The organism is Rhodanobacter soli, assembly GCF_040548735.1.
Classification (GTDB): Bacteria; Pseudomonadota; Gammaproteobacteria; order Xanthomonadales; family Rhodanobacteraceae; genus Rhodanobacter; species Rhodanobacter soli_A.
In genome coordinates this window covers 1-112,857 of sequence record NZ_JBEPSD010000001.1, presented here as the reverse complement: position 1 = coordinate 112,857, position 112,857 = coordinate 1, and the positions used below count along the sequence as shown (strand labels likewise).

Below are 112,857 nucleotides of genomic sequence, written 5' to 3'. Positions count from 1 at the left end.
GTCGATCTGGTGATCGAGGCGATCGCCGAGCGGATGGACTGGAAGCTCGACCTGTACAAGAAGATCGCCGGCCATCTGTCGAAGACGGCGATCATCGCCTCCAACACCTCCGGCCTGTCGATCAACGGCCTGGCCGAGGCGCTGCCGGAAGAAATGCGCCACCGCTTCTCCGGCGTGCACTTCTTCAACCCGCCGCGCTACATGCATCTGGTCGAACTGATCCCGACCCGGCTCACCGACAAGAACGTGCTGGACGGCCTCGAAGCCTTCCTCACCACCACCGTCGGCAAGGGCGTGGTGATCGCCAAGGACACCCCGAACTTCATCGGCAACCGCATCGGCGTGTTCTCGATGCTGGCCACCATGCACCACACCGAGCAGTTCAAGCTCGGCTTCGACACCGTCGACGCGCTGACCGGTCCGGCCGTCGGCCGCCCCAAGAGCGCCACCTACCGCACCGCCGACGTGGTCGGTCTGGACACCATGGCCCATGTCATCAAGACCATGGCCGACACCCTGCCCGACGATCCCTGGCACGACTACTTCAAGGCCCCGGTGTGGCTGGCCGGCCTGATCGAGAAAGGCGCACTGGGCCAGAAAAACGGCGCCGGCTTCTACAGGAAGGCCGGCAAGGACATCGTGGTTTTGGATGTTGCCAAGCAGGATTACCGCCCGTCCGAGCAGAAAGCCTCAGATGAAGTCGCGGCGATCCTGGCGATCAAGGATCCGGCCGAGAAGTTCGGCAAGCTGCGTGCGTCGGCTGATCCGCAGGCGCAGTTCCTGTGGGCCACCTTCCGCGACCTGTTCCACTACACCGCCTACCACCTGGCCGACATCGCCGACACCGCGCGCGACGTCGACTTCGCGATCCGCTGGGGCTACGGCTGGAAGCTCGGTCCGTTCGAGACCTGGCAGGCCGCCGGCTGGCAGCAGGTCGCCGGCTGGATCAACGAAGACATCGCCGCCGGCAAGGCGATGAGCAAGGCGCCGCTGCCGGCATGGGTTACCGATGGCCGTAAAGGCGTCCATGGCAAGGACGGTTCGTACTCGGCCAGCGCCAACGCCGACAAGCCGCGTTCGCAGCATCCAGTGTACAAACGCCAGCTGTTCCCCGATCCGCTGATCGGCGAGAAGTTCGACCAGGGCACCACCGTGTGGGAGAACGATGGCGTGCGCCTGTGGACGCTGGGCGACGACGGCATCGGCATCCTCTCGTTCAAGACCAAGATGAACACGGTCAACGACTTCGTGCTCGACGGCGTGCAGCATGCCATCAAGCTGGCCGAAGAGAAGCTCAAGGCCGTGGTGATCTGGCAGACCGGCGAGCCGTTCTCCGCCGGTGCGGATCTCAAGGGCGCGCTGGGCCTGCTGCAGGCCGGCAAGTTCGATGACTTCGAGAAGATGGTGGCCAACTTCCAGCGCACCAGCATGGCGATCAAGCACTCGCTGGTGCCGGTGGTGGCCGCGGTACGTGGCATGGCGTTCGGCGGTGGCTGCGAGTTCCAGATGCATTCGGCGCGCACCGTGGCGGCACTCGAAAGCTATATCGGCCTGGTCGAGGCCGGCGTGGGCCTGCTGCCGGCCGGTGGCGGCCTGCACGAGCTGGCCGTGCGCGCAGCCAAGGCCAACCCGAGCGACCCGTTCGAGGAATTGAAGAAGGTGTTCGAAACCGTGGCGATGGCCAAGGTCTCGCCCAGCGCGATCGAGGCCAAGAACATGGGCCTGCTGCGCGACAGCGACGTCGTGGTATTCAACGCCTACGAACTGCTCTACGTCGCCAAGCAGGTGGCCAATGGCTTGGCCGAAAGCGGCTATCGCCCGCCGCTGCCGGCGCGCGCGATCCCGGTCGCCGGCGACGTCGGTACCGCCACGTTCAAGGCCTCGCTGGCCAACCTGCAGGCCGGCTACTTCGCCTCCGAGCACGACGTGGACATCGCCTCGCGCATCGCCGACACCTTGTGTGGTGGCGTGATCGAACGCGGCTCGACGGTCGACGAGGAATGGCTGCTGGCGTTGGAGCGCAGGCATTTCGTGGAACTGGCGAAGACCGAAAAAACCCAGGCCCGCATCGCCCACACCATGAGCACCGGCAAACCGCTGCGTAATTAAAGGATCGTCATTCCGGCCTTCACCGGATGACGAGCAAGAAAAATCACAACGCGTCGCCGCGAATCGCGCGACGCCACGGAGCAAATCCCATGACCAAGCAAGTGCAAGACGCCTACATCGTCGCCGCCACCCGCACCCCGGTCGGCAAGGCGCCGCGGGGCGTGTTTCGCCACACCCGTCCGGACGACATGCTCGCCCACGTGATCCGCGCCGTGATGGCGCAGGCACCGGGCATCGACCCGCGGCAGATCGGCGACGTCATCATCGGCTGCGCCATGCCCGAGGCCGAGCAAGGCATGAACGTGGCGCGCATCGGCCTGTTGCTGGCCGGCCTGCCCGACACCGTGCCCGGCGTCACCGTCAACCGCTTCTGCTCGTCCGGCCTGCAGTCGGTGGCGATGGCCGCCGACCGCATCCGCCTCGGCGAGGAAGACCTGATGCTCGCCGGCGGCACCGAGAGCATGAGCATGGTGCCGATGATGGGCCACAAGATCGCGATGAACCCGGCGATCTTCAACGACGAGAACATCGGCATCGCCTACGGCATGGGCATCACCGCCGAGAACGTGGCGAAGAAGTGGAAGGTCGGCCGCGAGCAGCAGGATGCGTTCTCGGTGGAAAGCCATCGCCGCGCCCTCGCCGCCCAGGCCGCTGGCGAGTTCAAGGACGAGATCACCCCGTTCCAGCTCGACGACCACTACCCCGACCTGGCCAGCCGCGGCATCAAGATCGACAGCCGCAGCATCGACATGGATGAAGGCCCGCGCGCCGGCACCACCGCCGAAGTGCTCGCCAAGCTGAAAACCGTGTTCCGCAACGGCCAGTTTGGCGGCACCGTCACCGCCGGCAACTCCTCGCAGATGTCCGACGGCGCCGGCGCCGTGCTGCTGGCCAGCGAGAAGGCGATCAAGCAGTACAACCTGCAGCCGCTGGCTCGCTTCGTCGGCTTCTCCGTCGCCGGCGTGCCGCCGGAAGTGATGGGCATCGGTCCGAAGGAAGCGATCCCCAAAGCACTCAAGCAGACCGGCATCAGCCGGGACCAGCTCGACTGGATCGAACTCAACGAAGCGTTCGCCGCCCAGGCGCTGGCCGTGATCGGCGACCTGGGGCTCGACCCGGGCAAGGTCAACCCGCTCGGCGGCGCCATCGCGCTCGGCCACCCGCTCGGCGCCACCGGCGCGGTGCGCATCGCCACCCTCGTGCACGGCATGCGCCGGCGCAAGCAGAAGTACGGCATGGTGACCATGTGCATCGGCACCGGCATGGGCGCGGCGGGCATCTTCGAAGCGCTCTGACGCCCTGCCCGTCTGCCGGCGCTTTCGCCGGAAACGACAACGGCGCTGTATCGCTACCGCGCCGTTGTCGTTTGCCTCAAAACGAGAAAACGTACCAACTTGCCGTGCTATCTGTCGGCCCGACCCAGCCAGGCCATGGCCGCCACCACCATCGCTTCAACGCCGGTTTCCAGGGTGGGATGCAGCACGGGCAGGAAGCGCGGGTTGTGATTCGTGGGGATCTCGTTGACCTTGCCGGCCTCCTTGGCCTTGGCGTAGGCCACCGGGTCGGTACCGCCCACGAACCAGAACACCGATGGCACGCCCCATTGCGTGCCGAACGAACCGAAGTCCTCGCTGGCTGACGCCGGGCCGGTCTGCCGTACGCTTTCCGGCAGGAAGTGCTGGCGAAACGCCTCGACCACGCGCGCGCTTGCCGCCTGGTCGTTGACCACCAGGTCATAGTTGTCCAGCGGCGTGATCTCCGGCGGTCGTGGTGCACCGGAGGCCGCGGCCTCGGCATTCACGATGCGCGTGATCGCCGCCAGCACGCGCTGGCGCACGCCCTCGTCGAAGGTGCGCACGTTGAGCTTGATGATCGCCTCGTCGGGAATCACGTTTTCCTTGGTCCCGGCCTGCAGCGCCCCGACGGTGACCACCGCCGACTCGGCGGCGGCAAGCTCGCGTGACACGATGGTCTGCAGCCGCAGGACGACCGAGGCCGCCATCACTACCGGATCGATACTGGCTTGCGGCATCGAACCATGCGCGCCCCGCCCGAACAGGCGGATCTGCAGGCTGTCCGCCGCCGACGTGATGACGCCGGTGCGCCCGGCGACGGCACCGGCCGGGCCGACCATCACATGCTGGCCGAGTACCACATCGGGTTTCGGGAAACGCTCGAGCAGGCCGTCGTCGATCATGGCCTTCGCGCCTTCGGCGGTTTCTTCGCCGGGCTGGAATACCGCCAGGATCGTGCCGCGCCAGGCGTCGCGCATCTCGGCCAGCAGCGTGGCCACACCGGCGAGCCAGGTCACGTGCATGTCGTGGCCGCAGGCGTGCATCACCGGAACCGTCCGGCCTTCGCGGTCAGTGGCGGTCACCTTGCTGGCATACGGCACGTCGGTGGCTTCCGCGACCGGCAGCGCGTCCATGTCGGCGCGCAACATCACGGTAGGTCCCTCGCCATGGCGAAGCACGCCGACCACGCCCGTCTTGCCGATGCCGGTGCTTACCTCGTAACCCGCCCTGCGCAACCATTCGGCCGCGAGGCCTGCGGTCCGAACCTCCTGCATCGACAATTCGGGATGGGCATGCACGTCGGTATAAAGCCCTTCCAGGTCCGGCAGGATCCGTTGAAGATTTGCCAGGACGACGCTGGCTGGTCGAGTCGCATTCATCAGGGATTTCTCGCTTTTCGCGTAGCCATTCCGCTGCCCCAACTGTAACTGCCCATGGCGCACGGCGGAGGATAGACGCGTCACGGGTTAAGTCCGGATGAACGCGCGTGGAAGGAAACACCCGTGGTCGACGTCTGCATCATGGCCCTGATCGTCAGCGATATCGACACCGGGACTCGCGGGTATCGACTGGTCATTCGCTTGGGCTGCGCGGCGTGTCCTGGCCTCGGTCGGACGGCAAAACGCCCAGCGCCTCTCAGCGCTGGGCGATCAGTGACCGACACGACTTCAGTTCAGACCGGATGGGCAACGACGGTATCGAATCCGCGTGTTCCATCATCGATCATCGAAACGAACGACCGGGAAGCGCCCGTTACCGACCCGGCCGCCATGCTTACGGTTTGCTTGCGAGCTGTGCACACTGGCCCTGGTCGCAATCGAAGTCGACCTTGATGCCGCGGCCGACGACGACCGGCACGTTCACATGCTTGACGACGGGACGGTCGTTCTCTTCCAGTGTCACCGTGTAAACACCGACCGGCAGCGGGCCGATGCTGTAGCGACCCTTGGCGTCTGCCTGGACCTGACGCTGGAATCCCGATGTCGTGCTTTGCGCCGAAATGGTGTCGCCCGCCGGTGCCTGTCCAAAGACATGGCCCGCGGTGGCCTGCGCATGGACCGCAGCGGATCCCGCCGCACCACACACTCCGATGACAGCTGCCATCGCCAGACTCTGGAGCGAGAAGCCGCGGCGGTGCCGTGGACGGTTGCTTGAGAGGGAGCTGTTGTTGTTCATGGGATTTTCCTGATTCCGTTTGAAAACGACTGTGGGGACATGAGCCTGCCAAACCGTTTGGCAACCCGCTCATGAAGTTCTGGACGGTTTTGTTCGCCCGCCGGGCCTGGGGATGGCTGTCGGCAGGCATCGTTTTGCTTTCCGTCCTCGCCATCGGGCACATGACTGACACCACAAACCCGATGGTCGGGCGCAGCCTACGCCGGCGTCAGGCATTCGTTGAAGGGTCAGAGGTCATTGGAGGTCGGAAGTCACGGACCCATCAAAGTCGGCGACAGCGCACGCGCTTCTTCTCACAGAACCGGGCCGTGTAAAACCGGCTCAGCCCTTCTTCGGCGATGGCTTGACCGGCCAGGGCGCAGCGCGCCAGCAAGCGTTATAGAAGTCCTTGATGGCGTGCCGGGCGGGATAGAGCATGAAGGTGGCGCCGTAGCGGAAGGCGCTGCGCCTGCCGCCGACCCAGGCGCCGATGGAGCGTGACGAAAGCAGGTGTCCCAGCTCGGTCGGCGGATAGGGCCGGGTTATCACGACGGCTCCATCGACGACGCGGGCCGCACCGCGCGGCTCGACCAGCACTTCCTGGCGGTCGACCTCGAAGTACGATCGCGTTTCGTGCGCCACGATCTGCCGGGCACGGGTTGCGCCCACCAGATCGTACGCAGTCAGCGTCACGCTGCCCGGCTTGCATTGCAGGACGAGCCGATGGCTGCCGTCGCGGTCATCCTGCTGGAGTTCCAGGAAAGGCGCCGGTGGCAGTAGCCAGCTTTTCGTCTTGAGGGGGAGTCGGCCATTGTTGGCCAGGCCGGCGACGGTCATCTGATCCGCGGTCAACCAGGTCGGCGAATCGACCGGGGACGTCGGCAGCGGCGTGAGCGCGTCGAGATCGATGCCCATGTTCTTCAGGTACGCATCCGCCTCGCCGCTCGTCGACCGGGGCGCTGCGGTGCCCACAGCCTGATGACGGATCAGGCCGATGCGGTCGCTGCCCGTGGGAGCCCACCGGTAAAGGCCGCCGAAGTAGGCGTAGGCACAGGCTCCGCTGCAGACGGCCGCCTTGATGCCCCGGTACCCGGCACGGCCTTTGCGCCGCGGTGTTCCCAGATGCGTCGTCATCGAGCCGGCGCGGAACAGCCGCCCCAGTGCCATGCCGGCCGCCAGGTCGCCCTGCGAGGAATTCAGGTAGACATCGGACCCGGGCGGAATCTTCCCCGACTTCACCAGCGCCTCGAAACGCTGCGGCGCGTCGGCGTCGATCACGCCATACAGATAGATCTGCGGCGCCCCGGCCATCGTTACCGTCATGCGGTCATCGTTGACCTGGATGGCCATCCGCGGCGGGGTTGCGCTCTCGCTGCTGCGTACCGTGGTGCCGTGGGCAGGCACCGTGCCCGCCAGGCCTGCGCAGATGACCAGCGACAAACCCCAGTAAGCGGCGTGGGGACGCGATCTGCTCCAGCAGGCAGGGTTTTCGGATTTGCCGTATCGCACTGCTGCTCCCGCTGTTCAAACGATGAAGTCTTAAGGTCGCAAGATGTCCTGCAGGTGAACACGAGGTCGTGGCTCTCGTCATTCCCGCGAGGCGCTCAGGCAAGCGCCGTCCATGTCAGGGTCATGGGCTCGCCCCGGCCGCCCCTGCTTCCGCGGCATCGACCTCCCCCAGCAACCTGCCCAGCGCCACACCCAGCACCAGATCATCCAGCACCCCGAAATGCTGTTCGCGCAGCCGTCCCTGCGCATCGATCAGCATGAGCGTGGGCGTGCCTTGCATGGCGTAGGCGCGCATCGTCAGCGGCAGCGGGTCGCCGTTGGCGTACGCGTCCACGCCGACGGGGAACGCGTAGCGGTATTCGTGCAGAAACGCTTCCAGCGCCAGCGGCCCTTGCGCCTCGTGATGCTCGAACACCGTATGCAGCCCGATCACCGCCACGCGGTCAGCAGGAAAGGTCTGCCGCACGCGCTGCATCTGCGGCAGCGCCTGCATGGCGCAACCCGGACACAGCATCTGAAAAGCGTGCGCGACGACCTTGATGGGAGAATCGGGATCGGTCCTTGCCGTTTGTGGCTACAGCTTTAGTGATGATCACATCAACGATGAGCTTAGGCTGGCTCTGTCGGCACCCAACAGTAGGACCACGATGCTGGCGTTTTGCCGCGAAGGTGAAGGCCTCCCCGTCGAGCTTCAGAAATGGCGCATGGAGTTTTGGGGCAAGCGTATCTACATCCTTACGCAGCATGGCGTTTATTGCGGCTCAGAAGGTCCCCTTTGCCCGCCGGAGAATGGGGAGCGCGACTGGTGGAGCTTCAAAGGTCTCATCAGCTTTCTGGAAGATGGCGGCCTGGGAGAAGCATTGTGAGCAACTTTGATGTGGTGCGAGACCTGCGAATTGGACACGTGGTTGAGGTATCCGGCACTTCTCTTAGGATTGAGCTTGATGGGAACGTGACCGAACTCTCGCGAACCCACGACGGTCGTGTGTACGCCATTGGTCAAATGGGCAGTGTCGTAAAGGTTCACTTCGGACGACAGCTCGTCTTTGGTTTTGTGACCTTGCTGCGCATGCGCTCTGAGGAGCTAATTGAGCAAGGGCGCATCATCCCGCCTGACGCCGACCAGCGCATCATGGAGGTGGAGCTTTTCTCGGAAGGCACATGGCATGCACCAACGCGCTCGTTGAAATTCAAGCGTGGTGTGACTACCTACCCGCTTCCCCGACAAGGCGTGTACCTGTTGACGAAAGATGAGTCCGTTGCGCTTTACTCGGCAGCGGAAGGTCAACGGGAAGATGCTGAAACTGACACTCTCGTCGAGTTCGGGTCGTATGTTGCAGCCGACGATGCACGCTGCCGGACTGACATCGACAAGATGTTTAGCATGCACTGCGCCGTGCTGGGTTCGACCGGTTCAGGCAAATCCGGGGCGGTAGCAGCTTTATTGCACGGCTTGCTCGCACATAAACCGAGGCCAGACACGGTCTGCCATCCACGCATCATCATCATAGACCCGCACGCCGAATACGGGAGTGCCTTTGGCGACCGGGCCATTCGGTACCGCGCCTACGACCCGGTCGGGCACGAGCAAGCAGTTGGCGTTCCGGTTCATCTGCCCTATTGGCTGATGTCAGCAGAAGAGTTCCGACTTTTGACCATCGGCAAGACCGAGCGAGAGGCCACCAGTCAACACAACGTCATTTACAAGGCTCTGACTCACGCGCGAATGCAGGCTGCAGGACTAGTAAATCAATCGCCCTCGGCTTATGGCAGCCCAGCGCCTACCGACGGTAATCCCCATGACGCTCCTCGCCCTGCAGCGGGCCACACGCAGGCGGAGCTCGACAGCTTTGATCGTGACAAGCCGCGACCATTCAGCCTCAACGAACTTGTCAACCACATCGTTTTTCTCCAAGCCGGCCGCGTCCAGGGAAATGTCGTGAACCGGATAGCGGATGGCGATTTCGCCAAAGATTTCAAATCCATCCTCGACAAGATCGCAGTTCTACGCCAAGACCCCCGCATCAAATTTATGATGAAGGAATGGGAGCACACGGACCCTAAGCTCTCAGACATCATCCAGCAGTTCGTGGGAGACGTTGCTACTCACCCAAACGGTGACATGCGGATTCTCGATATATCCGGCCTGCCCAATGAGGTCGCGGGTCCGCTGACCGCATCCGTTGCTCAGTTGCTGTTTCGATACAAGGTCTACCAGACCCAGGAAGAACGGGCTAAAGATCCCGTACTTCTCGTGTGCGAGGAAGCCCACCGGTACGTCCCCGACCGCGGAGATGCAGAATACGCGGCCGCCCAAGGGGCCATCCGGCGTATTGCTCGAGAAGGCCGTAAATACGGCCTTGGTCTCATGCTGGTAAGTCAGCGGCCGGCGGACATTGAAAGTACAGTCATTTCGCAGTGTGGCACTTGGCTGGTGCTTCGACTCACCAACCAAGCCGACCAGCAGCACGTCGCACGATTCCTCCCAGATGGGTTGTCGGGCATGACCAAGTCACTGCCAAACCTAGGCCAGCAAGAAGCCATCTTTGTGGGCGAAGGTGCGGCACTACCCGCACGTGTCAGAGTCATGGACCTTAAAAACGAACAGCTTCCGCATTCACAAAATGCACGTTTCGCCGAAGCATGGGCAGGTCCACGTCTTACGAGTGCTGAACTTGATGCGGTTGCCCGAAGAATGACAACCTAATAGGGGCCATCGAATGCCTTCCGTCGATGGATCGTTGATGAAGAGCGGCGCCGTATCGCTACGGCGCCGTTCCCGTTTCCAGCCTTGAGAAACCGACAGGCGCACCTCGAAGTCCCTGTGCGCCATCGGCCCGACACACCGCTATTGCTTCATCTCCACGATGATCACGTGGACAGCGGTCAGGTTTTCCGTGGCGTGCGTGACGGCCGGATTGATCACCGCATCGCCGGCTTTCAGATCGCGTTCCGTCGTGCTCCCGTCCGGCAGGGTGAACTTCGTCCGTCCTCCCTTGAGAACATAAATGACATGGGCAGGGTGCGTATGCATCCCGACCTTGTCACCGGCTTTTGCGGTGTAGTCGATGACGCGAACGCGGGCGTCTTCTTTCAGGATCTTGCAATGCGTGGGCCCGACGGCACAAAGGTCGTCAGCGGCATATGCGCAGGGCATGGCCAGCGCAACCACGGCCAGAACCAAAGCTAAAGAGGACTTTTTCATGGTGTCTCCCACTGGGTGGCGCAGAGGCCTCCGGGCGTTCGACTGCGTCAGGTTGACGGGATGTATCTCTCCGGAGCGTATTCCGGTGGCAGATCCCGCCCTCGCGCCGTGCCCGTGACCGCCCTGGCGGTTACGGTGCATAAGTCGTCGAGTGCGCCCCCGAAGCGCGGCCACGAAGGGCAGAGTACGCCCAATCCATGCCGGATGGAGTTGCGGGCCAGGGGCATTCAATCGACGAGGGAATTTCTGATCGCGTTTTACGACACGCACGACGCCTTCGTTTGAGAACCGCCCGCAGAGCGCACAAACTCGAACCATTCCATTCCGGGAGGCAGACCATGACGACAGGGCAGCTTGCGCCACCGTGGCAGGTGTCGCGCTGGTTCAACGGTGCGCCGTTGACCCTGGCCGATTTGCGCGGGCGCAAGGTCCGACGTAATTCCGAAAACTGTGCGGCAAACGGATCTTTTTGGGTCGCTACGTATTTGGTCGACTGTGGATAAATCAGCACCGGACCGGTTCGCGTGGGATAGACATCAGTCTCGCGGACTCGAAAAACTTCACCACCATCCCCAGCCGTCCAGTCGATAGACCCGTGCAACTTGATGACTTTCGCTCGATACCCATCCGAGGGAGTGGAATCACCAAATCGATGTTCAAGGAATGCAATTGCGCCACCTGAGAAGCCGTCCCAGTAACGGTATCGTCCCAGCGCAAAGGCATCCTCAAGGAGCGTGTCGTAGTTAGTGGTGAAGAAATTTATGGGGCGACGGCGTTCGTGAAGTCCAGCCTGCAGTTTCTCGAAAAGAGTGCTGACAAATTTTTGGTGAAGATCCACTGTAGTGAGGCGTTCGCCTACTGTACCGATGCGCTCGTCGGTGGCTTGATGATCATCATTCGCTGGCTGCGCCTCGATATAACCCCATCGAATGGTCTCGGCGATGTCTTCCGTGATCGCGGCATGAGCATTTTCAAGGGCGACTTGGCTATAGGTCTCACCGCCGATCGTCACCGTTCCCGCCCCAGATCGTCCGGCGATGGCCGTGTAATCACCAAGCTGACTTAGAATCTGCTCGATGTGCGCGCGGCTATCCAATTCCGCGCTTAATGCCTGCAGAAGAACCTCATGATTCTTGCCAACCGCCATAGTGCGGACCCGCGTGGTGAGCGGATACATCAGTGGCACCCCTGAGTCCCTACTGATGCCCGCGCCTAGAAGCCAGGCCTGGTTTGGTTGACGAAGATGAGCCTCGACTTGATCGAGTACATCAGAGTCTGAAATCGGCATGCTCTTACTCCCTTGAAGCGCGACAAACATTGAATAGTCGACAGTGGCACTGTGGCGATACCAAAACGGGTCTACCAAAAAGCTGTCAGGTTCACTTGCTAGCGCCCTGCTGCGCCCGAAACACCCGCCGCACGTCCGGATCCAGAGCATCCACCTGCCGCTTCTGCTGGAACATCGCCCGTTCCTCCGCCCCGAGCTGGCAATTCCGTGACAACGTGTCCGCGCCTTCCGAAGTGGTGGCCATGACGTCCTGCACGTTGACGACCACGCTCAGCGTGTCGCCCAGCGGTTCCAAGGCAAGGCAGACGTTGTCGATGGTGGCCATGCTGCGGTACTGGCTGCCGCCGACCATCACCAGCAGGTTGGCGTTGTCGATCCACACGGCGGATTGCACGCCTTGCAGCGGGCGCACGGCGGCGCGGGCGGCTTCGGGGTTGATGCGGCGGGACGGGTCGGCCAGACGCATGTCACGCATCAGGTTCCTGTGCATGGCGTCTATGTGCGCCTGCATGGCACGCTGGTCGCCGCTCAGGCCCGCAACCTCGACGCCGGCGAGATGGCCGGCGGTGGTCAGCGGGTTCGTGCCCTGGCCGGCCTGTTGCGGTCGGCGTGCGGTTTGTGCCGTTTTCCCGTCTGGCGCTTCGCTACACCCTGTAGCGGCGACGCAGGTGATGGCGGCGGCGATCAGCCAGCGCTGCATGGTCATCCATTCCCCCCGGAATACCGGCCGAGCATAGCGCAGCGAAAACGTGATGGCATTCACGCTTTGCCGGCCACGCCCGATGCTTTTCGCTGCGACGTCGGTACGCGGGGCCGCAACGGCGGTTCCCATGGCCTCTTGCGCGAGACGCGGAACGCCATCGTCGAGTGTTTTTGCCCCGGCGTCGGACGAAAGAGTTTCGGTGTTGCCCTTCCCCACTCTGGCGTCGGAGCAAATAACCCCGACGCCGAGGCTTTTTGCTCCAGCGTCGAGCAAAAAAGCCTCAACGTTACCGTTCCGCGGCTCCGTCGACGGGCATTGAGCCTGGCGCGCGGAGTCCGGAGCTTCGGCATCGGGGCAAATAACTCCGGCGCTGAGCAAAAAAGCATCAGCGCTGCCGTTCCGCAGCTCCACCGACGGACAAAAAAGCCCCACGCGCCGAGTCCGGAGCTTCGATGCCGGAGCAGAAAGCTCCGTGGCCGAAGCTCGCCGGTCGGCGCGTGGAGCAAAAAGCCTCGCCAGCGGAGGTTCTGTCAGTAGTCGCGCCCTTTCTTTTCGCGCTGCAGCCGTTGCGCGTTGCGGTTCAGCAGGCCGTAGTGACGATCGTGCTCGCGGCGCTCCCTTGTCGAGCGCGCGGCGTTGGCGGTTTCACGTTGCAGCTTGCGGTAGTTGGCGAGACGGCGGTCATCGAGTGTCCCCTCGGCGACAGCGGCCTCCACCGCACAGTCGCGGTCGCCCTGGTGGCGGCAGTCGTGGAACCGGCATTGCGCGGCGAGCGTCTCGATGTCGTCGAACGCGGCGCTCATGCCGGCCTCGATGGCGCCGACCTGCAGTTCGCGCATGCCGGGTGTGTCGATGACCCACGCGCCGCACGGCAGGACGAACATCTCGCGCGCCGTGGTGGTGTGGCGGCCGCGGGCGTCGTCCTCGCGGGTGCCGCTGGTGGCTTGCGCCGCATTGCCGAGGAGAGTGTTGGCCAGGGTCGACTTGCCCACGCCGGACGAGCCGACGAAGGCCACGGTCTGTCCGGCTGCCAGCCACGCCGCCAATGGTGCGATGGAAGCGGCCGAGGTGGCGTCGATCGCCACGACGGCGACGGCGGGTGCGATCGAACGCGCGGCGTCGAGGCAGCTTTCGACGTCGGCGCACTGGTCGGCCTTGGTCAGCACGATGACCGGTTCGACGCCGGCTTCGAACGCGATGGCGAGGTAGCGTTCCAGCCGCGACAGGTTGAAATCGTCGTTGCACGAGGTGACGACGAACAAGGTGTCGAGGTTGGCGGCGATGGATTGCGTGCGGTGATCCGAACCGGCCGCGATGCGTGCGACCAGCGATCGCCGTTCGATCACGCGCAGCACGCGCGGCGCGTCCGTTTCGATCAGCAGCCAGTCACCGACCGTGACCGCGGGTTCGACTGCCGCGGCCAGGCCGTGCGGCAGGATGACCGTGGCCGCGCCGCGTGCGGACAGCACGGCCAGGCCGTTGCGATGCACGGCGACGACGCGGGCCGGGTAGCCCGCCTCGAAATCCTGCAGGGTGAGATGTTGCGCGTAGCCCGGCTGCCAGCCGAGCTGGTGCAGCGTGAAATTCTGGATCGGCATGCGTGGAACCCCATGACAATGGCAAGACGTGGCGACCGCCCTTGCGGGAGGTCGAACGGAAACGCCGGGGTCAACGCAACAGGGAAAAACGGATGGGCCGATGGACGGCCATCCGGGGCGCTTGTATCAGCGCGACGCCAACCCGGCGGAAATCGGGGCTTGAACATTCATGGCACTCTCGACCTCGCGCGGTTGGGTGGAAGGGAAGCGGAGGATAGTGTCTTCGCGGCAAGTGGCGCAAGGCCGGCGCCGCACGATGCGGGCGACATGCCTGTCGGCGCCGCGCCATCGCGCGCAAGAAACGGAGTGCGCGGCCGGTGCAAAAAGCCGATCCTGATGCCCCCACGATGTTGCTGGCACGCCTTCCGGCACAGGCGCCGGACGCTGCGATGGCGTGTGATGCGCAGCCGGCAGGCAACTCCGCGGAAGATACGGACCTGGCCGGCGCCGAACCGTTTTCAGACTACGACACGGGACAACCATGACGATGCAGCCGGCAGCCTATCGAACTCCGCACCAGCGCTGTTTGCGCTGGGTGGCATGGAGCCTGTCCTGCGCTGCCCTGTTGCCGCTCGCTGCACTGGCGCAGGACGTACCGTCCCGCGCCGTCACCCCGCTGTCCGCGGCGTCGACGCCGCGCCAGTCGCAGGATGATGCCTGGTGGACCGGGCCGATGCTGGCGAACTCCGCGGCGACCCTGCCGCGCGGCCACGTCCTGATCGAGCCTTATGTCTATGACGTGTCCTCGCCGCACGCCGACGGCTACGGTTCGCTCACCTACATGCTCTACGGCCTCACCGACCGGCTGACGGTCGGCCTGGTGCCGGTGCTGGGCTACAACCGCATGGACGGCCCTGGCGACAGCAGCGGCATCGGGTTGGGCGACGTCAGCGTGCAGGCGCAGTACCGGCTGACCGATGTGCCAGCGGGCAGTTCGCGGCCCACGGTCTCGCTGCAGCTGCAGGAAACCCTGCCGACCGGCAAGTACGACCGGCTGGGTCGGCGACCCGGCAATGGCCTAGGCAGCGGCGCCACCACCACCACGCTGCAGGTCAACACACAGATGTATTTCTGGCTGTCCAACGGCCGCATCCTGCGCATGCGCTTCAACGTGGCGCAGTCATTCTCGGCGCGGGCGCAGATCGAGGACGCCAGCGTCTACGGCACGCCGGACGGTTTCCGCGGACACGCCCGGCCCGGCCGTTCGTTCTTCGTCAATGCGGCCTGGGAATACAGCCTCAGCCAGCGCTGGGTGCTGGCGCTCGATGTCACCTACCGGCGCAGCCACGGTGCGCGCGTGCGCGGCGACGAGGCTGGCGGCTTGCCTGCCCTGCACCTGGACGGCCGTTCCAGCGAAGCGTTCGGCTTCGCCCCAGCGATCGAATACAGCTGGAGTCCCAGGCTTGGCGTGTTGTTCGGCACCCGCGTGATCACCGGCGGGCACAACACCTCGACCACGATCACGCCGGCGGTGGCCTTCAACTACGTGCACTGAGGTACGCGGGGCGGACGCTGTTCCAGCGGAGTGTTGCGGCGATCGATCAGGGATGCCTGGTCGGCGGCCGGCAGTCTGTTCTTCCTTCGACAGGCTCACGGCGAACGGCCTTCCCGTGCTCCCTGAACTGCTTCGACGGTCGCGCAGTGCGCGGCAACGTTGCGTGCCGAAGACGAACGATGGTGCGATTTAGCCCATGCACGCCCGCATCACGCCGTCTCGTGCGTACTGCGCTCCGTTGCACCCACATCCCTCCCCACATGATCGCGATGAATGCAGCCGGGCAGACCCTGGCGTTCTTCGCATCGTGCCCCACCCGACACCAGACCTTCACGCGAGCCACCGAAACACGCGTGCGGCGGCATCCGTCGGACATGCCTTTCCATCCGGTCATGCAGAAAACCATCTGCACGGAAACATCGCCGATTCGGCGGTGAAAGATGTCGAGTGCGTGGTTCCACACGTTTACCTCCGGGGTGATACGCCAAACGGGGACTGACGAGCGTTTCGAGCACCTGCTGACCCAGTGGGCCAGGCACCGCCGCAAGCTTCGTTCATCCATCCTGCAGGACACTCCCCGTGAAAAAAACTCTACTGATTCCCCTCCTCGGCACGACCATGCTGGCCTGGCTGCCGATGACCGTGGCCCGTGAAGTCGTCGTGCTGCCCGGCGTGGTCAGCCCGGTGGGCGTGGCCAGCGGCGTCGATACGCAAGGCCCTGGTCTGCTGACTGTCGGCAACCAGGACATCAACACCGGCAATGACCCCGGCGGCGCGATCACCACCGACGCGGCCAATACGGCGAGCATCCTGTTCACCGGCAGTTCCACGGTGACCGGCTTCGTCGGCGCGACCGGCAGCACCTTCCTCGGCATTTCCGCCGGCAGCAACGCCAACACGGTCAGCTTCAACGGCCCGGTCTACGCGACCACGTTCTCGCTGGCCGGCACCGGCACGGTCAATTTCAACGGCGGCTTCACCAGCAACACCGGCTCGACGATGGATTTTGCCGGCGACGGCTTCATCAATGTCGCCGCGGGCCAGACCGTCAAGGCCGCGATCACCAATACGGCGGGGGCCGGTACCGGCACGCTGACGCTGCATGCCGACAGCATTGTGGATGGTGCCGTGGGTGCCGCCAGCGGGCTCAAACAGATCAACGTGGTCGGCGGCAACGCACTGATCACCGGTCAGGCGAATGCCGCGGCCTACACGCTCGATACCAACACGCTCAATGTGGCAGGCGCCTTCAAGATTCCGGTGGCCGGCACCATCAACACCACGATCTTCAGCCCCACGCTATACGGCAAGATCGTGCCGGTCGGCGCGGCCACCATCGGCAACGCGCTGCAGGTCAACGTGACGGTCACCGGGCCGATCCCGGTGGGCAGCATTTTCAACATCGTCGATGCCACCAGCGGCACCAGTGGCAGCACGGTGACCGCGACCAGCAACACCACGCGCTACCTGTTTTCGGCCGCTCCCACCACGAATGGCCAGGTGCAGATCATTGCGACGCAGATTCCGCTGGCGACGGTGGTAGCCCCTGTAAGCAATCCCACGGCCCCGGTGATTGCGCCGATCGTCGACGCGCTGCCATTGACGCCGGCTACCGTACCGCTGCTGACGGCGATCACACTGCTGCCGGATGCCGCCGGCGTTGCCGATGCGCTGGCGCAGCTCCAGCCAGGTGCCGTCAGCCTCGCCTCGCCGCAGGCGAGCTACCGCGTCACCCAGCAGTTCCAGGGGCTGTGGGCCGAGCATATGGAAGCCATCCGGCCGGCGTGCGACCAGCGCGACCCAACCGACGAGCGGAACCGGCCACGCCGGGATGACGCCGCGGCGTGCCAGTCCGACACGCGGCGCCCGCAGGTGTGGGGCGCGGCGTTCGGCTATGCAGGCACGCAACGCGGGAGGCAGGGCTACGAGGGCTATACCGACAACAGCCAAGGCGCGATGCTCGCGGTGGACTTCCCGCTGAGCCCGGCCACCACGGCCGGTGTCGGCGTCAGGTACGCCCGCTCCACGCTCGACGGCCTCGACTCGGCCAGCCGCGGCCATATCCGCTCCTACCAGGCCACTGCCTATCTGGGTTATGCGCCGGGATCGTGGTTCGTCAACGGAGCTCTGGTCTATGGACTGGATGATTATTCCAGCTCGCGCCGGGTCGCGTTCCCGGGGATCGACGAGACGGCGCGCGCCGACTACAGCGGTCACCAGTACACCGCGTTCGGTGCCACCGGATATCACTTCTACGTGGGCGATGGACGCAGCGTGATCACGCCGACGGCCACCGTGCAGTACACCCGCATGAAGATGCCCGGCTACCGCGAGTTCGGCGGCAACTCGGTCAACCTGGCGGTCGATGCGCAGACGTACCATTTCCTGCAGTCCGGCCTGGGCGTGAAATTCTCCCGCGACCTGGCCACCTCCGGCGACCTGACCGTGCGCCCCGAGATGCATGCCAACTGGCTGCATTCGTTCAGCGGCCGCAGCGTGAGCGAGACCGCGCAGTTCGCCAGCGGCGGGCCGTCGTTCACCGCCACCGGGGTCAAGCCGGGCCGCGATCTGGCCGAGCTGGGCGCGGGCTTGCTGATCGCCGGCGGCAACCGCTGGTCGCTGGCCGGCACCTACGACTACCAGTTCAATCGCAGCTACAAGGCAGGCCAGGTCATGGTGAAGTTCGCCGTGGCGCTGTGAGGGCAACTCCTGTCCGGAGCGGCGGGCGCTGATGGGGTGACGCGGCGCACGTATGGGTCCGGGATCTCGGCAACGCCCTTCAGGAGGCTCGGGGCGAACGAGTCCGGGTCGCAGCCGCGGGCCGGTCGCGTCGCGTTCACGGCGGTCTGCGCAGAGTGTGGCAATACGCCGGCCTCGAAGTCGGACCAAGGTGGGTCGCGGGTTACAGCAGACAGGCGGTGTGGACATGCGGCGTTTCATGACGACGGTTGCACTGGCGGTGTCGGGTTTGGTGCTGGGCGCCTGCTCGCCGCCGGCGGCAATGGTCAAGCCGCCTTCGAAGGCGTTGCCGCCGACCACGGCCACGGCGGGCGCGCGCTACGTCCATGCTGAGGTGAAGCAGCACCAGGACAAGTCCGGTTTCCGTCTGCTCACGCGCAGCACCAATGCACTGATGAGCCGGGTGGCGCTGGCCGACCACGCGCAGCATGCGCTCGACCTGCAGTACTACATCTTCGACAACGATGCGACCGGGCGCCTGGTGGCACAGCGGCTGCTGGCGGCGGCGGATCGCGGCGTGCGCGTGCGCCTGCTGGTGGACGACATCAACGCGGGCGAGGCGATCGACATGTTCGACGCGCTGGATACCCACCCGAACATCGAGGTGCGGCTGTTCAATCCGTTTGCCACGAAAAAACCATCCTTCTTCTCCAGAGCCACCCAGTTCCTGCTGGATGCGCACCGGCTCAACCGCCGCATGCACAACAAGTCGTTCATCATGGACGGCAACGTCGCCATTGTCGGCGGCCGCAATATCGGCGACGCCTATTTCGATGCCGGCGACAGCACCAATTTCCGCGACCTCGACCTGATAGCGATCGGGCCGGTCGTGAAGCAGGCGTCGCAGGCCTTCGACGAGTACTGGAACTGCGACGCCGCCTACCCGGTGAAAGCCTTCAGCGGCAAGCATGCCGACCACTACGACCTGGCGAAGCTGCGGGTGGACCTGGCGCACGACGCGCGCGTGTTCGCGCAGTCGGACTATGCGCAGGCGACGCTGGACGAGCTGCCCCACGGTGCTTCCGCCGACCGCCCGGGCAAGTGGTTCTGGGGACCGGCCAGTCTGGTCGCCGACCAGCCGGAAAAGATCGACGCCGGGAAAGACCAGCCGCAGCTGCGCATCGGTCCGGACATCAAGGTACTGACCGACGGCGCGCAGCACGAGCTGCTGCTGATTTCGCCGTACTTCATCCCGGGCGACCGCGGCACGCAATATCTCGCCGCACTCGCGGCGCGCGGCGTCACGGTGAAGGTGTTGACCAACTCGCTCGCATCCAACGACGAGCCGGCGGTGTACTCGGGCTATTCGCGCTACCGCCGTGCGCTGCTCGAAGGTGGCGTGGAGTTGTACGAACTGCGTCCCGCCGCCGGAGCCGCCCAACCCGCCACCGTGGGGGGCACCTCGTCCGGGGTCAGCCTGCATGCGAAGGCGATCGTGGTGGACCGGCAGCAGGTGTTCATCGGTTCGATGAACATGGACGCCCGTTCGAAACTGCTGAACACCGAGATGGGCCTCATCGTCGATTGCCCGCCGCTGGCCGCGGCGGTGACCCAGTTCTTCGACACCGCCACGTTGCCCGCCGTTGCCTACCACGTGACCCTGAAGACGGACGGCGGCGCCATGCAATGGCAGGCCAGCGACGACGGCAAACCGGTGAGCTACGACCGCGACCCCGGCGCCACCACCCAGCGTCGCATCGAAGTGCAGATGCTCAAGCTGTTGCCGCTGGAAAGTCTGCTCTAGGGCAGCCGAATGAAAGGATCCCGTCCCATGCTTTCCGCAATACACCACCCTTTCGGCGGACCAGTTCCCGCGTGCCTGTCCAGGGCGCTGGCATGGCTGCTGTTCGCGCTGCTGCTGACGCCCGCACTCGCCCAGCAACCCGTGTCGTCGCCACCGACCGAACAGCAGAAAATCGACTACCTGATCAGCACGGTCGCCACCCTGCACAACGCCAGTTTCATCCGCAACGGCAGCGCCTACGACGCGGAGCAGGCAGCCACGCACATGCGCCTGAAGCTGCGCTTCGCCGGCAGCCGGGTGAAGACCGTGGACGACTTCATCGTCTACTGCGCCACCGGCTCGTCGGTATCCGGAACCCGGTACACCATCCGCTTCGCCGATGGCCACAGCATCGACGCCGCGACGTTCCTGCGCGGCAAGCTGGCCGTCTTTCGTACTCCGTGAATCCGGACCCTTCCGCTTGCCGAGGGATGGGCCGAAGGGGGCGGACGATCGACTGGCATTCGGGACAAGCTCGGCGCGAGCGGAGCTTTACGGCTCAGGCGCGCTGTGTCTGCAGTCGCCGGGCGAACCAGGCCGGCGGGGATGCGAGCGCGGGATTCAGGGGGGGAAGACGCAGATATGCCTCCGGCAGTCGCGTTGGCAACCGGATGGGTCAGGGATGGAACGACTTCACGTTCAGCCGAACGTGGCGTAGACCGGCACGGCCGGCGCCAGGCGGGCGCCGGGACGCCGGCCGTCCACGAACGTGTGCAGGCGACCGCCGACCACGGCGACCACCGGGCGTCCCGACAGGCGCATCGTGGTGGATGCCGCCGGCGACATGGCCAGGCCGATCTGGTGTTCGGCACGCATCCGTGCCGTCTTGGCGGCGAACCAGGCCTTGGGGCCGGCCAGCAAGGTGCCCGAGGCGGATTCCGCCTGGCGGGAGTTCTCGATGGTCTGGCGCAGATGGGCCAGGTGGTGCTCGTTGAAGGCTTCGCTCAGGGCAGCGGACTTGAATGGCGACGCGACGTATTCATCCAGCAGGCTTCCGAGCACGGCGGCCACGCGCAGCGCGATCCGGCGGTTCGCGCGTTCGACGTGCGAGGCACCGGCCGACGACTGCCAGACGCCGTCCAGGGCGTCGATCAGGGCGCGGCATTCCACCTGGTTGAGCGGACGCTGTTCCAGCGGCGTGCTGCGGCGGTCGATCAGCCACGCCTGGTCGAGCGCCGGCAAGGCATGCGAGCGCTGCGCGACCCGGGCACGCGCTTCCTTCATCGGCAGGTCGTCGGTGGCGGCCAGCCGCAGCGAAAGCGCTTCCTGGGTCAACGGCTGTGCGCGCGCCGTGCCGTCGGCGCGGTACCAGCGGCGGTATTCCAGCGTGGCCGGATGGAACATGGCCTGCGGCGGCCGCACCGTGGCGCGCGCCTCGGCGGCGTAGTCGAGCGAGGGAGCCATCGGCCGCAGGCCGGCGGCGCGGGCGGCGAGTACGCGGCCAAGCAGGACTTCGGCCACCATCAGGTGCTGGTGATAGGCCACCCGGTGGTCGTTGTCGTCGATCGTCGGAAAATAGATGAAGCGGACGCGCATCCTGTGGCCGGCACCGCCGGAGAGCGCATCGACTTTCGTGCCGTGGCAACCCTGCCCGGCAATTCGGCGCCCGATCGGCAAGGCGCGATGCGCGGTAGGCAGGTCGCCCAGCAGGGCGTCGACGGGTGGAACGTTCACAGCGACAGATTTGGCCATGGCGGCCTCTTGCACACGCTCACTTGCGGTTATCGACACACTCACAAAAACAACCTTCGTCGCTGTGGACGGTCACGACGCTCAACTCTGCCAGCGCCCCGCCCTGCCCGGATATTCATGCCGTCCCGCCTGGACAGCCACGGGGCCACTTTTGCATCACCCGTGCCATGAAAGTGTGCGTTGGCACGCAATAATTGAACCCCGGGTCTGCCTGGTTCGGGCCGGATGATCCGGGCTTCCGGCTCACATTCTCCGAAGCCCGGTCAAAAAGCAGGCAAAATAGGCGGTTGGCGACGCGCCTGCCCTCTACTCCTCGACTACGGATGACCCTCTTGACGATCACGCCTGCCCCCACGCCCCTGCCCGACGACGCGGATGCCGCGCTGCTGGAGCGCCTGCGCGCCGCGGCGGCACTGCTGGAATCGGTGGCGGCCGACCGCCAGCTGCTGGACCAGTTGCCGGCAGACGACCGCCAGCGCCTGCACCAGGCGGTGGCGCAGGTCTACCACCCCGACCCGGTGGCGCGCCGGATCAAGCTGAAGGCGGCCGAGAAGGCGCGCCACGCCCACAAGATCGAGGCCGAGGAGACCGTGCTGAATCAGACCGGCATCCGCACACTGCGGCGCAAGCCGGTGTTCACCACGCCGAACGCGTTCGTGCCGGAAGGCTTCCTGCCGCACGACATCCCGCCCGAGGTCGATGCCGCGCAGCCGCGCGAGTCGATCGAGCCGAAACACTGCTACGTGTGCAAGCAGAAATATTCGACGATCCATTTCTTCTACGACCAGCTGTGCCCCGAGTGCGCCGCGTTCAACTACGCCAAGCGTGGCGAACTGGCCGACCTGCACGGCCGCGTGGCGCTGCTCACCGGCGGCCGCGTGAAGATCGGCTACCAGGCCGGCCTGAAGCTGCTGCGCGCCGGCGCCGAGCTGATCGTCACCACGCGTTTCCCGCGCGACTCGGCGGCGCGCTATGCGGCCGAACCGGACTTCGCCGAATGGGGCCACCGCCTGCAGGTCTACGGCCTCGACCTGCGCCACACGCCCAGCGTCGAGGCGTTCTGCCAGGAACTGGTGGCTACGCGGCCGCGGCTGGACTTCATCATCAACAACGCCTGCCAGACCGTGCGCCGTCCGCCGGATTTCTACGCGCACATGATGGAAGGCGAGACCGCGGCGCTGCACGACCTGCCCGAGCACGTGCGCCGGCTGGTCGGCCATTACGAAGGCCTGCGCGGCGCGAACATCCTGCCCGAGGCCGGTGCGACTGCGCTGGCCAGCCGCCGTTCCGATCTGCCGGGACTGAGCCGCGCTGCCGAGTTGTCGCAGCTGCCGCTGCTGCCGGAAGAGCTGCTGGCGCAGAGCCACCTGTTCCCCGAAGGCCGGCTGGACCAGGACCTGCAGCAGATCGACCTGCGCCAACGCAACTCGTGGCGGCTGCTGATGGCCGAAGTACCGTCGGTGGAGTTGCTGGAGGTGCAGCTGGTCAACGCGATCGCGCCGTTCATCATCAACGCGCGGCTGAAGCCGCTGATGCTGCGCACGCCCGAGCGTGACAAGCACATCGTCAACGTGTCGGCGATGGAAGGCCAGTTCTACCGCAGCTTCAAGACCACCCGCCACCCGCACACCAACATGGCCAAGGCCGCGCTGAACATGATGACGCGCACCTCGGCCACCGACTACCACAACGACGGCATCCACATGAACAGCGTCGACACCGGCTGGGTGACCGACGAGGACCCCGTCGAGCTGGCCGCGAAAAAGGTGCTGCAGGAACGCTTCCACCCGCCGCTGGACATCGTCGACGGCGCCGCTCGCATCGTCGACCCGATCATCCACGGCATCAACACCGGCGAGCACGTGTGGGGCCAGTTCCTGAAGGATTACCGGCCCACGGACTGGTGAGGTGATGCCCGCTCGCGAACCGCGCGGATGGCGGCGTGCCCAGCGCCTTTCAGCACTGGGCACGCCGTGGCGCGACAGGCGCTACGGCCCGGCTAGTCGCTTGCCGGTGCTGCGCATTGGTCGTTGGCACACGCAAAATCAACTTCGGCGCCACCGCCCACGGTGAGCTTGATGTTCGAACGCGTGTCGACGGCTTTCCCGTCCTTCTCCAACGTCACCACATAGACCCCCATCGGCAACGCGCCGATGGTGTAGCGACCCTTGGCGTTTGCCTTGGCATGACGGCGGATGCCGGATGTGCTGTGCGCCGTGATGGTTTCGCCTGCCGGGGCCCAGCCAAAAACCCTGCCAACGGTGGCTTGCGCGTGAACCGCAGCAAGTCCCGTCGTGCCATAGACAACCAAGGCGATTGCCATGGTCAGTCCCCATGGGGAGAACCCCGCGCGGCGCTTGGGGTGGTTGATCTTGAGATACCTGCTGTTTTTCATGGAACTCCCTGATTTTATCCAGTAGAGGCTCAACTCGAGTGAGCCTGCCGATCGTCCGTCGATCGGCTCGTTTGCAAAGTGATTTTCAAGGCAGTCACGATGTTTCCGCCATGGCCCGACTGCCCCCTTCCTTGCACTTGTCGTGCGCTGAGGCCATGGCATTCCGAAATGGGCATTGTTCAAGCGTCGGCTGGGTCCCCGTATTTTCCCCTTCCACCACATCCAGCCCTGGCAAAACATACCAGTTCGCCACGATCAGCCTAAGCTGCTCCGAGCCGCCTGCCGAAGGGCCAAAGGTCATGGATTGGAGCACCATGGCTGCAAGGCAGGCACCGTCCACCGCGCGAGACCGTGCAAGGCGCGAAGGCGATCCTGAACCGGCAAAGCGCAGTCAGTTTGCAATCCGGCAACAATCCGTTTCCTCGCCGATCATTTCAAGTTGCCGCACACGGCCTTATGTTGCCGGCCATGCGCCAGCCGGCGCGACACAGCACCGGGAGAATCACCATGATTGAACGCAGACCCTTCGCCAGCCTGGGTGGAGCCGACCACGGCTGGCTCGACGCCAAGCACCATTTCTCGTTCGCCGGTTACCACGATGCCAAGCGCATGGGCTGGGGCGCGCTGCGCGTATGGAACGATGACACCATCGCGCCGCAGACCGGCTTTCCGCCGCATCCGCATGCGGACATGGAGATCATCACCTACGTGCGCGAAGGCGCGATCAGCCACAAGGACAACCTGGGCAATGAAGGCCGCACCGGGGCCGGCGACGTGCAGGTGATGAGCGCGGGCAGCGGCATCACCCACGCCGAGTACAACCTGGAGAACGAGACCACGCGCATCTTCCAGATCTGGATCATCCCCGACGAAAACGGCGGCGCGCCGTCGTGGGGGGCCCGGCCGTTCCCCAAGGGCGATCGCTCGGGACGTTTCGTGGTGCTGGCCAGCGGCTTCAAGGAAGACACCGAGGCGCTGCCGCTGCGTACCAACGCACGCGTGCTGGGCGCGACGCTCAAGGCCGGCGAAAGCGTCGCGTACGCGCTGGACTCCGGCCGCTACGCCTACCTGGTGCCAGCCACCGGCAAGGTGGACATCAATGGCGTGAAGCTCGACGCCCGCGACGGCGCCGCGATCCGCAACGAGGCGACGTTGCACATCAGCGCGATCGAGGACGCCGAACTGGTGCTGGTCGATACGGCGCCCTAGCCGGCCGCCTTGCCGAACGACGGTGGCCGGTCCGCCGGGGCCGCGCCGAACTGCGTATTCGGCGCGCCGCCCATCTCGAAGACCAGGGTGCCGCCGGTGGCCAATTCGGCGTGGCTGATCCAGCTGCGGCTCCACGGCTGGCCGTTCCAGCTGACCGACTGGATGTACGGGCTGTGCGGCCCGTTGCCCGGCGCCAGCACCGTCAACCTGCGCCCGGCGGCGAGTTCGACCTCCGCGCGGTCGACCAGCGGGCTGCCGAACACGTAGTTCGCGCTGACCGGGTCGACCGCGTACAGGCCCAGCGCGCTGAGCACGTACCAGGCGCTGATCTGGCCGCAGTCCTCGTTGCCGGCGAGCCCGTCCGGCTGCGCTTCGTACATGCTTTCCAGCAGCATGTGCACGCGGGCCTGCGTCTTGTGGTGCGCGCCGGTGTACGCATACAGATAGGCCACGTGGTGGCTGGGCTCGTTGCCGTGCGCGTACTGACCGACCATGCCGGCGATGTCCGGTGGCGCGTCGGCCGGCAGCGCCGAGCTGGTGCTGAACAGCGCGTCCAGCTTGCGCTCGAACGCCTGCTCGCCGCCGAACAGTTTCATGTACTCGTACAGGTCGTGCTGGTTGAGGAAGCTCGCCTGCCACGCGTTCGATTCGGTGAAGTCGCGCCACTTCGCGGCGTGGCCCATGCCGCGCGGGTCGAACGGCTCCAGCCAGCGGCCGTCGCTGGCGCGCGGCCGCACGAAGCCCAGCTTGCGGTCGAACACGTGCCGGTAGTTGCGCGAGCGGTGGCGCAGCCGCGTGGCGTCGGCATGCGCGCCGGCGGCGTCGGCCAGGTGCGCGACGGCCCAGTCGTCGTAGGCGTATTCGAGTGTCTTGCTGACCGCCTCGCCTTCCCTGTCGCTGGGGATGTAGCCGAGCTTGCGGTAGAACGGCAGGCCGCGGTAATCGTCGTCCATCGCGCGCTTGCGGAACAGCGGCCACGCCGCCGCGTAGTCGATGCCGGCGAAGCCCTTCGCATGCGCCTCGGCCACCACCACCGCGGAGTGGTAGCCGATCATGCAGCCGGTCTCCACGCCCTGCAGCGGCCATACCGGCGGGCCGTCGGGACTCTCGCCGGCCATCCGCACCAGGCCGTTGACCAGGTCCGGCACGCGGTCCGGCTGGTACAGCGTGAGCAGCGGGTGCTGCGCCCGGTAGGTGTCCCACAGCGAGTAGGTGCTGTAGTTGTGGGCGCCCTGCGGCAGCTGGTGCACGGCCAGGTCCATGCCGCGATAGCGGCCGTCGACGTCGCTGAACAGGGTCGGCGCGAGCATCGTGTGGTAGAGCGACGTGTAGAAGATGCGGCGCACGTCTTCGGACACCGCGTCGATGCGGATGCGGCCCAGCTCGCGTTCCCACGATGCCGCGGCGGCGCGGCGCACCTGCTCGAAATCCCAGCCCGGCATCTCCGCATCGAGATTGCGCAGGGCACCGGCGACGTCGACGCCGGAAATGCCGACCTTGACCAGCAGCGGCTCGCTGGCGATGTGGTCGATGTGCAGCGCGGCCTTCAGATGCGTGCCGTGCGCTTCGGTAGTGCCGGCGGGCAGCGCCGCATCCTCGGCGTACAGCGTGGCCTGCGTGACCGGGCGCGACAGCTTCATCGCGAAATGGATGTGCCGGCCGCCGGCCCACTGGTGCACGCGGCGCTCGCCGACCAGGGTGTCGGTGCCGATCAGTTTCAGCCGCGCATCGCTGACCTTGCACGGCACCGCCGCGTCATCGTGATAGCCGTGCGCGAGATCGACCAGCAGGTGGCCGCTGCCACCGCCGTGGAACGTGTAGCGATGCAGCCCTGCGCGCAGTGTCGCCGTGAGCTCGGCCACGATGTCGTGGTTCTTCAGGTGCACCTGGTAGTAGCCCGGCTGCGCCTGTTCGCGGTCGTAGCGCGAGCGGTAGCCTGGCCCGGGCTGCGCCACGCTGTCGGCGGCGAGTCCGGCATGGGCGGCGCCGTCGTGGCGCGAACGGTAGTTCTGCTCCGGCAGGCCGCGGGCGCCGGGCTGCAGAAGCACCGGGCCCTGCGCTGGCATCACCAGCACGTCGAGCATGTCGCTGGCGCCGGTGCCGCTCAGGTGCGTATGCGAAAAACCCATGATCGAGCCGTCGCCCTGGTGGTAACCCGAGCAGGCATCCCAGCCCGCGTCGTTGGTATCCGGGCTGAGCTGCACCATGCCGAACGGCAGCGTGGCGCCCGGATAGACGTGGCCGTGGCCGCCGGTGCCGATGAAGACATCGACGTGCCGCGCGAAGCCATCGGGTTCGGGTGCCGGAGACGCCGCGCCACCGGTACGGGGCGTCGCGAATGCCGCCAGCGGTTCGAGCCGGCTGCCGAGCAGGCCCAATGCCGCTGCTCCCTGCAGGAAACGTCTGCGTGTCACCATGCTGCGTTCTCCGTTGCGAGTCCTGTATTCAGGCGCGCTGCAGCAGTTCCGGCCGCTGCGCTGCCAGTTGCACGATCAGTTCGCCGAACAGGGTATTGGCCCAGGCGAACCACGGGCGGGTGAAGTGTGCCGGATCGTCCTGATCGAAGGCCTCGTGCATGAAGCCGGCGCCGGCGTGGGTGGTCTTCAACCAGTGCAGACACTGGCCGATCTCGCCGCCGTCGTCGCTGGTCAATCCACGCATGATGATCGACATCGGCCAGATCATGCGCAAGCCCTCGTGCGGACCACCGATGCCCTGCGCCGCACGGCCGCGGAAGAAATACGGATTGCGCGCACTCCAGGCCAGCTCGCGGCTGCGCCGGTAGCGCGCATCGTCACTGCGGCAGCAGCCGAGGTAGGCCAGGCTCGACAAACCCGGCGCGTTGGCGTCGTCCATGAACAGCTGATTGCCGTAACCATCGACTTCATAGGCCCAGAACGCGTTGCCGTGCTCGTCGTGCATCACGCCGAATTTCTGCAGCGCCTGCTCGACCTCGTCGGCCAGCGCCGTGCATCCGGAAGCGAAAGCGCGGTCGTCGTGCAACGCCACCGTCAGTTCCGCCAACTGCCGCAGCGAGCTCACCGCGAACAGGTTGCCGGGGATCGACAGCGGATAGATGCAGGCGTCGTCCGAGGGCCGGAACATCGCGTGGATCAACCCGACGGGGCGGGCCGGATTGCCGTAGCCGTCGAGGAACTGGGTATCGGTCGGGTTGGCCGATGACCGCTGGAAGTGGTACGGACCGCGGCCGTGCTTGCGCTGCTGCTCGCGGAAGGTAGCCAGCACCGTGCGCATCGCGGCGCGCCAGTCGTCATCGAACGGCTCGCGGTCGCCGGTGGCGCGCCAGTAGGCATGCGCCAGCCGGATCGGATAGCACAGCGAATCGATCTCCCATTTGCGCTCGGCCACGCCCGGATGCATGTCGGTGAGGTCCTGCTGCGCCCACGACAATGTCGTTTTCGCCTGCGGATCGGGCAGGAACGCATTGGCGTACGGGTCGATCGATATGCACAGCGCCTGGCGCCGGATCAGCCCGCGGAAGAGCCGGCGCAGGGGTTCATCGTGCGCCGCCAACGGCACGTACGGCCACACCTGTGCGGAGGAATCGCGCAACCACATTGCATCGATGTCGCCGGTGACGATGAAGGTATCCGGCTTGCCACGCAGGCTGCCCAGTTGCACCGTGGTGTCCAGCGTGTTCGGGTAGCAGTTCTCGAACAGCCAGGCCAGTTCGGGATCGCCGATCTTCGCCTTGGTGCGTACGATCAGCGCTTCCACGGCCGAGCTGACGAACTTGCGCTGGCCGGGCGGCGGACGCTGGCTCACGTAGCGCGGCGCAGCCAGTGCCATCGGCACGCGTCCCAGCATCACGCCACCGGCGGCGCCGGCCATCAGCTTCAGCAGGGAGCGGCGAGAGATGATCATGGCCGAGCGGTCTCCAGGGTGGTCGGTGTGCGGTGACGTAGGGTGGCGTCGAACATCGAACGTACATGCAGTGCGTCGCGCAACGACGCGATACTGGTTGCGCCGATGATCTGCAGTTCGATGCGCTCGCCGGGAAGCATGTCGAACGCATTGTCGGAAACCTGCGCATCCAGCGAACCAAAATCAATCCAGACCTCGCGCGCCAGACGCTTCGCGCGCACGCTCAGCACGATACCGTGACCGCTGTCGGCAAGCTCGGCATGCAGGTCGGGATCAGGCAACTGCAGCGTCAGCGCGGGCTCGAAATACAACAGGTGACGTGACACTGGCCTGCCCTGCTCGACCAGCTCGAACACCGCGAAGCTGCGATGCGGATCGGCGCCCTGCAGCAGCGCCGCATCGGCCAGCTCGGCAGCGCGGATGCTGGCCAGCGGGGGCATCTGCACGGGTTCGGTGTTTTCGTGCAGAAGCCGCCCATCCACGTCCATCACGCGCGTGCGCAGCTGCGCGTCAAACGGCGTGGTCCGATCGGAAATCAGGAACACGTCGGTGCGTCCGTCGCGACGGATCGGCGCCACCCGTACCGGTGCATAGAAACGGCGCGCGTGGAACTGCAGCGCCTTCCATCGGCCGAAGTAATCCATGCTGGACCACGAGGCGCCAGGCCAGACATCGTTGAGCTGCCAGTAGAGCGAGCCCATGCTTTGCGGCCGCGCGCTGCGCAGGTGGTCGGCGGCCAGCTCGATGCCCTCCGCCTGCATCACCTGGCTGAGGTAGACGAAGGAGGCGAAATCCTTCGGCTCGCCGTAGTACTTGCGGATGTAGAACAGCAGGCGCTGGTTGCCATTGCCGCCGTCGAACTTCTGGTGCGCGCGCATCACCGGCGAATCCGTCGACAGGTCGGCGGGCGCGGCAAAGCTGCGGATCGTCGCCATCGCCGGGAACGACTGCAGGCCGTATTCGGACTGGAATCGCGGCGTGGTCTTCAGGTAGTCCTCGATCGGCGCGGAGCCCGCCCAGACATCCCACACGTGCATGTCGCCGTCATCCGGCACGTTGGCCGGTCCGTCGAAATCCGTGCTCGGCGAACTGGCCCAGTACGGTACGTCCGGCGTGTAGCGCTGCACCACGCCGCGCAGCGTTTCGCCGAACAGGGTGCGCATGCCCTTCTCGACGCGCGCGCGTTCGGCCGGCCCGATGGCTTGCGCAAACTTCTTCCGGTCGGGCCAGGATTCCCAGCCCGTCTGCACCTCGTTGTTGCCGCACCACAGCACGATGCTGGGGTGGTCGCGCAGGCGCATGACCTGTTCAGTCGCCTCGATCCGCGTGTTCTCGCGGAATGCCGTGTCGTAAGGCGGCACCGCTCCCCCGAACATGAAGTCCTGCCAGATCATCAGGCCGAGCCGGTCGGCCATCGCGTAGAACGCATCGCTCTGGTAGTAGCCGCCGCCCCATACGCGCAGCATGTTCATGTTGGCGTTGCGCGCGGACTGCAGGACCTGCCGCATGCGCGCCTCGGTGACGCGCTCGGGAAAACTGTCGAACGGAATCAGGTTGGCGCCCTTGGCGAAGACAGGCACGCCGTTGACCACGAAGGCGAAGCTGCGGCCCCAGCGATCGCGCTGACGCCGCAGTTCCACGCTGCGCAGGCCGGTATCGCGCTCGATGCTGGCGACGACCTTGCCCGCGACGACCACTTCGGCGTGGAAATGGTAGAGATTCGGCGCACCGTAGCCGGCAGGCCACCAGCGCTGCGGGCGTTCGATGCGCAGCGGCAGGTCGAGGCGGTTGTCGCCTGCTTCCAGCGAGGCCTCCTGCATCACGTTGCGGCGGCTGCCGTCCGGCGCGCTCCAGGTCAGCCGCAGTTGGGCCTTGCCGGCGTGGTCGGCATGGATGTCGAATTGCGCCAGCAGTTGCGCGACGTCCGCATCGACATGCTGCTGGACGATGTGGACATCCGCCAGCCGCAGGTCGTCCCAGGTTTCCAGGCGCACCGGCTGCCAGATGCCCTCGGTGACGTAGCGCGGCCCCCAGTCCCAGCCGTACTGGTAGTTGGCCTTGCGCACGTAGTTGGACGTCTGCTTGCCTTTCGGCTCGTCGCCGAATGCGGAGTCGAATTCGCCCGGCAACGCATACGGTTGCCTCAGCAGCCAGGGCTGCAGCCGGGTGATCGGCGAATGCAGGGTGACCAGCAGGGTGTTGCTGCCAGCCTGCAGCATGTTTTTCACCGGCACGCGCCAGCGCCGGAACATGTTGTCGGCGGTCAGCAGCGGGTGGCCATTGAGCGAGACGTCCGCGAAGGTATCCAGACCGTCGAAAACGAGTTCGACATGAGCATGCCGCAGCGTTGTCGCATCGATCGCGAGCGGCAGTTGATATTGCCAATCGGCCAGGCCGATCCACTGCAATGAGGCTTCGTTGTCGCGATGGAACGGATCGCCGATCGCACCGGCGGCCAGCAGATCGGTCTGCACGCTGCCCGGCACGTGGGCGGCACGCCATGCCACCGCTTCCGGATGCGCCTGCGCGGCGGCCGATCCGGGTGCGAGGCGGAAACGCCAGCCTGTCGCGAGCGTCTGCGTGGTGGTCGCCGCAGCCGTGCCGGCACCGCATGCGCAGGCGAACAGCATCAGCACGGCCATGCGGACGCGCACTGCGGCAACTGGCGGGGCATCCCTGTCCGGTCGCATCCCGTGTTTCGTCATGCGCGAGCCTTTGGCCAAGAAGGCGTGGTGTCGGTGCGGATTCGCCGACACCACGAAGGTATACGCGATCAGGCCCATGGTAAATCACGACTTCACGCACGTATTGGATGACCCGCGCAGGCACTTGATATCTCCCGTGACGGCGCCAGTGTTTACGGCATGTCCGCCATCGGCGGTGATGAACCGGTTCGAATTCGAGCGCAAGACCCGGGGTGCCGCCGGGGCCGCCGATCCGTAGATTGCGCCTTACGCGATAATCCGACGGAAGGAACAACCATGAAGACTTTCGACAAACAGGCTGCACTTGCCACCACCATCGCCGACCCGCGCTGGGCCGCGGTGCAGGCGCGCGACGCGCGTGCCGACGGCAGCTTCTTCTATTCGGTGCGGACCACCGGCGTGTACTGCCGGCCATCCTGCGCGGCGCGCCCGGCCCGGCCGGAGAACGTGGCGTTCCACGCCACCGCTGCCGAGGCGGAACGCGCCGGCTTTCGCCCCTGCAAGCGCTGCCGGCCCGACCAGTCATCGCTGGCGGAGCAGCATGCGGCGATGGTGACCGCCGCCTGCCGCGCGATCGAGCAGGCCGAGACGACGCCTACCCTCGAACAGCTGGCGAAACCGACCGGGCTCAGCCCGTTCCACTTCCACCGCGTATTCAAGGCCGTCACTGGCGTGACCCCGAAGCAGTACGCCACGGCGCATCGCAGCCGTCGCGTGCGCAGCGAGCTGGGGCGCAGTGCCTCGGTGACCGAGGCGATCTTCGAGGCCGGTTACAACGCCAGCAGTCGCTTCTATGAAACCGCCAATCAGGTGCTGGGCATGACACCTTCCAGCTATCGCGCCGGCGGCGCCGACAGCGAGATCCGCTTCGCCATCGGCGAATGCTCGCTGGGTGCGATCCTGGTGGCGCAGAGCGAACGCGGCGTGTGCGCGATCCTGCTCGGCGACGATCCGGACGCGCTGGCGCGCGACCTGCAGGATCGCTTCCCCAAGGCCAGGCTGATCGGCGGCGACCACGACTACGAGCAACTGGTGGCGCAGGTAGTCGGCTTCATCGAGGCGCCGGCGATTGGCCTTGACCTGCCGCTGGACGTGCGCGGCACCGCGTTCCAACAGCGCGTGTGGCGGGCGCTGCGCGAGATCCCCGCCGGCAGCACGGTCAGCTACGGCGAGATCGCGCGGCGTATCGGCTCGCCCAAGGCCATGCGGGCCGTGGCGCAGGCCTGCGCCAGCAACCTGCTGGCGGTGGCGATCCCGTGCCATCGCGTGGTGCGCAACGACGGCGGCCTGTCCGGCTACCGCTGGGGCGTGCAGCGCAAGCGTGCCTTGCTGGATCGCGAGGCGCAGGCATGAATGCGCAGTGGCGTGCCGTCGCCCGACCCGATGCGCGGCTGCAGGCATACGACTGGGCCGGCCTCGCCGACGAACTCGACGCACACGGCTGCGCGATGCTGGAAGCCCTGCTGTCGCCAAAGGAGTGCATGGCGCTGGCTCGGCTGTACGCGGACGATGGGCGGTTCCGCAGCCGCGTGGTGATGGGCCGCCACGGTTTCGGCCGTGGCGAGTACCGCTACTTCGACTACCCGCTGCCCGACGTGGTGGCCGAGCTGCGCGGCGCGGCCTACCCGCTGCTGGTGCCGATCGCGAACCGCTGGAACGCGTCGATGGGGCTGGCCGTGCGCTACCCCGCCTCGCATGCCGAATTCATCGAACGCTGCCATGCCGCCGGCCAGCGGCGCCCTACCCCGTTGTTGCTGCAGTACGGCGCGGACGACTACAACTGCCTGCACCAGGACCTGTACGGCGAGCATGTGTTTCCGTTGCAGCTGGCGATCCTGCTGTCCGAACCGGGGCGCGATTTCAGCGGCGGCGAATTCGTGCTGACCGAGCAGCGCCCGCGCATGCAGTCGCGCGTCGAAGTGGTGCCACTGCGCCAGGGCGACGCGGTGCTGTTCGCGGTGCACCAGCGGCCGGTGCAAGGTACGCGCGGCAGCTACCGGGTGAATATGCGCCACGGTGTCAGCCGCGTGCGCAGCGGCCATCGCCACACGCTTGGCATCATCTTCCACGACGCCACATGATCACCGCCGACCTGTTCGCCGCCGCACTCGCGCCTGTCCGCCAGGACGAGTCGCTATGCGAAGGCGCGATGGTATTGCGCGGGTTTGCCCTGGCCAGCGAGGCGGCGTTGCTGCAGGCGCTCGATGTGATCGTGGCGCAGGCGCCGTTCCGCCACCTGGTCACGCCTGGCGGTTTCCGCATGTCGGTGGCGATGACCAATGCGGGGCCGCTGGGTTGGGTCAGCGACCGCCGCGGTTACCGCTACGACCCGATCGATCCGGACAGCGGCAAGCCATGGCCGTCGATGCCGGCGGCCTTCCTGCGCCTGGCTGCTGAGGCCGCGGCGTACGCTGGTTTCGCCGGCTTCGTGCCGGATGCCTGCCTGATCAACCGCTACGAAGCGGGTACCCGGCTGAGCCTGCACCAGGACCGCGACGAACACGACCTGGGCCAGCCGATCGTGTCGGTCTCGCTGGGCATTCCAGCGGTGTTCCTGTTCGGCGGCTTGCAGCGCTCGGATCGTGCGCAACGGGTGCCGCTGGCGCATGGCGACGTGGTCGTATGGGGTGGCCCGGCCCGGCTGCGCTATCACGGCGTACTGCCGCTGAAGCCGAACCACCATGATGTACTGGGCGACTGCCGCATCAACCTGACATTTCGCCGTGCCAGCTGACGCAGCGACCTTTTTAGCCGCGGTCGATTCTGACTGGGCACGCCTGGTGGCGCAGGTCGGTCCATGTGGCCACGAACCGAAACCGGCGCGCGAGCCGTACGAGGCGCTGGTTCGTGCGGTGGCTTACCAGCAACTGCATGTGAAGGCCGGCGACGCGATCCTGGCGCGACTGCTGGCCTTGCATCCGCAGCAGGCGTTTCCGTCGCCGGCGCAATTGCGCGATGCCGACTTCGACGCCATGCGCGCGTGCGGTTTTTCGGCGCGCAAGATCGAGACGATTCGCGGCATCGCCGCGGCCACGCTGGATGGTGTGGTGCCGGACCTGGCGACGGCCCTGAGGCTACCCGATGAGGGACTGATCGCCCGGCTCAGTGCGTTGAAAGGCATCGGTCGCTGGACCGTGGAGATGTTCCTGATCTACAGCCTGGATCGGCCCGACATCCTGCCGGCAGACGACTTCGGCGTGCGCGAGGGCTACCGCCTGTTGAAGTCGCTGGACACGGCGCCCGCACCGAAGGCGCTGGCGGCGATCGGCGCGGCCTGGAGCCCGCATCGCACCGCAGCCGCCTGGTATCTGTGGCGCGTGCCGCGGCCGTCGAAAGCGAAGGCTAAACAGGCGGCAGCGGGCTGACGCCGAGCCGGTGTCCGTACACCAGCTTGCCGCCCAGCCAGCCGGCCACGCCCAGGCACAGGAAGCCCAGCACGCTCAGCCCGATCGCCAGCAGGCCCGGCTCGACGAAATGCGTGCCGTGCAGGCGCAGGAACAGGCTGGCCACGTAGCAGGCCAGCGCGCCCATCACCATGATCATGTGCCGGTTGACGTCCTTGATCGCCGGGTTGTCCCCGTCGACCTTGGCCAGTTCGAGCAGGCCGGCCAGCATGGCGGGAATCGAGAAGCCGATCCCCGCCAGCAGCAGGATGCCGGCAAAGCGCCACGCCGGTTCGCCCCAGGCCAGGCTGGCAAGATCCGCCGCGGTGGCCAGCGACCAGCAGGCGATCGGGAAATGCACCAGGGCCGGATGCAGCGGATGGCGCATGCTGGCGGCTCAGGCCAGCAGCAGGCTGAGCAGGGTCAGGAAACCGACCACCGCGACGCCGGCGTGCACGAACACCACGGCCTTCGGCGCGACCTGCTTGCGCAGATGGAACGAGGCGAGGAAGAAGCCTCCCAGCGCCGCCAGCACCAGCAGGGCCAGCGCTGCGGTGAGCCGCCCCGGGGCCGCGCCCTGCAGCACCACGAGGATCAGCAACACCAGGCCGCTGGCGCCGAGCAGTGCGTGCAGCACCGAAATCGCCCATGGCGCCAGCTTGCCGCGCAGCACGCTGGAGGCCAGCACCAGACCGCCGATGGCGGCAACCGCAAAGACCAGAATCGCATAGAGCAGCATGTCGTTTCCCCCGAGTAGCGCGTTGATGAAGTGGATGGCTACCGATCGGATGCAGCCGTGCTTCCAAAGGTTCCCGCGGCATGGCGACGGCCTCTGCAGGATGCACCTTTCGGGCGATCCGCGCTCGACCATGGTGCAAGTGCCCATCCTGCAGCGACTTGCTAACCTCGCCGGATCGTCCGGTTCGCGAGGCAGGCATGGCAGTCACCCACGGCATCCACACCATCGACACCGGCTTCGTGCGGCCTCGGTTCGACGCGGCCTACCTGGTCGTCGAGAACGGCCGCGGCGCCTTCATCGACTGCGGCACGAACTTCGCCGTGCCGCGCATGCTGGCGGCGCTGGACGAGGCGGGAATCTCCGCTGCCGAGGTGGACTGGCTGATCCTCACCCACGTGCACCTGGACCATGCCGGCGGCGCCGGCGAGCTGATCGCGCGGCTGCCGAACGCGAAGCTGGTGGTGCATCCGCGCGGCGCGCGGCACATGATCGATCCCTCGGTGCTGTGGGCCGGTGCCAGCGCGGTGTACGGCGAGGCGGTGATGGAGCAGACCTACGGCCGGCTGCGCCCGATCGCGGCCGATCGCGTCATCGAGGCGCCGGACGGGCACGTGGTGGAACTGGCCGGCAGGCCGTTGCGGTGCATCGACACGCCCGGCCACGCGAAACACCACCTCACCGTGTGCGACGAGCGCGCCAACGTGTGCTTCACCGGCGACGTGTTCGGCCTCTCGTATCGCGATTTCGACACCGCGAACGGCCCGTTCATCCTGCCTACCACCTCGCCGGTGCAATTCGATCCGCCGGCGCTGCATGCGTCGATCGAGCGGCTGCTCGCCCTGCAGCCCGATGCGATGTACCTCACCCACTACGGCCGGGTGGAAGATGTCGAACGGCTGGCCGCCGACCTGCATGTGCAGATCGACGCGATGGTGGATCTCGCCCGTGCCGCGCACGGCAAGCCCGACCGGCATGCCGTGCTGATGGAGTCGCTGACCGACCTCTACGCAGCCCGTGCCGCGGCCCATGGCTGGCGCCACGGGCGCGACGCCTTGCGCCAGTTGCTGGGCATGGACATCGAGCTGAATGCGCAGGGGCTGGAGGTCTGGCTGGATCGCTGATCCATCATGCGGGCCGGAGCCGGCTCACTTGCCTGCTCCGAGCGCATCCTGCCGTTCCTTCGCCAGCCGCGCCTCGAAGCGCGGCTGCGCCGCCGCGGCATAGGCGCGACAGGCGCCGGTATCGATCAAGGGGACGGGCGAATGTTCGCGATCGCGTGCGGCGATCTTCTGCATGAAGCCACTGGCATCGGGATGCGGAGTGATCAGGATGTCGCAGGGCAAGCCGGCGACCGTGGCGAAGGACTGGCGGAAAGCCGCCACCCGTGCCGGGTCGTCGCTGTAACGGAAGCCGTCGCGGCCGAGCGCGGTGAGGCTGTCGACGTAAGCCAGCGCCAGGCAGCGTTCCTTTTCGCACGAGCGCCAGGTCCATGACGTGCTGCCCGGTGTGTGGCCGGGCGTGTAGTGCGCCGTGATGGCGATCGACCCCACCTGCACGGCAGCGCCATCGGCGACCACCTCGACCGGCGTGACCGCCGGATAACGTGGCGCCATGCCGTATTGCGGGTCGTCCGGATCATGGCCGCCCGAACGCAGCTCCTTCGCGCCGGCGGTGCTCGCGGCCACCGTGGCGCCGCTGTCGTGCGCCAGTTTGGCGATCGCCCCGGCGTGGTCGGAGTGGGCGTGCGAGTTGAGGATCAGCTTGATGTCACGCAAGCGGAAGCCGAGCGCGCGGATGTTCGCCTCGATCTGTGCCGCATTGCCTTCCAGCGTGCCATCGATCAGCACGTGGCCCTGCGGCGAGGTGATCAGGATCGCGCTCAGTCCCTGCGTGCCCACGTACCAGCTGTTGCCGTAGATGCGGAATGGCTGCCGCGGCTGGCTCCATGCGGCATCGTTCGCCTGCGCCAGGCTTGCCGCGAACAGGGTGGCGCCAATCCACAGCGTGCGGATGAAGGGGTTCATGCGGAGCTCCGTGACGGGGACGAAGTCGCCATGGTGGCCGGCGATGGCGGACATGCGCTGGCGCGCTGCGGGCAAATCGCGGGCAATGCGCGGCCGGCTCAGGCCAGGCGGGTGCCGTTCGGTACCGGGCGCTCGATCGCAGTGACCACCACGCCATCGTCGGTGGGAAAGCCGGTCAGCAGGAACTGCGAGCGGAACGGGCCGATCTGCTTTTCCGGGAAGTTGATCACGCCCACGATCTGCCGGCCAAGCAGATCCCCGGCCTGGTACAGCGCGGCGATCTGCGCGCTGGTCTTCTTCTCGCCGTAGGGGCCGAAATCCACCCACACCTTCCATGCCGGCTTGCGCGCTTCGGGGAAAGGCTCGACCTTGGTCACCGTACCGGCGACGATCAGGACCTTCTCGAAATCGGCCCAGCTGATGTCGGGGTGATTCGTTGCACTCATCCTTCCAACCTCGTTTTCAGACAGTCGCGGCTTTGTTGCCACCAGTAGCTGGCCTGCGCCGCAAGGTAACCGAACGGGCGATGGGTGCTGCCCAGGCCGTAGTCGGCGAACTGCTTCCAGCGGTCGTCGCCCTCGGCGATCGCCGCCGCCAACAGTTCGCCAGCGGCACAGGTCGGCGCCAGGCCGTGGCCGCCGAAGGCCTGCGCCCACCACAGACCGTTGCCGTCGCCGCCGATCTGCGGCATCTGATGTCGCGCGTAGCTCATCAGGCCCGACCAGGCATGGTCGATGCGCACGCCCTTCAGTTGCGGGAATACCCGCAGCAGGTCCCTCGTCAGCAGGCGCTGCACCCCGCGTGGCGAGCGGTTCAGTACCGAGATGCGCCCGCCCCACAGCAGCCGCGTATCCGGCAGCGCGCGATAGTAGTCGAATGCGAAGCGGCTGTCGTAGATCGCTGCGCGGGTATGCAGGCACTCGTCCAGCCGGTCGCCGAGCGGTTCGGTCACCATCACGTAGGTGGCGATCGGCAGGATCGCCCGATCGATCGGCTTCTGCAGGCCGGCCAGATAACCGCCGCAGGCCAGCACCACCTGATCGGCCAGCAGTTCGCCGTGCGCCGTGCGCAGGCGCCATTGCAGGCCCTCGCGCGTGAGGCTGCGCACGCCGCTGTCCTCGTGGATGCGCACGCCCTGCCCGGCCGCTGCTGCGGCCAGGCCGATCGCGTAGTTGAGCGGGTGCAGGTGCAGCGCGTCGCGCTCGTACAGGCCATCGTGATAGCGCTCGCTGCGGATGCGCGCGCGCAGTTCGGTCTCGGGCAGCCACTCCCATTGCACGCCGTAATGTTCGGCCAGCAGTTGCTGGCGCTCGCGCAGCACGGCGGGATCACGAAACCAGTTGGCCCAGATCACGCCTTCGTCGACCGTATCGCAGGCGATCGCGTAGTCGGCGATGCGCTGGCGGATCCGCCCGACCGCTTCGGTGGTGAGCTTGAACAGCGCCTGCGCGCGTGTCTCGCCCAATTGGTCGAGCAGCGCCTGTTCGCCCAGCGAGTAGCCGGCGAAGACGAAGCCGCCGTTGCGGCCGGACGCACCGAAACCGACCTGCTCGCGTTCCAGCAGCACCACGTCGCGCACGCCGCGCTCGGCCAATCCGAGTGCCGTGTTCAATCCGGCAAAGCCGCCGCCGATGACGGCAACACGCGCGTGCGTGCTGCCCTGCAGTGGCGTCCAGGCCGCATACGGCGCGGCCGTGGCGCGGTAGTAGGACGTGGTCGAGGATGGATTCATGTTGCAGCGATGGCTGACGCCGATGTCCGTAACCGGGCAAGCATAGCCCTCAAGCCCGGGCGTTGATGCGAACGTGATTCAAAGCTGGTTGAGGAACGCGCGCACGGTGGGCGCGAGCTTCGGGTCCTGCATGGCCATGTGCATGGTGGCGCGCACCAGGCCGGCCTTGTTGCCGCAGTCGAAACGGGTGCCTTCGAAGCGGTAGGCCAGTACCTTGCCCTGCTCTTTCAGCAGCGCCTCGATCGCATCGGTGAGCTGGATTTCGCCACCGGCGCCCGGCGTGGTCTGTTCCAGCAGCTGGAAGATGCGACCGGGCAGCACGTAACGCCCGACCACGGCGAGGTTCGACGGCGCGTCGGCCGGCTTGGGCTTCTCGACCATGTAGCGGATCAGGGCGCTGCGTTCGTCGACCGGCGTGGCGTCGACGATGCCGTATTTGTCGGTGTCGCCGTGCGGGACTTCCTCCACCGCGATCACGCCGGCCTGCTGTGCCTCGGCGAGGTCAGCCATCTGCCGCAGCGCGCCCTTGCCGGCGCCGTTCCAGATCAGGTCATCCGGCAGGATCACGCCGAACGGCTCGTCGCCGACCACGGGTCTGGCGCACAGCACGGCGTGGCCCAGGCCGAGCGCCTCGGGCTGGGTCACGAAGATCGCCCGCACATGCCGCGGCAAGGTGCCCTGTACCAGCGCCAGCAGTTCGGCCTTGCCTTTCTCGTGCAGCTTCGATTCCAGCTCGTAGGCCTTGTCGAAATAGTCGGCGATCGCGTGCTTGTAGCGGTTGGTGACGAAGATCAGGGTATCGGCCCCGGCATCCACCGCCTCGTCCACGGCGTATTGGATCAGCGGCTTGTCGAGGACCGGCAGCATCTCCTTGGCGACCACCTTGGTCGCCGGCAGGAAGCGCGTGCCGAGTCCGGCCACGGGAAACACCACTTTACGCAGGGGCTTGCTCACTCATTGATCTCCGGGTTGGCGCGACGGATCGACACCACGTTGTCCGGTTGTACTGATTCGCTCCAGCGGAACGAAGGCAGCAGGCTGGACACGCAGCGTCGAAGTTCTTCCTCGTTGAAAGCGTCGGCCGCCTCGGCGGCCTTGTACAGCAGGGCCTGAAGCAACTCCCACGACACTTCGCGATGCTGTGCCAGGAAAATCTTGGCGTGCGTGGTGGCGCTGTAGTTTTCCAGCGGGTGGAACAGTTCTTCGAACAGCTTTTCACCTGCGCGTAGGCCGGTGTACACGATCGGAATCTCGCTGCCGGGTTTCTTGCCGGCCAGGCGGATCATCTGCTCGGCCAGGTCGCGGATCTTCACCGGCTCGCCCATGTCGAGTGCGAAGATCTCGCCGCCCTTGCCGATGCTCGCGGTCTGCAGGATCAGCTGGCAGGCCTCGGGGATCGTCATGAAGTAGCGCGATATTTCCGGGTGCGTCACGGTGACCGGCCCGCCCGCGCGGATCTGCTGGCGGAACAGCGGCACCACCGAGCCGGCCGAATCCAGCACGTTGCCGAAGCGCACCGTCATGAAGCGCGTGTCGGCATGCGCGTCGAGGTTCTGGCAGTAGATCTCGGCGACGCGCTTGCAGGCGCCCATCACGCTGGTGGGGTTGACCGCCTTGTCGGTGGAGATCAGCACGAAGCACTCGACCCCGACTTCGCGGGCCGCATCGGCCACCGTACGCGTGCCCAGCACATTGTTGCGGAATGCCGCACGCAGTTGCCCCTGCAGCATCGGCACGTGCTTGTAGGCGGCCGCATGGAACACCACCTGTGGCTGGGCATCCGCGAACGCCTTCTGCATCGCGGTCTGGTCGCCGCAGTTGGCGAGGATGCCGTCGAGGATCAGTTCGGGGAAATTCGCACGCAGTTCCTGGCTGATCCGGTACAGGTTGTATTCGCTCTGTTCGACCACGGTGAGCGACTGCGCACCCAGCCGGGCGACCTGCCGGCACAGCTCCGATCCGATCGAACCGCCGCCGCCCGTGATCAGCACGCGGCGCCCGCTGAGGGTTTCGCGGATGGCGGTCCAGTCCAGTTCCACCGTGTCGCGGCCGAGCAGGTCCTCGATCGCCACTTCCTTGATCTGGTTGAACTGGGCGCGGCCGGCCACCACGTCCTCCAGCCTCGGCACGGTCCGGTACGGCAGGTCCGTGGCGTCGCACAGCGATACCACCCGGCGCATCTCGGTTGTCGATGCCCCCGGCAGCGCGATCAACAGCATGTCGACCGCCACTTCGCGGGCGACTTCAGGCAATTGGTCGAAGCGCCCCAGTACGGGGTGGCCGTTGATGCTGGCGCCGCGCAAACCGGGCTTGTCGTCGACGAAGCCGACCACGGCATAACGGTTGTCGCGACGCAGATCACGCGAGAGCACTTCGCCGGCGCGATCCGCACCCACGATCAGCACCCGCTTCGCGGTCTGGTTCTGCAGCAGGTCGTTGCGGCTGTCTTTCCAGTAACGGTAGGCCAGCCGCGGTCCCCCGAGCAGCATGGCGAGCAGCAGCGGATAGAGCACGAGTACCGCACGCGGCACGCCCTCGAGCCGGTCGTACAGGAACAGCGACACGCCGATGAGCAACGAGCCGATCACCACGGCGCGCACGATGTTCCACAGGTCCGGCAGGCTGGCGAAACGCCAGACGCTCTTGTAAAGCCCGGTCCAGCGGAAGATCAGCCCCTGCACCAGCAGCACGATCGGAAACTCGAGCATCTGGAAACTGACGATCTCGTCCGGCTTCAGCGCATATCTCAGCAGCTTGGCGATCCACCAGGCGAGCGCAGCCATCGCCAAGTCGTGCAGCACGACGGCGATGCGCGGGTGGATGAAGCCGACGAGCTTACGCAGCGACATGGGGTGTCCTTGGCAGATGGCGTCGCAGGCAGCGACGTTTCAGCGCCAGCCATGCGACTGCCGCTCCAAGATAAACGGTTATGGTAATCGGCAGCGCCATGCGCAGATGACTCCAGGCCAACCAGGCCAACGGCGCCGCGACCAGCAGGTTCCAGCCCATATAGGCGGCGCCCGTTCGTGCATGCGTTCCCCCGCGACGCACCACCCACTGGTACAGGTGTTCGCGGTGTGCAGTGTACCAGCGCCGTCCGCGCCACATGCGGGTCAGCAGGGTCAGACTGGCATCCACCGTGAACGCCGACGACAGGATCAGCGCCGGCCACAGCAAGGCATGCTCGACGCGCCACAGCATCGCGCTGAATGCAAAGATCAGCAGGCCGACGCTACCGCTGCCGACATCGCCCATGAAGATGCGGGCCGGTGGCCGGTTGAAGTACCAGAAACCCAGCGCCGATGCCGCAAGAGCCGCCGCCACCACGGCCAGCGCGGGCTGCGCCGCCGCCCATGCCAGCAAGGCCAGGCCCGCGCCGACGAAGATCGCCTGTTGTGCCAGCAAGCCGTCGATGCCGTCCATGAAATTGTGCAGGTTGATGCTCCATGCGCCGCCGATCAGCAGCACAGGCAGCCACCACCACGACAAGCCGGTGGCCAGCAGGCTCAGCGAAAACAGGCCAACCGCGAGCAGCTGGGCGCCCAGCCGCGGCAGCACCGGCAACGAACGGTGATCGTCCCACCAGCCAGCCAGCGCCACCAGTACCAGTGCGGCGAACAGGCTAGCGATCACGCTTGCCGGCCATGCTGCCGGCAAGCCCGACAGCACGCCAGGCAGGCAGACCAGCATCGCCACGACCATGCCGATGCCGCCGCCGCGCGGGGTCGGCAGCTGATGCGAGCGGCGCTGCCCGGGCTGGTCGAGCATGCCGCGCCGATGCGCGTAGCCGATCGCGCCGCGCACCAGCAGCAAGGTGATCGACAAGCTGGCCAGCAACCATCCCGTGGTCAGGTACATGCTCCGCTCACTCGCTGGCGACGCCGTGGATCGGCCGGATCGTACTCCAGCTCTTGCAGCTGGGGCACTGCCAGTGATGCGCCTTGGCGCCGAAGCCGCAGCGGCTGCAGCGATACATCGCCTGGCCTTCCAGCAGCTTGCGGGTCAGGTCGCGCAGGATCAGAAAGTTTTCGCGCGCCTCGCCCTCGATCTTGTCCATGGTGGCGTCGATCAGCGCCATCAGTCCGCGTACCGACGGCCGCTGGCGCAATTGCGCCGTCAGGAAATCGATCGCCGCCCGCTCGCCGTCGCGTTGCCGGTACAGCTGGGTCAGCGCCAGCACCGGCGAGACGCCGTGGTAGCGCCCCAACATGTCGCGCAGGAAACTTTCAGCGCGTTCCATCTGCTGCGAGCGGGCATAGCTGTTGAGCAGCGGCGGCAGGATATCCGGGGTGAAGGCGATATCGGCCTTGATCGCCGCCTCGTAAGCCGTCGCCGCCTCCGCATGCAGGCCGTCTTCGGACTGCAGGCGACCGGTCAGCATGAAGGCACGTACGCAGTTGGGCTGGCACTCGAATGCCTGACGCAGATAGTCGCGCGCCTCGGCGCGGGCGCCATGCTGGCGCGAGCGGTCGGCCAGTTCGCAATAGAACTGGGCGATCATCGGCGCCTCGTCCTCGCCGGTCATCACCTCCAGCCGGCGCGCATGCTCGATCGCCTTGTGCCAGTCGCGTTCGTGCTGGTAGATCGCGATCAGGTGGCGCAGCGCCGACGGCGCGTGCGCGTCCATCGCCACCAGGTCGGAGAACAGCGCCTCGGCGCGATCCAGCAGCCCGGCGCGCATGTAGTCCTCGCCCAGCTCCAGCAGGGCCACCGTCTTCATCGCGTCGGTCAGCCCCGGCCGCGAGACAAGGTGCTGGTGCAGTCGGATCGCCCGGTCCACCTCGCCGCGGCGGCGGAACAGGTTGCCCAGTGCCAGGTGCGTCTCGACCGTGTCGCGGTTGTATTCGGCCAGCTTGAGGAAGACCTCGATCGCCTTGTCCTGCTCCTCGTTGAGCAGGTAGTTCAGGCCACGGAAGTAGTCCGAGGACAGCTCGCTGACTTCGGCGCCGGACCGGCGCGCACCGATCTGACGGGAGGCCCACCAGCCCAGGACGAATGCGGCTGGCACCAGCGGAACCAGCACATACAGGAGATTCATGGCTTGGCCGGAAGCTTCTTGTCCGCGCGCGGTCGATGGCGGCGCTGGCGCGTACTGACGCCCACCCAGGCGGTGAGCCCGCCCAGCAGCCAACCGATCACCAGCGCGCCCAGCAAGGCCGCGCCTTTGGGCAATTGCACCTGGGCAAACGCCAGGTCGTAGCCGACCAGGTCGGCATTGAGCGCGCCCAGCACGACGCCGGCGGCGATGAAGATCACGAGGACGATGATGGCGAGCAGTCGCATGGCCGAGACTTTACCCGATTGCTCGTGACAGGCACAGGCAACGTGGGCAATCCATGCGGCAACGATTCATGACGGCCTCGCGGCCATCGCAAACGGCGCGCAATAAAAAAGACAGGACGACTTGCGCCGCCTGCCTTCGATCAGTTTTCCTGCATATCGACCGACCTGTCAGGTGGTTTTCTGCTCCAGGTCCTGGTTGACGCGTTCGCGCAATTCCTTGCCTGGCTTGAAGTGCGGAACGTGCTTGCCGGGCAGCGCCACGGCTTCACCCGTCTTGGGGTTGCGCCCCATGCGCGGCGGCCGGTAGTGCAGCGCGAAGCTGCCGAAGCCACGCACTTCGATACGTTCGCCATGAGCCAGGGCATGGCTCATCTGCTCGATGACGCTCTTGACGGCCATCTCGACATCGGCAAACGCAAGGTGGGTCTGGCGCCTGGCGAGCGCCTCGATCAATTCGGATTTAGTCATGGGCCCCAATGTCCGTGACATGAAACAACGGGGCGACGGTGGGCCGCCGCCCCGTATCAGACTGCTGCAGGCGATCAGTCGGCCTTGTTGAACTGCTCCTTGAGCAGCGCACCAAGCTTGGTCGTACCGCTGGCAGCGGACGAGTAGTCCGCCGACGTGTCGGGCGCGTCTTCCTCGTCCTTGGCGCGAATCGAGAGTGCCAACTGGCGACCCTTGCGATCCATGCCGGTGAACTTGGCCTCGACCTTGTCGCCGACCTTCAGGTGCAGGGTGGCATCGTCGATACGCTCCTTGGCGATGTCATTGGCACGCAGGTAGCCCTCGACGCCTTCGCCCAGATCGATCACGGCACCCTTCGCATCGACTTCCTTGACGGTGCCGTTGACGATGCTGCCGCGCGGATTCGCCGCCATGAACTGGCCGAACGGATCCTGTTCCATCTGCTTGATGCCGAGCGAGATGCGCTCGCGCTCCGGGTCCACGGCCAGCACCACGGCCTCGATCTCGTCGCCCTTCTTGAAGTTGCGGACCAGGTCTTCGCCGGACATCTGCCAGGAGATGTCGGACAGGTGCACCAGGCCATCGATGCCGCCGTCCAGGCCGATGAACACGCCGAAATCGGTGATCGACTTGATCTGGCCGGAGACCTTGTCGCCCTTCTTGTGCATGGCCGCGAACGCTTCCCACGGATTGGAACGCGTCTGCTTGATGCCCAGCGAGATGCGGCGACGCTCCTCGTCCACGTCCAGCACGGTCACTTCGGTCTCGTCACCGACCTGTACCACCTTGGCCGGATTGACGTTCTTGTTGGTCCAGTCCATCTCGGACACGTGCACCAGGCCTTCCACGCCCGGCTCGATCTCGACGAAGCAGCCGTAATCGGTGACGTTGGAGACCTTGCCGAACAGGCGGCTGCCGACCGGGTAGCGGCGGGCGATGGCGACCCACGGGTCGTCGCCCAACTGCTTCAGGCCCAGCGAAACGCGGTTGCGCTCCTTGTCGTACTTCAGCACGCGCACGTCCAGCTCGTCGCCGACGTTGACCACTTCGGACGGATGGCGCACACGCTTCCACGCCATGTCGGTGATGTGCAGCAGGCCGTCGATACCGCCCAGGTCCACGAATGCGCCGTAGTCGGTGAGGTTCTTGACCGTACCCTTGACCACCGCACCTTCGGTCAGGCGCTCGAGCAGCTTCTCGCGCTCCTCGGAGAACTCGGTCTCGACGACGGCGCGGCGGCTGACCACCACGTTGTTGCGCTTGCGGTCGAGCTTGATGATCTTGAACTCGAGTTCCTTGCCCTCGAGGTAGACCGGATCGCGCACCGGGCGCACATCGACCAGCGAGCCCGGCAGGAACGCGCGGACGTCCTTGATGTCGACGGTGAAACCGCCTTTGACCTTGCCGGAAATCATGCCGACGATGGTCTCTTCCTTGTCGAACGCCTGCTCCAGGTCGTCCCATACCATCGAGCGCTTGGCCTTCTCGCGCGACAGCTTGGTCTCGCCGAAACCGTCTTCCAAAGCTTCGAGGGCTACCTTCACCTCGTCGCCTACCTGCACCTCCAGCACGCCGTCCTCGCTCTTGAACTGCTCGATCGGGACGATGCCTTCGCTCTTCAGGCCCGCATTGATCACGACGACGTCATTGCGGATTTCCACAACGATGCCGGTGACGATGGCGCCGGGCTTCAGCTTGGAGATAGCCTGTTGGCTCTGTTCAAACAGTTCGGCAAAACTTTCAGTCATGTTGATTCCATAGTGGGAAAAGACCGTGGTCCGTCGCGCCAGATTGGGTATTGCGCACGAACTTTCCGGTCCACCGGTTGAGGGTGCCTTCGGGTGGTTCCGCAGAACCGACCGTCGTCACCGTTGGCCAAAACCCCCTACCGCAGCAGGGGCACAGAAACCGTCGCGCAATCCGGTCAAGGCTGCACGACGGCAAGTACTTTCGCGACGACCTCGTCGATGCCCATCCCGGTGGTATCCACCAGCACGGCATCCTCGGCAGGCTTGAGCGGCGCAACCGCCCGCGATGCATCGCGGCTGTCACGCGCCTCAATTTCTCGCTGAAGGCCCGCAAGTGTAACGCTGAGTCCCTTTTCCTTCAACTGCTTATAGCGCCTTTTCGCTCGCTCGGCGGCGCTTGCGGTGAGGAAAACCTTGTGCGCCGCATCCGGGAAGATCACCGTGCCCATGTCGCGCCCGTCGGCGACCAGTCCGGGCGCCTTGCGGAAGCCCAACTGCAGCGCCACCAGGGCTTCGCGTACCGGCGGCATCGAGGCGATCGCCGAGGCTGCCGCACCGGCGGTCTCGGTGCGTAATTCGTCGGTGGCGTCGTGCCCGTTGACGATCACCCGGGTCTCGCCGCCGTCGCCGACCGCGCGGAAATGGATCTTCGTGCCCTGCGCGCAGCGGGTCACTGCCTCGACGTCCGACAGATCCAGCCCGGCCATGCCGGCGGCGTAGCCCACGGCGCGGTACAGCGCGCCGGAATCCAGCAACCGCCAACCCAGCCGTTCGGCCACCAGCGTGCTGATGGTGCCCTTGCCCGATCCCGACGGCCCGTCGATGGTGAGTACGGGGACGGCGGAAGCATGGCTCATGACAGGATCCTGGCTGAATGGCGAAAGCGGGGAGTTTACCGCGTTGACCCCATGGGGGACGCGTGCTATCTAGCCGGTCTCCTTGTCCGCAAGCCATGTCCGATCTGCCTCATGACCGATCTTCGCCGCGAGTTCGACCAGGCTGCCAAGGACATCCAGCGATTGGCCACGCGCCCCGACAACGACACCTTGCTGAAGCTCTACGCGCTCTACAAGCAGGGCTCGGAAGGTGACCTGAAACGTGCCCAGCCCGGCTTCTTCGACTTCGTCGGCACCGCCAAGCACCAGGCCTGGGCGCAGTTGAACGGCGTCCCCGAAGAAGAAGCCATGCGCCGCTACATCGCGCTGGTGCACCAACTGCTGGCCTGATCCGAGCCGCCGTGTGCATGCGGCGCTTGCTTTCAAACGCCCAACACCGGCACATTCATACGATCGTTTGAGTCTCGTGTGGATCGCATGAATTATCCGAAGTTGTTCGCCCCGCTCGATCTGGGCCACGTCACCCTGCCCAATCGCATCCTGATGGGGTCGATGCACACCGGGCTGGAGGACAGGGCCAGCGACTACGACAAGCTGGCCGCGTATTTCGCCGAACGCGCCCGTGGTGGCGTGGGGCTGATGGTCACCGGCGGCATCTCACCCAGCATCGAAGGCTGGCTGAAACCGTTCGGCGGCCGGCTCACCCTGCCCTGGCACAAGCCGCGCCACCGCAAGCTGACCCGCGCCGTGCATGCCGAGGGTGGGCGCATCTGCATGCAGATCCTGCACGCCGGCCGCTATGGCTATCACCCGCTGTCGGTGGCGCCCTCGAGGATCAAGTCGCCGATCACCCCGTTCACGCCGAGGGCGCTGTCCGCGCGCGGCGTGGAGCGCACCATCGGCGACTTCGTGCGTTGTGCGAGGCTGGCACAGGACGCCGGCTACGACGGCGTCGAGGTGATGGGTTCGGAAGGCTATCTGATCAACGAATTCATTGCCGCCCGCACCAACCAGCGCAGCGATGCCTGGGGCGGCGACGTGGTCCGGCGCATGCGTTTCCCTATCGAGATCGTGCGCCGCACGCGCGAGGCCGTGGGCCGCGACTTCATCATCATCTACCGGTTGTCGATGCTCGACCTGGTCGAGGGCGGCCAGGACTGGAGCGAGATCGCGGCCCTGGCCAGGGCGATCGAAGCGGCCGGTGCCAGCATCATCAATACCGGCATCGGCTGGCATGAAGCGCGCATTCCGACCATCGTCACCAGTGTGCCGCGTGCCGGCTTCGCCTGGGTCACGCAGAAGCTCAAGGGCGAGGTGGCCATCCCGCTGGTGGCGACCAACCGGATCAACATGCCGGACGTGGCCGAACGCATCCTCGCCGGCGGCGAGGCCGACATGGTCTCGATGGCGCGTCCGCTGCTGGCCGATCCCGCCTGGGCGAACAAGGCTAGGGCCGGTCGCAGCGAGCGCATCAACACCTGCATCGCCTGCAACCAGGCCTGCCTCGACCACGTGTTCCAGAACAAGCGCGCCAGTTGCCTGGTCAACCCACGCGCCTGCCACGAAACCGAACTGAAGATCGAACCGGCCAGCGTGCGCAAGCGCATCGCCGTGATTGGCGCGGGGCCGGCCGGCATGGCCTGCGCCAATACGCTGGGCGAGCGCGGCCATGCGGTGACCCTGATCGACCAGGCCAGCGAGATCGGTGGCCAGTTCAACTACGCCAAGCGGATTCCGGGCAAGGAAGAGTTCCACGAAACGCTGCGTTATTTCCGCCACCAGTTGGACGCCGCCGGCGTTGACGTCCAACTCGGCCGGGTCGCGGACGCCACCTCGCTGCAAGCCGGCGGCTATGACGAGGTGGTGATCGCCACCGGCATCACGCCGCGGCAGGTGAGCTTCCCGGGCAGCGACGATTCGCGTGTGCTGAGCTATCTCGACGTGCTGGCCCGACACCGGCCGGTGGGTTCCAGGGTGGCGATCATCGGTGCCGGCGGCATCGGCTTCGACGTGGCCGAGTTCCTGGTCGAACCCCCGCCCTCGCCCACCACCGACGTGACCCGCTGGACCCGCGAATGGGGCGTGGACATGCAGCTACGGCAACGCAGTGGTCTGCAGCCACCGCAGCCGGAAGCGCCGGCGCGGCAGGTCTGGCTGCTCCAGCGCAGCGAAGGCCGCCCCGGCGCACGGCTCAACAAGACCACCGGATGGGTGCACCGGGCCACGCTCAAGGCCAAGCGGGTAACCATGCTGGGCAAAGTTGGCTACGAGCGTTTCGACGACGACGGCCTGCACGTCACCGTCGATGGGAACCCGCAGATTCTGCCGGTCGACAACGTGGTGGTGTGTGCCGGCCAGGAGCCGAATCGCCGACTGGCCGACGAACTGATCGCCGCCGGCGCGAAGGTGCACGTGATCGGTGGCGCCGACGTGGCTGCGGAGCTGGACGCCAAACGTGCGATCGCCCAAGGCACCCGGTTGGCCAGCGAAATCTGATTCCGACATCGACACCGCCGCCATCAGGCGGCGGTGTCGATCGTGGAAAAGAAAGCGCCCCGCAGGGGAGACGCATCGACATGGGTTCAGGGGGGGAGTTGAACCAGATGTCGTATTTAGCGTCGCTGCGGGGCGAGGGCCGCCGCCACTAGGGGGAGGGGAAGTGGCGGGACGAGAGTGATTTTATGATCGACGCAATAAAGTATCTAATATATATTTAGCGCCATACTAATTCGAAATCGCTATATGTTTGATCTTCGCCAGTTGCGCTATTTCGTTGCCGTCGCCGAGGAGCTCAGCTTCACCCGGGCGGCGCTGCGCCTGCACCTTTCCCAGCCGCCGCTATCGCAGCAGATCCAGTCACTGGAGCAGGACCTGGGGGTGCGCCTGCTGGAGCGCACCAAGCGCAGCGTGGCGCTGACCGAGCCGGGCCGGATTTTCCTGGAGCAGGCCCGGCAGATCCTGGCCAAGGTCGACGAAGCACGCAGTCAGGTGGTGGCGGCGGCGGCAGGTTACAGCGGCCAGTTGCGGCTGGCCTATACCGTGTCGGTCTCGTTCCATCCGGCCATGCCGCAGGCCCTGCTGCGTTTTGGCCAGATCGCGCCCAACGTGCGCCTGCAACTCAGCGAGATGTATACCGAGCCGCAGTTCGCCGCCCTGCTCGCCGGCCAGATCGACGTCGGTTTTGTTCGCGATGAGCCAGCGCATGCACAGGACGCGCGCGGCCTGCGGCTGAGCATGATCGACCGCGAGCCCTTGCTGCTCGCCCTGCCCGCCGGCCATCCCATGGCCAGCCGCGACAGCCTGCGCCTGGCCGAGGTGGCCGGCGATGCCTTCGTGTCGCAACCGCGCGAACTGGCTTCCACACTGTACGACCGGCTAGTGAAACTGGCGACGCGGGCCGGCTTCCAGCCATCGATCACCCAGCACGCACAACAGATCAACGGCTTGCTCGCCCTGGTTGCCGCCGGCTTGGGGTTGGCCCTGGTGCCGGCCAGCATGCGTACCGTGCGCCTGGCCGGGGTCTGCTACGTGCCGCTGGAAGATCCCGACGCCTACCTGCTGCTGGCCGTGGCGTGTCGGGCCGACGACCACTCCCCGGCCCTGCAGCAATTCCTGGCCACGGTGGCGGAAACGGCCGTCGCACCGGGCTTGTGATAAGTCATTGGGGCCGTTACACTTGCGTGCTTACATTTTCGTTTAGTGTCAGGAGCTGGCCGTGAAGGTGCTTAACTCTTTGAAGTCCGCCAAGGCGCGGCATCGCGACTGCAAGATTGTGCGCCGTCGCGGCAAGGTGTTCGTGATCTGCAAGAGCAACCCCCGTTTCAAGGCTCGCCAGCGCTGAATCCAGCCTGCCGATGCCATGAGAAAGGCCGCGCGAGCGGCCTTTTTTGTGGGCGTCCATCAAGGCTCCGACGACGATGCCGCGGAGCCCTCGACCACCGTCATGCGTAACGGACGTCGATGATTTCGTAGTGCTTGACGCCGTTCGGCGCGGTGAACTCGAAGCTGTCGCCGGCACTCTTGCCGATCAGTGCACGGGCGATCGGCGAGGACACCGCGATCAATCGCTGCTTGATGTCCGCTTCCAGGTCGCCGACGATCTGATAGGTCACCGCCACGCCGGAGTCCTCGTCCTCCAGGTCCACGGTGGCGCCGAACACCACGCGATTGCCCGGCTTCAACTGAGCGACATCGATCACCTCGGCGGTGGACAGCAGGGCCTCCAGTTGGGCGATGCGGCCCTCGGTGAAACTCTGCAGTTCGCGCGCGGCGTGGTATTCCGCGTTCTCCTTGAGGTCACCGTGTGCACGCGCCTCGGCAATCGCCGCGATGATGCGCGGGCGGTCGATGGACTTCAGCCGTTCCAGTTCCGCGCGCAAGCGCTCGGCGCCGGTCTTGGTGATGGGAGGGCGACTCATGCGATGAGCTCCTTGTGCAGTTCCTGCAGGCTGTGCACCTCGCCATCGCTGTGGAAATCCAGCGAATGCACGAGCGCACGGGCGCCTGCCACGGTAGTGGAATACGTGACGCGATGCTGCAGTGCCTCGCGCCGGATCGAGAACGAATCGGCGATCGCCTGCTTGCCCTCGGTGGTGTTGACGATGTAGACGATCTCGCCGTTCTTGATCAGATCGACGATGTGCGGGCGGCCTTCGAGCACCTTGTTGATCCGCTCGCACACCACGCCGTGCTCGGCCAGGTAGCTGGCGGTACCGGAGGTCGCCACCACGTTGAAACCACGCGCAATGATTTCCCTCGCCACCGGCAACAGGCGCTCCTTGTCGCCATCGCGTACCGACAGGAATGCCTTGCCGACCATCGGCGCCTTGATGCCGGCCGCTTCGTGGCCACGCGCGAAGGCCGCGCCGAAACTGCGGCCTACGCCCATCACTTCACCGGTCGAGCGCATCTCGGGTCCAAGGATCGGGTCGACGTTCTGGAATTTCAGGAACGGGAAGATCGCCTCCTTCACCGAGTAGTAGGCCGGGATCACCTCGCGCGTCGCGTTCAGGCTGGCCAGCGAACGGCCGGCCATCACGCGCGCAGCGATCTTGGCCAGCGGCACGCCGGTAGCCTTGGACACGAACGGCACCGTGCGCGAGGCACGCGGGTTCACTTCCAGGATGAATACCGTGTCGCCCTGGATCGCGAACTGGGTGTTCATCAGGCCGATCACCTTCAGTTCCTTGGCCATCGCGCTGACCTGGCGGCGCATTTCGTCCTGGATGTCCGCGCTCAGCGAATACGGCGGCAGCGAGCAGGACGAATCGCCCGAATGCACGCCGGCCTCCTCGATGTGTTCCATGATACCGCCGATAAGCACGGTGCCCTCGGCGTCGGCGATCACGTCCACGTCGACTTCGACCGCGTGGTCGAGGAAGCGATCCAGCAGCACCGGCGAATCGTTCGACACCTTCACCGCATCGCGGATGTAGCGCGACAGGTCGGCGTCGTCATGCACCACTTCCATCGCGCGACCGCCAAGCACGTAGCTCGGCCGCACCACCAGCGGGTAGCCGATCTCGCGGGCCAGCGCCAGCGCCTCGTCGGCATTGCGCGCGGTGCGGTTCGGCGGCTGCTTCAGGCCGATCTTCTCGATCATCTGCTGGAAGCGCTCGCGGTCCTCGGCCAGATCGATCGAGTCGGGGCTGGTGCCGATGATCGGCACGCCAGCCGCTTCCAGCGCGCGGGCGAGCTTCAGCGGAGTCTGCCCGCCGTACTGCACGATCACGCCCTTCGGCTTTTCCACGTGGACGATTTCCAGCACGTCCTCCAGCGTCAGCGGCTCGAAGTACAAGCGGTCGGAAGTGTCGTAGTCGGTCGACACCGTTTCCGGGTTGCAGTTGACCATGATGGTTTCGTAGCCATCCTCGCGCAGCGCCAGCGACGCATGCACGCAGCAATAGTCGAACTCGATGCCCTGCCCGATCCGGTTCGGGCCGCCGCCGAGCACGATGATCTTGTCGCGACTGGTCGGGTTCGCCTCGCACTCTTCCTCGTAGGTCGAATACATGTAGGCGGTGCTGGTGGCGAATTCGGCCGCACAGGAATCCACCCGCTTGTACACCGGGCGCACGCCCAGCGTATGGCGCAGATGGCGCAACGAGGCTTCGTCGGTGTTGAGCAGTTCGGCCAGGCGAGCATCGGCAAAGCCGAGCCGCTTGAGTTCGCGCACGCGCGGTTCGTCGAGCGCGGTGATGCCCTGCGCTACCACGTCCGCCTCGGTCAGCACGATGTCCTCGAACGCGGCGAGGAACCAGGGGTCGACACGGCTGAGGTTGAACACTTCCTCCAGCGACAGGCCGGCGCGGAACGCGTCCGCCAGGTGAAATACGCGGTCGGGGCGTGGTTCGCGCAGCTCGCGCTTGAGCACGGCCAGGCCGTCCTCGGTGCTGATGTCCAGCCCGGTCGGGTTGAGACCGGTCTTGCCGATCTCCAGACCACGCAGCGCCTTCTGCAGCGATTCGTGGAAGGTGCGGCCAATCGCCATCACCTCGCCGACGGACTTCATCTGGGTGGTGAGACGGGCATCGGCGGCCGGGAATTTCTCGAACGCGAAACGCGGGATCTTGGTGACCACGTAGTCGATCGACGGCTCGAACGACGCCGGCGTGAGTCCGCCGGTGATGTCGTTCTTGAGTTCATCCAGCGTGTAGCCGACCGCCAGCTTGGCAGCGATCTTGGCGATCGGGAAACCGGTGGCCTTCGACGCCAGTGCGGACGAGCGCGACACGCGCGGATTCATCTCGATGACCACCACACGGCCATTCTCGGCATTGATGCCGAACTGCACGTTGGAGCCGCCGGTGTCCACGCCGATCTTGCGCAGCACCGCGATCGAGGCGTCGCGCAGGCGCTGGTATTCCTTGTCGGTGAGCGTCTGCGCCGGCGCCACCGTGATCGAGTCGCCGGTGTGCACGCCCATCGGGTCGAGGTTCTCGATCGAGCACACGATGATGCAGTTGTCCGCGGTGTCGCGGACCACCTCCATTTCGAACTCCTTCCAGCCGAGCACGGATTCCTCGACCAGCACCTCGCCCACTGGCGACAGTTCCAGGCCGCGCTTGACGATCTCCTCGAACTCCTCGCGGTTGTAGGCGATGCCGCCGCCGGAGCCGCCGAGGGTGAAGCTGGGGCGGATGACGGTCGGATAGCCGACCTTGGCCTGGGTCAGCAGCGCCTGCTCGAACGTGCGCACGACCTCGGCCTTCGGGCATTCCAGCCCGATCTCGCCCATCGCCACGCGGAACAGCTCGCGGTCCTCGGCCATGCGGATGGCTTCACGCTTGGCGCCGATCAGCTCGACGTTGTACTTCTCCAGCACGCCGTTGTCGGCAAGGTCCAGAGCACAGTTGAGGCCGGTCTGGCCGCCCATCGTGGGCAGCACCGCATCCGGGCGTTCCTTGGCGATGATGCGTTCCACCGTCTGCCAGTTGATCGGCTCGATGTACACCGCGTCGGCGGTGTCCGGGTCAGTCATGATCGTGGCGGGGTTGGAGTTCACCAGGATCACCCGGAAGCCCTCTTCCTTCAGCGCCTTGCATGCCTGCGCGCCGGAGTAGTCGAACTCGCAGGCCTGGCCGATCACGATCGGGCCGGCGCCAATGATGAGGATGCTCTTGATATCGGTACGCTTAGGCATGCGTGCGGGCCTCCTGCATCAGTACGGCGAAACGTTTGAACAGATAACCGATGTCGAGCGGGCCGGGGCTCGCTTCGGGATGGCCCTGGAAGCAGAACGCCGGGCGGTCGGTCAGCGCGAAACCCTGCAGCGACCCGTCGAACAGCGAGGTATGCGTGACCCGCACGTTCGCCGGCAAGGTGGCCGGATCCACCGCGAAGCCATGGTTCTGCGAGGTGATCAGCACGCGGCCGTCGTCCAGGTCCTTGACCGGATGATTTGCCCCGTGGTGGCCGAACTTCATCTTCAGCGTCTTGCCGCCCAGCGCCAGGCCCATCAGCTGATGGCCGAGGCAGATGCCGAACAGCGGGATCTTCGCGTCGAGGAATTGCCCGGTCGCCGCGATCGCGTAATCGCAGGCCGCCGGATCGCCAGGGCCGTTGGACAGGAATACGCCGTCGGGCTGCATCGCCAGCACTTCGTCGGCAGGCGTCTGCGCCGGCACCACGGTGACCTCGCAGCCCTGCTCGGCCAGCAGGCGCAGGATGTTGAGCTTGGTGCCGAAGTCGTAGGCGACCACCTTGAAACGTGCTGTTGGCTGATTGAACGCGGTGCGGTCGAGGTCGTACACGCCCTGGTTCCACACATACGGCTTGACGGTGCTGACCACCTTGGCCAGATCCATCCCGTTCAGGCCGGGGAACGCGCGCGCCTTGGCCAGCGCGGCCTCGGCATCGACCTGCTCGCCGGCCATGATGCAGCCGGCCAGCGCGCCCTTGTCGCGCAGGATGCGGGTCAGTCGGCGGGTGTCGATGCCGGCGATCGCCACGGTGCCGTGGCGCTTCAGGTAATCCGGCAGGCTTTCGGTGCTGCGCCAACTGCTGGCCCGGCGCGGCACGTCACGCACGATCAGGCCGGCAGCATGCACGGCGGTGGATTCGACATCCTCGGCGTTGATGCCGGTGTTGCCGATATGCGGATAGGTCAGCGTGACGATCTGGCGCGAGTAGGAAGGATCGGTGAGGATCTCCTGGTAACCCGTCATGGCGGTGTTGAAAACCACTTCGCCAACGGTTTCGCCAATGGCGCCGACAGCGTGACCATGGAACACGCTGCCGTCTTCGAGGGCCAGCAGGGCAGGAATAGGCATACAGTAACCGCCTTTTGGATGCAGCAAAGTCCGCAAGCCGCACGATTGCTGGCTTGTGGAGCTTGGAAGGGAAAGGATCTGGGCGGGTGGAAATGATAAGCGGCGATGCCGTTTCTGTCCACCTTACGGTGCGTGAATCTTGCGATTATTCGTCCATCTCCGCCGATCGGTCGGCGCTACACTAGGCCACATTTTGCCGGAGTCCGATGCCCCATGAGTGCTGTTGTCCTGCTCGATCCCGCCCGTCTCGATCGCCCGGATACCACGGTGCAGCAGCAGCCCTTTCCATTCATGGTCGCGCATGGCCAGTTGCCGGATGAAGTGCGTGGCGACCTGGATCGTGACTTCCCGTGCTACGCCAGCGCCGGCTTCTTTCCCTACGACCCGGCCGACTGCGGCCCGAGCGTCAATGCGCTGATCGAGAACATGACTTCGCCGGCCTTTGCCAGCGCGATCGGCCAGCGGCTGGGCATAGACAATCTCGGCCAGTACCCGACCCTGGTGACCCTGTGCCGCCTGCTCAACAAGCGCCACGGCACCATCCATACCGACAGCAAGTCCAAGGTGGCCACCGCGCTGATCTACCTGAATGCGCAGTGGCCGGACACCAGCGACGGCTGCCTGCGTTTCCTGCACAAGATCGACGACATCGACAGCATCGCGGCCCCGGAACTGGCGCCGCTCTACGGCGAGTTCGCCGTATTCAAGCGCTGCGAGAACTCCTTCCACGGCCATCTGCCCTACGAGGGTGAGCGGCGGGTGATCCAGGTTGCCTGGCTGATCAGCGAGGAAGAGAAACTGCGCAAGACGAAACGTGGAAACTTCTCGCGCACGTTCAAGAAATTGTTTGGCCGCCTCGATACCCGATTGGGTGCAGGCCGCGATCGCAACGCCTCGCACCGCGACTGAATCCGACCGTTCGCCCACCGGGTTCGCCATGATTGCGCCAGCCCTGGCGCAGGCGGATCAGCGCAGCGTGGCGATCACGTCGTCCAACTGCCACTGGCCCGGCGCACGACCCGCCAGCCAATGCGCCGCGTGCAGGGCGCCACGCGCAAAGATCGAGCGGTCGGTGGCGCGATGTGCGAGTTCCACCCGTTCGCCCTGTCCGATCAGCATGGCGGTGTGCTCGCCCACGATGTCGCCACCGCGTACCACGGCAAAGCCGATGCTGCCTTCGATCCGTTCGCCGGTGCGGCCTTCGCGGCCGTAGACCGCTGCTGCTTCCAGCGTGGTGTCGCGTGCCGCCGCCGCCGCCTGGCCAAGCGCCAGCGCGGTACCGGACGGCGCGTCCTGCTTGCGGCCGTGATGCGCCTCGACGATTTCCAGATCCCAGTCCGGCAGCGCTGCCGCCGCCTCGCGCAGCAGGCGCGCCAGCACCGCCACGCCCAGGCTGAAGTTGGCGGCGCGCAGGATCGCGATGCGCTGACCGGCATCGGCCAGTCGCGCCTCCAGTGTGGCGTCCATACCGGTGGTGCCGCTGACCAGGGCCGTGCCGTGCGCCAGGCAATGATCGAGCGCCAGCGCCAGAGCGGCCGGGCTGCTGAAGTCGACGATGACGTCGATCGGCGGCGCCAGCGTCCAGTCGTGCGCATACCGCAGGGAACCCGCCGCAGCGGGAGATACCGGCTGGCCATCGTGGATCGACCCCGGCGCCACCACCGCATGCACCAGTTCGAAGCGGGCGTCATCGCCGAGCAGGCTCAGCAGCGCGTGGCCCATGCGGCCGGAGGCGCCACTGAGGGCGAGGCGGAGGGGACGGGTCATCGGCAGCGCACTCCAGTGGTCGATCCGTACATGCTAGCGGGGGCGATGAGGCTTACGCGGTGACTTTCGACCAGAATTTCTTCACGCCGTCGACCCAACCCTTCGCGCGCGGTGTGTGCTTGCCCGCGTCGCTGCTGTCGAAGGTGGCCTCCAGCGATTCCAGCAACTCACGCTGCTGCTTGGTCAATCGCACCGGCGTCTCCACCACCACGCGGCAGATCAGGTCGCCATGGCGACTGCTGCGCACGGACTTGACGCCGCGGCCGCGCAGGCGGAACTGGGTGCCGGTCTGTGTCTCCGGCGGAATGCTGACCGGCACTTCGCCTTCCAGCGTCGGCACCGGCAGTTCGGCGCCCAGCGCCGCCTGCGAGAAGCGGATCGGCAGCTCGCAATACAGGTCATTGCCGTCGCGCTGGAAGATGGCGTGTTCGCGCACGTGTACTTCCACATACAGGTCGCCGGCCGGCGCTCCGGCCGGGGCCGCTTCGCCCTGCCCGGTCAGGCGGATGCGGTCGCCGTTGTCGACGCCCTCGGGGATCTGCACCGACAGCGTGCGGGTTTCCTCGAGGCGGCCTTCACCGTGGCATTTCCTGCACGGCTTCTCGATCGCCTGGCCGCTGCCGCCGCAGTGCGGGCAGGACTGCTGGATCGAGAAGATGCCGTTCTGCATGCGCACCTGGCCGTGGCCATTGCAGGTTTTGCACTTGCTGACCTTGCCGTCCTCCGAACCGCTGCCGTTGCAGTGGTGGCAGTTGACTTGGGTCGGCACCTCGATCTGCCGGCTGACGCCGAACACGGCCTCCTCCAGGTCCAGTTCCATGATGTAGCGCAGGTCGGCGCCGCGCCGCGGACGGCCGCGCCCGCTGCCGCTGCGGCCGAAGATGTCGCCGAAAATGTCACCGAAGATGTCGCCGACATCGCCGAAACCGGCGCCGCCGCGGCCGCCCATCCCGTTCTCGAAAGCGGCATGGCCGTGCTGGTCGTACATCGCGCGCTTCGAGGCATCAGACAGTACCTCGTAGGCCTCCTTGGCCTCCTTGAACTTGTCCTGTGCCGTGGGATCGTCCGGGCAGCGGTCCGGATGGTATTTCATCGCCAGCCGGCGGAAGGATTTCTTCAGTTCGGCTTCGCTGACGCTGCGCTCGACGCCCAGCACCTCGTAGTAATCACGCTTGCTCATTCATGCATCCACACTGCTTGTCGCTGCCCTGGCCGGAGAAGTCGACGGTTCCGTATTCCGCTCAACAGACAGCCCGTGCCGGGGGTTGCCGGCACGGGCTGGTTCATCGGCCGTGCCGACAACGGTAGCCAATTACTTCTTGTCGTCCTTCACTTCGGTGAACTCGGCGTCGACCACGTCGTCGGGCTGGGCCGAGCCGCCCGGTGCGGATTGTGCGCCGGCATCGGCCGGGCCACCACCCTGCGCGGCGGCGTAAAGCGCCTGCGCCACCTGCTCCAGCTTCTCCACCTTGGCCTCGATCGCCGCCTTGTCGTCGCCGTCCTTGACCTTCTCCAGATCGGACAACGCACCCTCGATGCTGCTGAGCTGATCGGCCGGCACCTTGCCGCCGTGCTCCTTCAGCGCGCTGCGGGTGGCGTGCACCAGCTGGTCGGCCTTGTTGCGCGTGGCGACGAGCTCGTGGAACTTCTTGTCCTCTTCCTTGTTCGCCTCGGCGTCGGCGACCATCCGCTGGATCTCTTCCTCGGACAGGCCCGAACCGGCCTTGATCTCGATCTTCTGTTCCTTGCCGGTCTTCTTGTCCTTGGCCGACACGTGCAGGATGCCGTTCGCGTCGATGTCGAAGGTGACCTCGATCTGCGGCATGCCGCGCGGCGCCGGATCGATGCCCTGCAGATCGAACTTGCCCAGCGACTTGTTCGCGCTGGCACGCTCGCGCTCGCCCTGCAGCACGTGCACGGTCACCGCGGTCTGGTTGTCATCGGCGGTGGAGAAGGTCTGCGAGGCCTTGGTGGGCACGGTGGTGTTCTTCTCGATCAGCTTGGTCATCACGCCGCCCATCGTCTCGATGCCGAGCGACAGCGGGGTGACGTCGAGCAGCAGCACGTCCTTGACCGAACCGCCCAGCACGCCGCCCTGGATCGCCGCGCCCACGGCGACAGCTTCGTCTGGATTGACGTCCTTGCGCGGCTCCTTGCCGAAGAAGTCCTTCACCGCTTCCTGCACCTTCGGCATGCGGGTCTGGCCACCGACCAGGATCACGTCGTTGATGTCGGACACGCGCAGGCCGGCATCGTTCAGCGCCGTACGGCACGGCTCGATGGTGCGCTTGATCAGGTCTTCCACCAGCGCCTCGAGCTTGGCCCGGGTCAGCTTGATGTTCAGGTGCTTCGGGCCGGACGCGTCGGCCGTCACGTACGGCAGGTTCACGTCGGTCTGGTGGTTAGAGGACAACTCGATCTTGGCGCGCTCGGCGGCGTCTTTCAGGCGCTGCAGCGCGAGCGGATCCTTGCGCAGGTCGATGCCCTGCTCTTTCTGGAACTCCTCGACGAGGTAGTCGATGACGCGCATGTCGAAGTCCTCGCCGCCGAGGAAGGTATCGCCGTTGGTGGCCAGCACCTCGAACTGCTTCTCGCCGTCGACTTCGGCGATCTCGATGATCGACACGTCGAAGGTGCCGCCGCCGAGGTCGTACACCGCGATCTTGCGGTCGCCGCCCTTCTTGTCCAGGCCATAGGCCAGCGCGGCCGCGGTCGGCTCGTTGATGATGCGCTTGACGTCGAGGCCGGCGATCTTGCCGGCGTCCTTGGTCGCCTGGCGCTGGCTGTCGTTGAAGTAGGCAGGCACGGTGATCACCGCTTCGGTGATCGTCTCGCCGAGATAGTCCTCGGCGGTCTTCTTCATCTTCATCAGCACCTTCGCGGCGATTTCCTGCGGCGCCATCTTCTTGCCGTCGGAGGTCTGCACCCAGGCATCGCCGTTGTCGTGTGCAAGGATGCCGTAGGGCACGATGTGCAGATCTTTTTGCACTTCCTTGTCGGTGAACTTGCGGCCGATCAGGCGCTTCACCGCGTAGAAGGTGTTCTTCGGGTTGGTCACGCTCTGCCGCTTGGCCGAGGCGCCCACCAGCACTTCGCCGTCCTTGGTGAAGGCGACGATGGAGGGTGTGGTGCGGTCGCCTTCCGAGTTTTCGATGACCTTGGTCGTGCTGCCGTCCATCACGGACACGCAGGAGTTGGTCGTGCCCAGGTCGATACCGATGATCTTGCCCATGCGTATGCTCTCCAAATCTACTTGCGGCCCCCGCGGCCGCGCTGGTTTTCAGATGGGGGTCTGCCTTGGCGATTCAATGCCAACAAGGCCCCGGATGCGATTTCGTGGTGTTCGCCGCCGCGCCGTTCAGGTGGGCGCCAGCGGCGACGTTCATTCCTTTGCCACCGCGACCAGCGCGGGACGCAGCAGGCGATCGTTCAGCACATAACCTTTCTGTAGCACGTTGACGACGGTGCCGGGCGCCTGACCCGGCGCCTCGACCATGCTCACCGCATGATGACGTTCCGGATCGAGTGGCTGGCCCAGCGGGTCGACCTGCGCCATGCCATGGTTCTCGGCCACCTTCAGCAGCGCCTTCAGGGTCAGGCCGAGGCCTTCGCGCATCGAGGCGAAATCGCCACCCTCGATTGCCAGGCCGCTCTCCAGGCCGTCGTAGACCGGCAGCAATTCGCTCAGCAGTTTCTCGTTGGCGAAGCGGCGGGCCTGTTCCAGGTCGCGATGCAGGCGACGGCGCTGGTTCTCCAGCTCCGCATGTTCACGCAACACCGTCTCGCGCAATTCGGCATTGCTTGCTTCCAGCTCGGCCACACGCGCCTGCAGGCCGGCCAGTTCGGTGGTCGTCGATTCGGCGGTCTGGCCCTGGGTCGGCGCCTCGCCCGGCGACTGCGGATCGTTGTTCTGCATGCTCACTCCAAACGAAAGTTCATGGCCGGCACGGATGCCGACCGTCCAAATCTGCGAGAAACCCCGCCTCCCGCTGCGGTTATAGGGTCGTGGCGGCGCGATTCAAGGCGTCGCTCAGCAATCCGGCGGTGGCCTGCACGACCGGAATCACCCGCTCGTAGGCCATCCGGGTCGGGCCGATCACGCCGACCGCGCCGAGCACACGCCCCTGCGCGCCGTAGCTGGCGGTGACCACGCTGCAGCCGTCGAGGGCGGTGAAGCCGGATTCCTCGCCGATGAACAGGCGCACGCCCGGCGCCCGGGCGCAAACCTCCATCAGCTGCAGCAATTCGTTCTTCTGCTGGAACGCCTCGAACAACTCGCGCAGGCGCTGCATGTCGGCCAGCTCGGAGTAGCCCATCAAGTTGGTCTGGCCACTGACCAGCACATCCGGACCGCTGGGGCCGCTTGCCGATGGCGCGAACGAGGCGGTGGCCAGTTCCACCGTGCTGGCCAGCAGCTGGTTCAACTCGCTGCCGGCCTTGCGTACCTCGGCCAGCAGGTGGGCGCGGATGTCGTCCACGCGCAGCCCGGCGAAGTGGCTGTTCAGGTAGTTCGCCGCCTGTTCCAGCTCCCGGCCGTCGAGCGGCCGGGCCAGTTGCACGATGCGGTTCTGCACCTGGTTGTCGCTGAACACCAGGATCACCAGCACCCGCGCACCCGGCAGTGCCACGAAGTCGATATGCCGCAGCGGAAAATCGGCCTGGCGCGGCACCGTGACCACCCCGGCGAAATGGGTCATCGCCGACAGCAGGGTGGAGACATTGCCGAGCAGGTCACGCGTGGTGGTCGGCCCCGGCGGCAGTTCGCGCTGCAGGCGGGCCATTTCCGCGCGCGGCAGCGGTTGCAGCTCGATCAGACTGTCGACGAACAGGCGCAGGCCGCGCGGCGTCGGGACGCGCCCCGCCGAGGTGTGCGGCGAAGCGACCAGGCCGGCATCCTCGAGATCGGCCATGATGTTGCGGATCGTCGCCGGGCTCACGTCCAGGCCGGACGAACGCGACAGCGTGCGCGAGCCCACCGGTTCGCCATCGACCAGATACTGGGCGATCAGCGTGCGCAACAGGCTGCGCGCGCGTGAGTCGAGGTCGTGGCCATGCGGGTTGATCATGCTGTCGTAGCAATCCTTGAGACCCGACAGAAATAAGGTCTGCGCGCGCAGCTTGCAAGTGGAATGGTGTTTTGCGCCACCGGGCTGCCGCTACAATCCCACCACCTCATCATCAGCCTGCCCATGCTCACTTCGCTCTACGTCCGTCATTTCGCCGTCGTCGAAGCCGCCGAGGTCGCGTTCGGCCCGGGCCTGACCGTGGTCAGCGGCGGAACCGGCGCCGGCAAGTCGCTGCTGGTCGACGCGCTGATGCTGCTGGCCGGCGCCCGCGCCGACAGCGGCATGGTGCGCGCCGGCAGCGATCGCGCGGAATTGGCGGCCGAGTTCGACCTGGCCGACCTGCCCGCGGCCCGCGACTGGTTGCAGCGCGAGGAACTGGACGAGGATGGCGGCTGCCAACTGCGCCGGGTGATCCGCGCCGAGGGCAGCTCCAAGGCCTGGATCAACGGCCGCCCCGCGAACGCTCGCCAGCTTGGCGAGCTGGCCGCGCTGCTGGTCGAGATCCACGGCCAGCACGAGCATCAGGCGCTGCTGTCGCGGTCGCACCAGTTGGCCCTGCTGGATGCCTATGCCGGTCACGACGACTTGCTGGCGCAAGTGCGCAGCAGCGCCGTGCAATGGCGCGAGCTGGGCGCACGCATGCGTAAACTCAGTGGTGGCGATGACCGCGACCGGCGCATCGAACTGCTGCGGCATGAAATCGGCGAACTGGAAAAATGGGCGCTGCCGCCCGCCGAACTGGATGAACTCGAGGCGAACCACAAGCGCCTCGCCAACGCCGGGCGCCTGGCCGAAGGCACGGCCGGCGTGGTCGAACTGCTCGATGGCGACAGCGAATTCGCGTTGCGCCGCGCACTCGGCCGGGCGCACGCCGAACTCGGCAAGCTGGCCGCGCTCGACGACAAGCTGACCCCGCTGCTGGAACTGCTGGACAACGCCGGCATCGAACTCGGCGAAGCCGCTGACGGCCTGGCGCGCTATGCGCAGGACGTCGACCTCGATCCGGAGCGCTACACCGAGGTCGACAATCACCTGGCTCGCCTGCACGAGCTGTCACGCCGACATCGGCTGCCGGTGGCCGAGCTGCACGACCGGCTGGCTGCCCTGCACGCCGAGCTGGTCGAACTCGAAGGTGCCGGTGACGCCCTGGAACAGCTGGCGGCACAGCGCCAGCGCCTGCAGGACGATTATGTCAGCGCGGCGGCCGGGCTCAGCGGCGCACGCGCGACGGCCGCTGCCAGGCTTGGCGACGAGGTCAGCGTGCTGATGGCCGAACTGGGCATGGCCGGCGGCCTCTTGCGCGTCGAGCTGGAGCCGGCTGCCGGCGGCGAACCGGATCCGCAAGGGCTCGAGCGTTGCGAACTGCTGGTAAGCGCCAATCCCGGCCAGCCGCCGCGCCCGCTGCGCAAGGTCGCCTCCGGCGGCGAACTGGCCCGCATCAGCCTGGCGATCGAAGTCGCCACCCTGGGCAAGGACACCGTCGGCAGCATGATCTTCGACGAGGTCGATACCGGCATCGGCGGCGCTGTCGCCGAAGTGGTCGGACAGAAACTGCGCGCACTGGGCACCCGGCGCCAGGTGCTCTGCGTTACCCACCTCCCGCAGGTGGCCGCCCAGGGGCATGCGCACCTACGGGTCAGCAAGCACAGCGACGGCGATTCCACCCGTACGCAGATCGAAAGGCTCGACGCCGCCGGTCGCCGCGACGAGCTGGCGCGCATGCTGGGTGGGGTCGAGATCACCCGCGAGACGCGGGCTCACGCGAAACAGATGCTGGAGCGGGCACAGACCGCCTGATTCGACGAGGCCGTGTCACCCGGCCGGCGACAACATCCCGCGCTCGGTCGCCATCCGGTACAGGTCGAGTTCCGAGCCGGCACCGAGCTTGCCCATCAGGCTGGCGCGATGGATGTAGACCGTCTTCTGGCCGATCCCCAGCTCCGCCGCGACCTGCTTCGGGGCGCGACCCCCGGCCAGCAGCAGGAACACCTCGCGCTCGCGCGCGGTCAGCCGGTTGAGAGGGTCCAGCGCCGCATTCGGCCGGTCGGCCCGGCGCTGGCGCAGATCCGAGCTGAGGAAACATTCGCCCTGCATCACCGCGCGCAGGCCCGCCACCAGTTCCTCCGGCGCCACGCCCTTGGTGACGTAACCGCTGGCGCCGCGGCGCAACGCCTCGGACACGTACGGCTCGCCATCGTGCATGCTCAACACCACGATGTGGGTTTGCGAGTGGACGCTGAGCAGGTGTTCGATCAGCGGCAGCCCGCTGCCGTCAGGCAAGGACAGATCCAGCGCGACCAGGTCGGGGCGCCAGTGGCTGACCGCCTCGACCGCATCGTCGGCGCTGCGGCACTCGGCTACCACGTCGAGATCCGACTCCATCTCGATCAGCCGCTTGAAGCCCTCGCGAACGATGGCATGGTCATCGACCAGAACAATGCTGTACATCCCGCTACTTTACACAGGGACCCTGCCGTTATGCACATCCGGCTTGCCGACGGCGCGACCGACCACCGTTGCACGGCGCACATGTAACATCCGCGCATGCGCCTGAAACCCCTACGCCTGCCCGACTCCGGTCCCTTGCTCGCCGCCGGTTACCTGCTGCTGTGGCTGCTGCTGTGGCTGACCGTGCAGCCGTACTGGATGCTGCCGTACGGCCTGCGCTTTGGCGCCCTGCTGCTCACCCCGGTCCGCTACTGGGGCTGGTTGCTGGGCGCCGAACTGGTCGCCACCGCCGGCATCAGCCTGGCCCATGGTTTGCCGCTGGGCTGGGCCGGTTTCGCCACCAACGAACTGCCCGAACCGCTGGTCATGGCCGCCGGCCTTTGGCTGCTGCGGCGATTCAACCTGCATGCCAGCCTGCACAGTCCGCAGGAGGTCACCCGCCTGCTGCTTTCCGTAGTGCTGGTGGTGACGGCAACTACCGCCGTCGATGCGGCACTGCTGGCGCTGGTCAGCACGCCGAGCTCGCCTGAATTGATGGTCCGCGTACTCGGCGAGGAAGTCCTCAGCCACTATCTGGGCATCCTGCTGATCGTGCCGTTGATGATCATGCTGTTGCGCACCCGGATGGAGCAACGCGCCCTGGCCAGCCTGTTCATGGATGGGCTGCTGGTGATGCTGCCTTCCATGACGATCCTGCTGGTGCTGTCCGAACAGGCCGCGCCCCAGCCGCAATTTGCCCGTGTACTGTCGCTGGCGCCGGTGCTGTTCTTCGCCTTCCGCCACGGCTGGCGCGGCGCCAGCCTGGCCATGCTCATCACCAGCCTCGGCATGACCCTGGTCGACCAGCACCTGGGCCACGCCCCGTCGAACGCCGCGGCCTACCTGTTTCTGGCGGTGGCCGGCACCGGCGCGCTGATGCTGGGGTCGGCCACCGATGCGTTGCGCCGGAGCAGCGAACGGGTGGCCGAGCAGAACGTCTACCTGGGCGCGGTCAACCGCCGGTTGGACCAGTTGGCCCATCAACTGCGCGACGCCGCCCGCGGCAACCTGCAGGCGGATGAAAACCAGCGCCGCCACCTGGCCGCCGAACTGCACGACGAACTGGGCCAGAACATCACCGCCATCCAGACCCACGTGAAACTGGCCCAGGCGCGCCTGCACCAGGCCGGCATGGAGGACATCAGCACCTCGATCAATACCATCCTGGCGCATATGCGGCGCGCCCTGCACCGCCTGCTGGACGACCTGCGCCCTGCGGTACTGGACGAATTCGGGTTGCTGCGCGCCCTCGATGAAGGCCCCATCCGCGACCTGCTGAATACCGCCGGGATGACCTACCATACCGAACTGCACGGTGATCCCCGCCTGCTGGACGACGATACCCGTACCGCGATCTACCGGCTGGTGCAGGAAAGCGCGACCAACGCCGTCAAGCACGCCAAGGCCAGCGAGTTCAGGCTGCGCCTGCGTATCGGCGAACGCCAGGGCATCGCCGTGGCCCTGCTCGACCTGCGCGACGACGGCACCGGCCTGCCCAGCCGTCTGCCCCGCGGCGGTCGCGGTCTGCAGGGCATGCGCGATCGGGTCACCTCGCTTGGCGGACAGTTCCGACTGCGCCCTGCCCCGGCCGGTGTGCACCTGCGAATTTTGCTGCGCGGCAACAACAATCCTTCCGAGATGGGTCGGCAAAACTAGGAATTTTTCCGATACCGGAGACGTGAAGCTCTCGTTAGGATCTGTCTATCGATGTGGGGGAGCCACCATCGCAAGATGGTGGATCAGAGTCACCGTGGGGACGGGGGCTCTGAAACAACGGCAGGAAGCCGTTTCGCCGCTACCTGGCGAGCGTCAAAGGCAATAGCGAGCCACTCGCATTGCCAACCGACAGGTAGGGGAGCAGCCGCGGGCGGACAGGAGTCCTCCTCGCGGCTTTTTTATGCCCGCTTTCACCGACGGCATCCCTGGCAGCCCTCAAGACAATCGCGACTCTTCAGCTTTTGCGAGGGGCGCGCTGCTTCGGCCGCACATACAGCACCAGACTGTGATCCTCGATCACATAACCATGCTTCGCCGCTATCTCGTGCTGCAGGCGTTCGATCTCCTCGCTGACGAACTCAATCACTTTCCCGCTGTCCACATCGATCATGTGATCGTGATGTTTGCCGCGGTCGAGTTCGTAGACAGCCTGGCCACCTTCGAAATTGTGCTTGACGATGATGCCTGCCGCCTCGAACTGGGTCAGCACGCGATACACCGTGGCCAGGCCGATGTCTTCCTGGTGGGCAAGTAGTTTCTTGTAGACGTCCTCGGCGGTGAGATGCTGTACGCCCTCCTCGTCGAAGATTTGCAGGATGCGCATGCGTGGGTGGGTCACCTTGAGGCCAACCCTGCGCAGCTCTTTGGTTTCCTGTTCCATGACCCACCTCCGCACACGGCGTTTCCGAGCCGGTAGTGTATCATCCGACACCTTCATGATCCGGACGCAACACGCATGCAAAAGCTGATCACCCTGCTGGTTTTCGCCGTGCTGGCGCTTTCCGTTGCCGGTTGCCATATCGTCTACAAACCCGACGTGCAGCAAGGCAACCTGCTCGACAAGAAAACGGTGGATCAGCTCAAGCCCGGCATGACCAAGCGCCAGGTACTGGTGCTGATGGGTACGCCTTCGGTGAGCACGCCGTTCGACCAGAGCCGTTGGGACTACGTATCGACCCTGTCGCACCGTGGCGGTGCCATGAAAGTGCGCACGTTCACCCTGACCTTCAACAACGACACCCTGGTGCGTACCGAGGGCGACTTCTTTGCACAGGATGCCCAGCAGCTGATCAAGGACAGCAAGAAGTACAACGCCGGCTATCCGGTCAATGAGACCCAGGGCGACAAGAGCACGTCCCCGGACGACAAGAAGAATGACGGCGGCTTCGGCCAGGGCGGCAACCCGGACAGCAACGACGGCCATTGACCCAAGGCGGCTTGCCCTGCCCTAACGGGCACGCCGGCGGCGCGCTTCCATCGGATCAAGCACCAGCGGCCGGTAGATCTCGATCCGGTCGCCTTCCCGCACGAGCCGGTCCGGCGCCACTTTTCGAGCGAAGATGCCGAGGCGAGCCGGATCGATCGCGCCGTTTGGAAGCATGGCGACGATCCCCGAGGCGTCGATGGCCTGCATCACCGTGCAGCCATCGGCCAATTCGACCCGACGCTGGATCGGTTGTTCCGCCCCTGCATAAACCACTTCGACGCGGATCGTGCGCTCAGCCATAGACACGCTCGGCCTCGCGGCAGAAGTCGTCCACCATGCGCCCGGCCAGCCCCTGGAAACCCAGCTTCAGCGCTGCACCACCGAGCCGGCCGGCGTAATCGAAATCCAGCGCAAACGCGACCTTGCAACCGGCATCGCCGAGGGCGATGAAATCCCACACGCCATCGAGGCTGCGGAACGGGCCGTCGACCAGGTCCATCCGCAGGCGCCGTGGCGGGTCGATCGTGTTGCGCGTGGTGAAGCTCTGGTGGAACCCGGCAAACTTGAGATCCAGCCGTGCCACCAGCACATCCTCCTTGCGCTCGATGATCTCGGCAGCGGCACACCAAGAGAAGCGCTTTGGGTATGCTTCAACGTCATTGACCAGGTCGAACATCTGCGCTGGCGAATACCTCACCAACGCGCTGCGACGAATTTCGATCACGGCAACCTCTTCACATCACGCTTGGTTTGGCCCGATATGCGGCCGGATCGGCATCAGGGCGACAAGGCCCGAGTTTAACGGACATGGCCAAGACAAAGGACAAGGACAACAAGGGCGGCGGCACCATCGCGCTCAACAAGCGTGCGCGCTTCGAATACCACATCGACCAGCGCTTCGAGGCCGGCGTTGCGCTGCAGGGCTGGGAGCTGAAAGCATTGCGTGCGGGCCGGATCAACTTCGGCGACAGTTACGCGGTCGTGCTGAAGAACGAGATCTTCCTGGTCGGCGCATCGATCCCGCCGCTGATCAGCGCCTCCACCCACGTCATCGCCGAGGACCGGCGCACCCGCAAGCTCCTGCTGCACCGCAAGGAGATCGACCAGCTGGTCGGCGCCGTCGAGCGCAAGGGTTACACCTTGGTGCCCACCGCGATGTACTGGAAAGGCAACAAGGTGAAAGTCGAGATCGGCCTCGCCCGCGGCAAGCAGGAACACGACAAGCGAGACACCGAAAAACAGCGTGACTGGCAGATCGAGAAGCAGCGCACCATGCGTTCGCACAATCGCGCCGCCTGAATCCACCACAGTCAAACCATAAAAAAAACCCCGATCGCTCGGGGGTTTTGCGTTGGTGGAGGTGGCGGGAGTCGAACCCGCGTCCGAAGGCGTTAAATGCCCGGATCTACATGCTTAGCTCACCGTTCGATCTCGTTCCGCGACAAGCACGGTGTGCGAAGCGCACCGCGGAACCAGCCTGATTGATTTAGCCTAGAACCGCCAGGCGGCAGCGTTCGGCGATCTCATGATAATGACCCTACACCGACGAGCATGAGCACAAGTGGGTTCGGGGCTTACGCCTTAAGCGGCGAGAGCGTAGTTGTCGTCGTTGGCAACTATGAGTTTGCTGCTGGATTAACGAGGAAAGCTGCCCCCTCGGCATGCACCAAGTCATCTCACTACCCCCGTCGAAGCCAGGACACCCCCGGGGAAAACGATATGACCACGCCAGTATATGGGGGCGATGACCACAACAGCAATGTCAGCCGATGCACTCGGCACAGGTGCCGATGTGTTGCGCAAACATTGACCACTCCTGAGCGGAGTGTTGTTCACGCGTTAAAGCAACGTCTATACTTGGTGGCTTACATGACCCTGTACCCGTCGCACTCGTGGGAACGATCTCGATGACTCGATTGCAATTGCTTGGCCTGGCCGTGGCCACAGCCCTCTTCGCCGCCACCAGCGTGCATGCTGAAGGTGACAAGGCTGCCGGCCGCAAACTCATTTATACGTGCGCTGGTTGCCATGGGGTGCCTGGGTACACCAACGCCTACCCGCAATACCCGGTGCCGAAGATCGCCGGCCAGAACGAGCAGTACATCGTCAATGCGCTGCAGGGTTACCAGAGCGGCGATCGCAAGCACCCGACCATGGATGCGCAGGCGCAGAGCCTGTCCGCGACGGACATCCAGAACATTGCCGCCTATCTTTCCAGTCTCGCCAAGTAAGTTGCCAAGGACTTCCCGCATGAAACGTGCGATTACCCTGCTTTCATTCGGCGCCATCCTGGCGTTCGCTTCCACCCAGTTGCTTGCCACCGGCAACGCCGAGAACGGCAAGCAGAAGGCGGCCACCTGCTTCGCATGCCATGGCGTCGACGGCAATTCGATCGACCCGCAGTATCCGCGCCTCGCCGGCCAGTACAACCTGTATCTGCAGCATGTGCTGCACGAGTACAAGGATGGCCAGCGCAATAATCCGATCATGAAAGGCATGGTGGCCACGCTGTCCGACCAGGACATCGAGGATGTCGCCACCTATTTCTCCAGCCTGCCGAGCAAGCTCGATACGCTGAAGGGCCACATCAGCGGCGACAAGTAAACCTGCTGCCGCGTTGCAGGAAAAAGCAAAGGCCCGCTTCGGCGGGCCTTTGCTTTTTTGCGATCCGCGCCTGGTTCAGGCAATCGCCGACTTGCCTTCGGCCTTGCTGTAGTAAGGCTTTTCGCCGACGGCGTGGTTGGTGGCGTCGCGCACCGCGGTGATTTCCGGCACCCGCTCGCGCAAGGTCTTTTCCACGCCCTGCTTCAGCGTCACGTCGACCATGCCGCAGCCATGGCAGCCGCCGCCGAACTGCAGCAGCACCGCACCATCGGCATCGATCTCCAGCAGGCTGACCCGGCCGCCGTGCGAGGCCAGCTTCGGGTTGATCTCCGCCTCCAGCACGTAGCGCACGCGCTCGATCAGGCCAGCTTCCACGCCAGGCACATCGCCCTTGATCTTCGGCGCACGGATGTTGAGCTGGCCGCCGGTGGCATTCGGCTCGAAGTCGATACTGGCGTGGTCCAGCCAAGGGGCGCTGGCGCCGTCGACATGGAAGTCGAAGCCGGCGCACTCGATCGTCCACTCCCCGCCGGCCAGATCCGCGGGCTCGCAGAATTCCAGCTCGCAGTTGGCCGCCGGCGTGCCGGGCGAGGTCACCCGCAGGCGGATGCCCAGCCCGTCGATGCCCTGCTGTGAGAGAAGCCGCAGAAAATGCTGCTGCGCGCGTTCGGAAATGTCGATCATGCCTGCTCCAGTATCACCAAACGGGTGCCGGCAAGCCTTGCCGGCGAAACAGCACCATTTTAGTCCTGTTTCAGATTTCATGTGCACTTTGACTTTTGCGCGCACAACTTCGACGCTTCGCATCCTCAAGACTTTCAGCCCGACGGAGATCCCATGAACGTGAACGATCTGGCCACCCGGCACTGCCAGCCGCGCAAGGGCAAAGAACATGCGCTGAGCGGCGCGCAGGTGGCCGAGCTGTTGCAGCAGCTGCCGTCGGGCTGGCAGTTGCGCGGTGACGGTGCAGCCATCGTCAAGGACTTCAGGTTTGCCGACTTCCACCACACGCTGGGCTTCATCAACGCGGTGGGCTTCATGGCCAATCAGGAAGACCACCACCCGGATCTCGAAGCCGGCTATGGCCATTGCCAGGTGTTGTGGTCGACCCATGACGTTGGCGGACTGTCGCTGAACGACTTCATCTGCGCCGCGCGGGTCGAGGCCCTGCTGGCGCGCTGATCAGAAGTCGGTGCGCGACTTTTCCTTCATCCACAGCAGCCGCTTGCCTTTCACCGACAGCACGTCGAGGAAATCCTTCAGGTCGTCAGGCAGCGGCGCGGAAAAGCTGTAAGCGCGCCCGTCCAGGTCGAAGCTCATGTGCGAGGCGTGCAGGAACATCCGGTTCAGGCCCATCTCGCGGAAGCGCTTGTTCATCTCGCGATCGCCGTATTTCGGGTCGCCGGCCAGCGGATGGCCGATATGTGCTGCATGTACCCGGATCTGATGGGTGCGGCCGGTGCCCAGCGTGGCCTGCATCAGGCGGGCGCTGGGGTACTGTTCCATTTCACGGAAGAACGTCAGTGAAGGCTTGCCGTTGTCGGCCACCCGCACCATCCGCTCGCCGCCCTGCATGACCGATTTCAGCAACGGCGCGTTGACGTCGAACTTCGCCTTGGACGGGTGACCGAGCATCAAACACAGATACTGTTTGGTGACTTCGCCGGCGCGGATCGCCGCCTGCAGGCCGGTCAGCCCGGCCCGGGTGCGGGCAAACACCAGCACGCCGCTGGTATCGCGGTCGAGCCGGTGCACCAGTTCCAGGTGTTCCTGTGGCCGCGCCGCACGCAACAGCTCGATCGCGCCATGGCTGACCCCGCTGCCGCCGTGGCTGGCCACGCCGGCGGGTTTGTCGATGACCAGGAAGTGCTTGTCCTCGAAAATGATCGAGTCGGCCACTGATGCCACCAGACCGCTGGCCGGCGCACGACCCTCCGGCCGTTCCGCCACCCGCACGGGGGGAATCCGCAGCGTATCACCATCGGCGAGACGGGTATCCGGCTTGGCCCGCTTGCCGTTCACACGTACCTGGCCGGTCCGCAAAAGCCGGTAAATCATGCTCTTGGGCACGCCCTTGAGCAGGGTCACCAACGCATTGTCGATGCGCTGGCCGTCCCGCTCGGGGCCGATCTCGACTTGACGTACACCGTGAGGTGCGTCATGGGAAGTTGCCGTCTGCATTGAAAAAAACCTGCTTAAATAGGATACTCGGCGGGCGCTACATTCTGCCCATCGAAGTCTGGATCGGGTCGAATGCCCGCCCGTAACGTCGGCGAGGATTGCTCCGGTGCCTTCGGGCGGCCGGTCGCGACTCCCTTTCATCGTAACGGTTTGGGCCGCTGTTTGTCCGATGCCATTGCGGTGTCGGGGCGGCAGGCGCAGCTGACCGAATCATCCCGACGCCGGAAACGGTGCCGTTTTTTTGCCGCTTAACCGCAGCGGCGCGATCCCCGGCAGGCCGCCATTGTGGCGCCACGTGGCACGCGACGCGCGGCCAAGCCGAGGATTACCACCATGAAACGTATGTTGATCAACGCGACTCAGCGTGAAGAGTTGCGCGTGGCCATTGTCGATGGCCAGAACCTGTATGACCTGGACATCGAAATCCCTTCGCGGGAACAGAAAAAGTCAAATATTTACAAGGGTCGAATCACTCGAGTTGAGGCTTCACTCGAAGCCTGCTTCGTCGAGTATGGCGCCGAACGCCACGGTTTCCTGCCGCTGAAGGAAATCTCCCGCGACTACTTCACCGCGGGCCTGGACCCGCACAAGGCGAACATCCGCGAACTGATCAAGGAAGGTCAGGAAGTCGTCGTGCAGGTGGAAAAGGAAGAACGCGGCAACAAGGGCGCCGCCCTGACCACGTTCATCAGCCTGGCCGGCCGCTACATGGTACTGATGCCGAACAACCCGAAGGCCGGCGGCGTCTCGCGCCGGATCGAGGGCGAGGATCGGCAGGCACTGAAGGAAGCACTCGACCACGTTACCGTGCCTGACGACGTCGGCCTGATCGTGCGTACCGCCGGCCTCGGCCGCGACGCCGAAGAACTGCAGTGGGACCTGGACTACCTGTTGCAGCTGTGGAAGTCGATCTCCGAAGCGGCCAGCAAGCAGAAAGCGCCGTTCCTGATCTATCAGGAGTCGAAGCTGTTCATCCGCGCCCTGCGCGACTACCTGCGCAGCGACATCGGCGAAATCCTGATCGACGACGAGCCGCTGTACAACGACGCCCGCGACTTCATGCAGCAGGTGATGCCGAACGCGCTGCGCAAGCTCAAGCTGTATCGCGACGATACCCCGTTGTTCACCCGCTACCAGATCGAGACGCAGATCGAGAGCGCGTTCGACCGCCAGGTACGCCTGCCGTCGGGCGGTTCGATCGTGATCGACCAGACCGAAGCGCTGACCGCGATCGACGTCAACTCGTCCAAGGCGACCAAGGGCAGCGACATCGAGGAAACGGCGTTCAACACCAATTGCGAGGCCGCGGTGGAAATCGCCCGTCAGGCGCGCATCCGCGATGCCGGCGGCCTGCTGGTGATCGACTTCATCGACATGGACAGCCCGAAGCACCAGCGTGAGGTGGAAGATCGCCTGAAAGACGCGCTGAAACTGGACCGCGCCCGCGTACAGATCGGCCGCATCTCGCGCTTCGGTCTGCTCGAGATGTCGCGCCAGCGCTTGCGCCCGAGTCTTGGTGAGGCGACCCAGATCACCTGCCCGCGCTGCGAAGGCCACGGTCACATCCGTGGCGTGGAATCGCTGTCGCTGTCGACCCTGCGCCTGATCGAAGAACATGCGATGAAGGACAACACCGGCCAGGTGCTGGTGCAGGCGCCGAGCAGCGTCGCCAACTTCCTGCTCAACGAGAAGCGCGCCAGCGTGGTCGAGATCGAGCTGCGCCACAAGGTGCACGTGATGATCGTCGCCGACGAGAAGCTGGAAACCCCGCATATCGAAATCCAGCGCATCCGCGAAGCGGACATGGGCGAGCACAGCAAGCCCAGCTACGAACGCCTCACCACGGTGGAACCGGCCGAGTTGCCGAAGATGGGCCAGGCCCTGGGCAGCGGCGAGCAGCCTGCGGTGAGCGGTATCGTACCGGCCAGCCCGGCTCCGGTGCGCGAAGAAATCGTCGCGCCGGTCGCCTCGGCACAGCCTGCTGCACGCCGTCAGCCGGTGGCGGCACCGGCCGCACGTACCGCACCGACCGGCGGCGTCATCGCGCGCCTGCTGGGCTGGTTCCGCAACGCGGAAACGGCGGCACCGACACCGGCGCCGAAGCACGCTGACAGCAATAACGACGGCGGCAACCGCAATCGCCGCGACGAACGCGGCAATCGCGCGGTCAATGGTGCAAACGCGTCATCGTCGCGCCAGCCGCGGCGCGAAACGACCCAGCAGAGCTCGCCGAAATCCGCCGCCCAGCAGCAGGCCCGCAGCAACCGTCAGCGCAACAACGAGGCGCAATCGCGTCCGCCGCAGCAGGCACAGGTGCAGACTGCCAAGGCGGAGCGCCAGCCCAAGCCGGCCGCAGGCGAAAGCAACCAGGCACGGGCGGCCGAGCGCAAGCCGGGCCCGCAGCAGCAGGGGAAGACCGAGCGGCAACCACGGGTCGCCACGAATGAGCGCCCCACCGCTGCTCCGCTGGACGATGCGGCCAAAGAAGCCGAACTTCTGCTTACACCGCCGGCCGCGTCGACTGCACCGGAGTCCGCCGAGAGCGCAATGGATGCCGAGGGCAGCCAGTCGCGCCGTCGTCGTGGACGTCGCGGCGGTCGCCGCCGGCGCCGTCATGACGAAGCCGGCGCGAATAGCGCGAGCATCGATAGCGCGCAGGCGCAGGCGCTCGACGATGAGGATCGTGACGAAGCCACCGCGGCGTCTGCCACGACCACGACGGTCGTGCGCAGCGAGCAACCGCCGCGTGAATCGTCGACCGCGACGACCATGGCTTCAGGCGACATGGACATGGCCGGCCATGCCATTCCGGCAGTTCGCCAGCCGATGGTTGCCCAGCCGATTGAAAAGCCCGTTGCTACCACGGTTGCGGCGGCAGTCAGCGCCGCCATGCCCACCGCGACAGCCTTCAACCTGCCTACCCTGCCGCCGATCCCCGACCAGGTGAAGTCCTCGGCGGCAACGAACGCCGCTGACGAGCAGGATATCGTCAGGGTCACTCCCACGGCTGCTCCCGCTGCGCCGAAGCCTCAGGCTGCTTCGACTAACGCGCCCCAGATGGATGCCCCCATTGCAGGGCTGGAATCGGCCCCCGCCATTACCACGACTACGGTGACGCCGACAACGATCAGCGCATCGGCTTTCGACGTAGAACCAGCGGTGGTGAGGCCAACCCCGGTAGCGGCAATTCCGGCAAGCCCGACGATCGTTGCTCCTGCGACTCCCGCCCCGATTGCGACGCCAGCTCCTGCGCCGTCTGCAGCGACGTCCCCGACGGTGGCAACTCCGGCTGCCCTGCAGGAAGACCATCCGGTCAGCGTGACGATACCTGCGGGCGCGGTCGACGTTTCTGAAAAGCCGACGGTTGCCAGCCCGATAGCTTCGCTGCCGTTGCCCAAGCAAGGCGACTTGCTGGCCCAGCCGATCCATCCGGCAAAGCCGACACCGACGGCTGACGACGCAAGCAAGCAGGCGTCGCCGATGCCACACGACGAGCCTGACGCACACAAGAACGACTCGCACGGCTGAGGCACGGCTGAGTCGCCGCAGCACCACGCTACACAATAGAAAACCGGACTCGCGTCCGGTTTTCTATTGCCTGGCGCCACGCAGCAACGCGGTCCGCCGCATCAGTTGCCGACGTGGTGATTTGGCGTATCGATCAAGCCGTGTACAGTCATCAGATGGGCCAGACTGAGCACGTGGTCCACGTGCAGCTTTTCCATCAGTCGCTGCTTGTAGGTGGATACGGTCTTCGGGCTCAGGTTGAGCTGCTCGCCGATGATCGTCAACGGCTTGCCGCGTACCAGCATCATCGCCACTTCAAGTTCGCGGCTGGACAGCACATCGAACGGCGAGGCGCTGCCGTCGAGGGTGGCCAATGCCAGCTGCTGCGCAACGGCCGGGGCGAGATAACGACGGCCGCCGGCCACCTGGCGCACCGCAGATACCAGTTCATCGGCACTGCAGCCCTTGGTCAGGTAACCAAGCGCGCCGGCATCGAGCAGGCGCTTGGGAAAGCGTGCGTCATCCACCACCGTCACGATGACGACATGCGTGGACAGCTTCGAGCGGCAGACGCGCTCGGTGAGCTCGATCCCGCTCATGCCGGGCATGTGCACGTCGACCAGGGCGATGTCCGGCGCCAACGTCCGGATCAGGTGCAGGCCATCCTCGGCACTGCCCGCTTCGCCGCTGACATTGATGTCCGGCTGTTGCTGCAGGATCATTCGAAAGCCGGTGCGAACCAGCTCATGATCGTCCACCAGGACCACATTGATCACTTGACGCCCTCCTTGGTTGGGCTGCATGAAATTAGGCCGCACAGCGCCCTATTGCAAGCAGTTCGGTACTTCCCTCGTACGTCCATGAAATGCCGACTGCGGCGTACCGCGTCGACGGCATGCCGAATGCCTCGGGCGCGGTTTCGACGCCAGGCCGAACAACAGCTCAGGCAGCCAGCATGTCATGGATATTACCTTTGCTTTCGGTGCCGTCGTTGGCATAACGCGCCAGCACGATCGCGGAAATCGGCCCGGGCATTTCCACGCAAACCCGGCGCCCGAGGCGCTGATGTTCGTCGCGAGCCATTTCCCGGGCCAGCTTGATCGCTGCCCCCAACTGCAGGTCACTGAACAACGTGATCCGGCAGCGGCAGACACGCCAGCCGCCCGCTGCCGATTGCTTCAGCGAAATCGTCACCATGAAAACCACTCCCCTTCCCGATGAGGAACCTGGTAGCGACACGACCAGCCGGCCGTTCAATACCTTCGTCGTCCGGACGCAATGTGTCATGGCGGGAAGGCTCAATATGTCAGCCGCCACCCACACTCGTTGTGCGGGAAGCACGGTGCAACATCCCTGCGATTGCCCGATGTTCAGGACATCCTGTTGGTTCGTATTCCCTCTCGGTTCCATCTCGCATGGCGAGCCCGACGAGGCGGATGCATAGGCTTCGCGTCACGTTCCTGCAGTCGGATCTGTCTGATCACGCGCGTGGAGGGCGAGCCGGTGCGCCACAACCCGGTCGTGCTGGACGATCAAGCGGTCCAGGTAGCGTTTCTGCCGTTCGACGAGATCCAGCGCGGTCATTGTGTCGAGACCGGCTTGCGACACGCGTTGCAAATGCAGCTCGTCCAGGACCAAAAGTCGACGAGCTTCCTCGATGCGTTTATCGAGTTCAGCCACCACCTGCATATGAGCTTTCCTGGCGCCCTGTCACCTTCTTTTTTACACGCCGTGGCCATGATCTATCCGTGAAATTGCGGACAGCAGGCGGAAATCCGGTCGATGGAGAGCTTGCCTAGATCGCGCGCCGTGAACCGTGCCGGTCGGCAGGAAATGTTGGGGAGTCGATCATGCTTGAGGTTGGAATCAAGCCACGGCGTCCACATCAAACGATTCCAGCGCGTACCTGGTGGCAAGATACAACCCCACCACGCCGACTTCGGTGCTGCCGGTGGCGCGCACCGCTTCGACCAGCTCTCGGTCGCTGCAACTGAAGCAACCACACCAGTGGGCGCGGCTCAGCCGGTCGCGGAGGTTGATTCGCTCGCCCATGCTCGCCTTCACGCTGTGGCGCCCGTCCAGTTGCCTTGCGGCTTCTGGTAGTTGGCGAGAGGTACGATCGCGTCAGCGCCGTGCATCTCCACCCGCGTGGTGAGGCCGGAGTCCAGGTGTTCCGCTCGAGCAGCCTCCCTCGCCTGCGTGATGGCTGGGCCGAGGTGCAGGCCGTCCGCGAGCGTGATGCCCATATAGGCAACGCTCCACAGCCCATTCTCGTTCTGCTTGACGGTGTAGACGATCATGCGCGGCACTCGTGCGAGGGAAGTCGCCCCGGTCATCGGTCCGCGCTGACAGAGGGCAGTCTGGGCCTGACTCGCGGGGCATGGGCATGATGCGGGCACTGGGCGTGGGTGTGGATCGGCAGAACTCGCCACGGCGTGTAGGCGCAGGATGATCAGCGGCGGCAAATACCCTGTTGCAAGGGAGCTTGCCCTGAACCTTGGCGGGCCAACAGGAAAGCGTGCGCGGTGCCGGAGAGGGCAGTATGCTGCGGCGTGCTGCGCATTTCGTGGTGTTTCATCGGCCGCCGCCGGCAGACTCATGTCGTCGAACCCGACAACGCTGACCGAACTTCGCCGGCTTGCCCGTGCACCAAATCAGACGCCGGGACACAAAAAAACCCGCCAAATTGCGGGTTTCGTTGTGTTTTTTGGACTCCACCGGACGTCCTCAAACAGTGCATTGGTGCCAAGAGGAGACCCGTAATCGACCGCAACTTGCTGATTGCAATGGGTACAGATCATGGCGCCGACAACTTCATACACAAACACATACACAAACGGTGGCGCTTGGCTGTGCTCGCGTGGGCATGCGTGGTGCCGCTCAAGCCGCTGTGCGCTGCAATGTTAGTACCTGTTCGGGCATCGAACCGGGCCGTGCTTGGCTCAGGCTGATAATCCAGTGCTCAACCTCGGCACGCAACCAGCCTACTGCCTTCATGCCTAGCCGTACCTGCTGCGGGAACTGGCCCAGCTTCATCAGCCGGTAAATGCTGGCGCGGGACAGGCCGACGGTCTGCAAGACTTCCGGCAATCGAATGATGGTGGGCCGGATGGTGGTGCTGGTGTGCTGGGTGCTGCTGGTGACTTTGTTCATTGGCTGTCATTCCTTTACGCACGGCAGCGCAGCCGATGGACTGGCTGCGGTGTCTGTGGGTGCTGTGATTATCGAGGTGGCCCGCTGGGTGTCCGCTTGGTCTGCGGTGGCCTGTTGGGTGGACGTGGTGTCGTCGATGGCGTGGTGGCGCTGGGGGCTACGGGGGGTCTGCGCGGATCGTCAGATCGTCATATACCGCTGCGAAAATTTGCGATGAATCTTTCGGTCTCCCTCGGCCACCTGTGGGGCGCGGTGGCGGTCTCTGGGTCGCATTGGGTGGCCTCGGGTTTCAGTGGAACCTCGGCAGTCCTCACAGGGGCGCGACGGAGCTTCTGAGGCTTCCGTGGTGGCCTGCTCCCTTCCCTCCAGTCGCTCGCCTTCGGGGCAATTCCGGCATCAAGCAACGCTGCTGCATTCGGATACCAGTCCGCCGCACCATATCGGGCAGTGCCTGCCATCAGTTTCAGATTCTCGGCGCGCAGATTGAGAGGGTTACCGTCCGCGTATCGCACGACCTGGCCTGCTTTCGCTTGGGCGATCAGGCGGGCCACTGGTACAAGGCAGTCCACGCCTTTGGCGTTGTACGCCCCCAACGTGGCGTAGGCATAGCCGCGTCCGTCTCCGGTGTACTGCCAACAAGGGGAGAATCCCGCGTCCATCAATCGCTGGTAGTCCTCGGCGTACAGGGTGGCTCGCTTACCACTGTCCCCCAGCGCGATATGCACAAGCTGCTGGCCGTCGGCGTCGGTGGTGTGTTCGGTTACTGTTTGCTGCTTCATCTGTCGGTTCCTCTTTCAATGGGGAATAGCTGCCCGTAACCGTCTGCGGGGCAGGCAGTGAAGGGGGCTGTATGGGTGGTGGGTGTTACTGGTGCCGGGTGTCTGCTACAGACAGTCGGCGGATGGCCTGTGGTGTCCTTGCAAGGACGGTTGCGGTTGTGGTGGCCGGTGTCTGCATATGTGGGCTCGTTTCAGACAATCGGTGCCCATCTGGCGCCGTTCCTCGGTGTCCTTGTAAGGACAGTTGAACCTCAGTAATCCGAGTGTGGATCGGGGTCGGCTATGTCGGCAAGGAAGGCCAGCGTGTCGGCATTGCGTACTGCGAGCTTCGCTTCGTTCGCCAGCATCTCCAGTGCTCGTGCTGCTGCCGTGGGCGTGAGCTTGTCCAGCACTGCGCCGATCTTCTTTGCCGCCTTCTCGGCCTCGTGTTCCGTGAGCTGTTCCATGGTCATCTTCTCCTTCATGTCGTGCCAGCCAACTTTCCTCTCGCGGACATACCGCCAGCGGGGGAAGCCGGTGCCAGGGTCGAGTGCTTCCGGATTGAAGTCTGTGAGCTTCACCTTTGGCAGCGTGCGTAGCATCGTGGTCACCGTGTCCTTCCCGATGCCGAAGCGGCCCGCAATGGTTCGCAGTGACTCGCTGGCAGGCATCGCGTCAGCGCCCCGGCGTGTCACGGCGGCGAGGTATTGCCACGCCGCGTCGAACCGCTGTTCTTTGTGCATCTCCAGCGCCCTCTCGGCGCAGTTGACCAGCTTGGAAACCAGCACGGCCTCTCGGCGGCTCATGGGCAGCACGCGGGCCGGGATGGTTTCCCGCTTTGCCATCCGGTACGCCTGCATCCGGTGGTGACCATCGACGACGAATAGGGCGCCGCCGATGTCTGCCACCAGCACGGCTGCAAGCTCGATGGTGTGTGCTGCCTCCAGTGCAAGCCGCATGGTGCCGGCGTGCTCCTCGCTGCGCTTCTCGGCTCTCGCCTGTTCTCTGAAAGGAACCATGCGAGCCTCGCGGGGCTGCAATGCTTCGTCGGTCTTCAACGTCCTCAGCGGCAGGTTTTGCACCCGGGCGACCTGGAGTCGCTGGAGTGACCGTTCAACGTCCATCGCCCAGCGCCTTCACTTCCGGGTGCGTGTGGATCAGGTATTTCAGAACCTCGGCATTGCCGGTGTCCCTGCGGATGAAGCTCTCCAGCTTCCGCTGAAATCCTTTCAGGCGATCGAAGGTGGGCACATCGAAGGCGATGGTGCGGATGATTAGTGGCTCAGTCAGTGCGATGGCTGCGGCGAGGTGTGCGGGATCGAAGTCGATCATGCGTCTGTGTCTCTCTGTGGTCGGTGGTGGTGGGTTGCCCGAATGACGGGCACGGTGAAACGCCGGGGGCAGCTGGGATGCCCTCGGGTGATCAGTGGTGACTGGGGCGGTGGGGTCTCCACCTTTCGGGTGACGATTAAACTCGGCTGTGCCGCAGAGCGTCGGTTTCCCTTTCGTTGATAGTGACGACTAAATTGCCGTCGATCGCAGGGAGCCAGGCCCCCTTCTTCCAAGATGACGACTAAATTGGGCAGCTTGAGCATTGCCCAGCCGCCCCCTCCTTTCGGATGACTGTTTAATTCCATCCGGGCGCAGCGCGGCGTTCCTTCTGGTGATGTTGACTACTAAATTAATCCCGCCCGGTCACCGCGCCCCAAAACCCATGTCTCAGCGATCAGACTAGGCGGCTCGATGGGAGCTTCCGGCAATGTCGTATGCTCGCAACAGCTAAAGAGGGGAAGCCATGCCGCTGAGTTGGAATGAGATCAAGGATCGCGCGATGACGTTCTCGCGCGAATGGATCGACGAAAGCTCCGAAGATGCCGAGGCCCAGACGTTCTGGAACGGGTTCTTCAACGTGTTCGGCGTGCCCCGTCGTCGCCTTGCCACCTTCGAGCGCAAGGTGAAGAAGATCGACGGCAAGGACGGCTATATCGACCTGCTGTGGAAAGGCGTGCTGCTGGTCGAACACAAGTCACGCGGCAAGAGCCTCGACCGTGCTCACCAGCAAGCCCGCGACTACTTCCACGGTCTCACCGATGCCGAGCTGCCGAAGTACCTGCTGGTCTCCGACTTCGCCCGGTTCCGGCTTTACGATCTCGAAACCAATGCGGAGCCAGTCGAGTTCGGGCTGAAAGACCTGCATAAGCAGGTGCGCCGTTTCGGCTTCATCGCCGGCTATCAGGCGCGATCATTCAAGGAAGAAGATCCGGTCAACGTGCAGGCCGCCGAGCGCATGGGCAAGTTACACGACGCGCTCAAGGCAGCTGGCTACGACGGGCACGCACTGGAGGTGCTGCTGGTGCGTCTGCTGTTCTGCCTGTTCGCCGATGACACGGGCATCTTCCCGCCGCATACCTTCCACGAGCTGTTGTCGCAGCGCACCTCGGCGGACGGCGTGGACCTTGGTCAGTGGCTGGCGCAGCTATTCCAGACGCTCAACACGGACACGGACAGGCGCCAGACCACACTGGATGCCCAGCTCGCGGAGTTTCCTTACGTCAACGGTAAGCTGTTCGCCGAATCGCTGCCGTTGGCGGCGTTCGACGCCAAAATGCGCGAGTTGCTGCTGGACGCCTCGCTGCTGGACTGGAGCCGTATCTCGCCGGCCATCTTCGGCTCCATGTTCCAGTCCGTTATGGACGCCAAGGCCCGCCGCAACCTCGGCGCGCACTACACCAGCGAAAAGAACATTCTCAAGCTGGTCGGCCCGTTGTTTCTGGATGGCCTGAAAGCCGAGCTGGAACGCATCGGCAGCCACGAGGCCAAGCTGCGGGCCTATCACAGCAAGCTTGCCGCCCTGCGGTTCCTCGACCCGGCTTGCGGCTGCGGCAACTTCCTCGTCATCGCGTACCGGGAGGTGCGCCTGCTGGAGCTGGAGGTGCTGCGCCGCCTGCATCCCGAAGGGGCCTCCTCACGTGCCCTGTGGGTCACCGAAGAAGTCCAGGTCGATGTAGATCAGTTCTACGGCATCGAGATCGAGGAGTTCCCCGCGCAAATCGCGCAGGTCGCCATGTGGCTCATGGATCACCAGATGAACATGCTGGTCAGCGAGGCGTTCGGCAACTACTTCGCACGCCTGCCGCTAAAGAAGTCACCGATGGTCGTGCATGACAATGCGCTGCGAATCGACTGGAACGATGTGGTGCCGAAGGAACAGCTGAGTTACATCTTAGGCAATCCGCCGTTTGTCGGTAAGAAAGAGCAGAACGCCGAGCAGAAGCGAGACATGTCCTACGTATTTTCTGGGGTGAAGGGTTCGGGAGTCTTGGACTTTGTGGCGGCGTGGTATCTGCTGGCTGCCAAATATGTACAAGGCACCGTAATCCATTGCGCCTTCGTCTCCACTAATTCAATCACGCAGGGTGAGCAGGTCGGCGTACTGTGGGGTGAGCTATACCGACGTGGTATGCATATCCAGTTCGCTCATCGAACTTTCAAGTGGAGCAACGAAGCTAAAGGCAAGGCGGCGGTGCACTGCGTCATCATTGGCTTTGCGGTGCCGGACAGTTCTACAAAACAGCTGTTTGACTATGAACGTGTGGAGGGCGATGCACATTTGGTGCAAACGTCTCGCATCAATCCTTATCTCGTGGATGCGCCCGAGACCTTCCTCTCCAGACGCTCGGCTTCAATCTCGCAAGCACCCGACATTGCCTTTGGCAGTATGCCAAATGACGGCGGACACTTGCTGTTGAGCGATCAAGAGAAAACAGCGCTACTGGCGATCGAGCCAGGAGCAGCGGCGTGGATAAGGCCATTTCTTGGTTCGGAGGAATTCATCAACGGCATTGCCCGCTGGTGTCTCTGGCTCGTCAAGATCACTCCCGATCAGCTACGTGCGTTTCCACATTTGTCGACGCGTGTTGCAGCTGTCAAAGGAGTTCGCACAGAAAGTCCCCGCCCGACTACCAACATGCTGGCGAGAACTCCGACACTGTTCGGTGAGATTCGACAACCAGAAATCGGCTATATCGCAATACCAAAAACCTCCTCAGAGAACCGCGCGTTCATACCGATTGGCTTTCTTGACGAGCAGACTATTGCAAGCACTGAATTGTTTACGGTTACGGGTGGATCAGTATTCGACTTTGGCATTCTGACCTCGACGATGCACATGGCTTGGGTGCGATCTGTCTGCGGTCGTTTGAAAAGTGACTTCCGTTATTCCGCCGGTATCGTCTACAACAACTTCCCGTGGCCCGACTCGACCACCGACAAGCACCACGAAGCCATCGAAGCCGCCGCGCAAGCCGTGCTCAACGCGCGCGCCACGTTTCCGAACAGCACACTGGCTGACCTGTACGACCCGATCACCATGCCGCCCGCACTGGTGAAGGCCCATCAGGCGCTGGATCGCGCCGTGGATGCCGCTTACGTGGCCGCCGAGAAGCTGGCCGGCCGCAAGCCACCAAAGCTGGGGAGCGATGCAGAGCGCGTGGCATTCCTGTTCGAGCGCTACCAGCAACTGACCTCGCTGCTGCCCGCTGAAAGGCCGAAGATATCTCGTCGAAAGCGGACGACAGTTGAATGACCATCACGTACGCTTTGGCCATCGCGATGCTTAGCGCCATCGGCGGCTGGTCCGGGGCTTTTCTCTCCGGATACTTGAAGAGAAAAGGGGAGAATTTAGCGACGAAAGAAGATGTCGGGGAAATTACAAAAAAGGTTGAAGGGATCAGGGCGGACTTCGTCCGAGACGCGCAAAGCCGCGCACATGAGCAGAACGTTTTCATTGAATCTTTCAAAGCCCATCAGAATTTGCGGACACTCGCTGGTCCCGAGCGTCTGAGAGCATCCCAAGAAGCCTTCGCTCTTTGGCGAGCACTGTTCGACGCTGACATTGCTGACTTCGCGGTGATGGATGAATGCAATGACTGGTGGCGAAAGAATTGTCTATACCTCGACGCGCCAGCACGACAGGCATTTATCGAAGGAGTTGCGGCTTGGCATGGTCGAGCGATTCTTATGAGTCCGGCTAACAGAGACCCAGCGAACCACGAGCCGCTGACACGACTCATGGCGACATTCATGGCCACGCCAGATGCGATAATGAAGGGCGCCGGCTTGCCTCCCCTCGCGGAACAGGAAAAGATTGCGTCGGCGGCTTTGAGCGAAAACGACAGATGAGAAGAGACCGACAGCAAATGTGCGTACCGTGGCACCTCAAGCCTTGCGCTTGAACTCCACCACGTTGCCGCCCTTCACCTTGTCCAGATAGTCGGCCCACGCCTGCATGACCACGCGGCGCTGCTCCTTGAACTTCACCCGCGCATAAGCCGCTTCCACCTCGTCCTTCGGTGCGTGGGCAAGCTGTGCCTCCAGCACATCCACGTCGACGCCCAGCCGCTCACGGCCCAGCGTGCGCAGCGATGCCCGGAAGCCGTGGGTGGTGTGTTCGCCCTGAAAGCCCATATCCCTGAGCGCCTTGCTCAGTGCGTCGCGGGACAGGTGCGGTGTGTTCTGCCGGGCCTGCGGCGGGAAGACGTATTCCTCTCCCGCGCTCCGTGCGTGCATCTCCCGCAATACCTCTAGCGCCTGCGCCGGCAGTGATGTGCTGTAATCCTGCCCGGTCTTCATGCGGTTGCTGCCATCCGGCTCCTTGCCGGGAATCTTCCACTCCCCCGCCACCAGGTCGATCTCTGACCATCGGGCGCTGGCAACCACACCAGACCGCATGACGGTCAGAGCCGCCAGGGTCAACGCAGCGCGGACCACACGATTCCCGTGGGCATCAATGGCGCGCATAACTTTGCCCAGCTTGCCCTCATCGTCCGTGACGGCCGGCATGTGACCACTGCGGAACGTGGGCAGACTTCTGGCAAGCCTGAGCGCGCTTTCGTCCGGCCGCAGCCCCTCATTGATCGCGTGATCTACGATGCTACCCACGTACTGTCGGGCCTTCCGGGCAAGCTGTGGCGTCTTGGCTGCCATCTCGACCAGCACCGGCCGGACGTCCTTGGTCTCAAGCGTGCGCATGTCTGCATCGCCCAGCTTCGGGACTAGGTAAGAATCCACCACTAGTCGCGCTTTCCGGTACGTCTCTGCTGCCCAGCCGGGCCGCCTCTCGGCCAACCAGCGGCCTGATACGGCCCTGAAAGTGGCCCGCTCGGCTTCCGCCGATGCCGCTGCCTCGGCCTCTTGCTCGCCCGTCTCCGCTTGGGCTGCGACCTGCTGCGCCTTGCGCGTACCAGCCGTGCCTTTGCCCTGTGCTGCGTCCCGCTTGGCCTGCACAGCGCACACACGGGCTTCCGCAAGGGTCATGGCCGGATAACGGCCAATGGTGGCGGGCGTGGCCGTGGCGCTACCGGGAAGGCGATAGCGAACCACCCACGTCTTCAAGCCGGCCGTGCTCACCATGAGGTATAGCCCATTACCGTCGGCCAGCGCATACGGCTTGGCTTTGGCTCTGGCTTTGCTGATTTGAAGCTCGGTAAGGGGCTTGGCAAGACGGGGCATAAAGCGGGACCAGTTTGTGTATGGATGTCGCCATCATACACAAAAACATACACAAGACCGCAAGCTCCCCTGAAACCCCGCGAGACATTCAGACACAAAAAACCCCGCTGTTATGCGGGGTTCCGTGTGTTTCAGAGACTTCGTGAGACTTCCTGAAACGTCCATTGGTGCCCAAGAGGGGACTCGAACCCCTACGACTTGCGTCGCTACCACCTCAAGGTAGTGCGTCTACCAGTTCCGCCACCTGGGCAGGTGTGTTGCTCAGTGCTTGGCCGGCGGCTCGGTGGCTGCCGGTACCTCGCCCTGACTCCGAGTCGGGGCGGGGGTGGCCGCCGGCTGTGCAGCCGGGACGGCGTTGTTGGTTGCAGCGGGCGCCGCTGCCGGTACTTCCGAGCCCGCCGCCGGCGCGGCCGGGGTCGTCTTGCCGGCAGCCGGTTTGTCGGCGAGCGCGGCCATCACGCCCAGATCCTCCGCATTGGTATGCGGCGCGCCGTTGCCATGCAGGTAGATGCCCATGCCGAGGCTGAGCAGGAAGAACAAACCCGCAAGCACGCCGGTGGCACGTGTCAGGAACGTGGACGAACCACGCGCGCCGAACACCGTGGCCGACGCGCCGCCGCCGAAGCCCGAACCGGCATCGGCGCCAGCGCCGTTCTGCAGCAGGATCAGCACGATCATCGCCGCAGCGATCAGAATGTAAAACACGCTGAAAATGACGAACATAAGGTTTCTATTGAGCCTGTAGCGCCTGATGCGCCGCGGCGCAGATTCCAAGGAAGTCGGATGCGGCCAGAGAGGCACCGCCGATCAGCCCTCCATCCACGTCCGCCTGCGCGAACAATTCCGCGGCATTGGCCGCCTTGACGCTGCCGCCGTAAAGCAGTCGGGTCAGACGGGCAATCATAACATCTTCCTTTTCCAGTTGGCTACGAATGAAGGCATGCACTTGCTGTGCCTGCTCTGGGCTGGCGGTACGGCCGGTACCGATCGCCCAGACCGGCTCGTAGGCAATCACCGCGGTGTCGAAACTGGCCGCGCCATTGAGCGCCAGCACGGCCTGCAACTGCCGCGCGATGACCGCTTCGGTTTCGCCGGCTTCACGCTGCTCCAGGGTTTCGCCCACGCACAGGATCGGCGTCAGGCCGCCGGCACGGGCCGCGGCAAATTTGCGCGCGACCAGTTCGTCGCTCTCGCCGTGATACTGGCGGCGCTCGGAGTGGCCGACCAGCGCCCAGCGCGCGCCGACATCCGCCAGCATGGCGGCGGAGACTTCACCGGTATACGCGCCCTGCCCCTCATGCTCGCTGACGTCCTGCGCACCCATGCCCAGACCGGAATCGGCATGCTGCCAGGCCAGTTCGGCCAGGTACGGAAACGGCGGGAATACGGCCACATCGATGTCGTCCGGCATGCCGGCAGCGATGTCGTTCACCAGGGCCTTGGCCATCGAACGGCTGCCGTGCATTTTCCAGTTGCCGGCGACGAATTTCTTGCGCATGTGCTGCTTCCGTTGCGGTCAAACCGCAAGCTTACCGATGGCCCAAGATATGGGCAAACCTGCGCAGACTACTGGCGCCGGTCGGCCGGGTCGGTCAAGAATGACGTTTCGTTCACGGAACGCCGCATGCCACCGCCCCGCCCGCTCAGCCTGATCACCGGCGCCTCGTCCGGCATCGGTGCCGCCTTTGCCCGGCAACTTGCTACGCTCGGCCACGACCTGGTGCTGACCGCTCGCCGAGTCGACCGGCTGGAAACCCTCGCCACCGAATTACGCGGCCAACATGCCACCCGGATCATCGTGCTGCCGCACGACCTGTCCGATCCGGCCACGCCGCGGACACTGTGCGATGCACTGGAACAGCGTGGCCTGCAGGTCGACTGGCTGATCAACAACGCCGGTTACGGCGTACCCGGCACCTTCGTCGCCAACGGCTGGGCGACCCACGCGGACTTCCTGCAGGTATTGCTGACCGCACCCACCGAACTGGCGTGGCGGTTGCTGCCTGGCATGCGCCAGCGCGGCCACGGCCGCATCATCAACGTCGCCTCGCTCGCCGGGCACGTCCCCGGTCCGGCCGGGCATACCTTGTATGCCGCCAGCAAGGCCTATCTGATCAAGTTCTCGCAGTCGCTGGCGCTGGAAAACCGCGCGGCCGGGGTGAACGTCTGCGCACTCTGCCCCGGCTTCACCTGGTCGGAATTCCACGACGTCACCCGCACCCGCGACAAGATGGACAAGCTGCCCGGCTTCATGTGGCTGAGCGCGGAAGAGGTGGTGCACCAGGGCATCGCGGCGGTCGAACGTGGCGACGCCGTATACATTCCCGGCCGGGTCAATCGCACCATCAAGGCAGCCATCCAGTTGCTGCCGGACCGGCTGGCCATGTGGCTTTCCGCACGGGAGTCGAAACGCTACCGGAATACCCAGATCTAGCTTCGCGGATCTGCGTCGTCGGCTACTGTTCTCCCGCACACACCACCGGCCTTCATCGAATGTCCCTGTTCCCTACCCAGATGCGTCCGTTGCCTTACCGCAAGCCCGTCGAAGGCCGCGACTACTGGGTGGTCGACGACGTGCTGCCGAATGCCGACGAGGTGCACGCGCGCTGCCTGGCCAAGACCGACTGGGAAATGGGCTATCCGTACACCGGCGAGGTATGGCCGGGCATGCGCGCAACGCCCGCCTTGCTCGACGAGGAGCTGGCCGCGCTGGATGCACAGGTGTGCCGGCTGACCGGTGCGAAGAAAGTCTGGGTCGAGCGAACCGAGACCGGCATCCGGCTCAACCACAATTGCGTGCAGGTGGTCGGCTCGGTCGAGGGCGCGGTCAAGCCGCATACCGATTCATCGAACCTGTGCCGCTACGCCGCCGTGCTGTATCTCAACCCCGACGTGCCGGAGCAGTGCGGCACCAGCTTCTTCCGCCAGCGCATGCCCGGCGGCCAGCTCGGCGGCAATATCGTGATGCCACCGCACCGCAACCTGGCCGAAGCGCTGGGCAACCGTTTCGTGCAGCCGAACTCGTTCGTCGAGGACGTGCGCGTGGCGCATCGCTACAACCGGCTGCTGGTCTACAAGGCCAACCTGATCCACAGCGCCAGCGCGTACTGGGGGCTGGAAACGGCGGCCAAGCGCATGACCGCCGTGTTCTTCTGGATGGCGTAGGAGCCGGTCCGTCGCCTCAGATCAGCTTGATCTCGCGCAACCGTTGCAGCAGATACTCGTGCGAGGTGATCGAGGTGTCGTAGCGGCGCGGGTTGTCCGGGGTGATGCACGAGTCGAGCGGGTCCAGCACTACGTCCGGGTTCGGGTGCAGGAAGAACGGCACCGAATAGCGCGGCTTGCGCGCGTTCTCGTTCCGCGGGTTGACCACCCGATGCGTGGTGGACGGGAACACGTGGTTGGAAAGCCGCTGCAGCATGTCGCCGATGTTCACCACGATCGCGTCGCCCTCGGTGGTGATCGGCAGCCACTCGCCCTCGCGGGTGAGCACTTCCAGCCCTTCCGCGCTGGCGCCAACCAGCAGGGTGATGAAGTTGATGTCCTCGTGTGCACCGGCGCGAACGTTCGGAATGTCGTCCTGGGTGATCGGCGGATAGTGGATCGGGCGCAGGATCGAGTTGCCGACGTCGGTCTTGTCTTCGAAGAAGTTCTCCGGCTCGCCGATGTGCAAGGCCAGCGCGCGCAGCACGCGCGTGCCGAGCTGATCCAGCGCTTCGTACAGGCCGTAGCCGTACTGCCTGAATTCCGGCACTTCGCTCGGCCAGATATTCGGCGGCATCACGTCGGCGAATTTCGAATCGCGCGGTATCTCGCGGCCGATATGCCAGAACTCCTTGAGGTCGGCGTACTGGCTGTCCTTGGCGGTTTCCACCTTGAACGGCGTGTAGCCGCGCGCGCCACCGGCACCGGCGATGTGGTATTTCATCTTGATTTCGGTCGGCAGCGCGAAGAAGCGCTGGAACACGTCGTATGAGCCGTCGATCAGGTCGCGCGCGATGCCGTGTCCGCTGATGCAGCAGAAACCGAATTCACGGTAGGCCGCGCCGATCTCGGCGACGAAGGTGTCGCGATCGGTGTCGTAGCGGCGGATGTCGAGGGTGGGAACATTCTTCATGGCTGTAGTCCACTGGTTGGGCGTGCGGTCGATTCATCCGCCACCGCAAGGGCGGGGCACGTCGGGCCAGTCCATGGCGACCCAATACCACTACAGGTTCACGAGCGTTCGGCTGTGGATTTTACAATCCCGGCGAGCCTCTCTGCCAACCGCTGCACTTCCACCGCATCGGCCCCCTCGATGGTGACGCGCACCAGCGGTTCGGTACCGGAGGCGCGCAGCACCACTCGGCCGCGGCCGTGCAGGATCTGTTCCACCTCGGCCAAAGCCTGTTTTACTTCACTGCTCGCCAGTGCCTCGCGTGCGCCGGCGGCACGCACGTTGAGCATCACCTGCGGCATTTTCTGCAAACCCTGCCGCGCTGCGGCCAGGTCCAAGCCTGAGCGCGCCAGCGCCTCCAGCACGGCCAGCGCGACGACGATGCCGTCACCGGTGGTGGCACGGTCCAGGCACAGGACGTGGCCGGAAGTTTCGCCGCCGAGCACGCCGCCATGCTCCTTCAGCTTCTGCAGTACGTAGCGGTCGCCCACGTTGGCGCGGATCAGCGGCACCCCGAGCTCGGCCAGCGCGAGCTGCAGGCCGTAGTTGCTCATCAGGGTGCCGACCACCGGCCCCTTCAACATCCCCTGCGCGTGCCAGCTGCGCGCCAGCACATAGAGGATATCGTCGCCGTCGGCCAGTACGCCATGCCGGTCGACCAGCTGTACGCGATCGCCGTCGCCGTCGAACGCGATGCCGATGTCGGCGCCATGCGCCAGCACCGCCTGCTGCAAAGTCTGCGGATGGGTCGAGCCGACTTCGCGGTTGATGTTGAAGCCATCCGGCCTGTCGCCTATCGCGATCACCTCGGCGCCCAGTTCGGCAAACACTTTCGGCGCCACCTGGTAAGTGGCGCCATGCGCGCAATCCAGCACCAGCTTGAGCCCGTGCAGGCTGAAATCCTCCGCCACGGTGCCCTTGCAGTACTCCGCGTAACGGGCCACCGCATCATCGATCCGGCGAGCCCTGCCAAGCCGTTCGGACGGCACCGTGACGAACTCGGCGTCGATCTCCCGCTCGATCGCCAGCTCGACCTCGTCGGACAGTTTCTCGCCGTTGGCGGAGAAGAACTTGATGCCATTGTCGTGATGCGGGTTGTGCGAGGCGCTGATCACGATGCCGGTCTGCGCGCGCATGGAACGGGTCAGGTACGCCACTGCCGGCGTCGGCATCGGGCCAAGCAAGCCCACGTCGGCACCGGCGGCCACCAGGCCAGACTCCAGCGCGGCCTCGAACATGTAGCCCGAAATGCGGGTGTCCTTGCCGATCAGCACATTCGGCCGCTCCTTGCCGTCGCGCGCCAGCACGCTGCCGGCGGCGCGACCCAGCCGCAGCATGAAGTCCGCGCTGATCGGCCATTGCCCGACCATGCCGCGAATGCCGTCCGTACCGAAATATTTGCGCTGGGTCATCGTGTCCGTCATTCCGAAAGGTTTTTGCCGTCCCTGCCGCTGCTTCGCCCGGCCGATCAGTCGTCGTCGGGCCAGCGCGGTGCGCTGGATTTTTCCTCACGCCGCGGTACGGTGTCGAGCGCACGCACCGCCTGCCATACCGCCAATGCATCCACGGTGGCGGCGACGTCATGCACGCGCACCATGCGGGCGCCACGCTGAACCGCGATCAACGCGGCCGCGGCTGAGCCGGCGGCGCGTTCGATGGGTTCGCTGCGGCCGGTCAGCGTGCCAATCATCGACTTGCGCGACAGCCCGGCATACACGCCGCTGCCGAGGTTGGCGAAACGCTCCAGCGCGCACAGCAGCGCGAGGTTGTGTTGCAGCGTCTTGCCGAAACCGAAACCGACGTCGACCATCACCTTGCGCCGGTCGATCCCGGCCAGTTCGCAGGCGAACAGCCGGTCGGTGAGGAACCGGTGCACCTCGCCGACCACGTCGTCGTAATGCGGCTCGGCCTGCATGCTGCGCGGCTCGCCCTGCATGTGCATCAGGCACACCGGCACGCCCAGTTCGGCCGCAGCCTGCATCGCACCATCGCGGCGCAGCGCATACACGTCGTTGATCATGCCGGCGCCGGCGGCCACCGCTGCGCGCATCACCTCCGGCTTGGACGTGTCGATCGCGATCGGCAACGTGGTGCGCGCGATCAGTTGCTCGATCACCGGCAGCACCCGGCGCAACTCTTCCTCGACCGGCACGTCGGCCGCGCCGGGACGGGTCGACTCGCCGCCGACATCGAGCATGTCGGCGCCCTCTTCCGCCATGCGCAGGCCATGCGCCACGGCGGTTTCCACGCTGTCGTGCATGCCGCCGTCGGAAAACGAATCGGGGGTGACGTTGAGGATGCCGACCACCCGTGCGCGATCGAGCCGCAACGGACGCCCGGCGCAGTCCAGCACCGGCGCAAACAGATCGTTCGACATGCTCATGGCCTCGTCAGTTTCCGGAAACAGCGTCGCACTCAGGCTTTGATCCCGCCGCCCAGTTCGCCCATGTAGCGGCGATAATGGCGCAGCTCGGCGATGGAGTCGCGAATATCCGACAGCGCGGTATGCGCCGATTCCTTGCCGACGCTCTTGGCGATTTCCGGCGCCCAGCGCCGGGCCAGTTCCTTGAGCGTGGAGACGTCCAGGTTGCGGTAGTGGAAGTAGCGTTCCAGCCGCGGCATCTGCCGGTGCAGGAAGCGGCGATCCTGGCAGATCGAGTTGCCGCACATCGGCGACTTGCCCGGCGGCACCCACGCGCGCAGGAAATCCACCGTGGCCTGCTCGGCCATCGCGTGATCGGTTTCCGAGATCAGCACCTGCCGCCACAGGCCCGACTTGTGGTGCTGGTTGGTATTCCAGCTGTCCATCGACTCCAGTCGGTCGATTTCGTGGCGCATGGCGAATACCGGTCCTTCGGCCAGCACGTTCAGATCTTTGTCGGTGACCACCGTGGCGATCTCCAGGATCGAGTCGTTGTCGGTGTCGAGGCCGGTCATCTCCAGATCGATCCAGATCAGGTTGTCTTCGTGTACTTGGCTCATGGGCTCTCCTTGTGGGCGGGAGTTTATCAGTCCCATGCCGGCCCGGCTTTCGGCCATGCGATCATGGCCCGATGCAGACCTTCTTCTGGCACGACTACGAGACCTCCGGCGCCGACCCGCGGCGCGACCGGCCGCTGCAGTTCGCCGGCATCCGCACCACCCTCGAACTGGAAGTCATCGGCGAACCCGTGATGTTCTACGGCAGGCCCTCGCTGGAGATGCCGCCCCACCCCGACGCCTGCCTGATCACCGGCATCGCCCCGCAACAGGCCGAACGCGAAGGGGTCAGCGAGGCCGAATTCGCCGCTCGCGTGCACGAACAGCTGGCGGCGCCTGGCACCTGCGGGGTCGGCTACAACTCGCTGCGCTTCGACGACGAGTTCACCCGGCAGATGCTGTACCGCAACTTCTACGAGCCGTACGGCCGCGAGTGGGAGAACGGCAACTCGCGCTGGGACCTGATCGACCTGGTGCGCATGTGCCAGGCGTTGCGGCCCGAAGGCATCGTCTGGCCGCTCCGCGAGGACGGCTCGCCCAGCTTCAAGCTGGAACACCTGGCCGGCGCGAACCAGCTCAAGCAGGAACGCGCCCACGACGCACTGTCGGACGTCTACGCGCTGATCGACCTGGCCCGGCTGATCCGCGTGCGCCAGCCGCGGCTGTGGGACTGGTACTACGGCCTGCGCCGCAAGCAGAAGGTGTTCGAGCTGCTCGACGCGGTAAACATGACGCCGCTGGTGCACGTCTCCTCGCGCTACCCGGCCAGCCGCCATTGCCTGGCCGTGATCGCGCCGCTGGCGCCGCATCCCAGCCGCCCCGGCGAGGTGATCGTGTACGACCTCGCCACCGACCCGGCCGCATGGCTGGCGCTGGACGAGGACGAGATCGCCGACCGCATCTTCACCGCGCGCGCCGACCTGCCCGAGGATATCGAACGCATCCCGCTGCGCACCGTGCGCGCGAACCACGCGCCGGCGCTGGCGCCGCTGTCGGTGCTGCAGGGCGTGGACCTGGACCGCCTGCAGCTGGACCTGGCCCGCTGCCAGGCCCACCGTGACGTGCTGCATGCCGTCGACGGGCTCGCCGAGAAACTGCGCCGCGTGTTCCAGCGCGCCGCCGAACTGCCGCCACCGGAAGACCCCGAACTGGCCTTGTACGGCGGCGGCTTCCTGCCCGACGCGGACAAGCGCCTGCTGGCCCAGGTGCGCGCCACGCCGCCGAAGGAACTGGGCACGCGCGCGTTCCCGTTCCGCGATCCACGCTATGCGGAGCTGCTGTTCCGCTACCGCGCGCGCAACTGGCCCGAAACGCTGGATGCCGACGAGCGAACGCGCTGGGAAAGCTTCCGCGAAGCGCGCCTCACCCGCCACACGCCGCTTACCGGACTCACCCTCGACGATTATTTCGCCCGCCTCGGCGAACTCCGCCACGATCCGCAGGCGCAGGACAAGCTGGCCCTGCTCGACCAGTTGCAGGCGTGGGGCGAGCAGCTCGCCGCCAGCGTCGCCCCCCTCTGATCCAACCCACCCGATCCGCCCTCAAGACCCGCCATGTCCCAGAGCTATTTCACCCCCGCCACCTTCCGCTTCCTGCGCGCCGTCGGGCGCAACAACAACCGCGATTGGTTCCACGCGCACAAGGATGACTACGAGCGTCACGTGCGCGAGCCGTTCCTGCGGCTGATCACCGACCTGCAGGGGCCGCTGGCAAAGATCAGCCCGCACTACCGCGCCGACCCGCGCAAGAACGGCGGCTCGCTGTACCGCATCTACCGGGACACCCGCTACTCCAACAACAAGCTGCCGTACAAGTCGTGGCAGGGTTCGCGCTTCTTCCACGAGCGCCGGCACGAGATCCAGGCGCCGGGGTTCTACCTGCACATCGAACCTGGCGAATGCTTCGCCGGGGGCGGCATGTGGCACCCGGAACCGGATGCGCTGAAGCACATCCGCGAATTCCTGGTCAACAACCCCGCCGCGTGGAAACGGGCCACCCAGGGCAAGGCGTTTCGCGAGCGCCTGCGGTTGGGTGGGGAATCGCTGGTCCGCCCGCCGCGCGGCTACGACCCTGCGCACGAGTTGATCGAAGACCTCAAGCGCAAGGATTTCGTCGCCACCACCGCGTTCAGCGAGGCACTGGCCTGTTCCGACGAACTGCTGCCGTGGACGGTGGCCACGTTCAAGCAGGTCGCGCCGCTGGTCGACTACCTGTGCGCGGCGCAGGAACTGGAGTTCTAGACCGGAGCCATCGTGACGCTGCTGCGCCGCGCGGCCAGCAGCCAGACCGCGACGGCGATCCCGATCACGGCGGTGAACGCCACGTAGTGCGCCGGTGCGAGCACGCCGAACCGCTTCAGCAGCAGGCCGATCAGCGGCGGCGTCAATCCACCGAACAGCGCATAGGCGATGTTGTACGAGAACGACAGGCCGGAAAAACGCACCGCTGGCGGAAACGCCACCACCATCAGCGCCGGCACCACGCCGACGACGCCCACGGCGAAACCCGCCAGTGCGTACAGCGCGACGAAATGTGCGGCGCCGGCCTGCAGGTCGAAGTACAACGCGTAGCCGCATACCAGCAGCCCGATCGCGCCGCACAGCAACGCCCACGCGTAGCCGATGCGATCGGCCAGCCAGCCGTAGAAGAGACAGCCCAGCGCCAGCGCAAACGAGGCCACGCTGTTGCCGAGGAACGCGCGCGCCGGCACGACATGGAACGCGGACTGCACCAGCGACGGCGTCATCAGGATCAGCACCACGATCGCGGCGGTGAGCATCCAGGTCACCAGCATCGACAGCAGCACGCTGGGCAGGTGTCGTTCGAACACCCGCCGCAGCGGCAGGCCCGAGGCCAGCTCCTTGCGCGCATGCATCGCCTCGAACACCGGCGTCTCGCTGAGCCAGCGGCGCAGCCACACCGCGAAGAAGCCGAACACGCCGCCGGCCAGGAACGGCAGCCGCCAGCCATGATCGAGCACTTCGGCCGGAGTCATCCGGCTGTTGATTGCCGCGGCCACCAGCGAGCCGATCAGGATGCCCACGGTGAGTCCTGAGGTGAGGCTGGCGCAGGCGAAACCGATGCGCCGCGCCGGCACGTGCTCGGCAACGAATACCCATGCGCCGGGCACCTCGCCGCCCACCGCGATGCCCTGCACCACCCGCAGCAACAGCAGCAAGAGCGGCGCCAGCATGCCGATCTGCGCGTACACCGGCAGCAGGCCGATGGCCAGGGTCGGCACCGCCATCAGGAACACGCTGAGGGTGAACATCCGCTTGCGCCCCAGCTTGTCGCCGTAGTGCGCCATCACGATGCCACCCAGCGGCCGCGCCAGGTAACCCGCCGCGAAGATGCCGAACACCTGCAGCTGGGCCAGCCACGGCGCGGTGTCGGGCGGAAAGAACAGGTGGCTCAACGGGATCGCGAAGAACACGAACACCACGAAGTCGTAGAACTCCAGCGCACCGCCCAGCGCGGACAGCAGCAGGGTTTTCACGTCGCGTCGGCGCAGACGATCGGAGGGAAAGTTGTCAACCAGTGGGGTCTGCATCGCGTGAGCATTCCTGCCATGACAAGCGCGCAACCTTAGCAGCCCCGTCCGTCGCTGCCATCGTGCGATCGCGTCAAGACATCCACGTCCGGCGCGGGGGCGTCGGTTTCAGGCCACCGGGTCAGGCTTCGGAAAATGGATACGCCAGCACGTCGGCGATCGCGTCGGTGTCGGCCAGGCACATCAGCAAGCGCTCAATGCCCAGTGCCACGCCGGCGCAGTCGGGCATCGCGTCGAGCACGCCGAGCAGGTGTTCGTCGAGCGGGATCTCGCGCAGGCCGCGCGCGCGGCGCACCGTGTTGTCGCGCTCGAAACGCCTGCGTTGTTCCGCGGCGTCGTTCAATTCGTGATAGCCGTTGGCCAGCTCGTAGCGACCCAGGTACAACTCGAAGCGCTCGGCCAGCGGCGGCTCACCGGGACGGATCTTCGCGAGCGCGCACTGGCTGGCCGGGTAGTCGTGGATCACCGTGATGCGATCGCGCGGAAACGCCGGTTGCAGCTTGTGCGTGATCAGCAGGTCGAGCCAGTCGTCGCGGCCGAGGCCATTCGGACCGATGCCGTACTCGGCCAGCGGTGCACGCAGCTCGTCGATCGAGGCATGCGCCGGGTCGATGCCCAGCCCGTCGAGGAACAGTTGCCGGTAACTCGTCACCAGCACCTCGGCGCGCCGTCCCACCATCGCCAGCGCCGCCTCGACCAGCGCAATGGTTTCCTGCATCAGCCGGCGATGGTCCCAGCCGACCCGGTACCACTCCAGCATGGTGAACTCGGGATTGTGCCGCCCGCCCGCCTCGCCGTTGCGGAACACCCGGCCCAGCTCGTAGCAGTCGCCGACACCCGCCGCGAGCAGCCGCTTCAGCGGATATTCCGGCGAGGTGCGCAGCCAGCGCTCGCGCGCGCCGGCGTCGACATGGCCGCTGAAGCGCGTGCTGAAACTCTCGATGTTCGGCTCGGTATTGCCGGCCGCCGACAGGATCGGCGTCTCCACTTCCAGCACTCGGTGCTCGGCGAAATGTGCGCGTACCAGTGCGTACAGCCGCGCGCGCAGCTGCAGGGCGGCAAGTGGTTCGACGCCCATCAACCTGCCTCGTGCTCGCCGAGCAGGGCAAGCAGTTGCGCCTCGTCCCACACCGGCACGCCCAGCTCCTGTGCCTTGTCCAGCTTGGAGCCGGTGGCTTCGCCGGCGATCACCGCGCTGGTTTTCTTCGATACCGAACCGGAGACCTTGGCGCCCAGCGCTTCGAGTCGATCCTTCGCCTCGTCGCGGCTGAGCGAGGCCAGCGTGCCGGTGAGCACGAAGGTCTGCCCTTCCAGCGGCGCGCTCGTCGCCCTGGCCGTGCGCGGAATCGCTTCGAGCAGACGCTGCATCGCGGCCTCGGCTTCGCGCAGTTCGGCCAATGCGGCTGGATCGGCGATATGGTTTTCCAGGCTGGTCGCCGCCGCCTGCGGCACGCCGGCGGTGATCCAGTGCGCCGATCCTCCGGCCAGCAACTGGTCGAGCGTGGGGAAATGTTGCACCAGCAGCTTGCAGCTCTTCGGGCCGAGCTTGTTGATGTTGGCCATGCCCAGCAAGACGCCCAGGTTCAGGCGCTCGCGCAGCAGCGGCGACGGCGCGCCCTCGTCGCTGAACGCGATGCCGGCTTCGAGCAGCGCGTCGACCACCTGCTCGTTGCCCGCCTGCGCAAAGAAGCCGGCGATCGAGGTGGCCACTTCGCTGCCGATATCCGGCAGCACGCGCAGTACGGCCGCCGGCGTGCCGCGCACGAAGTCGAGCCGGCCCAGCCACGCCGCCAGTGTCTTCGCCGTACTTTCGCCGATGTGCATGATGCCCAGCGCATACAGGAAGCGCGCCAGCGTGGTGTGCTTGCTGGCCTCGATCCCGGCCACCAGGTTTTCCGCCCACTTGGTCGCCACCTTGCCGGCCTTCACCGTCTCCGGCGTCGTCCCGTCGCGCTCGTCGATGGCTTGCTTCATCGCCACGAAGCGCTTCACCGTCAGCGCATACAGGTCGGCCGGCGAGTGCACGATGTCGAGCTCCACCAGCGCCTCGGCGAAGCGCTCGCCCAGTCCCTCGATATCCATGGCGCGGCGCGAGGCAAAGTGGATCAGCGCCTCCTTGCGTTGCGCGGCGCAGACCAGCCCGCCGGAGCAGCGCCACGCGGCGGCGCCCTCCTCGCGCAGCAGCTCGGAGCCGCACACCGGACAGTGCGTGGGCATCGTCCACGGTACCGTGCCGGCCGGGCGCAAGTCCTCGACTACGCGCACCACTTCCGGGATCACGTCGCCGGCGCGGCGCACGATCACGGTGTCGCCCACGCGCGCGTCCAGCCGTGCGACCTGGTCGGCGTTGTGCAGCGTGGCGTAGGTCACCGTCACCCCGGCTACCTGCACCGGCTCCATTCGCGCGCGCGGCGTGGCGGCGCCGGTGCGGCCGATTTGCACCTCGATGCCGAGCAGTTGCGTGGTCTGTTCCTGCGCCGGGAACTTGTGCGCGATCGCCCAGCGCGGCGCGCGCGAGACGAAGCCCATTTCGCGCTGGCCGGCGTAGTCGTCCAGCTTGTAGACCACGCCGTCGATGTCGTACGGCAGGCTGTCGCGTTTCGCTCCGATGCGGTGGAAGTACGCGATCAGGCCGTCGAAGCCGCGCGCGATACCCACTTCGGGCGAAACCGGAAAACCCCACTCGCGCAACTGCTGCAGCGTGGCCGAGTGCGTCGGCGGCAGTTCGCCGCCTTCGACCACGCCGATCGCGTAGGCGAAGAAGCTCAGGCGCCGCTTCGCCGTGATCGCCGGGTCGAGCTGGCGCAGCGAACCGGCGGCGCCGTTGCGCGGGTTCGCCAGCGGCTTTTCGCCATGCTTGCGGGCGTAGTCGTTGAACGCCTCGAAATCCTTGTGCAGCATGATCACTTCACCGCGCACTTCCAGTACGTCAGGCCAGCCCTTGCCGCGCAGTTTCAAAGGTATGGCGCGTACCGTGCGCAGGTTAGCGGTCACATCCTCGCCGGTCTCGCCGTCGCCGCGGGTGGCGCCCTGCACGAACACGCCCTGTTCGTAGCACAGGCTGATCGCCAGGCCATCGAGCTTGGGTTCCACCGAGAAAACTGGTTCAGTCCGTTTTGTCGTCTGCTCGATGCGGCGCTCGAACTCGGCCACTTCGCGGAAGCGTTCGCGATCCGACTCGCCGGGCTGCTCGAACGCATTGCCCAGCGACAGCATCGGGATCGCGTGGCGCACCTCGGCAAAACCGCCCCGCGCTCGTGCGCCGACCTTGCGGGTCGGCGAATCGGGCGAGGCCAGTGCGGGGTGCTCGGCCTCCAGCGCTTCGAGCTCGCGCATCAGCCGGTCGTACTCGGCGTCGGTGATGTCCGGGTCGTCGAGCACGTGATAGCGGTAGTTGGCCTGCTCGATCTGCGCCCGCAGCGCTGCGGCGCGGGCGACAGTCTCGGCCGGGGCCGGGCGTTCGGTCATGCGGGTCTCCTTCGGATCTCCCCGCAGTTTAACGACACCGGAGCGCGATGGACTCAGCGGTGGAAGTGGCCCGCCGCTTCCGGCTGGTAGGCGATCTCCAGCACCTTCAGGCGACGCTTGCGGCCGTCCGGCGTGGGCCAGTCGATCTGCTGGTCGCGCGCCAGCCCGAGCAGCGCGCTGCCCACCGGCGCCAGGATCGACACCGTGCCGGGCGCGCCGGCAGCCGCCGGGTACACCAGGGTCAGGGTCAGCTTTTCGCCGTTGCTTTCGTCCTCGAAGGTGACGGTGGAATTCATCGTCACGATGTGCTCCGGCATCGCCGCCGGCTCGACCACGTCGGCGCGATCCAGCTCCGCGCGCAGCGCATCGAGCTTGTCGGCCTCGGCGGCCGGCAGGCGTTCCAGCAACGCTTCGATGCGTTCCATGTCGATGCGGGAAACAGTGATCGGTGGCTTGCTCATGGCTTTTCCTGATACTCGCGGCTCCTGCCGCACAAAAGCACACGCCGGAACGAAGACGCCCCGGCGCGTGTGGTTGTTAGTGGCCGTGATGCCTATCTGGGCATGACTGGCAGATGAAACAAGGTCCACTGTGCTGATACCACCGGCGAAAATCAAGCTGTCATAGCAGCTACCATGCGGGAAATGCCTCCCCACACTGCCGCGGACACCCACGCCGTCGCCCCCGACGCCCTCGTGCCAACGACGGATGCGGCTGATTTGCGTGAAATTTCCACGCGCGAGCGCTTCCGTGGACTGCTGTGGCTGGTGGCCGCCGCGTTTTTCATGCAGGCACTGGATTCCACCGTGGTCAACACCGCGGTGCCGGCGATGGCCGAAGCGCTTCTGGTCACCCCGCTGGGCATGCGCACCGCGCTGACCAGCTACGTGCTGACCCTGGCGATCCTGATCCCGGCCAGCCCGTGGCTGTGCGACCGCTTCGGCACGCGGCGGGTGTTCGGCGCGGCGATCGTGGTGTTCGGCCTGGGCTCGCTGCTGTGCGGCGTGGCGCAGACGCTGCCGCAACTGGTCGCCGCGCGCGTGGTGCAGGGCATCGGTGGCGCCTCGCTGATGCCGGTGGGCCGCTACGTGCTGGTGCGCAGCATCGACAAGCGCGAGTTCGTGCGGGCGATGAGCACGGTGGCCACGTTCGGCCTGCTCGGTTCAGTGCTGGGCCCCCTGCTGGGCGGCGCGATCGTCGAGTTCACCTCGTGGCGGCTGATCTTCCTGATCAACGTGCCCGTGGCGATCGCCGGCGTGTGGATGAACAAGCGCGACATGCCCGACTACCGGCTCGACCGCGCGAACCGCTTCGACCTGTCCGGCTTCCTGCTGTTCGGTGCCGCCTCGGCGCTGCTGCTCACCGCCTCGGAACTGGCCGGCAGCGCACCGGTACCGTGGCTGCGGATGGGCCTGTGCGCGCTGGTTGCCGTGCTGCTCGGGGCGATCTACGTGTGGCATAGCCGGCGTACCCCGTATCCGGTGGCGGACCTGCAACTGCTGCGCGTGCGCAGCGTGTGGGTGTCGCTGGCCGGCGGGCTGTTCACCCGGCTCGGCATTTCCGGCATGTTCTTGCTGCTGGTGCTGTTCCTGCAGGTCGGCTGCGGCTGGTCGCCGCTGATGGCCGGCCTGATGATGGTGCCGCAGGCGCTGGGTTCGATCATCGCGAAGTGGGCGGTCAACCGCGCCCTGGTGCACTACGGCTACCGCCGCCTGCTGCTGGGCAACACGCTGATCGTGGCCGCGCTGCTGGCCACGTTCGCCCTGCTCGGTCCGGGCTCGCCGGTGTGGGTGATCGCGTTGCTGACGTTCGCCTACGGCGCCTTCGCCGGCCTGCAATACACCACGATGAACACGCTGATCTACACCGACCTCGACATCAAGCACGCCTCGATGGCCTCGTCGATGGCCTCGACCGTGCAGTACCTCGCGATGAGTTTTGGCATCGCACTGTCCACCTTGCTGATGGAAGCGATGCTGCAAGGCCACGCCCACGAAGATTACGTGGTGGCATTCCGCTGGACGATGATCATGTTGGCGGCGATCACCGCGGTGGCCAGCCGCGTGTTCAGCCGCTTGCGGCACGATCGTCCGGTGCCCGGCGCTGCATGACGCAGGAGGCTGCATGTAGCATGCAGTCTTTGTCGAAAGCCCGGGCACGCGCCGCATGCACCACGCCAGCGAGATCCTGTTCACCCTGTTCGTCGTGTTCGTCGCCGCCCAGATCGGCGGCGAGATCGCGCAACGGCTGAAATTGCCCGGCGTGGTCGGCGAGATCGCCGCCGGCTGCGCGATCGGTCCCTCCCTGCTGGGCTGGATCAGCCCGGAGCAGATCGTCACCGGCACCCCGCTCGACGTGCTGGCCGAGATCGGCGTGATCCTGCTGCTGTTCGCGGTGGGCCTGGAAACGCGGCTGGAAGACCTGAAGAAGGTCGGCAAGGTCGCGTTCGTGGTCGGCGTGGTCGGCGTGCTGGTGCCGTTCGGCATGGGCAGCGTGTGGGCCCATGGCAACGGCTTCGACTGGGACCGCTCGCTGTTCGTCGCGGCCGCCTTCGTGGCCACCTCGGCCGGCATCACCGCGCGTGTGCTGCAGGAGCTGAACGCGCTGCAGCGCATCGAGAGCAAGGTGATCCTGGGCGCCGCGGTGATCGACGACATCCTCGCCATGCTGCTGCTCGGCATCGTGGTGTCGCTGCAGGGCGGCGGCAGCATCAACGCCTCGCACCTGCTGGTGGTGCTGGCCGGCGCGGTCGGCTTCATCGCGGTGATCGGTTGGGGCGGCGCGCGAGTGATGCGCTGGAACTCCGCCTGGCTGGACAAGCCGCTGGGCCCGCACTCGCCCTTGATGATCGTGCTGGCGCTGTGCCTGGGCCTGGCCTGGCTGTCCACCCAGTTCGGCCTGGCCGCGATCATCGGCGCGTTTCTGGCCGGCATGATCGCCTCGGAAACCCGCCAGCAGCACACCCTGGAGAAACAGACCCAGCCATTGCTGGCCCTGCTCACGCCGTTCTTCTTCGTGGTCACCGGCAGCAAGGTCGACCTGCACGAGCTGGCGAGTATGGACGCCCTGCTGATGCTGGCCGTGGTCACCACGATCGCGATCGTCTCCAAGTTCATCGGCGGCTGGCTCGGTTCGCTGTCGCTGGGCCGGCGCAGCGCCACCATCATCGGCTTCGGCATGGTGCCGCGCGGCGAGGTGGGCATCGTGGTCGCCACCCTGGGCCTCGCCGCTGGCGTATTCGACAACCGCATCTACGCCATCATCGTGGCGATGTCGTTGCTCACCGCGATGGTGACGCCGCCGGTATTGGCGTGGCTGCTGAAGCGATCCGGCAACGGGGGAGCCGCCGTGGTGGTGCCGGATGTGAAAGGCTGAAGGAGCGCTCGGCCTACCAGCACCTTCCCGAAACTGAAAACATCCGCTACAGCGTGGAACCGCCGCGCCCGGCGCGGCGGTAATCCCCTGGCGTCATGCCGAAGCGGCGATGGAACAGTTCGCCGAAGTGTGACGGGGTGGAGAAGCCCAGGCTGTCGGCGATGGCGGCGACGCTCTGCCCGGATTCCAGCAACCGCCGGCTGGCCAGGTGCAGGCGGTGCGTGCGGACGTAGTCGCTCCAGCTCATGCCGACCTGCTGCTTGAAGCGGCGGCTGAAATAGGCCGGCGACAGCGCGCACAGTGCCGCGGCCTGCTCCGCTCCGGGCGCGTCGGCCGGGTTGTTGCGCAAGCGGTCGATCGCCGGGCGCAGGCGCTGCAGCCCGCCGGCGTCCGCAGCCAGCCTCTGGCCCTGGATGGCGGGTGCGCGGACGGCCGCACGCAGCAGCAGTTCGATCAGCGGCAACGCCAACGGGTCGGCCGCATCCAGCCCGGTAAGCCAGTCGGCCAGCAGCAGCAGGCGGAGATACGTTGCGCGGTCGGGCCGGGCGCAGAACGGGTGCTGCAGGCGCTCCAGGCCGGAGGTGCGCGCCAGCGTCTCGCCGGCGCCCGCCTCGACCTGCACCAGCACCCAGTCGCGCGGCCCCGCGCCCAGCGCAAAGTCGTGATGGATCATCGAGGGCACGAAGGCGATGCAGCGGGGAGCCAGCGTGTAGCGCCGGTCGTCGGCGACGAAATGTCCGGACACTTTGCCGAACAGCACCAGTTCGTGCACGTCGTGGAAATGCACGAACGGTTCGGACGCGGTGGCCTCGCGCCCCTGCCGGATGCGCTCCGCGCGCACCGTGGCGCCCGGACGCAGTTCGACCGGCTCGCAGATCGGTCGATCGAGATGCGGCAGCGCCATGTCGAGTTCCTCCCCCGGCGTTCCACCGGTCGTGCGTCGCCTCAGCGCGTACCGAGCACGCGCACCTGCATCGGGTGCAGGACCGTGTCGACCGCTGCACCCGCGCCGCCATCCAGCAGATCGACCCACGGCGTATCGCCGATCGACGCAGGGTCGAGCGCCGGCCGCGCATCAGTATGGCCGAGGTTGACGAGCAGCAGCGTACGCCGAGCTCCCTGCTCGCGCAGGATGCACAGCACCGCGGAAGCATCGTCGCACAGGATGCGCTGGCTGCCTTCGCGCAACTCCGGCCGTGCATGGCGCAGCGCCAGCAGTTTCCGGTACCAGTGGTACAGCGAATCCGGCCGCGCCTGTTCTTCCTCCAGCGATACGCCGTCGTTCGAGCGGTTGAAGCGCTCGGTCCACCAGCGCTGCGGGCCCTGATACCAGGTGGCCGAACCCGGGGCGGCGAGGTCGGCTTTCCAGCGGAACGCTTCGCGCATCGGGATCTGGATGCCGTCGGATACCGGGGCGTTCTGCAGCGGGCGTCCGCGCATGCCCAGTTCCTGCCCGTAGTAGATCAGCGGCTCGCCCTTCAGCATCAGCGCGATGGCAGCACCGGCACGGGCCCGTGCCGGGTCGCCGTCGACCAGCGACATGAAGCGGTCGATGTCGTGGTTTTCCAGCAGGATCACCTGGTCCTTGCCCGGTGGCGTGGCGGCGGCCGTGGCCCGCAGCGCCTTGACGATGGCCTGCTTGTCGAGCTGCACCAGCGCACCGCGCAACGGAAACGCGAATACCAGGTCGGCGTGGCCGCGCGTCAGAAATTCCTGGCCGTAGCCCCAGCCGGCCTGTTCGGCAAGGATGCGCAGCTCCGGCCGCCGCGCCTTCAGCGCGCGGAACATCGGCGTCCAGAAATCCGCGAACAGGTTCTTGTCCAGGCCCTTGTGGTCGAGGTCGTCCATCATGTGGTCGATGCGGAAACCGTCGACGCCATCGCGGCCGCTGCCGTCGCCGTGGGGATCGGCCCAGTACAGCAGCATATCCAGGAAGTAGCGCTTCACCGCCGGCTGGTTCAGGTCGACCATGGCGATGCCGATCTGGCGGCCGTCATAGCCGGCCCAGGTGGCGTGGTCGAGGAACGGTTCGGCGATGCGATGCTCCGGATCGCGCCACAGCAGGTAATCGGCGTACTTGGCATGAGGCCTGCCTATCGATTCGCGCCACCACGGGTGGCCCTCGGCGACGTACTGGAATTCCTCGTCCAGATAGACCTTCAGCCCGCGCGCATGCGCGGCGCGGACGAACGCGAAGTAATCGTCCATCGAACCGTAGGCCGGTTCGATCGCCCTGAAGTCGGTGGCGAAATAATTGTGGTAGTACGGCGAAGGCTGCAGCGGCGTGAGCAGGATCGAGGTGATGCCCAGTTGCTTGAGATAGTCGAGCTGGGACGTCAGGCCCTTGAGGTCGCCGATGCGGTCGCCATTGCTGTCGCGGAAGCTGCGCTCGAAGATCTGATAGAAAACCTCGTCGGCTGACTGCACTCGCGGCGGTGCGGTCGAGGCCGGGGTAGAGAACGCCGCCATCGCGAGCATGATCGTGGCGACCCAGGTGAGCGTGGACTTCATCAGGTTCATGCGTCGTTCCCTTCTTCAGTGTGGGCATGCAGCATCTGGCCGAAGAAGCGCAGCGTGCCGTCCAGTGCGGCGGCCCAGTAAGGCCAGTCGTGCCCGCCCTCGCCTTCGGCGTACTGATGGGTGATGCCGGCCTGCTGCAGCGCGCGGTGCAGTGTGCGGTTCGCGTCCAGATACGGATCGTCGCGGCCGCAGGCAAGGCGGATCGGCGGCAGTACGTCGGTCGCGCCGACCAGCGCGGCCAGGATGCTGCGGTCGGCCGGGGCATCGCTCCAGCCGGTTCGGCTTTCCTCGATGAGCCCGTCGAGCTGTGCGACGTCGGTCACCGTCGACAGCGCGGCGGCAGCGGTGATGCGCCGCGGATATTTTCCCGCCAGCCGCAAGGCGCCGAAGCCGCCCATGCTCAGGCCCGCCAGCAGCAGTGGCGAGCGCGTCGTGCAGCCTTCGATCACCTCGCACGCCAGCGCCGGCACCTCGTCCATGATCCAGCGTTCGGCATCCTGGCCCGCCTGCGCCACATAGCCCGATCCATCGCCCCACAGGCCATCCGACGGCATCAGCAGCGCGACCGGCGGCAACGCGCCTTCGGCGATCAACCGCGCGGCGGTGAGGTGAGCCGCACCTTTCAGCGCCCACGCCCAGTGCGAACCGAACACGCCATGCAGCAGCATCACCATCGGCAGATCCGTCGCGCCGCGCGTCGCGGGCGGCACGAACAGGGTGACGTCGACGCGTCGGCCGAGCGCGCGGCTCTTGACGGTGACGAACTCCAGCCCGGTCGTCGCGATGGCGGAATCGGACTGCTCGATGGTGCGAAAGGTCGGCTGGCCGGTATTCATGCGATGCGCAACACTCCCTTCATGCTGCGTCCGGCCAGCATGTCGTCGAAGGCGCAGCCCAACGCTTCCATCGGATAGCGATGGCTGATCAGCGAGGCGAGTTCGAGCTGGCCACGAGCGATCCAGTCGAACAGGCGCGGGAAATCGCGGTCGGGCACGCAGTCGCCATACAGCGGCGCCATGTAGCGCTTGTTCCAGAACAGCTGCGGCAGTTCGAACGCGGCCGTTCCATGCGCGCCGCTGACCTGCAATGCGTCGCCACCGTTGCGCGCGAGCTGCAGCGGCAGCAAGGCAAGAGCTGCCGTGCCGGTGGCTTCGAAGGCGTGATCCACGCCGCGGCCTTCGGTCAGCGCGCGTACCGCGGCGACCAGCTGCGCATGCTGCGGATCGTCGTCGGCGGCCAGCAGCAGATGGGTGGCGCCCAGCTCGCGGGCGCGCTCGAGCCGGGCCTGTACGCGATCGATGGCGATGATGGTGCGGGCACCGCTGATCCGCGCGCCCTGGATCACGTTGAGCCCTACCCCGCCGCACCCCAGCACCGCCACCGACGCGCCCGGCGCGACGGCGGCCACGTTCACCGCCGAGCCGACGCCCGTCATCACCGCGCAGCCGAGGATGCAGGCCGCGTCCACCGGCAGCTCCGCCGGCAACGGCGTCACCGCCTCGGCACGCACCAGCGCATGCCGCGCGAACGTCCCGAGGTGGAACGAGCGCTCGACCGGACGCCCGCGCCAGCGCGTCGCGCCGGCGTGGGCACGGCTGTTGCCCAGCCGGGGCACGTCGAGTTCGTGGGTCCGTTCGCACAGGGTCGCGGCGCCACGTGCGCACTGGAAACAAGCGCCGCAGGGGATCGCCCAGTTCAGCAACACCGGTTGCCCGATCTCGAGTCCGCGCACGCCCTCGCCGACCTGTTCGACATGCCCGGCCCCCTCGTGACCCATCACCAGCGGGCCGGGCCAGTGCAGCGAGGCATGGTCGGTATGGCAGACGCCAGCCGCAGCAATGGCGACGCGCACTTCGCCCGGTCCGGGCGGCTCGACCTCGATCGTCTCGATCGCGAATCCGCCCTTGCCGTCGGCGATGATCGCCGGCCCGCTGGCGATGCCGGTGCTCATGGCGCGCGTTCGAACAACAGCGGATTCTTCGGCGTGGCGATGACCTCGCCGGCCTTGGCGCCGGGGCACCAGCGCTCCCAATCCGCCTGCTGCATGGCGTTGCCGGGCGCCTTAAGCTTCATGTCGCGATCCATGTAGATCACGGTCATCACCGAACGCGGCCGCGCCGAGCGGTTCGGGCCGGCGCGGTGGAAGGTCCAGCCGAGGTGGAAGCTCACCTCGCCCAGCGCGAAAGGCTCGTCCACCACGCGGAAACCCTGCGCCTCCATGTTCGCCGTGATCGCCCGTTCGCTCTCGTCGGAGATGCCTAGGTCGCGGCCGAACTCCACCGCCTGGCTGCCGGCGAAGAATGCGAGCGGCCCCATCTCCTGCGGCACCGCCTGCAGCGGTACCCATGCGGTGATCGTGCGGTCGCTGTCGACCGGCCAGTAGTACTGGTCGGCATGCGCCGGCGTGATGCCGCCGCCCGGCTCCTTGTACAGCGACTGGTCGTGATACAGGCGCACGCCGTCGACCTGCAGCAGCGCCGCGGCCAGGCCGGCGAGGCGACGGCCGAACACGAACTCGCGCACCCGTTCGCTTTCCTCCCACAGGTTCATCACCTGCAGGAAGGCGCGGTCGTAGGTGCTGCGCTGTTCCAGCGGCAGCGTCTGGGTATTCAGCGCGATGGTCAGCCGCGTGATTTCTTCGCCGTAGTGGCGCAGCTCGTCGGCGTTGAACACGTCTTTGAGCTTGATGAAACCGTCGCGGCGGAAATCCGCAACCTGCCGTTCCGACAGAAGGTAAGGTCGAGCAAGGTCGATCGTCATGCCGGCATCTCCACGGTTCCCAGCGTATCCGCGGCAGGCGCGACGCCAGGCGGGTTCATGTCGACTGCCATGGTAGGAACCCGCGCATCGCCGCACATCGGCGACATGTGTCGAACGAGGCGACCGGACTGTCGGATTCATGACCTCGGTTCAGAGCGCGATCCGCACGCGCAGCGTGCACAGCCCGGCAACCAGCAGGCTCGCCCCGCCCAGCGCAAGCGCCCACATCGGCTGGCCGTGGAAGAACAGCTTCAGCAGTTGGCCAAGCACGCTCGCGGCCACCAGCTGCGGGATGACGATGAAGAAATTGAAGATGCCCATGTACACGCCCATCTTGGCCGACGGCACGCTGTCGGACAGCATGGCGTAGGGCAGCGACAGGATCGACGCCCAGGCAAAGCCGACGCCGAGCATCGACAGCAGCAGCCAGTGCGGATCGCGGATGAGCAGGAAGGAAAGCAGCCCCGCGCCGCCCAGCCACAGGTTGATCAGATGGCTGGCACGCAGTCCCCAGCGGCGCACCATCAACGGGATGACCAACGCGGCGAGTGCGGCAAAACCGTTGTAGGCGGCAAACAGCACGCCGACCCAGTTGGCCCCGTCGTTGTACGCCGCCGAGCGCGGATCGCTGCTGCCGAAGTGCACCTGGGTGACGGCGGCGGTGGCATAGATCCACATCGCGAACAGCGCGAACCACGAGAACAGCTGCACCCACGCCAGCCGGCGCATCGCATCGGGCATCGCGCGCACGTCGCCGAGCACCTGCGCGAGCATGCCGCGGCTGCGGGTCCGCGCCAGCCACAGCAGCGAAACTCCGTACACCAGGAGGCCGCCGGCCAGCAGGTAGAGTTCCTGCTGCAGGTGGTAATGGCCGATCAGCACCGCGCCGGCCACGCCGGCCAGGGCCCAGGCGATCCCGCTGCGCGTGCCGCCTGCCCCGCGTGGATCCTGCTCGTCGACCGGCACGGGGTCGAATGCCCGCAGCTGTTCGGGCGCGTATTCGCGCGTGCTGAGCACGGTCCACAGCACCGCGCCCAACAGGACCGCGCCACCGGCGTAGAAGGAATACTTCACCGTGTCCGGAATGCCGCCGTCCGGCGCGATGTTGCTGAATCCGAACCTGGCCAACAGCCAGGGCATGGCGGAGGCGACTACCGCACCGATGCCGATGAAGAAGCTCTGCATCGAGTAACCCAGCGGCCGCTGGCGAACCGGCAGCTGGTCGCCGACGAAGGCGCGGAACGGCTCCATCGAAACATTGATCGACGCATCCATCAGCCACAGCAGGGCCGCCGCGATCCACAGCTCCGACGCATTCGGCATCCACAGCAGGGACAGCGAGGCAAGCACCGCGCCGATCAGGAAGTACGGACGCCGGCGTCCCAGCCGTGTCCAGGTGCGGTCGGACAGATGCCCGACGATCGGCTGCACGATCAGCCCGGTGATCGGTGCGGCGATCCATAGCACCGGGATCTGCTCCAGCGACGCGCCGAGCGTCTGGAAGATGCGGCTGACGTCCGCCGTCTGCAGCGCAAAGCCGAACTGGATGCCGAGGAATCCGAAACACATGTTCCATATCTGCCAGAACGACAGTTCGGGTTTTGCCTTCATGCGTGGGACGATTCCGGTTGCCATGGGAAGGGGAAACCCGGGCGATCATGAAGGCAAACGATGCCTGTCGCATGTTGTACGGCAACATGGCAGGCGCCGGTCACTCGGCGATCGGCGCCTGTGTGGCGCCGTGGTGATGGCTCGTTCGAATGGCCGATCACTGCCTGTACACGCATCCGGCGGTATGACGGCCGCCGGAAATGGACGGCCACAAGCCGGCCGGCATCGTCGATGAGGCGGGTATGTTCATGGAGTCGTGACGCATTGCCGCGCCCCGGCGTCCACTGCCGTGATGGCCTGGGCTCCCACGTCGACCCGTTGAACTATCTGCACCGCAAGGCGAACCAAGCGGTTGATCCGGCGGCTGCGTCGCCATGGCTGCGGGTTCGGCCACGAAAGCTGGCCGCAATGCGGCCACCCCAGAATGGCCGGCCGGCTTGAACTTCGTACCCAGCATAAGGAAGCGTTGCCATGTGTGGAATCGTTGCTGCCGTCGCCCAGCGGGATGTCGCGCCGCTGCTGATCGCCGGCCTGAAGGCGCTGGAATACCGGGGCTACGACTCGGCCGGCCTGGCCGTGCTGGACGGCGGCCAGGTCCGCCGCGTGCGCGCCAAGGGCAAGGTGCGCGAGATGGAGGCACTGTACCTGGCCGACCCCTTGGCCGGCGGCACCGGCATCGCGCATACCCGCTGGGCCACGCACGGCGTGCCGAACGAGGCGAACGCGCACCCGCA

The 112,857-nt window shown here is 65.7% G+C and carries 102 protein-coding genes, 1 tRNA gene, 1 other RNA gene and 1 pseudogene (1 of these 105 only partly in view); 37 read left to right on the top strand and 68 right to left on the bottom strand.

The genetic code is table 11. The features are described from left to right. Positions 1–2,109: the 3' portion of a 3-hydroxyacyl-CoA dehydrogenase/enoyl-CoA hydratase family protein gene (locus ABIE04_RS00525; protein ID WP_354546650.1), read on the top strand. The gene continues 279 nt to the left of window position 1, outside the view; the window shows 2,109 of its 2,388 coding nt (coding positions 280–2,388); its start codon lies off the left edge, out of view; its stop codon occupies positions 2,107–2,109. A gap of 89 nt (positions 2,110–2,198) precedes the next feature. Beyond that, a complete protein-coding gene (locus ABIE04_RS00520) occupies positions 2,199–3,404 on the top strand; it encodes an acetyl-CoA C-acyltransferase (protein ID WP_354546649.1) in 1,206 nt (401 codons plus the stop codon). Positions 3,405–3,511: 107 nt separating this feature from the next. Here the strand turns inward: ABIE04_RS00520 and ABIE04_RS00515 are convergent, their stop codons facing one another. From ABIE04_RS00515 to ABIE04_RS00500, 4 genes are all read right to left on the bottom strand, one after another. Next, positions 3,512–4,783 (bottom strand): M20 family metallopeptidase, encoded by a 1,272-nt coding sequence (locus ABIE04_RS00515; RefSeq protein WP_354546648.1) that lies wholly within the window; start codon positions 4,781–4,783, stop codon positions 3,512–3,514. Positions 4,784–5,177: 394 nt separating this feature from the next. Beyond that, positions 5,178–5,579 carry a carboxypeptidase-like regulatory domain-containing protein gene (locus ABIE04_RS00510; RefSeq protein ID WP_354546647.1) on the bottom strand — a complete coding sequence of 134 codons (402 nt, stop codon included), beginning with the start codon at positions 5,577–5,579 and terminating at the stop codon, positions 5,178–5,180. A gap of 321 nt (positions 5,580–5,900) precedes the next feature. Next, the gene (locus ABIE04_RS00505; RefSeq protein ID WP_354546646.1) at positions 5,901–6,998 is read right to left on the bottom strand and encodes a hypothetical protein; all 1,098 of its coding nucleotides are present in this window, start codon (positions 6,996–6,998) and stop codon (positions 5,901–5,903) included. A gap of 190 nt (positions 6,999–7,188) precedes the next feature. Then, positions 7,189–7,560 carry a TlpA disulfide reductase family protein gene (locus ABIE04_RS00500; protein ID WP_354546645.1) on the bottom strand — a complete coding sequence of 124 codons (372 nt, stop codon included), beginning with the start codon at positions 7,558–7,560 and terminating at the stop codon, positions 7,189–7,191. 46 nt (positions 7,561–7,606) lie between these two features. Here ABIE04_RS00500 and ABIE04_RS00495 point away from each other — a divergent pair, with 46 nt between their 5' ends. Together ABIE04_RS00495 and ABIE04_RS00490 are read left to right on the top strand one after the other, a co-directional pair. Beyond that, positions 7,607–7,933 (top strand): hypothetical protein, encoded by a 327-nt coding sequence (locus tag ABIE04_RS00495; protein ID WP_354546644.1) that lies wholly within the window; start codon positions 7,607–7,609, stop codon positions 7,931–7,933. After that, the gene (locus tag ABIE04_RS00490; RefSeq protein WP_354546643.1) at positions 7,930–9,774 is read left to right on the top strand and encodes an ATP-binding protein; all 1,845 of its coding nucleotides are present in this window, start codon (positions 7,930–7,932) and stop codon (positions 9,772–9,774) included. Before ABIE04_RS00495 ends, ABIE04_RS00490 begins: the two co-directional genes overlap by 4 nt. A gap of 141 nt (positions 9,775–9,915) precedes the next feature. On the opposite strand, the gene ABIE04_RS00485 is transcribed toward ABIE04_RS00490, so the two are convergent. The 4 genes from ABIE04_RS00485 to rsgA form a co-directional block, all read right to left on the bottom strand. Next, positions 9,916–10,272: a cupin domain-containing protein gene (locus ABIE04_RS00485; protein ID WP_354546642.1), complete on the bottom strand. Its 357-nt coding sequence runs from the start codon at positions 10,270–10,272 to the stop codon at positions 9,916–9,918. Between the two features lie 130 nt (positions 10,273–10,402). Beyond that, a complete protein-coding gene (locus ABIE04_RS00480) occupies positions 10,403–11,560 on the bottom strand; it encodes an SIR2 family protein (protein WP_354546641.1) in 1,158 nt (385 codons plus the stop codon). Positions 11,561–11,651: 91 nt separating this feature from the next. Then, entirely contained in the window at positions 11,652–12,536 is an 885-nt protein-coding gene (locus ABIE04_RS00475; protein WP_354546640.1) for a hypothetical protein, read from the bottom strand. Between the two features lie 257 nt (positions 12,537–12,793). After that, complete coding sequence (gene rsgA / locus ABIE04_RS00470; protein WP_354546639.1) at positions 12,794–13,861, bottom strand: ribosome small subunit-dependent GTPase A; 1,068 nt, start codon at positions 13,859–13,861, stop codon at positions 12,794–12,796. A gap of 481 nt (positions 13,862–14,342) precedes the next feature. Here rsgA and ABIE04_RS00465 point away from each other — a divergent pair, with 481 nt between their 5' ends. The 4 genes from ABIE04_RS00465 (at position 14,343) to ABIE04_RS00450 (ending at position 20,283) form a co-directional block, all read left to right on the top strand. Then, positions 14,343–15,356: a transporter gene (locus tag ABIE04_RS00465; RefSeq protein WP_354546638.1), complete on the top strand. Its 1,014-nt coding sequence runs from the start codon at positions 14,343–14,345 to the stop codon at positions 15,354–15,356. A 579-nt stretch (positions 15,357–15,935) separates the two neighbouring features. Further along, entirely contained in the window at positions 15,936–18,056 is a 2,121-nt protein-coding gene (locus ABIE04_RS00460) for an autotransporter domain-containing protein (protein ID WP_354546637.1), read from the top strand. Between the two features lie 238 nt (positions 18,057–18,294). After that, positions 18,295–19,839, top strand: a complete 1,545-nt coding sequence (locus tag ABIE04_RS00455; RefSeq protein WP_354546636.1) for a phospholipase D family protein — start codon at positions 18,295–18,297, stop codon at positions 19,837–19,839. A 27-nt stretch (positions 19,840–19,866) separates the two neighbouring features. After that, positions 19,867–20,283 (top strand): DUF5329 family protein, encoded by a 417-nt coding sequence (locus tag ABIE04_RS00450; RefSeq protein WP_354546635.1) that lies wholly within the window; start codon positions 19,867–19,869, stop codon positions 20,281–20,283. Between the two features lie 234 nt (positions 20,284–20,517). On the opposite strand, the gene ABIE04_RS00445 is transcribed toward ABIE04_RS00450, so the two are convergent. Continuing rightward, a complete protein-coding gene (locus ABIE04_RS00445; protein ID WP_354546634.1) occupies positions 20,518–21,570 on the bottom strand; it encodes a hypothetical protein in 1,053 nt (350 codons plus the stop codon). Between the two features lie 323 nt (positions 21,571–21,893). Here ABIE04_RS00445 and ABIE04_RS00440 point away from each other — a divergent pair, with 323 nt between their 5' ends. Continuing rightward, positions 21,894–23,477, top strand: a complete 1,584-nt coding sequence (locus ABIE04_RS00440) for an SDR family oxidoreductase (protein WP_354546633.1) — start codon at positions 21,894–21,896, stop codon at positions 23,475–23,477. Between the two features lie 92 nt (positions 23,478–23,569). Here ABIE04_RS00440 and ABIE04_RS00435 read toward each other — a convergent pair whose 3' ends face one another. Next, the gene (locus ABIE04_RS00435; RefSeq protein WP_354546632.1) at positions 23,570–23,965 is read right to left on the bottom strand and encodes a carboxypeptidase-like regulatory domain-containing protein; all 396 of its coding nucleotides are present in this window, start codon (positions 23,963–23,965) and stop codon (positions 23,570–23,572) included. Between the two features lie 507 nt (positions 23,966–24,472). On the opposite strand from ABIE04_RS00435, the gene ABIE04_RS00430 reads away from it, so the two are divergent. Next, positions 24,473–25,174 (top strand): pirin family protein, encoded by a 702-nt coding sequence (locus ABIE04_RS00430; protein WP_354546631.1) that lies wholly within the window; start codon positions 24,473–24,475, stop codon positions 25,172–25,174. Here the strand turns inward: ABIE04_RS00430 and ABIE04_RS00425 are convergent. The 3 genes from ABIE04_RS00425 to ABIE04_RS00415 are packed head-to-tail and all read right to left on the bottom strand — an operon-like array spanning position 25,171 to position 31,701. Beyond that, entirely contained in the window at positions 25,171–27,591 is a 2,421-nt protein-coding gene (locus ABIE04_RS00425) for a GH92 family glycosyl hydrolase (RefSeq protein WP_354546630.1), read from the bottom strand. The two genes, ABIE04_RS00430 and ABIE04_RS00425, sit on opposite strands and share 4 nt — an antisense overlap. 28 nt (positions 27,592–27,619) lie before the next feature. Continuing rightward, entirely contained in the window at positions 27,620–29,056 is a 1,437-nt protein-coding gene (locus ABIE04_RS00420) for a glycoside hydrolase family 125 protein (protein ID WP_436410369.1), read from the bottom strand. Beyond that, on the bottom strand, positions 29,056–31,701 hold the full coding sequence (locus tag ABIE04_RS00415; RefSeq protein ID WP_354546628.1) for a beta-mannosidase: 2,646 nt from the start codon (positions 31,699–31,701) through the stop codon (positions 29,056–29,058). Before ABIE04_RS00415 ends, ABIE04_RS00420 begins: the two co-directional genes overlap by 1 nt. 339 nt (positions 31,702–32,040) lie before the next feature. Between ABIE04_RS00415 and ada the strand changes: the two genes are divergently transcribed. Genes ada through ABIE04_RS00395 form a run of 4 tightly spaced genes read left to right on the top strand, consistent with a single transcriptional unit; the run spans position 32,041 to position 35,129 of the window. Beyond that, the gene (gene ada, locus ABIE04_RS00410) at positions 32,041–33,117 is read left to right on the top strand and encodes a bifunctional DNA-binding transcriptional regulator/O6-methylguanine-DNA methyltransferase Ada (protein ID WP_354546627.1); all 1,077 of its coding nucleotides are present in this window, start codon (positions 32,041–32,043) and stop codon (positions 33,115–33,117) included. Then, positions 33,114–33,845 carry a 2OG-Fe(II) oxygenase gene (locus tag ABIE04_RS00405; RefSeq protein ID WP_354546626.1) on the top strand — a complete coding sequence of 244 codons (732 nt, stop codon included), beginning with the start codon at positions 33,114–33,116 and terminating at the stop codon, positions 33,843–33,845. The genes ada and ABIE04_RS00405 overlap by 4 nt, the downstream gene beginning before the upstream one ends. Then, entirely contained in the window at positions 33,842–34,498 is a 657-nt protein-coding gene (alkB, locus tag ABIE04_RS00400; protein ID WP_354546625.1) for a DNA oxidative demethylase AlkB, read from the top strand. Before ABIE04_RS00405 ends, alkB begins: the two co-directional genes overlap by 4 nt. Continuing rightward, a complete protein-coding gene (locus ABIE04_RS00395; protein WP_354546624.1) occupies positions 34,488–35,129 on the top strand; it encodes a DNA-3-methyladenine glycosylase family protein in 642 nt (213 codons plus the stop codon). The genes alkB and ABIE04_RS00395 overlap by 11 nt, the downstream gene beginning before the upstream one ends. On the opposite strand, the gene ABIE04_RS00390 is transcribed toward ABIE04_RS00395, so the two are convergent. Together ABIE04_RS00390 and ABIE04_RS00385 are read right to left on the bottom strand one after the other, a co-directional pair. Then, entirely contained in the window at positions 35,107–35,535 is a 429-nt protein-coding gene (locus tag ABIE04_RS00390) for a DUF2231 domain-containing protein (protein WP_354546623.1), read from the bottom strand. The genes ABIE04_RS00395 and ABIE04_RS00390 overlap by 23 nt on opposite strands. 9 nt (positions 35,536–35,544) lie before the next feature. Continuing rightward, complete coding sequence (locus ABIE04_RS00385; RefSeq protein ID WP_354546622.1) at positions 35,545–35,886, bottom strand: hypothetical protein; 342 nt, start codon at positions 35,884–35,886, stop codon at positions 35,545–35,547. A 197-nt stretch (positions 35,887–36,083) separates the two neighbouring features. Here ABIE04_RS00385 and ABIE04_RS00380 point away from each other — a divergent pair, with 197 nt between their 5' ends. Continuing rightward, positions 36,084–37,007 (top strand): MBL fold metallo-hydrolase, encoded by a 924-nt coding sequence (locus tag ABIE04_RS00380; RefSeq protein WP_354546621.1) that lies wholly within the window; start codon positions 36,084–36,086, stop codon positions 37,005–37,007. 24 nt (positions 37,008–37,031) lie between these two features. Here the strand turns inward: ABIE04_RS00380 and bla are convergent, their stop codons facing one another. From bla to cmk, 11 genes are all read right to left on the bottom strand, one after another. After that, on the bottom strand, positions 37,032–37,910 hold the full coding sequence (bla, locus tag ABIE04_RS00375) for a subclass B3 metallo-beta-lactamase (protein ID WP_354546620.1): 879 nt from the start codon (positions 37,908–37,910) through the stop codon (positions 37,032–37,034). A gap of 98 nt (positions 37,911–38,008) precedes the next feature. After that, positions 38,009–38,356, bottom strand: coding sequence for a tRNA-binding protein (locus ABIE04_RS00370; RefSeq protein ID WP_354546619.1), 348 nt, complete (start codon positions 38,354–38,356; stop codon positions 38,009–38,011). Next, positions 38,353–39,642, bottom strand: coding sequence for an NAD(P)/FAD-dependent oxidoreductase (locus tag ABIE04_RS00365; protein WP_354546618.1), 1,290 nt, complete (start codon positions 39,640–39,642; stop codon positions 38,353–38,355). Before ABIE04_RS00365 ends, ABIE04_RS00370 begins: the two co-directional genes overlap by 4 nt. Positions 39,643–39,720: 78 nt before the next feature. Continuing rightward, positions 39,721–40,596 (bottom strand): UTP--glucose-1-phosphate uridylyltransferase GalU, encoded by an 876-nt coding sequence (galU, locus tag ABIE04_RS00360; RefSeq protein WP_354546617.1) that lies wholly within the window; start codon positions 40,594–40,596, stop codon positions 39,721–39,723. Beyond that, entirely contained in the window at positions 40,593–42,491 is a 1,899-nt protein-coding gene (locus ABIE04_RS00355) for a polysaccharide biosynthesis protein (RefSeq protein WP_354546616.1), read from the bottom strand. Before ABIE04_RS00355 ends, galU begins: the two co-directional genes overlap by 4 nt. Then, entirely contained in the window at positions 42,478–43,500 is a 1,023-nt protein-coding gene (locus ABIE04_RS00350; RefSeq protein WP_354546615.1) for an MraY family glycosyltransferase, read from the bottom strand. Before ABIE04_RS00350 ends, ABIE04_RS00355 begins: the two co-directional genes overlap by 14 nt. 7 nt (positions 43,501–43,507) lie before the next feature. Beyond that, positions 43,508–44,680, bottom strand: coding sequence for a lipopolysaccharide assembly protein LapB (gene lapB / locus ABIE04_RS00345; RefSeq protein WP_354546614.1), 1,173 nt, complete (start codon positions 44,678–44,680; stop codon positions 43,508–43,510). Beyond that, positions 44,677–44,925, bottom strand: coding sequence for a LapA family protein (locus tag ABIE04_RS00340; protein WP_354546613.1), 249 nt, complete (start codon positions 44,923–44,925; stop codon positions 44,677–44,679). Before ABIE04_RS00340 ends, lapB begins: the two co-directional genes overlap by 4 nt. Before the next feature lie 168 nt (positions 44,926–45,093). Beyond that, the gene (locus tag ABIE04_RS00335; protein ID WP_354546612.1) at positions 45,094–45,393 is read right to left on the bottom strand and encodes an integration host factor subunit beta; all 300 of its coding nucleotides are present in this window, start codon (positions 45,391–45,393) and stop codon (positions 45,094–45,096) included. Positions 45,394–45,467: 74 nt separating this feature from the next. Continuing rightward, positions 45,468–47,141, bottom strand: a complete 1,674-nt coding sequence (gene rpsA / locus ABIE04_RS00330) for a 30S ribosomal protein S1 (protein ID WP_214554409.1) — start codon at positions 47,139–47,141, stop codon at positions 45,468–45,470. Positions 47,142–47,317: 176 nt separating this feature from the next. Continuing rightward, the gene (gene cmk / locus ABIE04_RS00325; protein WP_354546611.1) at positions 47,318–47,998 is read right to left on the bottom strand and encodes a (d)CMP kinase; all 681 of its coding nucleotides are present in this window, start codon (positions 47,996–47,998) and stop codon (positions 47,318–47,320) included. 111 nt (positions 47,999–48,109) lie between these two features. On the opposite strand from cmk, the gene ABIE04_RS00320 reads away from it, so the two are divergent. The 4 genes from ABIE04_RS00320 to ykgO all read left to right on the top strand — a co-directional run bounded on the left by ABIE04_RS00320 (position 48,110) and on the right by ykgO (position 51,818). Continuing rightward, a complete protein-coding gene (locus ABIE04_RS00320) occupies positions 48,110–48,367 on the top strand; it encodes an acyl-CoA-binding protein (protein ID WP_354546610.1) in 258 nt (85 codons plus the stop codon). Positions 48,368–48,454: 87 nt separating this feature from the next. Continuing rightward, positions 48,455–50,473, top strand: coding sequence for an NADPH-dependent 2,4-dienoyl-CoA reductase (locus tag ABIE04_RS00315; protein ID WP_354546609.1), 2,019 nt, complete (start codon positions 48,455–48,457; stop codon positions 50,471–50,473). 246 nt (positions 50,474–50,719) lie between these two features. Further along, entirely contained in the window at positions 50,720–51,631 is a 912-nt protein-coding gene (locus ABIE04_RS00310) for a LysR family transcriptional regulator (RefSeq protein ID WP_354546608.1), read from the top strand. Positions 51,632–51,692: 61 nt separating this feature from the next. Continuing rightward, complete coding sequence (gene ykgO / locus ABIE04_RS00305) at positions 51,693–51,818, top strand: type B 50S ribosomal protein L36 (protein ID WP_007080705.1); 126 nt, start codon at positions 51,693–51,695, stop codon at positions 51,816–51,818. 100 nt (positions 51,819–51,918) lie between these two features. Here ykgO and greA read toward each other — a convergent pair whose 3' ends face one another. From greA to carA, 3 genes are read right to left on the bottom strand one after another with little or no spacing between them, the layout of a single operon-like run. Then, entirely contained in the window at positions 51,919–52,395 is a 477-nt protein-coding gene (gene greA, locus ABIE04_RS00300) for a transcription elongation factor GreA (protein WP_354546607.1), read from the bottom strand. After that, on the bottom strand, positions 52,392–55,619 hold the full coding sequence (gene carB, locus ABIE04_RS00295; protein ID WP_354546606.1) for a carbamoyl-phosphate synthase large subunit: 3,228 nt from the start codon (positions 55,617–55,619) through the stop codon (positions 52,392–52,394). Before carB ends, greA begins: the two co-directional genes overlap by 4 nt. Next, complete coding sequence (carA, locus tag ABIE04_RS00290) at positions 55,612–56,748, bottom strand: glutamine-hydrolyzing carbamoyl-phosphate synthase small subunit (protein ID WP_354546605.1); 1,137 nt, start codon at positions 56,746–56,748, stop codon at positions 55,612–55,614. Before carA ends, carB begins: the two co-directional genes overlap by 8 nt. Before the next feature lie 213 nt (positions 56,749–56,961). On the opposite strand from carA, the gene ABIE04_RS00285 reads away from it, so the two are divergent. Beyond that, on the top strand, positions 56,962–57,657 hold the full coding sequence (locus ABIE04_RS00285; RefSeq protein ID WP_354546604.1) for a 2OG-Fe(II) oxygenase: 696 nt from the start codon (positions 56,962–56,964) through the stop codon (positions 57,655–57,657). A 57-nt stretch (positions 57,658–57,714) separates the two neighbouring features. Here the strand turns inward: ABIE04_RS00285 and dapB are convergent, their stop codons facing one another. The 5 genes from dapB to hrcA all read right to left on the bottom strand — a co-directional run bounded on the left by dapB (position 57,715) and on the right by hrcA (position 63,581). Then, positions 57,715–58,515, bottom strand: a complete 801-nt coding sequence (gene dapB / locus ABIE04_RS00280) for a 4-hydroxy-tetrahydrodipicolinate reductase (RefSeq protein WP_354546603.1) — start codon at positions 58,513–58,515, stop codon at positions 57,715–57,717. Positions 58,516–58,567: 52 nt separating this feature from the next. Beyond that, a complete protein-coding gene (dnaJ, locus tag ABIE04_RS00275; protein WP_354546602.1) occupies positions 58,568–59,695 on the bottom strand; it encodes a molecular chaperone DnaJ in 1,128 nt (375 codons plus the stop codon). Positions 59,696–59,827: 132 nt separating this feature from the next. Beyond that, entirely contained in the window at positions 59,828–61,747 is a 1,920-nt protein-coding gene (gene dnaK / locus ABIE04_RS00270) for a molecular chaperone DnaK (protein ID WP_354546601.1), read from the bottom strand. Between the two features lie 150 nt (positions 61,748–61,897). Continuing rightward, positions 61,898–62,431, bottom strand: a complete 534-nt coding sequence (grpE, locus tag ABIE04_RS00265; RefSeq protein WP_354546600.1) for a nucleotide exchange factor GrpE — start codon at positions 62,429–62,431, stop codon at positions 61,898–61,900. A 79-nt stretch (positions 62,432–62,510) separates the two neighbouring features. Continuing rightward, positions 62,511–63,581 carry a heat-inducible transcriptional repressor HrcA gene (gene hrcA / locus ABIE04_RS00260; protein WP_354546599.1) on the bottom strand — a complete coding sequence of 357 codons (1,071 nt, stop codon included), beginning with the start codon at positions 63,579–63,581 and terminating at the stop codon, positions 62,511–62,513. Between the two features lie 123 nt (positions 63,582–63,704). Between hrcA and recN the strand changes: the two genes are divergently transcribed. Continuing rightward, entirely contained in the window at positions 63,705–65,378 is a 1,674-nt protein-coding gene (gene recN / locus ABIE04_RS00255) for a DNA repair protein RecN (protein ID WP_354546598.1), read from the top strand. Between the two features lie 15 nt (positions 65,379–65,393). Here recN and ABIE04_RS00250 read toward each other — a convergent pair whose 3' ends face one another. Next, entirely contained in the window at positions 65,394–66,029 is a 636-nt protein-coding gene (locus tag ABIE04_RS00250) for a response regulator transcription factor (RefSeq protein ID WP_354546597.1), read from the bottom strand. 96 nt (positions 66,030–66,125) lie between these two features. Between ABIE04_RS00250 and ABIE04_RS00245 the strand changes: the two genes are divergently transcribed. Continuing rightward, complete coding sequence (locus ABIE04_RS00245) at positions 66,126–67,724, top strand: MASE1 domain-containing sensor histidine kinase (RefSeq protein WP_354546596.1); 1,599 nt, start codon at positions 66,126–66,128, stop codon at positions 67,722–67,724. Positions 67,725–68,019: 295 nt separating this feature from the next. Here the strand turns inward: ABIE04_RS00245 and fur are convergent, their stop codons facing one another. Next, positions 68,020–68,445, bottom strand: a complete 426-nt coding sequence (fur, locus tag ABIE04_RS00240) for a ferric iron uptake transcriptional regulator (protein ID WP_354546595.1) — start codon at positions 68,443–68,445, stop codon at positions 68,020–68,022. 75 nt (positions 68,446–68,520) lie between these two features. On the opposite strand from fur, the gene ABIE04_RS00235 reads away from it, so the two are divergent. After that, positions 68,521–68,991 carry an outer membrane protein assembly factor BamE gene (locus ABIE04_RS00235; protein ID WP_354546594.1) on the top strand — a complete coding sequence of 157 codons (471 nt, stop codon included), beginning with the start codon at positions 68,521–68,523 and terminating at the stop codon, positions 68,989–68,991. 21 nt (positions 68,992–69,012) lie between these two features. Here the strand turns inward: ABIE04_RS00235 and ABIE04_RS00230 are convergent, their stop codons facing one another. Both ABIE04_RS00230 and ABIE04_RS00225 read right to left on the bottom strand, forming a co-directional pair. After that, positions 69,013–69,291 carry an RnfH family protein gene (locus ABIE04_RS00230; RefSeq protein ID WP_354546593.1) on the bottom strand — a complete coding sequence of 93 codons (279 nt, stop codon included), beginning with the start codon at positions 69,289–69,291 and terminating at the stop codon, positions 69,013–69,015. Continuing rightward, a complete protein-coding gene (locus tag ABIE04_RS00225) occupies positions 69,284–69,715 on the bottom strand; it encodes a type II toxin-antitoxin system RatA family toxin (RefSeq protein ID WP_354546592.1) in 432 nt (143 codons plus the stop codon). Before ABIE04_RS00225 ends, ABIE04_RS00230 begins: the two co-directional genes overlap by 8 nt. Before the next feature lie 83 nt (positions 69,716–69,798). On the opposite strand from ABIE04_RS00225, the gene smpB reads away from it, so the two are divergent. Next, positions 69,799–70,290: an SsrA-binding protein SmpB gene (gene smpB / locus ABIE04_RS00220; RefSeq protein WP_214554378.1), complete on the top strand. Its 492-nt coding sequence runs from the start codon at positions 69,799–69,801 to the stop codon at positions 70,288–70,290. Between the two features lie 53 nt (positions 70,291–70,343). Here smpB and ssrA read toward each other — a convergent pair. Further along, positions 70,344–70,698: a transfer-messenger RNA gene (gene ssrA, locus ABIE04_RS00215) on the bottom strand. A gap of 200 nt (positions 70,699–70,898) precedes the next feature. Here ssrA and ABIE04_RS00210 point away from each other — a divergent pair. After that, positions 70,899–71,222 carry a c-type cytochrome gene (locus ABIE04_RS00210; RefSeq protein WP_056386981.1) on the top strand — a complete coding sequence of 108 codons (324 nt, stop codon included), beginning with the start codon at positions 70,899–70,901 and terminating at the stop codon, positions 71,220–71,222. A gap of 19 nt (positions 71,223–71,241) precedes the next feature. Next, positions 71,242–71,595 carry a c-type cytochrome gene (locus ABIE04_RS00205; protein WP_056385622.1) on the top strand — a complete coding sequence of 118 codons (354 nt, stop codon included), beginning with the start codon at positions 71,242–71,244 and terminating at the stop codon, positions 71,593–71,595. A 75-nt stretch (positions 71,596–71,670) separates the two neighbouring features. Here ABIE04_RS00205 and ABIE04_RS00200 read toward each other — a convergent pair whose 3' ends face one another. Then, the gene (locus ABIE04_RS00200; RefSeq protein WP_354546591.1) at positions 71,671–72,279 is read right to left on the bottom strand and encodes an NfuA family Fe-S biogenesis protein; all 609 of its coding nucleotides are present in this window, start codon (positions 72,277–72,279) and stop codon (positions 71,671–71,673) included. A gap of 153 nt (positions 72,280–72,432) precedes the next feature. Between ABIE04_RS00200 and ABIE04_RS00195 the strand changes: the two genes are divergently transcribed. Next, a complete protein-coding gene (locus tag ABIE04_RS00195) occupies positions 72,433–72,777 on the top strand; it encodes a 4a-hydroxytetrahydrobiopterin dehydratase (RefSeq protein ID WP_354546590.1) in 345 nt (114 codons plus the stop codon). Here ABIE04_RS00195 and ABIE04_RS00190 read toward each other — a convergent pair whose 3' ends face one another. Next, on the bottom strand, positions 72,778–73,776 hold the full coding sequence (locus tag ABIE04_RS00190) for an RluA family pseudouridine synthase (RefSeq protein ID WP_354549729.1): 999 nt from the start codon (positions 73,774–73,776) through the stop codon (positions 72,778–72,780). Between the two features lie 333 nt (positions 73,777–74,109). Between ABIE04_RS00190 and ABIE04_RS00185 the strand changes: the two genes are divergently transcribed. Further along, positions 74,110–77,304 carry an Rne/Rng family ribonuclease gene (locus tag ABIE04_RS00185; RefSeq protein WP_354546589.1) on the top strand — a complete coding sequence of 1,065 codons (3,195 nt, stop codon included), beginning with the start codon at positions 74,110–74,112 and terminating at the stop codon, positions 77,302–77,304. 101 nt (positions 77,305–77,405) lie between these two features. Here the strand turns inward: ABIE04_RS00185 and ABIE04_RS00180 are convergent, their stop codons facing one another. The 9 genes from ABIE04_RS00180 to ABIE04_RS00140 all read right to left on the bottom strand — a co-directional run bounded on the left by ABIE04_RS00180 (position 77,406) and on the right by ABIE04_RS00140 (position 82,526). Further along, on the bottom strand, positions 77,406–78,059 hold the full coding sequence (locus ABIE04_RS00180) for a response regulator (RefSeq protein WP_354546588.1): 654 nt from the start codon (positions 78,057–78,059) through the stop codon (positions 77,406–77,408). Between the two features lie 166 nt (positions 78,060–78,225). Further along, complete coding sequence (locus ABIE04_RS00175) at positions 78,226–78,480, bottom strand: hypothetical protein (RefSeq protein ID WP_354546587.1); 255 nt, start codon at positions 78,478–78,480, stop codon at positions 78,226–78,228. A 255-nt stretch (positions 78,481–78,735) separates the two neighbouring features. Beyond that, entirely contained in the window at positions 78,736–78,972 is a 237-nt protein-coding gene (locus tag ABIE04_RS00170) for a hypothetical protein (RefSeq protein ID WP_354546586.1), read from the bottom strand. A 177-nt stretch (positions 78,973–79,149) separates the two neighbouring features. Further along, positions 79,150–79,335, bottom strand: coding sequence for a DUF3606 domain-containing protein (locus tag ABIE04_RS00165; protein ID WP_354546585.1), 186 nt, complete (start codon positions 79,333–79,335; stop codon positions 79,150–79,152). Between the two features lie 8 nt (positions 79,336–79,343). Next, the gene (locus ABIE04_RS00160; RefSeq protein ID WP_354546584.1) at positions 79,344–79,583 is read right to left on the bottom strand and encodes a hypothetical protein; all 240 of its coding nucleotides are present in this window, start codon (positions 79,581–79,583) and stop codon (positions 79,344–79,346) included. A 580-nt stretch (positions 79,584–80,163) separates the two neighbouring features. Next, on the bottom strand, positions 80,164–80,436 hold the full coding sequence (locus tag ABIE04_RS00155; RefSeq protein WP_354546583.1) for an AlpA family transcriptional regulator: 273 nt from the start codon (positions 80,434–80,436) through the stop codon (positions 80,164–80,166). A gap of 188 nt (positions 80,437–80,624) precedes the next feature. Further along, a complete protein-coding gene (locus tag ABIE04_RS00150) occupies positions 80,625–81,215 on the bottom strand; it encodes a hypothetical protein (protein ID WP_354546582.1) in 591 nt (196 codons plus the stop codon). A gap of 251 nt (positions 81,216–81,466) precedes the next feature. Further along, positions 81,467–82,318, bottom strand: a complete 852-nt coding sequence (locus ABIE04_RS00145; RefSeq protein ID WP_354546581.1) for a ParB/RepB/Spo0J family partition protein — start codon at positions 82,316–82,318, stop codon at positions 81,467–81,469. Continuing rightward, a complete protein-coding gene (locus ABIE04_RS00140) occupies positions 82,308–82,526 on the bottom strand; it encodes a hypothetical protein (RefSeq protein WP_354546580.1) in 219 nt (72 codons plus the stop codon). The genes ABIE04_RS00145 and ABIE04_RS00140 overlap by 11 nt, the downstream gene beginning before the upstream one ends. 463 nt (positions 82,527–82,989) lie before the next feature. Here ABIE04_RS00140 and ABIE04_RS00135 point away from each other — a divergent pair, with 463 nt between their 5' ends. Further along, positions 82,990–85,779 carry a class I SAM-dependent DNA methyltransferase gene (locus ABIE04_RS00135; RefSeq protein WP_354546579.1) on the top strand — a complete coding sequence of 930 codons (2,790 nt, stop codon included), beginning with the start codon at positions 82,990–82,992 and terminating at the stop codon, positions 85,777–85,779. Beyond that, the gene (locus tag ABIE04_RS00130) at positions 85,776–86,375 is read left to right on the top strand and encodes a hypothetical protein (RefSeq protein WP_354546578.1); all 600 of its coding nucleotides are present in this window, start codon (positions 85,776–85,778) and stop codon (positions 86,373–86,375) included. The genes ABIE04_RS00135 and ABIE04_RS00130 overlap by 4 nt, the downstream gene beginning before the upstream one ends. Before the next feature lie 36 nt (positions 86,376–86,411). Here the strand turns inward: ABIE04_RS00130 and ABIE04_RS00125 are convergent, their stop codons facing one another. The 4 genes from ABIE04_RS00125 to tpiA form a co-directional block, all read right to left on the bottom strand. Further along, a complete protein-coding gene (locus ABIE04_RS00125; RefSeq protein WP_354546577.1) occupies positions 86,412–87,704 on the bottom strand; it encodes a tyrosine-type recombinase/integrase in 1,293 nt (430 codons plus the stop codon). A gap of 165 nt (positions 87,705–87,869) precedes the next feature. Beyond that, positions 87,870–87,954: transfer RNA gene (locus tag ABIE04_RS00120), tRNA-Leu, on the bottom strand. 11 nt (positions 87,955–87,965) lie between these two features. Beyond that, a complete protein-coding gene (secG, locus tag ABIE04_RS00115) occupies positions 87,966–88,427 on the bottom strand; it encodes a preprotein translocase subunit SecG (protein ID WP_354546576.1) in 462 nt (153 codons plus the stop codon). Positions 88,428–88,434: 7 nt separating this feature from the next. Continuing rightward, positions 88,435–89,202 carry a triose-phosphate isomerase gene (gene tpiA / locus ABIE04_RS00110; protein ID WP_354546575.1) on the bottom strand — a complete coding sequence of 256 codons (768 nt, stop codon included), beginning with the start codon at positions 89,200–89,202 and terminating at the stop codon, positions 88,435–88,437. A gap of 126 nt (positions 89,203–89,328) precedes the next feature. On the opposite strand from tpiA, the gene ABIE04_RS00105 reads away from it, so the two are divergent. Beyond that, positions 89,329–90,138: an SDR family NAD(P)-dependent oxidoreductase gene (locus ABIE04_RS00105; RefSeq protein WP_354546574.1), complete on the top strand. Its 810-nt coding sequence runs from the start codon at positions 89,329–89,331 to the stop codon at positions 90,136–90,138. 59 nt (positions 90,139–90,197) lie between these two features. Beyond that, entirely contained in the window at positions 90,198–90,869 is a 672-nt protein-coding gene (locus ABIE04_RS00100; protein ID WP_354546573.1) for a DUF6445 family protein, read from the top strand. Between the two features lie 16 nt (positions 90,870–90,885). Here the strand turns inward: ABIE04_RS00100 and ABIE04_RS00095 are convergent, their stop codons facing one another. The 4 genes from ABIE04_RS00095 to orn all read right to left on the bottom strand — a co-directional run bounded on the left by ABIE04_RS00095 (position 90,886) and on the right by orn (position 94,842). Then, a complete protein-coding gene (locus ABIE04_RS00095; RefSeq protein ID WP_354546572.1) occupies positions 90,886–91,821 on the bottom strand; it encodes an isopenicillin N synthase family dioxygenase in 936 nt (311 codons plus the stop codon). Between the two features lie 98 nt (positions 91,822–91,919). Further along, entirely contained in the window at positions 91,920–93,272 is a 1,353-nt protein-coding gene (gene glmM / locus ABIE04_RS00090; RefSeq protein WP_354546571.1) for a phosphoglucosamine mutase, read from the bottom strand. Positions 93,273–93,328: 56 nt separating this feature from the next. After that, positions 93,329–94,243 carry a dihydropteroate synthase gene (gene folP / locus ABIE04_RS00085; protein WP_354546570.1) on the bottom strand — a complete coding sequence of 305 codons (915 nt, stop codon included), beginning with the start codon at positions 94,241–94,243 and terminating at the stop codon, positions 93,329–93,331. 32 nt (positions 94,244–94,275) lie between these two features. Next, positions 94,276–94,842 carry an oligoribonuclease gene (orn, locus tag ABIE04_RS00080; protein ID WP_354546569.1) on the bottom strand — a complete coding sequence of 189 codons (567 nt, stop codon included), beginning with the start codon at positions 94,840–94,842 and terminating at the stop codon, positions 94,276–94,278. 71 nt (positions 94,843–94,913) lie between these two features. Between orn and sbcB the strand changes: the two genes are divergently transcribed. Beyond that, the gene (gene sbcB, locus ABIE04_RS00075) at positions 94,914–96,359 is read left to right on the top strand and encodes an exodeoxyribonuclease I (RefSeq protein WP_354546568.1); all 1,446 of its coding nucleotides are present in this window, start codon (positions 94,914–94,916) and stop codon (positions 96,357–96,359) included. 33 nt (positions 96,360–96,392) lie between these two features. Next, a complete protein-coding gene (locus ABIE04_RS00070) occupies positions 96,393–97,079 on the top strand; it encodes a DUF2461 domain-containing protein (RefSeq protein WP_354546567.1) in 687 nt (228 codons plus the stop codon). On the opposite strand, the gene ABIE04_RS00065 is transcribed toward ABIE04_RS00070, so the two are convergent. The 4 genes from ABIE04_RS00065 to rnk all read right to left on the bottom strand — a co-directional run bounded on the left by ABIE04_RS00065 (position 97,076) and on the right by rnk (position 102,318). Beyond that, a complete protein-coding gene (locus ABIE04_RS00065; RefSeq protein WP_354546566.1) occupies positions 97,076–98,389 on the bottom strand; it encodes an MFS transporter in 1,314 nt (437 codons plus the stop codon). The two genes, ABIE04_RS00070 and ABIE04_RS00065, sit on opposite strands and share 4 nt — an antisense overlap. Before the next feature lie 121 nt (positions 98,390–98,510). Then, positions 98,511–99,467 (bottom strand): EF-P lysine aminoacylase EpmA, encoded by a 957-nt coding sequence (gene epmA / locus ABIE04_RS00060; protein ID WP_354546565.1) that lies wholly within the window; start codon positions 99,465–99,467, stop codon positions 98,511–98,513. Beyond that, entirely contained in the window at positions 99,467–101,857 is a 2,391-nt protein-coding gene (gene ligA, locus ABIE04_RS00055; RefSeq protein ID WP_354546564.1) for an NAD-dependent DNA ligase LigA, read from the bottom strand. Before ligA ends, epmA begins: the two co-directional genes overlap by 1 nt. Positions 101,858–101,910: 53 nt before the next feature. After that, positions 101,911–102,318, bottom strand: coding sequence for a nucleoside diphosphate kinase regulator (rnk, locus tag ABIE04_RS00050; protein WP_214554333.1), 408 nt, complete (start codon positions 102,316–102,318; stop codon positions 101,911–101,913). A 174-nt stretch (positions 102,319–102,492) separates the two neighbouring features. Between rnk and ABIE04_RS00045 the strand changes: the two genes are divergently transcribed. Beyond that, complete coding sequence (locus tag ABIE04_RS00045) at positions 102,493–103,968, top strand: MFS transporter (protein WP_436410344.1); 1,476 nt, start codon at positions 102,493–102,495, stop codon at positions 103,966–103,968. 55 nt (positions 103,969–104,023) lie between these two features. Continuing rightward, a complete protein-coding gene (locus ABIE04_RS00040) occupies positions 104,024–105,232 on the top strand; it encodes a cation:proton antiporter (RefSeq protein ID WP_354546562.1) in 1,209 nt (402 codons plus the stop codon). A 46-nt stretch (positions 105,233–105,278) separates the two neighbouring features. On the opposite strand, the gene ABIE04_RS00035 is transcribed toward ABIE04_RS00040, so the two are convergent. The 6 genes from ABIE04_RS00035 to ABIE04_RS00010 all read right to left on the bottom strand — a co-directional run bounded on the left by ABIE04_RS00035 (position 105,279) and on the right by ABIE04_RS00010 (position 112,123). Beyond that, positions 105,279–106,136: a helix-turn-helix domain-containing protein gene (locus tag ABIE04_RS00035; protein ID WP_354546561.1), complete on the bottom strand. Its 858-nt coding sequence runs from the start codon at positions 106,134–106,136 to the stop codon at positions 105,279–105,281. 41 nt (positions 106,137–106,177) lie between these two features. Beyond that, positions 106,178–107,752, bottom strand: a complete 1,575-nt coding sequence (locus tag ABIE04_RS00030) for an alpha-amylase family glycosyl hydrolase (protein ID WP_354546560.1) — start codon at positions 107,750–107,752, stop codon at positions 106,178–106,180. Further along, complete coding sequence (locus ABIE04_RS00025) at positions 107,749–108,588, bottom strand: alpha/beta hydrolase (protein WP_354546559.1); 840 nt, start codon at positions 108,586–108,588, stop codon at positions 107,749–107,751. The genes ABIE04_RS00030 and ABIE04_RS00025 overlap by 4 nt, the downstream gene beginning before the upstream one ends. Next, positions 108,585–109,703: an alcohol dehydrogenase catalytic domain-containing protein gene (locus ABIE04_RS00020; RefSeq protein WP_354546558.1), complete on the bottom strand. Its 1,119-nt coding sequence runs from the start codon at positions 109,701–109,703 to the stop codon at positions 108,585–108,587. The genes ABIE04_RS00025 and ABIE04_RS00020 overlap by 4 nt, the downstream gene beginning before the upstream one ends. Then, complete coding sequence (locus ABIE04_RS00015; protein WP_354546557.1) at positions 109,700–110,512, bottom strand: phytanoyl-CoA dioxygenase family protein; 813 nt, start codon at positions 110,510–110,512, stop codon at positions 109,700–109,702. Before ABIE04_RS00015 ends, ABIE04_RS00020 begins: the two co-directional genes overlap by 4 nt. A 150-nt stretch (positions 110,513–110,662) precedes the next feature. After that, the gene (locus tag ABIE04_RS00010; protein WP_354546556.1) at positions 110,663–112,123 is read right to left on the bottom strand and encodes an MFS transporter; all 1,461 of its coding nucleotides are present in this window, start codon (positions 112,121–112,123) and stop codon (positions 110,663–110,665) included. 471 nt (positions 112,124–112,594) lie between these two features. Here ABIE04_RS00010 and ABIE04_RS00005 point away from each other — a divergent pair. Further along, positions 112,595–112,857, top strand: a pseudogene (locus ABIE04_RS00005) (glutamine--fructose-6-phosphate transaminase (isomerizing)); the annotation flags it as partial.

What these genes read in the sequence shown, in the direction of transcription:
- ABIE04_RS00520 (WP_354546649.1), top strand. Translation starts at nt 2,199, where the DNA reads ATGACCAAGCAAGTGCAAGACGCCTACATCGTCGCCGCCACCCGCACC.
- ABIE04_RS00515 (WP_354546648.1), bottom strand. Translation starts at nt 4,783, where the DNA reads ATGAATGCGACTCGACCAGCCAGCGTCGTCCTGGCAAATCTTCAACGG.
- ABIE04_RS00510 (WP_354546647.1), bottom strand. Translation starts at nt 5,579, where the DNA reads ATGAACAACAACAGCTCCCTCTCAAGCAACCGTCCACGGCACCGCCGC.
- ABIE04_RS00500 (WP_354546645.1), bottom strand. Translation starts at nt 7,560, where the DNA reads ATGCAGGCGCTGCCGCAGATGCAGCGCGTGCGGCAGACCTTTCCTGCT.
- ABIE04_RS00495 (WP_354546644.1), top strand. Translation starts at nt 7,607, where the DNA reads ATGGGAGAATCGGGATCGGTCCTTGCCGTTTGTGGCTACAGCTTTAGT.
- ABIE04_RS00485 (WP_354546642.1), bottom strand. Translation starts at nt 10,272, where the DNA reads ATGAAAAAGTCCTCTTTAGCTTTGGTTCTGGCCGTGGTTGCGCTGGCC.
- ABIE04_RS00480 (WP_354546641.1), bottom strand. Translation starts at nt 11,560, where the DNA reads ATGCCGATTTCAGACTCTGATGTACTCGATCAAGTCGAGGCTCATCTT.
- rsgA (WP_354546639.1), bottom strand. Translation starts at nt 13,861, where the DNA reads ATGCCGATCCAGAATTTCACGCTGCACCAGCTCGGCTGGCAGCCGGGC.
- ABIE04_RS00465 (WP_354546638.1), top strand. Translation starts at nt 14,343, where the DNA reads ATGACGATGCAGCCGGCAGCCTATCGAACTCCGCACCAGCGCTGTTTG.
- ABIE04_RS00455 (WP_354546636.1), top strand. Translation starts at nt 18,295, where the DNA reads ATGACGACGGTTGCACTGGCGGTGTCGGGTTTGGTGCTGGGCGCCTGC.
- ABIE04_RS00450 (WP_354546635.1), top strand. Translation starts at nt 19,867, where the DNA reads ATGCTTTCCGCAATACACCACCCTTTCGGCGGACCAGTTCCCGCGTGC.
- ABIE04_RS00445 (WP_354546634.1), bottom strand. Translation starts at nt 21,570, where the DNA reads ATGGCCAAATCTGTCGCTGTGAACGTTCCACCCGTCGACGCCCTGCTG.
- ABIE04_RS00440 (WP_354546633.1), top strand. Translation starts at nt 21,894, where the DNA reads ATGACCCTCTTGACGATCACGCCTGCCCCCACGCCCCTGCCCGACGAC.
- ABIE04_RS00435 (WP_354546632.1), bottom strand. Translation starts at nt 23,965, where the DNA reads ATGAAAAACAGCAGGTATCTCAAGATCAACCACCCCAAGCGCCGCGCG.
- ABIE04_RS00430 (WP_354546631.1), top strand. Translation starts at nt 24,473, where the DNA reads ATGATTGAACGCAGACCCTTCGCCAGCCTGGGTGGAGCCGACCACGGC.
- ABIE04_RS00425 (WP_354546630.1), bottom strand. Translation starts at nt 27,591, where the DNA reads ATGGTGACACGCAGACGTTTCCTGCAGGGAGCAGCGGCATTGGGCCTG.
- ABIE04_RS00415 (WP_354546628.1), bottom strand. Translation starts at nt 31,701, where the DNA reads ATGGCCGTGCTGATGCTGTTCGCCTGCGCATGCGGTGCCGGCACGGCT.
- ada (WP_354546627.1), top strand. Translation starts at nt 32,041, where the DNA reads ATGAAGACTTTCGACAAACAGGCTGCACTTGCCACCACCATCGCCGAC.
- ABIE04_RS00405 (WP_354546626.1), top strand. Translation starts at nt 33,114, where the DNA reads ATGAATGCGCAGTGGCGTGCCGTCGCCCGACCCGATGCGCGGCTGCAG.
- alkB (WP_354546625.1), top strand. Translation starts at nt 33,842, where the DNA reads ATGATCACCGCCGACCTGTTCGCCGCCGCACTCGCGCCTGTCCGCCAG.
- ABIE04_RS00390 (WP_354546623.1), bottom strand. Translation starts at nt 35,535, where the DNA reads ATGCGCCATCCGCTGCATCCGGCCCTGGTGCATTTCCCGATCGCCTGC.
- ABIE04_RS00385 (WP_354546622.1), bottom strand. Translation starts at nt 35,886, where the DNA reads ATGCTGCTCTATGCGATTCTGGTCTTTGCGGTTGCCGCCATCGGCGGT.
- ABIE04_RS00380 (WP_354546621.1), top strand. Translation starts at nt 36,084, where the DNA reads ATGGCAGTCACCCACGGCATCCACACCATCGACACCGGCTTCGTGCGG.
- bla (WP_354546620.1), bottom strand. Translation starts at nt 37,910, where the DNA reads ATGAACCCCTTCATCCGCACGCTGTGGATTGGCGCCACCCTGTTCGCG.
- ABIE04_RS00370 (WP_354546619.1), bottom strand. Translation starts at nt 38,356, where the DNA reads ATGAGTGCAACGAATCACCCCGACATCAGCTGGGCCGATTTCGAGAAG.
- ABIE04_RS00365 (WP_354546618.1), bottom strand. Translation starts at nt 39,642, where the DNA reads ATGAATCCATCCTCGACCACGTCCTACTACCGCGCCACGGCCGCGCCG.
- ABIE04_RS00355 (WP_354546616.1), bottom strand. Translation starts at nt 42,491, where the DNA reads ATGTCGCTGCGTAAGCTCGTCGGCTTCATCCACCCGCGCATCGCCGTC.
- ABIE04_RS00350 (WP_354546615.1), bottom strand. Translation starts at nt 43,500, where the DNA reads ATGTACCTGACCACGGGATGGTTGCTGGCCAGCTTGTCGATCACCTTG.
- lapB (WP_354546614.1), bottom strand. Translation starts at nt 44,680, where the DNA reads ATGAATCTCCTGTATGTGCTGGTTCCGCTGGTGCCAGCCGCATTCGTC.
- ABIE04_RS00340 (WP_354546613.1), bottom strand. Translation starts at nt 44,925, where the DNA reads ATGCGACTGCTCGCCATCATCGTCCTCGTGATCTTCATCGCCGCCGGC.
- ABIE04_RS00335 (WP_354546612.1), bottom strand. Translation starts at nt 45,393, where the DNA reads ATGACTAAATCCGAATTGATCGAGGCGCTCGCCAGGCGCCAGACCCAC.
- rpsA (WP_214554409.1), bottom strand. Translation starts at nt 47,141, where the DNA reads ATGACTGAAAGTTTTGCCGAACTGTTTGAACAGAGCCAACAGGCTATC.
- cmk (WP_354546611.1), bottom strand. Translation starts at nt 47,998, where the DNA reads ATGAGCCATGCTTCCGCCGTCCCCGTACTCACCATCGACGGGCCGTCG.
- ABIE04_RS00320 (WP_354546610.1), top strand. Translation starts at nt 48,110, where the DNA reads ATGACCGATCTTCGCCGCGAGTTCGACCAGGCTGCCAAGGACATCCAG.
- ABIE04_RS00315 (WP_354546609.1), top strand. Translation starts at nt 48,455, where the DNA reads ATGAATTATCCGAAGTTGTTCGCCCCGCTCGATCTGGGCCACGTCACC.
- ABIE04_RS00310 (WP_354546608.1), top strand. Translation starts at nt 50,720, where the DNA reads ATGTTTGATCTTCGCCAGTTGCGCTATTTCGTTGCCGTCGCCGAGGAG.
- greA (WP_354546607.1), bottom strand. Translation starts at nt 52,395, where the DNA reads ATGAGTCGCCCTCCCATCACCAAGACCGGCGCCGAGCGCTTGCGCGCG.
- carB (WP_354546606.1), bottom strand. Translation starts at nt 55,619, where the DNA reads ATGCCTAAGCGTACCGATATCAAGAGCATCCTCATCATTGGCGCCGGC.
- carA (WP_354546605.1), bottom strand. Translation starts at nt 56,748, where the DNA reads ATGCCTATTCCTGCCCTGCTGGCCCTCGAAGACGGCAGCGTGTTCCAT.
- ABIE04_RS00285 (WP_354546604.1), top strand. Translation starts at nt 56,962, where the DNA reads ATGAGTGCTGTTGTCCTGCTCGATCCCGCCCGTCTCGATCGCCCGGAT.
- dapB (WP_354546603.1), bottom strand. Translation starts at nt 58,515, where the DNA reads ATGACCCGTCCCCTCCGCCTCGCCCTCAGTGGCGCCTCCGGCCGCATG.
- dnaJ (WP_354546602.1), bottom strand. Translation starts at nt 59,695, where the DNA reads ATGAGCAAGCGTGATTACTACGAGGTGCTGGGCGTCGAGCGCAGCGTC.
- dnaK (WP_354546601.1), bottom strand. Translation starts at nt 61,747, where the DNA reads ATGGGCAAGATCATCGGTATCGACCTGGGCACGACCAACTCCTGCGTG.
- grpE (WP_354546600.1), bottom strand. Translation starts at nt 62,431, where the DNA reads ATGCAGAACAACGATCCGCAGTCGCCGGGCGAGGCGCCGACCCAGGGC.
- hrcA (WP_354546599.1), bottom strand. Translation starts at nt 63,581, where the DNA reads ATGATCAACCCGCATGGCCACGACCTCGACTCACGCGCGCGCAGCCTG.
- recN (WP_354546598.1), top strand. Translation starts at nt 63,705, where the DNA reads ATGCTCACTTCGCTCTACGTCCGTCATTTCGCCGTCGTCGAAGCCGCC.
- ABIE04_RS00250 (WP_354546597.1), bottom strand. Translation starts at nt 66,029, where the DNA reads ATGTACAGCATTGTTCTGGTCGATGACCATGCCATCGTTCGCGAGGGC.
- ABIE04_RS00245 (WP_354546596.1), top strand. Translation starts at nt 66,126, where the DNA reads ATGCGCCTGAAACCCCTACGCCTGCCCGACTCCGGTCCCTTGCTCGCC.
- fur (WP_354546595.1), bottom strand. Translation starts at nt 68,445, where the DNA reads ATGGAACAGGAAACCAAAGAGCTGCGCAGGGTTGGCCTCAAGGTGACC.
- ABIE04_RS00235 (WP_354546594.1), top strand. Translation starts at nt 68,521, where the DNA reads ATGCAAAAGCTGATCACCCTGCTGGTTTTCGCCGTGCTGGCGCTTTCC.
- ABIE04_RS00230 (WP_354546593.1), bottom strand. Translation starts at nt 69,291, where the DNA reads ATGGCTGAGCGCACGATCCGCGTCGAAGTGGTTTATGCAGGGGCGGAA.
- smpB (WP_214554378.1), top strand. Translation starts at nt 69,799, where the DNA reads ATGGCCAAGACAAAGGACAAGGACAACAAGGGCGGCGGCACCATCGCG.
- ABIE04_RS00210 (WP_056386981.1), top strand. Translation starts at nt 70,899, where the DNA reads ATGACTCGATTGCAATTGCTTGGCCTGGCCGTGGCCACAGCCCTCTTC.
- ABIE04_RS00205 (WP_056385622.1), top strand. Translation starts at nt 71,242, where the DNA reads ATGAAACGTGCGATTACCCTGCTTTCATTCGGCGCCATCCTGGCGTTC.
- ABIE04_RS00200 (WP_354546591.1), bottom strand. Translation starts at nt 72,279, where the DNA reads ATGATCGACATTTCCGAACGCGCGCAGCAGCATTTTCTGCGGCTTCTC.
- ABIE04_RS00195 (WP_354546590.1), top strand. Translation starts at nt 72,433, where the DNA reads ATGAACGTGAACGATCTGGCCACCCGGCACTGCCAGCCGCGCAAGGGC.
- ABIE04_RS00190 (WP_354549729.1), bottom strand. Translation starts at nt 73,776, where the DNA reads ATGCAGACGGCAACTTCCCATGACGCACCTCACGGTGTACGTCAAGTC.
- ABIE04_RS00185 (WP_354546589.1), top strand. Translation starts at nt 74,110, where the DNA reads ATGAAACGTATGTTGATCAACGCGACTCAGCGTGAAGAGTTGCGCGTG.
- ABIE04_RS00175 (WP_354546587.1), bottom strand. Translation starts at nt 78,480, where the DNA reads ATGGTGACGATTTCGCTGAAGCAATCGGCAGCGGGCGGCTGGCGTGTC.
- ABIE04_RS00170 (WP_354546586.1), bottom strand. Translation starts at nt 78,972, where the DNA reads ATGCAGGTGGTGGCTGAACTCGATAAACGCATCGAGGAAGCTCGTCGA.
- ABIE04_RS00165 (WP_354546585.1), bottom strand. Translation starts at nt 79,335, where the DNA reads ATGGGCGAGCGAATCAACCTCCGCGACCGGCTGAGCCGCGCCCACTGG.
- ABIE04_RS00160 (WP_354546584.1), bottom strand. Translation starts at nt 79,583, where the DNA reads ATGATCGTCTACACCGTCAAGCAGAACGAGAATGGGCTGTGGAGCGTT.
- ABIE04_RS00155 (WP_354546583.1), bottom strand. Translation starts at nt 80,436, where the DNA reads ATGAACAAAGTCACCAGCAGCACCCAGCACACCAGCACCACCATCCGG.
- ABIE04_RS00150 (WP_354546582.1), bottom strand. Translation starts at nt 81,215, where the DNA reads ATGAAGCAGCAAACAGTAACCGAACACACCACCGACGCCGACGGCCAG.
- ABIE04_RS00145 (WP_354546581.1), bottom strand. Translation starts at nt 82,318, where the DNA reads ATGGACGTTGAACGGTCACTCCAGCGACTCCAGGTCGCCCGGGTGCAA.
- ABIE04_RS00140 (WP_354546580.1), bottom strand. Translation starts at nt 82,526, where the DNA reads ATGATCGACTTCGATCCCGCACACCTCGCCGCAGCCATCGCACTGACT.
- ABIE04_RS00135 (WP_354546579.1), top strand. Translation starts at nt 82,990, where the DNA reads ATGCCGCTGAGTTGGAATGAGATCAAGGATCGCGCGATGACGTTCTCG.
- ABIE04_RS00130 (WP_354546578.1), top strand. Translation starts at nt 85,776, where the DNA reads ATGACCATCACGTACGCTTTGGCCATCGCGATGCTTAGCGCCATCGGC.
- ABIE04_RS00125 (WP_354546577.1), bottom strand. Translation starts at nt 87,704, where the DNA reads ATGCCCCGTCTTGCCAAGCCCCTTACCGAGCTTCAAATCAGCAAAGCC.
- secG (WP_354546576.1), bottom strand. Translation starts at nt 88,427, where the DNA reads ATGTTCGTCATTTTCAGCGTGTTTTACATTCTGATCGCTGCGGCGATG.
- tpiA (WP_354546575.1), bottom strand. Translation starts at nt 89,202, where the DNA reads ATGCGCAAGAAATTCGTCGCCGGCAACTGGAAAATGCACGGCAGCCGT.
- ABIE04_RS00105 (WP_354546574.1), top strand. Translation starts at nt 89,329, where the DNA reads ATGCCACCGCCCCGCCCGCTCAGCCTGATCACCGGCGCCTCGTCCGGC.
- ABIE04_RS00100 (WP_354546573.1), top strand. Translation starts at nt 90,198, where the DNA reads ATGTCCCTGTTCCCTACCCAGATGCGTCCGTTGCCTTACCGCAAGCCC.
- ABIE04_RS00095 (WP_354546572.1), bottom strand. Translation starts at nt 91,821, where the DNA reads ATGAAGAATGTTCCCACCCTCGACATCCGCCGCTACGACACCGATCGC.
- glmM (WP_354546571.1), bottom strand. Translation starts at nt 93,272, where the DNA reads ATGACCCAGCGCAAATATTTCGGTACGGACGGCATTCGCGGCATGGTC.
- folP (WP_354546570.1), bottom strand. Translation starts at nt 94,243, where the DNA reads ATGAGCATGTCGAACGATCTGTTTGCGCCGGTGCTGGACTGCGCCGGG.
- orn (WP_354546569.1), bottom strand. Translation starts at nt 94,842, where the DNA reads ATGAGCCAAGTACACGAAGACAACCTGATCTGGATCGATCTGGAGATG.
- sbcB (WP_354546568.1), top strand. Translation starts at nt 94,914, where the DNA reads ATGCAGACCTTCTTCTGGCACGACTACGAGACCTCCGGCGCCGACCCG.
- ABIE04_RS00070 (WP_354546567.1), top strand. Translation starts at nt 96,393, where the DNA reads ATGTCCCAGAGCTATTTCACCCCCGCCACCTTCCGCTTCCTGCGCGCC.
- ABIE04_RS00065 (WP_354546566.1), bottom strand. Translation starts at nt 98,389, where the DNA reads ATGCAGACCCCACTGGTTGACAACTTTCCCTCCGATCGTCTGCGCCGA.
- epmA (WP_354546565.1), bottom strand. Translation starts at nt 99,467, where the DNA reads ATGGGCGTCGAACCACTTGCCGCCCTGCAGCTGCGCGCGCGGCTGTAC.
- ligA (WP_354546564.1), bottom strand. Translation starts at nt 101,857, where the DNA reads ATGACCGAACGCCCGGCCCCGGCCGAGACTGTCGCCCGCGCCGCAGCG.
- rnk (WP_214554333.1), bottom strand. Translation starts at nt 102,318, where the DNA reads ATGAGCAAGCCACCGATCACTGTTTCCCGCATCGACATGGAACGCATC.
- ABIE04_RS00045 (WP_436410344.1), top strand. Translation starts at nt 102,493, where the DNA reads ATGCGGGAAATGCCTCCCCACACTGCCGCGGACACCCACGCCGTCGCC.
- ABIE04_RS00040 (WP_354546562.1), top strand. Translation starts at nt 104,024, where the DNA reads ATGCACCACGCCAGCGAGATCCTGTTCACCCTGTTCGTCGTGTTCGTC.
- ABIE04_RS00035 (WP_354546561.1), bottom strand. Translation starts at nt 106,136, where the DNA reads ATGGCGCTGCCGCATCTCGATCGACCGATCTGCGAGCCGGTCGAACTG.
- ABIE04_RS00030 (WP_354546560.1), bottom strand. Translation starts at nt 107,752, where the DNA reads ATGAACCTGATGAAGTCCACGCTCACCTGGGTCGCCACGATCATGCTC.
- ABIE04_RS00025 (WP_354546559.1), bottom strand. Translation starts at nt 108,588, where the DNA reads ATGAATACCGGCCAGCCGACCTTTCGCACCATCGAGCAGTCCGATTCC.
- ABIE04_RS00020 (WP_354546558.1), bottom strand. Translation starts at nt 109,703, where the DNA reads ATGAGCACCGGCATCGCCAGCGGGCCGGCGATCATCGCCGACGGCAAG.
- ABIE04_RS00015 (WP_354546557.1), bottom strand. Translation starts at nt 110,512, where the DNA reads ATGACGATCGACCTTGCTCGACCTTACCTTCTGTCGGAACGGCAGGTT.
- ABIE04_RS00010 (WP_354546556.1), bottom strand. Translation starts at nt 112,123, where the DNA reads ATGAAGGCAAAACCCGAACTGTCGTTCTGGCAGATATGGAACATGTGT.